Annotated in this window: 80 protein-coding genes and 1 tRNA gene (1 of these 81 running past the window's edge); 43 read left to right on the forward strand and 38 right to left on the reverse strand. The window is 69.0% G+C overall.

Annotated features, from left to right (window positions below; translation table 11 throughout):
* From GA0116996_RS20870 to GA0116996_RS20890, 5 genes are all read left to right on the forward strand, one after another.
* Nucleotides 1-801: the 3' portion of a TetR/AcrR family transcriptional regulator gene (locus GA0116996_RS20870; protein ID WP_092315416.1), read on the forward strand. The gene continues 162 nt to the left of window position 1, outside the view; only the last 801 of its 963 coding nucleotides appear in the window; the start codon falls outside the window, past its left edge; the stop codon is at nucleotides 799-801.
* A 176-nt stretch (nucleotides 802-977) separates the two neighbouring features.
* Nucleotides 978-1,898 (forward strand): DUF1571 domain-containing protein, encoded by a 921-nt coding sequence (locus GA0116996_RS20875; RefSeq protein WP_092315418.1) that lies wholly within the window; start codon nucleotides 978-980, stop codon nucleotides 1,896-1,898.
* 150 nt (nucleotides 1,899-2,048) lie between these two features.
* Nucleotides 2,049-3,404, forward strand: a complete 1,356-nt coding sequence (locus tag GA0116996_RS20880; protein ID WP_092315420.1) for a DUF2957 domain-containing protein — start codon at nucleotides 2,049-2,051, stop codon at nucleotides 3,402-3,404.
* Between the two features lie 34 nt (nucleotides 3,405-3,438).
* Nucleotides 3,439-4,722, forward strand: a complete 1,284-nt coding sequence (locus GA0116996_RS20885; protein ID WP_092315422.1) for a DUF2957 domain-containing protein — start codon at nucleotides 3,439-3,441, stop codon at nucleotides 4,720-4,722.
* A gap of 80 nt (nucleotides 4,723-4,802) precedes the next feature.
* Entirely contained in the window at nucleotides 4,803-5,642 is an 840-nt protein-coding gene (locus GA0116996_RS20890; protein ID WP_092315424.1) for an OmpW/AlkL family protein, read from the forward strand.
* Nucleotides 5,643-5,747: 105 nt separating this feature from the next.
* Here the strand turns inward: GA0116996_RS20890 and GA0116996_RS20895 are convergent, their stop codons facing one another.
* From GA0116996_RS20895 to GA0116996_RS20905, 3 genes are all read right to left on the reverse strand, one after another.
* Complete coding sequence (locus GA0116996_RS20895) at nucleotides 5,748-7,235, reverse strand: efflux transporter outer membrane subunit (protein ID WP_092315426.1); 1,488 nt, start codon at nucleotides 7,233-7,235, stop codon at nucleotides 5,748-5,750.
* Nucleotides 7,236-7,237: 2 nt separating this feature from the next.
* Nucleotides 7,238-10,390 carry an efflux RND transporter permease subunit gene (locus GA0116996_RS20900; protein WP_092315428.1) on the reverse strand — a complete coding sequence of 1,051 codons (3,153 nt, stop codon included), beginning with the start codon at nucleotides 10,388-10,390 and terminating at the stop codon, nucleotides 7,238-7,240.
* Between the two features lie 82 nt (nucleotides 10,391-10,472).
* Entirely contained in the window at nucleotides 10,473-11,723 is a 1,251-nt protein-coding gene (locus tag GA0116996_RS20905; protein ID WP_092315430.1) for an efflux RND transporter periplasmic adaptor subunit, read from the reverse strand.
* Between the two features lie 627 nt (nucleotides 11,724-12,350).
* On the opposite strand from GA0116996_RS20905, the gene GA0116996_RS20910 reads away from it, so the two are divergent.
* Entirely contained in the window at nucleotides 12,351-13,094 is a 744-nt protein-coding gene (locus GA0116996_RS20910) for a TetR family transcriptional regulator (RefSeq protein WP_092315562.1), read from the forward strand.
* 39 nt (nucleotides 13,095-13,133) lie between these two features.
* On the opposite strand, the gene GA0116996_RS20915 is transcribed toward GA0116996_RS20910, so the two are convergent.
* On the reverse strand, nucleotides 13,134-14,336 hold the full coding sequence (locus tag GA0116996_RS20915; protein ID WP_375790510.1) for an ABC transporter substrate-binding protein: 1,203 nt from the start codon (nucleotides 14,334-14,336) through the stop codon (nucleotides 13,134-13,136).
* Between the two features lie 202 nt (nucleotides 14,337-14,538).
* On the opposite strand from GA0116996_RS20915, the gene GA0116996_RS20920 reads away from it, so the two are divergent.
* Both GA0116996_RS20920 and GA0116996_RS20925 read left to right on the forward strand, forming a co-directional pair.
* Nucleotides 14,539-15,213: a response regulator gene (locus GA0116996_RS20920; RefSeq protein WP_092315431.1), complete on the forward strand. Its 675-nt coding sequence runs from the start codon at nucleotides 14,539-14,541 to the stop codon at nucleotides 15,211-15,213.
* A gap of 1 nt (nucleotide 15,214) precedes the next feature.
* A complete protein-coding gene (locus GA0116996_RS20925) occupies nucleotides 15,215-16,687 on the forward strand; it encodes a sensor histidine kinase (RefSeq protein WP_092315433.1) in 1,473 nt (490 codons plus the stop codon).
* Nucleotides 16,688-17,300: 613 nt separating this feature from the next.
* Here GA0116996_RS20925 and GA0116996_RS20930 read toward each other — a convergent pair.
* The 16 genes from GA0116996_RS20930 to GA0116996_RS21005 form a co-directional block, all read right to left on the reverse strand.
* Nucleotides 17,301-18,788, reverse strand: a complete 1,488-nt coding sequence (locus GA0116996_RS20930) for a dihydrolipoyl dehydrogenase family protein (RefSeq protein ID WP_092315435.1) — start codon at nucleotides 18,786-18,788, stop codon at nucleotides 17,301-17,303.
* A 67-nt stretch (nucleotides 18,789-18,855) separates the two neighbouring features.
* A complete protein-coding gene (locus tag GA0116996_RS20935) occupies nucleotides 18,856-19,752 on the reverse strand; it encodes a patatin-like phospholipase family protein (protein ID WP_092315437.1) in 897 nt (298 codons plus the stop codon).
* Between the two features lie 17 nt (nucleotides 19,753-19,769).
* On the reverse strand, nucleotides 19,770-20,183 hold the full coding sequence (locus GA0116996_RS20940) for a PaaI family thioesterase (protein ID WP_092315439.1): 414 nt from the start codon (nucleotides 20,181-20,183) through the stop codon (nucleotides 19,770-19,772).
* A 62-nt stretch (nucleotides 20,184-20,245) separates the two neighbouring features.
* Nucleotides 20,246-21,304, reverse strand: coding sequence for an AbrB family transcriptional regulator (locus GA0116996_RS20945; RefSeq protein ID WP_092315441.1), 1,059 nt, complete (start codon nucleotides 21,302-21,304; stop codon nucleotides 20,246-20,248).
* A gap of 122 nt (nucleotides 21,305-21,426) precedes the next feature.
* Nucleotides 21,427-22,941 carry a tripartite tricarboxylate transporter permease gene (locus tag GA0116996_RS20950; protein WP_092315443.1) on the reverse strand — a complete coding sequence of 505 codons (1,515 nt, stop codon included), beginning with the start codon at nucleotides 22,939-22,941 and terminating at the stop codon, nucleotides 21,427-21,429.
* 28 nt (nucleotides 22,942-22,969) lie between these two features.
* Nucleotides 22,970-23,443: a tripartite tricarboxylate transporter TctB family protein gene (locus GA0116996_RS20955; RefSeq protein ID WP_092315445.1), complete on the reverse strand. Its 474-nt coding sequence runs from the start codon at nucleotides 23,441-23,443 to the stop codon at nucleotides 22,970-22,972.
* A gap of 257 nt (nucleotides 23,444-23,700) precedes the next feature.
* Nucleotides 23,701-24,669 (reverse strand): Bug family tripartite tricarboxylate transporter substrate binding protein, encoded by a 969-nt coding sequence (locus GA0116996_RS20960; protein WP_092315447.1) that lies wholly within the window; start codon nucleotides 24,667-24,669, stop codon nucleotides 23,701-23,703.
* A gap of 363 nt (nucleotides 24,670-25,032) precedes the next feature.
* Nucleotides 25,033-25,869, reverse strand: coding sequence for a ChaN family lipoprotein (locus GA0116996_RS20965; RefSeq protein ID WP_092315449.1), 837 nt, complete (start codon nucleotides 25,867-25,869; stop codon nucleotides 25,033-25,035).
* A 10-nt stretch (nucleotides 25,870-25,879) separates the two neighbouring features.
* A complete protein-coding gene (locus GA0116996_RS20970) occupies nucleotides 25,880-26,227 on the reverse strand; it encodes a DUF2149 domain-containing protein (protein ID WP_092315451.1) in 348 nt (115 codons plus the stop codon).
* Complete coding sequence (locus tag GA0116996_RS20975) at nucleotides 26,224-26,733, reverse strand: MotA/TolQ/ExbB proton channel family protein (RefSeq protein WP_092315453.1); 510 nt, start codon at nucleotides 26,731-26,733, stop codon at nucleotides 26,224-26,226. The genes GA0116996_RS20970 and GA0116996_RS20975 overlap by 4 nt, the downstream gene beginning before the upstream one ends.
* A gap of 38 nt (nucleotides 26,734-26,771) precedes the next feature.
* Nucleotides 26,772-30,767 (reverse strand): cobaltochelatase subunit CobN, encoded by a 3,996-nt coding sequence (cobN, locus tag GA0116996_RS20980; RefSeq protein ID WP_244159931.1) that lies wholly within the window; start codon nucleotides 30,765-30,767, stop codon nucleotides 26,772-26,774.
* Between the two features lie 20 nt (nucleotides 30,768-30,787).
* Nucleotides 30,788-33,067, reverse strand: a complete 2,280-nt coding sequence (locus tag GA0116996_RS20985; protein WP_092315455.1) for a TonB-dependent hemoglobin/transferrin/lactoferrin family receptor — start codon at nucleotides 33,065-33,067, stop codon at nucleotides 30,788-30,790.
* A 318-nt stretch (nucleotides 33,068-33,385) separates the two neighbouring features.
* A complete protein-coding gene (locus GA0116996_RS20990; protein WP_092315457.1) occupies nucleotides 33,386-36,592 on the reverse strand; it encodes an efflux RND transporter permease subunit in 3,207 nt (1,068 codons plus the stop codon).
* Between the two features lie 3 nt (nucleotides 36,593-36,595).
* A complete protein-coding gene (locus tag GA0116996_RS20995) occupies nucleotides 36,596-37,831 on the reverse strand; it encodes an efflux RND transporter periplasmic adaptor subunit (protein ID WP_092315459.1) in 1,236 nt (411 codons plus the stop codon).
* 262 nt (nucleotides 37,832-38,093) lie between these two features.
* Nucleotides 38,094-38,732, reverse strand: a complete 639-nt coding sequence (locus GA0116996_RS21000) for an MOSC domain-containing protein (protein ID WP_018004991.1) — start codon at nucleotides 38,730-38,732, stop codon at nucleotides 38,094-38,096.
* A gap of 151 nt (nucleotides 38,733-38,883) precedes the next feature.
* Nucleotides 38,884-40,056: an MFS transporter gene (locus tag GA0116996_RS21005; protein ID WP_092315567.1), complete on the reverse strand. Its 1,173-nt coding sequence runs from the start codon at nucleotides 40,054-40,056 to the stop codon at nucleotides 38,884-38,886.
* Between the two features lie 228 nt (nucleotides 40,057-40,284).
* Between GA0116996_RS21005 and GA0116996_RS21010 the strand changes: the two genes are divergently transcribed.
* The 3 genes from GA0116996_RS21010 (at nucleotide 40,285) to GA0116996_RS21020 (ending at nucleotide 43,624) form a co-directional block, all read left to right on the forward strand.
* Nucleotides 40,285-41,301, forward strand: a complete 1,017-nt coding sequence (locus GA0116996_RS21010) for a glycosyltransferase (RefSeq protein WP_092315461.1) — start codon at nucleotides 40,285-40,287, stop codon at nucleotides 41,299-41,301.
* Nucleotides 41,298-41,690, forward strand: coding sequence for a GtrA family protein (locus GA0116996_RS21015; protein ID WP_341845116.1), 393 nt, complete (start codon nucleotides 41,298-41,300; stop codon nucleotides 41,688-41,690). The genes GA0116996_RS21010 and GA0116996_RS21015 overlap by 4 nt, the downstream gene beginning before the upstream one ends.
* A gap of 122 nt (nucleotides 41,691-41,812) precedes the next feature.
* A complete protein-coding gene (locus GA0116996_RS21020; protein WP_092315463.1) occupies nucleotides 41,813-43,624 on the forward strand; it encodes a hypothetical protein in 1,812 nt (603 codons plus the stop codon).
* Between the two features lie 4 nt (nucleotides 43,625-43,628).
* On the opposite strand, the gene GA0116996_RS21025 is transcribed toward GA0116996_RS21020, so the two are convergent.
* Nucleotides 43,629-44,654, reverse strand: coding sequence for a D-2-hydroxyacid dehydrogenase family protein (locus GA0116996_RS21025; RefSeq protein ID WP_092315465.1), 1,026 nt, complete (start codon nucleotides 44,652-44,654; stop codon nucleotides 43,629-43,631).
* Between the two features lie 539 nt (nucleotides 44,655-45,193).
* On the opposite strand from GA0116996_RS21025, the gene GA0116996_RS21030 reads away from it, so the two are divergent.
* Nucleotides 45,194-47,050 carry a phosphoenolpyruvate carboxykinase (GTP) gene (locus GA0116996_RS21030; protein WP_092315467.1) on the forward strand — a complete coding sequence of 619 codons (1,857 nt, stop codon included), beginning with the start codon at nucleotides 45,194-45,196 and terminating at the stop codon, nucleotides 47,048-47,050.
* Nucleotides 47,051-47,105: 55 nt separating this feature from the next.
* On the opposite strand, the gene GA0116996_RS21035 is transcribed toward GA0116996_RS21030, so the two are convergent.
* Together GA0116996_RS21035 and GA0116996_RS21040 are read right to left on the reverse strand one after the other, a co-directional pair.
* Nucleotides 47,106-47,792, reverse strand: coding sequence for a response regulator (locus GA0116996_RS21035; protein WP_092315469.1), 687 nt, complete (start codon nucleotides 47,790-47,792; stop codon nucleotides 47,106-47,108).
* Nucleotides 47,789-49,195 carry a cache domain-containing protein gene (locus tag GA0116996_RS21040; protein WP_092315471.1) on the reverse strand — a complete coding sequence of 469 codons (1,407 nt, stop codon included), beginning with the start codon at nucleotides 49,193-49,195 and terminating at the stop codon, nucleotides 47,789-47,791. Before GA0116996_RS21040 ends, GA0116996_RS21035 begins: the two co-directional genes overlap by 4 nt.
* Before the next feature lie 402 nt (nucleotides 49,196-49,597).
* Here GA0116996_RS21040 and GA0116996_RS21045 point away from each other — a divergent pair, with 402 nt between their 5' ends.
* From GA0116996_RS21045 to GA0116996_RS21055, 3 genes are all read left to right on the forward strand, one after another.
* Entirely contained in the window at nucleotides 49,598-51,670 is a 2,073-nt protein-coding gene (locus tag GA0116996_RS21045; protein ID WP_092315473.1) for a carbon starvation CstA family protein, read from the forward strand.
* 24 nt (nucleotides 51,671-51,694) lie between these two features.
* The gene (locus GA0116996_RS21050) at nucleotides 51,695-51,889 is read left to right on the forward strand and encodes a YbdD/YjiX family protein (protein WP_092315474.1); all 195 of its coding nucleotides are present in this window, start codon (nucleotides 51,695-51,697) and stop codon (nucleotides 51,887-51,889) included.
* A gap of 224 nt (nucleotides 51,890-52,113) precedes the next feature.
* Entirely contained in the window at nucleotides 52,114-52,572 is a 459-nt protein-coding gene (locus tag GA0116996_RS21055; RefSeq protein ID WP_092315476.1) for a hypothetical protein, read from the forward strand.
* Nucleotides 52,573-52,830: 258 nt separating this feature from the next.
* Here GA0116996_RS21055 and GA0116996_RS21060 read toward each other — a convergent pair whose 3' ends face one another.
* Nucleotides 52,831-53,121 (reverse strand): hypothetical protein, encoded by a 291-nt coding sequence (locus GA0116996_RS21060; protein ID WP_092315478.1) that lies wholly within the window; start codon nucleotides 53,119-53,121, stop codon nucleotides 52,831-52,833.
* A gap of 201 nt (nucleotides 53,122-53,322) precedes the next feature.
* Between GA0116996_RS21060 and GA0116996_RS21065 the strand changes: the two genes are divergently transcribed.
* Nucleotides 53,323-54,264, forward strand: coding sequence for a LysR family transcriptional regulator (locus tag GA0116996_RS21065; protein WP_092315480.1), 942 nt, complete (start codon nucleotides 53,323-53,325; stop codon nucleotides 54,262-54,264).
* 75 nt (nucleotides 54,265-54,339) lie between these two features.
* On the opposite strand, the gene GA0116996_RS21070 is transcribed toward GA0116996_RS21065, so the two are convergent.
* The 4 genes from GA0116996_RS21070 to GA0116996_RS21085 all read right to left on the reverse strand — a co-directional run bounded on the left by GA0116996_RS21070 (nucleotide 54,340) and on the right by GA0116996_RS21085 (nucleotide 60,058).
* On the reverse strand, nucleotides 54,340-57,018 hold the full coding sequence (locus GA0116996_RS21070; protein WP_092315482.1) for a DNA topoisomerase III: 2,679 nt from the start codon (nucleotides 57,016-57,018) through the stop codon (nucleotides 54,340-54,342).
* Between the two features lie 158 nt (nucleotides 57,019-57,176).
* Entirely contained in the window at nucleotides 57,177-57,581 is a 405-nt protein-coding gene (locus tag GA0116996_RS21075; protein ID WP_092315484.1) for a thioredoxin family protein, read from the reverse strand.
* Nucleotides 57,582-57,663: 82 nt separating this feature from the next.
* Complete coding sequence (dprA, locus tag GA0116996_RS21080) at nucleotides 57,664-58,866, reverse strand: DNA-processing protein DprA (protein ID WP_092315486.1); 1,203 nt, start codon at nucleotides 58,864-58,866, stop codon at nucleotides 57,664-57,666.
* Between the two features lie 7 nt (nucleotides 58,867-58,873).
* Entirely contained in the window at nucleotides 58,874-60,058 is a 1,185-nt protein-coding gene (locus GA0116996_RS21085; protein ID WP_092315488.1) for a LysM peptidoglycan-binding domain-containing protein, read from the reverse strand.
* A 160-nt stretch (nucleotides 60,059-60,218) separates the two neighbouring features.
* Here GA0116996_RS21085 and def point away from each other — a divergent pair, with 160 nt between their 5' ends.
* The 12 genes from def to GA0116996_RS21145 all read left to right on the forward strand — a co-directional run bounded on the left by def (nucleotide 60,219) and on the right by GA0116996_RS21145 (nucleotide 71,307).
* Nucleotides 60,219-60,725: a peptide deformylase gene (def, locus tag GA0116996_RS21090; protein ID WP_018005004.1), complete on the forward strand. Its 507-nt coding sequence runs from the start codon at nucleotides 60,219-60,221 to the stop codon at nucleotides 60,723-60,725.
* Nucleotides 60,726-60,878: 153 nt separating this feature from the next.
* Nucleotides 60,879-61,892, forward strand: a complete 1,014-nt coding sequence (gene fmt / locus GA0116996_RS21095; protein ID WP_092315490.1) for a methionyl-tRNA formyltransferase — start codon at nucleotides 60,879-60,881, stop codon at nucleotides 61,890-61,892.
* 181 nt (nucleotides 61,893-62,073) lie between these two features.
* Entirely contained in the window at nucleotides 62,074-62,934 is an 861-nt protein-coding gene (htpX, locus tag GA0116996_RS21100) for a zinc metalloprotease HtpX (protein ID WP_018005006.1), read from the forward strand.
* 141 nt (nucleotides 62,935-63,075) lie between these two features.
* Nucleotides 63,076-64,515 (forward strand): 16S rRNA (cytosine(967)-C(5))-methyltransferase RsmB, encoded by a 1,440-nt coding sequence (gene rsmB, locus GA0116996_RS21105; RefSeq protein ID WP_092315492.1) that lies wholly within the window; start codon nucleotides 63,076-63,078, stop codon nucleotides 64,513-64,515.
* 9 nt (nucleotides 64,516-64,524) lie between these two features.
* Nucleotides 64,525-65,379 (forward strand): DUF4390 domain-containing protein, encoded by an 855-nt coding sequence (locus GA0116996_RS21110; protein ID WP_092315494.1) that lies wholly within the window; start codon nucleotides 64,525-64,527, stop codon nucleotides 65,377-65,379.
* Nucleotides 65,376-67,808, forward strand: coding sequence for a sensor histidine kinase (locus tag GA0116996_RS21115; protein WP_092315496.1), 2,433 nt, complete (start codon nucleotides 65,376-65,378; stop codon nucleotides 67,806-67,808). Before GA0116996_RS21110 ends, GA0116996_RS21115 begins: the two co-directional genes overlap by 4 nt.
* Before the next feature lie 52 nt (nucleotides 67,809-67,860).
* Nucleotides 67,861-68,571 carry a response regulator gene (locus GA0116996_RS21120; protein ID WP_018005010.1) on the forward strand — a complete coding sequence of 237 codons (711 nt, stop codon included), beginning with the start codon at nucleotides 67,861-67,863 and terminating at the stop codon, nucleotides 68,569-68,571.
* Nucleotides 68,572-68,631: 60 nt separating this feature from the next.
* Nucleotides 68,632-68,707 (forward strand) — tRNA-Phe (locus GA0116996_RS21125).
* A 279-nt stretch (nucleotides 68,708-68,986) separates the two neighbouring features.
* Nucleotides 68,987-69,274 carry a BrnT family toxin gene (locus GA0116996_RS21130; protein WP_092315571.1) on the forward strand — a complete coding sequence of 96 codons (288 nt, stop codon included), beginning with the start codon at nucleotides 68,987-68,989 and terminating at the stop codon, nucleotides 69,272-69,274.
* Nucleotides 69,240-69,590 (forward strand): BrnA antitoxin family protein, encoded by a 351-nt coding sequence (locus GA0116996_RS21135; RefSeq protein ID WP_092315498.1) that lies wholly within the window; start codon nucleotides 69,240-69,242, stop codon nucleotides 69,588-69,590. The genes GA0116996_RS21130 and GA0116996_RS21135 overlap by 35 nt, the downstream gene beginning before the upstream one ends.
* 197 nt (nucleotides 69,591-69,787) lie before the next feature.
* Entirely contained in the window at nucleotides 69,788-70,279 is a 492-nt protein-coding gene (locus GA0116996_RS21140; RefSeq protein ID WP_092315500.1) for a hypothetical protein, read from the forward strand.
* Between the two features lie 287 nt (nucleotides 70,280-70,566).
* Nucleotides 70,567-71,307 (forward strand): aquaporin, encoded by a 741-nt coding sequence (locus GA0116996_RS21145; RefSeq protein ID WP_092315502.1) that lies wholly within the window; start codon nucleotides 70,567-70,569, stop codon nucleotides 71,305-71,307.
* On the opposite strand, the gene GA0116996_RS21150 is transcribed toward GA0116996_RS21145, so the two are convergent.
* Entirely contained in the window at nucleotides 71,291-72,919 is a 1,629-nt protein-coding gene (locus GA0116996_RS21150) for a carbohydrate porin (protein ID WP_092315504.1), read from the reverse strand. The genes GA0116996_RS21145 and GA0116996_RS21150 overlap by 17 nt on opposite strands.
* Before the next feature lie 501 nt (nucleotides 72,920-73,420).
* Here GA0116996_RS21150 and GA0116996_RS21155 point away from each other — a divergent pair.
* The 3 genes from GA0116996_RS21155 to dinB all read left to right on the forward strand — a co-directional run bounded on the left by GA0116996_RS21155 (nucleotide 73,421) and on the right by dinB (nucleotide 76,756).
* Nucleotides 73,421-74,557: a TRAP transporter substrate-binding protein gene (locus GA0116996_RS21155; RefSeq protein ID WP_092315506.1), complete on the forward strand. Its 1,137-nt coding sequence runs from the start codon at nucleotides 73,421-73,423 to the stop codon at nucleotides 74,555-74,557.
* A gap of 149 nt (nucleotides 74,558-74,706) precedes the next feature.
* Complete coding sequence (gene rarD / locus GA0116996_RS21160; protein WP_092315508.1) at nucleotides 74,707-75,612, forward strand: EamA family transporter RarD; 906 nt, start codon at nucleotides 74,707-74,709, stop codon at nucleotides 75,610-75,612.
* 64 nt (nucleotides 75,613-75,676) lie between these two features.
* Nucleotides 75,677-76,756 (forward strand): DNA polymerase IV, encoded by a 1,080-nt coding sequence (dinB, locus tag GA0116996_RS21165; RefSeq protein ID WP_092315510.1) that lies wholly within the window; start codon nucleotides 75,677-75,679, stop codon nucleotides 76,754-76,756.
* A gap of 74 nt (nucleotides 76,757-76,830) precedes the next feature.
* Here dinB and GA0116996_RS21170 read toward each other — a convergent pair whose 3' ends face one another.
* Nucleotides 76,831-77,850 carry a DUF2272 domain-containing protein gene (locus tag GA0116996_RS21170; RefSeq protein WP_092315512.1) on the reverse strand — a complete coding sequence of 340 codons (1,020 nt, stop codon included), beginning with the start codon at nucleotides 77,848-77,850 and terminating at the stop codon, nucleotides 76,831-76,833.
* Between the two features lie 242 nt (nucleotides 77,851-78,092).
* The gene (locus tag GA0116996_RS21175) at nucleotides 78,093-78,371 is read right to left on the reverse strand and encodes an HU family DNA-binding protein (protein WP_012354324.1); all 279 of its coding nucleotides are present in this window, start codon (nucleotides 78,369-78,371) and stop codon (nucleotides 78,093-78,095) included.
* Nucleotides 78,372-79,506: 1,135 nt separating this feature from the next.
* On the opposite strand from GA0116996_RS21175, the gene GA0116996_RS21180 reads away from it, so the two are divergent.
* A complete protein-coding gene (locus GA0116996_RS21180) occupies nucleotides 79,507-80,022 on the forward strand; it encodes an SET domain-containing protein (protein WP_012354323.1) in 516 nt (171 codons plus the stop codon).
* Nucleotides 80,023-80,047: 25 nt separating this feature from the next.
* Here GA0116996_RS21180 and GA0116996_RS21185 read toward each other — a convergent pair whose 3' ends face one another.
* From GA0116996_RS21185 to phhA, 4 genes are all read right to left on the reverse strand, one after another.
* A complete protein-coding gene (locus GA0116996_RS21185; RefSeq protein ID WP_373456618.1) occupies nucleotides 80,048-81,667 on the reverse strand; it encodes a sensor histidine kinase N-terminal domain-containing protein in 1,620 nt (539 codons plus the stop codon).
* A gap of 128 nt (nucleotides 81,668-81,795) precedes the next feature.
* Nucleotides 81,796-82,500 (reverse strand): response regulator transcription factor, encoded by a 705-nt coding sequence (locus GA0116996_RS21190; RefSeq protein WP_012354320.1) that lies wholly within the window; start codon nucleotides 82,498-82,500, stop codon nucleotides 81,796-81,798.
* Nucleotides 82,501-82,646: 146 nt separating this feature from the next.
* Nucleotides 82,647-82,946 carry a 4a-hydroxytetrahydrobiopterin dehydratase gene (locus GA0116996_RS21195; protein ID WP_026164049.1) on the reverse strand — a complete coding sequence of 100 codons (300 nt, stop codon included), beginning with the start codon at nucleotides 82,944-82,946 and terminating at the stop codon, nucleotides 82,647-82,649.
* Between the two features lie 174 nt (nucleotides 82,947-83,120).
* A complete protein-coding gene (gene phhA, locus GA0116996_RS21200; protein WP_092315518.1) occupies nucleotides 83,121-84,050 on the reverse strand; it encodes a phenylalanine 4-monooxygenase in 930 nt (309 codons plus the stop codon).
* Between the two features lie 171 nt (nucleotides 84,051-84,221).
* Between phhA and GA0116996_RS21205 the strand changes: the two genes are divergently transcribed.
* The 5 genes from GA0116996_RS21205 to GA0116996_RS21225 all read left to right on the forward strand — a co-directional run bounded on the left by GA0116996_RS21205 (nucleotide 84,222) and on the right by GA0116996_RS21225 (nucleotide 94,856).
* Nucleotides 84,222-84,707 carry an Lrp/AsnC family transcriptional regulator gene (locus GA0116996_RS21205; RefSeq protein WP_092315520.1) on the forward strand — a complete coding sequence of 162 codons (486 nt, stop codon included), beginning with the start codon at nucleotides 84,222-84,224 and terminating at the stop codon, nucleotides 84,705-84,707.
* 107 nt (nucleotides 84,708-84,814) lie between these two features.
* Nucleotides 84,815-90,886, forward strand: coding sequence for an Ig-like domain-containing alpha-2-macroglobulin family protein (locus GA0116996_RS21210; RefSeq protein WP_092315522.1), 6,072 nt, complete (start codon nucleotides 84,815-84,817; stop codon nucleotides 90,884-90,886).
* The gene (locus GA0116996_RS21215; RefSeq protein WP_092315524.1) at nucleotides 90,883-91,587 is read left to right on the forward strand and encodes a lysoplasmalogenase; all 705 of its coding nucleotides are present in this window, start codon (nucleotides 90,883-90,885) and stop codon (nucleotides 91,585-91,587) included. Before GA0116996_RS21210 ends, GA0116996_RS21215 begins: the two co-directional genes overlap by 4 nt.
* The gene (gene pbpC, locus GA0116996_RS21220) at nucleotides 91,584-93,809 is read left to right on the forward strand and encodes a penicillin-binding protein 1C (protein WP_092315526.1); all 2,226 of its coding nucleotides are present in this window, start codon (nucleotides 91,584-91,586) and stop codon (nucleotides 93,807-93,809) included. Before GA0116996_RS21215 ends, pbpC begins: the two co-directional genes overlap by 4 nt.
* Nucleotides 93,810-93,902: 93 nt before the next feature.
* Nucleotides 93,903-94,856 carry a delta(1)-pyrroline-2-carboxylate reductase family protein gene (locus tag GA0116996_RS21225; RefSeq protein WP_092315528.1) on the forward strand — a complete coding sequence of 318 codons (954 nt, stop codon included), beginning with the start codon at nucleotides 93,903-93,905 and terminating at the stop codon, nucleotides 94,854-94,856.
* Here GA0116996_RS21225 and GA0116996_RS21230 read toward each other — a convergent pair whose 3' ends face one another.
* Nucleotides 94,857-95,501 carry a TetR/AcrR family transcriptional regulator gene (locus tag GA0116996_RS21230; protein ID WP_092315530.1) on the reverse strand — a complete coding sequence of 215 codons (645 nt, stop codon included), beginning with the start codon at nucleotides 95,499-95,501 and terminating at the stop codon, nucleotides 94,857-94,859. It abuts the gene before it with no gap.
* Between the two features lie 214 nt (nucleotides 95,502-95,715).
* Here GA0116996_RS21230 and GA0116996_RS21235 point away from each other — a divergent pair, with 214 nt between their 5' ends.
* Nucleotides 95,716-97,701 carry an alkyl/aryl-sulfatase gene (locus GA0116996_RS21235; RefSeq protein ID WP_092315532.1) on the forward strand — a complete coding sequence of 662 codons (1,986 nt, stop codon included), beginning with the start codon at nucleotides 95,716-95,718 and terminating at the stop codon, nucleotides 97,699-97,701.
* Nucleotides 97,702-97,969: 268 nt separating this feature from the next.
* A complete protein-coding gene (locus GA0116996_RS21240; RefSeq protein WP_092315534.1) occupies nucleotides 97,970-98,692 on the forward strand; it encodes an OmpW/AlkL family protein in 723 nt (240 codons plus the stop codon).
* A 67-nt stretch (nucleotides 98,693-98,759) separates the two neighbouring features.
* Here the strand turns inward: GA0116996_RS21240 and GA0116996_RS21245 are convergent, their stop codons facing one another.
* Nucleotides 98,760-98,960, reverse strand: coding sequence for a heavy-metal-associated domain-containing protein (locus GA0116996_RS21245; RefSeq protein WP_092315536.1), 201 nt, complete (start codon nucleotides 98,958-98,960; stop codon nucleotides 98,760-98,762).
* A 196-nt stretch (nucleotides 98,961-99,156) separates the two neighbouring features.
* On the opposite strand from GA0116996_RS21245, the gene GA0116996_RS21250 reads away from it, so the two are divergent.
* From GA0116996_RS21250 to GA0116996_RS21260, 3 genes are all read left to right on the forward strand, one after another.
* On the forward strand, nucleotides 99,157-101,673 hold the full coding sequence (locus tag GA0116996_RS21250) for a heavy metal translocating P-type ATPase (protein ID WP_092315538.1): 2,517 nt from the start codon (nucleotides 99,157-99,159) through the stop codon (nucleotides 101,671-101,673).
* Complete coding sequence (gene cueR, locus GA0116996_RS21255; RefSeq protein WP_092315540.1) at nucleotides 101,673-102,083, forward strand: Cu(I)-responsive transcriptional regulator; 411 nt, start codon at nucleotides 101,673-101,675, stop codon at nucleotides 102,081-102,083. The genes GA0116996_RS21250 and cueR overlap by 1 nt, the downstream gene beginning before the upstream one ends.
* A gap of 136 nt (nucleotides 102,084-102,219) precedes the next feature.
* Nucleotides 102,220-103,152 carry an alpha/beta hydrolase gene (locus tag GA0116996_RS21260; protein ID WP_092315542.1) on the forward strand — a complete coding sequence of 311 codons (933 nt, stop codon included), beginning with the start codon at nucleotides 102,220-102,222 and terminating at the stop codon, nucleotides 103,150-103,152.
* Here GA0116996_RS21260 and GA0116996_RS21265 read toward each other — a convergent pair.
* Nucleotides 103,149-104,036, reverse strand: a complete 888-nt coding sequence (locus GA0116996_RS21265; RefSeq protein WP_092315544.1) for a LysR family transcriptional regulator — start codon at nucleotides 104,034-104,036, stop codon at nucleotides 103,149-103,151. The genes GA0116996_RS21260 and GA0116996_RS21265 overlap by 4 nt on opposite strands.
* A 285-nt stretch (nucleotides 104,037-104,321) precedes the next feature.
* Between GA0116996_RS21265 and GA0116996_RS21270 the strand changes: the two genes are divergently transcribed.
* Nucleotides 104,322-104,575, forward strand: a 254-nt coding sequence (locus tag GA0116996_RS21270; protein ID WP_425248316.1) for an aldehyde dehydrogenase family protein, incomplete at its 3' end; no start/stop codon positions are given.

Consider the following 104,575-nt stretch of genomic DNA (forward strand, 5'->3'; position numbering starts at 1 on the left):
GACATCATGATGCACGCCGTGCTGAGCCGGCGCCTGGACCCGCTCAACGCGCGGCGCCTGGCGCTGCTCGATGCGTGCGAAGCGCGCTGGCCCGGCCACGCCATCCGCTGCGAACACGTGATGGGCGCGCTGTTCGTGCCCGCGCTGCAGATGGCGCGCGACCCGGCGGTGGGCGGGCCGTCGTTCCTGCGACTGCTGGGACGCGTGTATTCGGATACCTCGCCCTTTATCCAGCAATACCTGCTGGAGCACTACGCGCCGGTGTACGGCCGCTTCTTCGATGCCTTCGCGCGCGCCATCCCGGCGCTGCCGCGGCATGAGCTGGGCTGGCGCCTGCAGTTCGCGCTCAAGGCGCTGGCGGGCGTGCTCGCCGGCGAGGAGCTGGCCAGCCTGCTGCCCGCGTTCACGCAGGGCCGGCAGATGAGCGATGCGCACGTGCTGGCCCAGCTCACCGCGATGGTCGAGGCCGTGCTGAACGTGGCGCAGCCCGGCGCGGACCAGCTCTCGGCGCTGCAGTCGGTGTTCGAGCTGGGCGAGGACCAGCAGCACGGCGGGCCGCGCGCCGGCAGCCCCGCCGATGACCCGGATGCCAGCGTGGCCGCGATCGCGGCCACCATGGACGAGGCGGCCAGCCATGCCGCCGCCGCCCTCGGCAAGGCCCGCACCAGCGCACGCATCGTGCGCAACGTGGGCACCAAGCGTGCCGCCGTGACCAGCGTGCCGGTGCGCGCGCGCGAGCACACCGTGAGCTTTCCCAGCAACCCGCTGGATGACTGGATGCGAATGCGCACCAGGACATAGTGGCTCGCGCCGCCGCCGGTTACCGCCGGCACGGCGCCGCCGCGCTCACGCAACCCGAACCGTCGATCCAACAGCGAGGCCGCGCCCCGGCCCGTGGACCCCGTGCGCCCGGCCGGCCTGGCCGCCGGCGCCGCGGTGGCCCCGTTCGCTCTGCCAGTCTTGAGGAGGAAGCTGCCGTGTCAATCCAAGCACCGATCAAGCCATCGATCAAACTGCACCACCTTGCCGCCGTCGCCGCCGCCGTGATCGGCCTGCTGGCCGCGCCGCTGGCGTATCCGCCCGTGGCCATGGCCCAGCCTGCCAGCGCTGCCGCCGCGACAGGCACGGCCTATGACGGCCTGCCCTCGGCACAGCAGGCCGCGCTGTTCTCGCGCCAGGTCGCCAGCGGCGAGCTCGCGCGCCTGTCCGATGCGCAGGTGCTGGCCGTGTTCCAGGCGCTGCAGCCCGATGCGCTGCTGAAATGGGCGCGCGCCGAGATGAACCGCTATCCCGAATACGAGTACTGGATGTCGCGCCAGGAACGGCTCAACGGCCAGTGGCAGGAACAGCCCGCGAAGATGCAGATCCGCTACCGCCATGCGCCGCGCCAGCTCTATGCGAAGTGGCTGCCCGGCGGGGCGCAGGCGGGCCAGGAAATCCTCTATGACGAGACCCGCCGCAAGGACGAGATGTACGGCCACCTGGGCGGCGTGCTGGGCTTCACCTCGATGTGGATCGCGCTGGATGGTTCGCTGGCGCGTTCGCAGTCCAACCATACCGTGCGCGACCTGGGCTTCCAGTACGTGCTGTCGATGCTCGAGCGCGACGCGAAATCGCTGCGCGCCGCCGGCCTGTCGGAGAAATACGGCAAGGCCGAGATCGTGCAGGAGCAGGGCGTGCGCATGGTGGCGCTGACCTGGGACCTGCCGGCCGGCGCGCCGCAGTACTACGCCAAGCGGGTGCAGCTGATGCTGGACCTGAAGCATCCGTATATCCGCGTGGAAACCGCGTGGGATGCCGACGGCAACATGGTCGAGAAGATCGTGTTCGACAAGCTGGTGCGCAAGACCTTCGAGGCCTCGGCATTTGATCCGGCCAATCCCGACTATCGCTTCTGACACGGCGCGGCGGCCGCGCCGTTTGGAACGGCCGCTCTATTGACGCTGAAACCCGCGCGCGGCGACAGTCGCCGCACACGACAGGATCCGGACGCAGAGCCGGACGACCGATCCGGCAACAGGGGTCGCAGGCAAAACAGGAGACAGGCAATGACCATGTCGAGGCTTTGGCGCAGGACTTTGGTTGTGACAGGGGTGAGTGTTGCCGCGGCGCTGGCCGGCTGCGGTGGTGGCGGCGGCGACGAGGACGCGCCGCGCGCCGGCACGCAGGCGCCGCCGCAATGCGCGGACACCGGCACGTGCCCGGCGCAGGGGCCGGTCACCATCGGCGGCCCGCCCGGATCGCTGTGCCCGGCGGCGCTGGACTACGGCACCACCTTCACCGGCGGCTCCGGCGCGGGCGAACTCGTCAGGCTGCGCTTCGATACCGCGGCGCGCACGTACCAGCTGGAGATCATCGAGTCGCCGGTGCCGAAGCAGCCCGGCAGCGTCAGCCCGACGCGCGCCGGCGTGACCTTCACCGGCACCTTCGCCAACCTGACCTCGCTGCCCACCGCCGAGCAGAACCGCTGCGCGGTGGCGCTGCAGACCGCCACGGCGTCGGACGGCGTCTCGCAGGCAACCATCGACAGCGCCAAGCCGCCGGTGATCTTCCTCGGCAACGGCGTCGCCGGCGGCGGCATCCCGGGCGCCACCATCTCCTATGCGGGCGTGCTCGGCCTCGGTGCGATCCCGGCCACCACCTTCCCGTTCTATCCGGTGCTGGCATTCGCGCAGACCGAGACCGACTTCGCCAAGGTGGCCGGCACCTACAACCTGCTGGGCTATCACCAGGTGCCGTCCGGCGGCGCGCTGACCGCCTCGAGCCACTTCACGCCCGCCACCGCGCAGACCACCGAGACGCTCAACGCCGACGGCAGCTGCACCACGGCGAGCGGCAACTGCCGCAGCACCGGCAACAACTGGAAGCTGCGCAGCGCCGACGGCGCGTTCGAAAGCAGCAATGCCGACGGCAGCCGCCGCTATCCGTCGTTCCACAACCAGGCCATCACCGCCAACAATGCCAGCCGCGCCAGGGGGCTGATGGTGGTGGGCAAGCTCAACGGCGCACTGGTGCCGCTGCTGGTGCGCACCGGCTATGCGCAGATCTCGCTGTTGCCGCTGACGGTCAATGTCGACGATGAGTCGGGACTGGCGCTGATGGCGCCGGCCACCACCGTCGCCAGCGGGCAGCTCGATGGCGGCTATATCGGCTCGGGCAGCGACTTTGCCTACACCGCGTCGCTGGTCAAGGGCGCGCGCGTCGACCTGCTCGACCCGATGACGATGAACCAGACCGGCGGCTTCCAGCTCGACTTCACCCAGGCCGCGGCGGGCATGGTCACCACCACCGACAACAGCGGCACCACCGGCGCGCTGATCGCCAGCGGCCGCGTGTTCAGCCACCTGTCCGGCACCGGCGGCAGCAGCCCGACCTTCCGCGTGGGCGTGCTCGCGGCCCCCTGATCGCAGCGCAGACAAAAACAACGAGGAGACAACCATGCAGCCCCAACGAAACAACCTGCCGCAGGCGCCGCGCCCGTCGACCGTGCCGGCGCGCGCGCTGGCCGTGACCGCCACCGCCCTGCTTGCCGCCTGCGGCGGTGGCGGTGGCGGCGACGACGCCCCGGCCACGCCCACGGCCGCGCAGACGCGCTTGTGCCCGGCCTCGCTGGACTACAACACCACCTTCACCGGCGGCACCGGCTCGGGCGAACTGGTCAAGGTGCAGATCGACACCGCCCGCATGACCTGGCAGGTGACCTTCATCGATTCGTCGGTGCCGCGCCAGACCGGCACCGTGCAGCCCACGCGCAGCGATCCCACCAACGGCCTGAACGTGATGCGCGGCACGCTCAAGGCCGAGACCGGCCTGCCCACCGAGAAGCTGAACCAGTGCGCGTTCGAGCTGAGCGGCGCCAGCCTCGATCCGAGCCGCCCGGCCAAGCTCTTCGTCGGCGAAGGCGTGGCGGGCGGCACCATCCCCGGCGCACGCATCCAGTTCAACGGCGTGCTCGGGGCCGGGGCGGTGCCCGATACCACCTTTCCGTACTTCCAGTTCATCGGCTTCGCGCAGACCGAGACCGACCTGGCGAAGATCGCCGGGCAATACCACGGCGTGGGCTTCCACGAGGTGCCGTCCAAGCAGTTCCAGCTGGTGGCGCAGGACTACCGCATGGCGCTCGCCGCCGACGGCTCGTTCACGGTCTGCGACAACGCCACCAATACCTGCGAGCGCAAGGGCAACAACTTCGTGCCGCAGCCCAGCGGCGCGCTGCTGTCGACCCACTACAAGGCCGAGAGCCAGCCGCCCACGCTGGGCAGCACACTGGGCAAGGCCTACCTGATCGTGGGCAAGCTGCGCGGCCAGCTGGTGCCGATCATGATCCGCGTGGGCTATGCCAACGACTCGCTCGCCAACGGGCCCCTGGGCGCCGACGACGAGATCGGCATCGGCATGATGGCGCCCGCCGTGGCGGTTACCGAGGGCACGGTCAATGGCGAATACGTCGGCGTCGACAGCAACTTCAACTACCGCGTGACGGCGCTGGTGGGCGCCGCCGCGACCATGATGGACCCGTTCCGGCCGTCCGATGCGTCGCTGGCGATCCCGTACCGGCTCGACTTCGCGCAGCAGGTCCCGGGCGTGATCCGCACCTCGCGCCGCGAGGCGCCCGCGGGCTCGGCGCCGACCGGCAAGCTGATGTTCACCGGCGGCGTGTTCGGCTTCCTGGAGCAGCGCGACAACGGCCCGTACTTCACCGTCGGCGCATTCGTGCAATAAGCCGGCCAGGCCCGGGGCCATCGCAGCCCCGGCGCTTCCATCGATGCATCACCAGTGACTTCACTGCCCGGGGACACAACATGAAGACCTTGCACCTGACGCTCGTGCTGGTGCTGGCCGCGCTGGCCAGCATCGCCATGCCTGCCCACGCCCAGAAGAAGGGCGACAACGTGGTCTCGGCCGGCTGGTTCCATATCCGGACCCACGGCCAGAGCGATCCGCTCACCACCTCGCTGCTGGACGTGCCGATCAACTACCCGCTCGGGCTGCCGTCGAGCTTCACGGCGCCGGGCAGCAGCATCTCGTCGTCCAACGCCAATACGCTGGGGCTGACCTTCAGCCACTTCGTCACCGACCATATCGCCATCACCGCGGTGGGCGGCATCCCGCCCGAGTTCAAGCTCTATGGCCATGGCGAACTGATCCCGCCCGGCCCGGCCGGCGCGCTCGGCCGCCAGAGCCTGGGCGACCCGTCGCTGAACCCGATCATCACCAAGGCGCGCCAGTGGAGCCCGGCGGCGATGGTGCAGTATCACTTCCTGGAGCCGGGCACGCGCTTCCGGCCGTTCCTGGGGCTCGGGGTCTCGTACAACTTCTTTACCAACATCGAAGTCAATCCGGCCTTCGCCAGCTCGGTCAACAACAACCTCGGCGCCATCCTGGCCGCGGGCGCGGGCATTCCGGGGCCGACTTCGGTCAGCGCCGATGCCTCGTCGTCGTGGGCGCCGGTCTTCAATATCGGCGGCACCTACAACTTCAACGAACACTGGGGGCTGACCGCGGCGGTGACCTACATCCCGCTGAAGACCACCTCGACGATGACGATCAAGGCGGCCAACGGCACGGTGCTGTCGACGTCGAAGACCAAGCTGGAGCCGAACCCGCTGGTGTTCTTCGTGGCGGCTTCGTACAAGTTCTGAGGGCGAAAAAAAACCAGTGGCCGAACCACTGGCTTTAGTCGCATAAACCGCTGTCGGTGTACTCCCTCTCCCGCAAGCGGGAGAGGGGAGCAAACCCTCGGTGCTTTACTGCGTCACCGTTCCTTGCCCGGCCGGCGCGCCCTGCTGCGCCACCGCACTGCTCTCCTGCAACCCGCCGCCCAGCGACCGGTACAAATCGATCGCATTGTTCAGCCGCAGCTGGCGCGCCTGCACCAGCGCCTGCTCGGCGGTGAACAGCTGGCGCTGCGCATCGAGCTCGTCCAGGTAGCTGGCCACGCCGCTGCGGAAGCGCAGGCGCGACAGCTCGTAGCGCGCCGCCTCGGCATTGCGCACCTGTTCCTGGCCCGCGACCTGGTCTTCCAGCGTGCCGCGCGCCACCAGCGCGTCCGCCACTTCCGCGAAGGCCGTCTGGATGGTCTTCTCGTAGTTGGCGACCTGGATGTTCTTGCGCACGTTGGCCAGGTCCAGGTTGGAAATATTGCGGCCGAAATCGAAGATCGGCAGCACCAGCTGCGGCGCGAACGACCAGGCGCGCGTGCCGGCATCGAACAGCCCGGAGAACGTCGGGCTGATGGTGCCGCCGCTGGCGGTCAGCGTGATGCGCGGAAAGAACGCCGCGCGCGCCGCGCCGATATTGGCGTTGGCCGACAGCAGCTGCTGCTCGGCCTGGCGGATATCGGGACGCTGCTCGAGCAGGTCCGACGGCAGCCCCGGCGGGATATCGCTGATGATGCGCTCGTCCGACAGGCGCATCGGCTCGGGCAGGTTCTCGATGGTGCCGATGGGCTTGCCCACCAGCACTTCGAGCGCGTTGTGCGCCTGCGCGCGCTGGCGTGCCAGCTGCGCCGCGGCGACGCGTGCCTGCGCCACCAGCGACTCGTTGTCGCGCAGGTCCAGCGCCGAGGTGGCGCCGGCCTCGAAGCGCTGCTTGGCCAGCCCGTAGGTGCTTTCGCGCGCCTTCAGGGTGTCGCGCGCCAGCTCGTACTGCTCGGCGTAGGCGCGTTCGGCCAGGTAGGCCTTGGCGACTTCCGAGACCAGCGAGATCTGCGCGGAGCGACGCGCCTCTTCGGTGGCGAAGTACTGCGCCAGCGCGGCATTGGACAGGCTGCGCACGCGCCCGAAGAAATCGAGCTCGTACGACGAAATGCCCAGGCCCACTTCGTAGATCTCGGTGACGCCGGGCTGGCCCAGCGCCGTGGCCGCCTGCGCGGCCGTGGTGCGGGCGCGGGTGTAGCCGGCGTTGGCGTTCACCGTGGGCAGCAGGTCGGCACGCTGCACTTGGTAAAGCGCGCGCGCTTCCTCGATGCGCAGCGCCGCGGTGCGCAGGTCGCGGTTGTTTTCCAGCGAGGTCGAGATCAGCGCCTGCAGGCGCGGGTCGCGGAAGAACTCGCGCCAGCCGATATCGGCGGCGCGGCGGGTTTCGCCGCTCTTCACCTCGGCGGTGGCATAGCCTTCGGGCGCCGTGGGGAAGCTGTCTGCCACCGGCGGGGCAGGGCGGTCATAGTGGGGCGCCAGCGTGCACCCCGTCAGAACGCCGGCCACCAGCAGCAGTGTGGTCAGAGTCTTGGTCATGTTCAGATTTCCTCTTGGGGATCGTGCCACTTCTGGTCCAGCATGCGCTGGCGAGCACTGCCCTTGAAGCGCTTGCGCACCACCACGAAGAACACCGGCACCAGGAAGATCGCCAGCACCGTGGCCGTGATCATCCCGCCCATCACGCCGGTACCGATGGCGCGCTGGCTGCCCGAGCCCGCGCCGGTGGCGATCGCCAGCGGCAGCACGCCCAGGATGAACGCCATCGATGTCATCAGGATCGGGCGGAAGCGCAGGTGCACCGCTTCCAGCGTGGCCTCGATCAGGCCCTTGCCCTGCGCCTGCAGGTCCTTGGCGAATTCCACGATCAGGATGGCGTTCTTCGCCGACAGGCCGATGGTGGCGATCAGGCCCACCTTGAAGTACACGTCGTTGGGCATGCCGCGCAGCGTCACGCCCAGCAGCGCGCCGAGCACGCCCAGCGGCACCACCAGCAGCACCGAGAACGGGATCGACCAGCTTTCATACAGCGCGGCCAGGCACAGGAACACGATGATCAGCGACAGCGTGTACAGGATCGGTTCCTGCGAGCCGGCCAGGCGTTCTTCGTACGACTGTCCGGACCACTCGAAGCCGAAGCCCGGCGGCAGCTTGGCGAAGTTCTCCTCCATCACGCGCATGGCTTCGCCGGTACTGCGGCCCGGCGCGGCCTGGCCCGCCAGCTTTACCGCCGGCATGCCGTTGTAGCGCTCCAGGCGCGGCGAGCCCATCACCCACTTGGAGGTCGCGAACGCGGCAAACGCCACCATGTCGCCGTTGCTGTTGCGCACGCGCAGCTTGGTCAGGTCGTCCGGCAGGCGGCGGTCGGCGCCCTCGGCCTGCACGATCACCTTGCGCACCCGGCCTTCGTAGATGAAGTCGTTGACGTAGTTGGAGCCGAAGGCGATCGACAGCGTCGAGTTGATGCTCGCCACCGTCACGCCGAGCGCCTTGGCCTTCTCGCGGTCGATGTCGATCTGCAGCTGCGGCGCGTCTTCCTGGCCTTCCGGGCGCACGCCCATCAGCACCGGGCTCTGCGCGGCCATGCCGAGCATCATGTTGCGCGCTTCCATCAGCTTGGCGTGGCCCTGGCCGGTGCGGTCCTGCAGGCGGAAGTCAAAGCCCGAGGAGTTGCCCAGCTCGGAAATCGCCGGCGGGTTCAGCGGGAAGATGATCGCGTCCTTGATGAACGACAGCGCGCCGAAGGCACGGCCGACCAGGTCTTGCGCGGTCTCGCCCTCGCCGGTGCGTTCCTTCCAGTCCTTCAGGCGCACGAACGCGATACCGCCGTTCTGGCCGCGGCCGAAGAACGAGAAGCCCGCCACCGTGATCATCTGGTCCACCACCTTGCTTTCCTTCTGCAGGTAGTAGTCCTCGATCTGCTTGAGCACGCCGATGGTACGGTCCTGGGTGGCGCCGTTGGGCAGCTGCACCACGGTGATCATGTAGCCCTGGTCTTCGTCGGGCAGGAACGACGACGGCAGGCGCTGGAACAGCACCACCACGCCGGCAATGATGACCGCGTAGATGATCAGGTAGCGGCCGGTGCGCTTGAGGATGCGCGCGACCACGCCCTGGTAGCCGGTCGACGCCGTGGCGAAGGTGCGGTTGAACCAGCCGAAGAAGCCCTTCTTCTCGTGGTGGTGGCCGGCCTGCACCGGCTTGAGCAGCGTCGCGCACAGGGCCGGAGTCAGCGTCAGCGCCAGCAGCGCCGAGAACGCCATCGAGGCGATCAGCGACAGCGAGAACTGGCGGTAGATGTTGCCCACCGAGCCCGAGAAGAACGCCATCGGGATGAACACCGCGGTCAGCACCAGTGTGATGCCGACGATGGCGCCGGTGATCTGGCCCATGGCCTTGCGTGTCGCTTCACGTGGCGACAGGCCTTCCTCGCTCATGATCCGCTCGACGTTCTCGACCACCACGATGGCATCGTCCACCAGGATACCGATGGCCAGCACCATGCCGAACATGGTCAGCACGTTGATCGAGAAGCCGAATGCCAGCAGCGCGCCGAACGTACCCAGCAGCGCGATCGGCACCACCAGCGTCGGGATGATGGTGGCGCGGAAGTTCTGCAGGAACAGGTACATCACCAGGAACACCAGCACCACGGCTTCGAGCAGGGTCTTGATCACTTCCTCGATCGAGATCTTGACGAAGGCCGAGGTGTCGTACGGTACCGAGTACTCGTAGTCCGCCGGGAAGTTCTTCGCCAGCTCTTCCATCTTGGCGCGCACCGCCGTCGCGGTGGCCAGCGCATTGCCGGTCGGGGCCAGCTTGATGGCGATGGCCGCCGACGGCTTGCCGTTGGTGCGGGCCTGGGTCGAGTAGTCGGCGCCGCCCAGTTCCACGCGGCCGACGTCCTTGATGCGCACCGACGACCCGTCCGGGTTGGTGCGCAGCAGGATGTTGCCGAACTGCTCCGGCGTGGTCAGCCGGCTTTCGGTGGTGACGGTGGCGTTGAGCTCGGTGCCCTTGGGCGACGGCGTGCCGCCCAGCTCGCCCACGGCGACCTGAATGTTCTGCTCGCCCACCGCGGCGGTGACGTCGGTCGGGGTCAGGTTGAAGCCGGTCAGCTTGGCCGGGTCCAGCCAGATCCGCATGGCGTACTCGGTGCCGAACAGGTCGGCCTGGCCCACGCCGGGCACGCGGCGGATCGAGTCGATCACCTGCGCCGAGACGTAGTTGCCCAGCTGGATCGCGCTGGCCGTGCCGGACTTGGACGACACGGTCAGGAACATCATGTAGTTGTTCCCGGCCTTGTCGACGCGCACGCCCTGCTGGCGCACTTCCGCCGGCAGGCGCGCTTCCACGCGCTTGAGGCGGTTCTGCACCTCGACCGAGTTCAGGTCGACGTTTGAGCCCGGCGCGAAGGCGATGGTGATGCTGGCCAGGCCGGACGACTCGCTGGTGGAGCTGTAGTAGAGCAGGTTGGGGGCGCCGTTAAGCTCCTGCTCGATCACCGAAGTGACGGAATCCTCCAGCGTCTTGGCCGACGCACCCGGATAGGTGGCGGTGACCGAGATCGTCGGCGGGGCGATGTTCGGATATTGCGCGATCGGCAACTGCAGGATCGACAATATGCCGCCCAGCACGATGATCAGCGCGAGCACCCACGCGAACACCGGCCGGTCGATAAAAAACTTGGCCATAAGACTGGCTCCCTCTTTGTCTAGCCCTGTGGACCGCGGCAGTGGCAGCGGCTGGCGTCAGCCCGCCGCGGCCCGGCGGTGTTCAGCCTTGCTTGCCCTCGGCCTTCACTTCCTGCTTCGCTTCGGCCTTGGGCGCCGAGGCGGGAGCGGCGGAAGCCGCGGCCGGGGTCGCGGCCGGTGCCGAGGCGCCGGCCTGCACGAACGGCACGGCCTTGGCGGGCGCACCCACCTTGACCTTCTGCAGGCCCTCGACGATCACCTTCTCGCCGCCCTTCAGCCCTTCGGTCACGATCCAGCGGTCACCGATCGCCTGCGGCGCCTTGACCGGCACCGCCGCGACGTTGCCGTCGGCGCCCACCACCATCACGCTGGCGCCCTGGGCGCCGCGGATCAGCGCGCGCTGCGGCACGGTCAGAGCGTTCTCATCCACGCCCTGCTCGATCTTCACGCGCACGAAGGTGCCCGACAGCAGCTCGCGGTTCGGGTTGGGGAACTGCGCGCGCAGCGTGATCGCGCCGGTGGTCGGGTCGACCGTCATGTCGGAGAACAGCAGCTTGCCGGTCTGCGCATACTCGCGTCCGTCCTCGACGAACAGGTGCACGCGCGCGCCGCCGTTCATGCCCTTGACCGCGCCGGACTCGATGGCGCGGCGCAGGCGGGTGACTTCGGAGGCCGGCTGGGTGAAGGTGACCCACATCGGGTCGACCTGCTCCACCAGCGCCAGCTTGGTCGCCTCGCCCTTGCCCACCAGCGCGCCCTCGGTCACCAGCGCGCGGCCGGCGCGGCCGCTGATCGGTGCGGTCACGGTGGTGTAGCCCAGGTTGATCTGGGCGGTGCGCACCGCCGCCTTGGCCGAGGCCACGTCGGCGTTGGCCTGGCCGGCGGCGGCCACGGCGTCGTCGTACTCCTGCTTGCTGACCGCGTTGACCGCCACCAGCGGCTTGTAGCGGTCCGCCTTCAGGCGCGCCGACACGGCGTTGGCTTCGGCACGCTGCAGCGCGGCCTGGGCCGAGGCCAGCTCGGCCTGGTAGGGCGCGGGGTCGATGCGGAACATGACCTGGCCGGCCTTCACTTCGCCGCCTTCGGTGTAGTTGCGCGACAGCACGATGCCTTCGACGCGCGCGCGCACTTCGGCCGTGCGCACGCCTTCCAGGCGGCCCGGCAGTTCATTGACGACGGCGACCGGCGACGGCGTCACGGTGACCACGCCCACTTCAGGCGGCGGCGGGGCGCCGCCCTCGGCCTTCTTGTCGCCGCAGGCGGACAGCGCCACGGCCGACAGGGCCGCTAGTGCGTAGGCTGCAACGCAACTGATACGTTGGGACTTCCTCATCGATAACCCCATGATGGCAATTTGAGATCCGCCGTGCCGCCCCGGCGTGTCATCGGACAAACGGGAACGACATGGCGCGCCGCAAGGCTTTGCGGCGGGCAAAAGCGTGATGCTAGCCACAAATCGCGGCGTCGCGGTGACGATTGCGACGAACGGTGGCTTTTATGTAACGACTGGATAAATTGACCGGCTGGCCTGCGGCAGGATCGCCCGCCGTGCTGGGTAGGTCACAGTGGGCGGCTGGCCGAATGCCGGGCAAGCGCGTATTATATATACATTCAAGCATGTATGTTAAGTTGATGTTGCGGAAGGGCCTTTCGACGCACAACCTGCGCAAAAAGGCACGGCGAGACGCAAAACCATGCCGCTCCATTGATCGGATCGGTACGAAATGCGTTCAATCCATCCGGGATCAGGGCGCGAACCGCCGGCTCGGGTTAGGATGCGCGCCGTCGTGTCGGCTCGCAAGCTTGGCAACGCCCATCATGTGATGACAACGACCCGCCGCGGCCCATGCCGAGGCATGTGCGGCTGCCGTGGCAGCCGTATCAGGGAGAACCAAACCATGCCGGCCATGCGCGCCCGATCGCGAGCGATCGCGCCATGCCGCCGGCACCAGAGACAATCATGGTCAGACGCACCAAGGAAGAGGCGCTCGAGACGCGCCACCGGATACTCGACGCGGCCGAAGCCGTGTTCCACGCCCGCGGCGTGGCACGCCCGTCGCTGGCCGACATTGCCGAGGCCGCGGGGGTGACCCGCGGCGCGATCTACTGGCACTTCAAGAACAAGAGCGATGTGTTCGCCGCCATGTGCGACCGCGTCCACCTGCCGGTGGAAGCGCTGATCGAGCCGGAGCGGCTGGCGCGCCAGGAAGACCCGCTCGGCGGCATCCGCGACATCTGTGCCTACGTGATGCGCCAGACCGTGATCAACCCGCGCTGGCGCCGGGTCTTCGAGATCATCTTCCACAAGTGCGAAATGGTGCAGGACAACGGCGCCATCTTCGAGCGCCAGCGCCAGTCGCACCAGGATGGCCTGGTCAAGATGCGCGAGCACCTGCGCCTGGCGGTGGAGCGCGGCCAGCTGCCCGCCGACCTGGACCTGGACCTGGCCGTCAACGCTTTCCACGCGGCGGTGGGCGGGGTGCTGGCGCACTGGCTGTTCTCGCCGCAGGACTTCAACCTCGACGCCAACGCCGAGCGCCTGTCCGACGCCTTCATCGATACCCTGAAGTTCTCCCCGGCGCTGCGCCACGGCTACGTGCCGCGCCCGATGGCCGAGCTGGACCAGGAGCTGTCCACGCTGTGCCGGCAGGCCTGCGCCGGTGCGCAGAACGGCGATCTCGATACCCCCGACCTGGTGCCCTGAGAGGCGCGCGGCAGCTCGCGGTGGTTCGCGGCGGCAGCGCTAGCCGCGCATCGCCTCGCGCCAGCGCGCCAGGAACGCGCGTTTGCGCATCGCGTCCTGCGCCGCCAGCAGGCCGGGGCCGACGCTGATCGGCTTGAGCGCGTAGCCCAGCCGCTCCGACAGCGCCGCGGCGGTGTGCACGCTGTCGGTATCGGTGCGGATGGTATAGAGCTGCGAGGTCGACTTGGCCAGCAGCGCCTGGCCCTCGCGCGACAGCAGGTAGTCCAGCCACAGCCGCGCCGCGTTCGGCCGCGGCGCGCGCCGCGCGATAAAGGCCACGCGCGACATCACCAGCGTGTAGTCGCTCGGGGCGATCACGTCGATCGCCGCGCCGCGCTGCATCAGCGACAGGGCATAGGAGCCCAGCAGGTTGTAGCCCATCACCAGCTCGCCGCTGGCAATGCGCTCGATCATTTCCGCGGTCGACGCCGACAGCTGCACCCCGGCCCGGCCCAGCGCCTGCGCCAGGTACCAGAACTCGCTGCCCATGCGCGCATCCTGCTGCGCCAGCAGGTAGCCCACCCCCGAACGCTCCACGTCGTAAGTCACCACCTTGCCATGCCAGCGCGGCGCGTGCTCCTGCAGCAGCCGCGCCAGCCCGCTGCGGCTGCGCGGCGGGCGCATGCCGGCCAGGTGGTGGCGGTTGTAGACGATCACCGCGGGTTCGAAGGTAGTGCCCCAGGCCTCGTCGCGCCATACCGCCCAGCCGGGCAGGCCGGCACGCTCGGGCGAGGCGTAGCGCTGCGCATGGCCGTCGTTGACCAGCTTGATCTGCAGGTCCATGGCGGTGCTCCACAGCACATCGGCAAAGACGGCGTTGGGCGGCGGCGGCCGGCCCGACAGCGCGGCGCTCTCGGCCAGGAAGCGCTGGTTGAGCTCGACCGTATTGAGATCCTGGTAGTGCACGCGGATGCCGGGGTAGCGCGCCTCGAACGCGGCAATCAGCGGCCGTGCGACTTCCAGGTCGGTCGACGCGTACACCGTGACCATGCCCTCGCGCAGCGCGCCGGCAATGGTGGCGTCATACCCCGACGGGTAGCCCGGCGGCGCTGCCGGCGGCCTGGACTGGGCATGCAGGGGCCATGCGGCGCCGCCCAGCAGTGCGGCGCGCAGCAGGCGGCGGCGCTGTGCCGAAGCGGGCGAAGCGCAGGCGGACTGGCACGGCTGGGATGGTCGGGACGGCTGGGACGAACGCGGGGACACGGTGCTCGGGACGGAGGGACTGCCGATGCCGCCGGTGACGCGGCGAGCGCGCCGGGAGCGGCGGGGCGAGGGTATTATAGGCGCCCGCGGCGGGCGCGCTCCATCGGTGCTGCCCCCGGTTTTGCGGGCGCTTTCCATGCCTTGTCCCCGCGTGCGCGCGCCGCAACTAACATAGAACCAACCGGCACAGGAGGAGACCGGCATGCGCATCCTGCTGGTGGAGGATGAAGTCGAACTGGCACGCTGGGTCGCCCGCGCGCTGGAGCAGGGCGGCTTTGTGATCGAGCACGTCGCCGACGGCCTGCAGGCCGAGGCGCGCCTGCAGGCCGAGGAATACGACGCGGTGCTGCTCGACCTGCGGCTGCCCGGCAAGGACGGGCTGGCCGTGCTCAAGTCGATGCGCGGGCGCGACGACCGCACCCCGGTGCTGATCCTGACCGCGCAGGACACGTTGGACGAGCGCGTGCGCGGCCTGAACCTGGGCGCCGACGACTACTTGCCCAAGCCCTTCGCCATTGCCGAACTGGAAGCCCGGCTGCTGGCGCTGATCCGCCGCAGCCGCGGGCGCGCGCATCCGCGCCTGCAGTGCGGCACGCTGGTGTTCGACGGCGAGACCCGCAGCTTCACGCTGGGCGGCGCGCCGCTGGCGCTGACGCCGCGCGAATCGACGCTGCTGGGCGCGCTGCTGGCGCGCAGCGGCCAGCCGCTGACCAAGGCGCAGCTGCTCGACAAGGTGTTCTCGCTCGACGCCGACGTCTCGCCCGATGCGATCGAGGTGCTGGTCTACCGGCTGCGCAAGAAGCTGGCCGGGCACGGGGTCACCATCGTCACGCTGCGCGGCTTCGGCTACCTGCTGGAGCCGGAGGCCAGGGGCTGAGATGCGGCACCCGGTGCTGCTGTGGCGCCGCGGCAGCCTGCGCCGGCAATTGCTGTTGCTGCTGCTGCCGGCGCTGGCGGCGATGATGGCGCTCGACACCTGGCTCACCTACGGCACCCTGCGCGACGCCGCCAACACCGCCTACGACCGCTCGCTCTACGGCTCGATCCGCGCCATCGACAACGCCATCGGCATGGCCGGCGACAACGTCCAGCTGACCCTGCCCGACGCCGCCATGGAGATCTTCGAGACCGCGGCGCAGACCCATGTGTTCTACCGGGTCTCGACCGAGCGCGCCGGCCAGGTCGAGACCGTGACCGGCTACAGCGACCTGCCGCTGCCGCGCGGCGCGCTGGTCAACAACCAGCCGCGCTTCTACGACGCCGAATACCTGGGCGAGGCCGTGCGCATTGCCGCGATGGCGCGCCCGGTGTACCGGCCCGACGCGCGCATGCGCGTGATCATCCAGGTGGCAGAGACCGCCGAGCCGCGCAGCGCGCTGATCGGCTCGGTGTGGCGCAGCGCGCTGGCGCGCGACCTGCTGCTGATCCTGCTGAGCGCCGCCATCCTGGTGGGCGGCGTCACCTACGTGCTGCGCCCGCTGGCGCGCGTGCGCGACGACGTCGAGGCGCGCTCGCCCGAAGACCTGACCCCGCTCGCGTTCGAGCGCGTGCCCGCCGAGGTGCGGCCGCTGGTCGATGCGGTCAACCTGCACGTGTCGCGCTCGGCCGCGATGGCGCAGTCGCAGGCACAGTTCATCGCCGATGCCGCGCACCAGCTGCGCACCCCCCTGGCCATCCTCAAGACCCAGGCCGAATACGCCCAGCGCCAGCTCAATGCCGCCGACCCTGCGCCCGACCCCGAAGCCGCCCGCGCCGCCGCCGGCGAAGCCGTGGGCGGCATCGTCACGCAGCTGGAACAGGCCGCGCGGCTGACCAACCAGCTGCTCGCGCTGGCGCGGGTACGCCAGCACCGCGCCGACGCCGCGCAAGCTGGTGAAGCCGGCGAAGGCATCGACATCATCGATGCCGTCACCGTGGCCGAGCAGGTCGCACTGGACTACCTGCCGCTGGCGCGCGGCAAGCAGCAGGACTTCGGCTGGGAGCCGGTGGCGGGGCTGACGCTGCCGGTGCGCGCCGACCCCGCGCTGCTGCGCGAGGCGCTGGCCAACCTGGTCCACAACGCCATCCAGTATTCGCCGCGCGGCAGCCGCATCACGCTGTCGGCGACGCGGTCCGGCGATCACGCCTGCCTGGTGGTCGAGGACGATGGTCCCGGCATCCCGGCCGAGGAACGCGAGAAGGTATTCGCGCGGTTCTACCGGCGCGTCGGGAATGCAGAGCCCGGCTCAGGCCTGGGGCTGGCGATTTCGCGGGAGATGGCGGCGCGGTTTGGGGGCACGGTGGTGTTGGGAGAGGGTGCGCAGGGCACTGGCGTGCGCGCGGTGTTGAGCTTGCCGGTAGAGGTTGGCTAGTTTTACGACGGGATCACCGGGGCGTGCATGGGTTCGGACGCCGGACTTCGTCGATGCGCCGGCCCTCTCCCCCGCCCCTCTCCCGCAAGCGGGAGAGGGGAGAAAACCAGTGGCAATGGGCACGTTCGGTAGCCAAGCGAGCGCAGCGATGCATTCGGGTCACCGACCTGCAGCGCCAAGCGAGCGCAGCGACGCGTTCCGTGCCAGGGCCGACGCCCTTCGATACTGACGGCGCAGCAGCCGTAGGCGTTCCTACGACAAGGCCCGCAGCAGGCGGCCACCAAGCGCTCTGGGCTCGTTCAAACACCACGCCAACGCCCCTGCCACCGTGGTGCACCCCTGCGGCAGGCAGTCCAGCTATGTGAGGAAGCCCAGCCCCGTACGAAAACGCCCGGGCACACTACGATCAGACATGCAGCCCGCAGGGCAGTAAACGCGCTTTTTGGTTACTTTTTGGCGCTCGGCCAAAAAGTGACCCGCCCAGGAGGGCGGAACCACGCGGTTCAAGCGCCGACAGCATGTCACCCACAGCGCCTAACCCCGAAAAACCCCAACCCTTCCGAGTCCAGATTCGCCCACGACAGCCCTATGCAGGCGTGGTGAATTTGCGAACCTACCCAAACAACTCCTCCGCCACCGTCGGATGCACCTGCACCGTCGTCTGCAGATGCGACTCCCGCACCCCCAGCCTTACCGCCACCGCCAGCGTCTGCACGATCTCGGGCGCGGCGTTATCCATCAGATGCGCCCCCAGCACGCGCCCGCTGCGCGCGTTGAGCACCAGCTTGAACACCGACTGATGCGGCGTCCCGGCAAAGCGATGCTCCAGCGAGACAAAGCGCTTGATCACGGTACGGATACGCTCGGGCTTGCCCGCGGCCTCGATGGCCTGGGCTTCGGTCAATCCCACCGCACCGATGGCGGGCTCGCAGAACACCGCCGTGGGCACGAAGTCGAAATCCGCCCGTTCGCCGCGCCGCCCGAACAGCCGGTCCGCCAGCCAGCGCCCCTGCGCAGTAGCCACCGGTGTCAGGTGCAGGCCGTCGATGGCATCCCCCAGCGCATAGACGCTGCGCACGCTGCTGCGGAACTGGCGGTCGACGCGGATGCCGCCCCGCTCGCCGAAGGCCACGCCCAGCGCTTCCAGCCCCAGGCCCTGCACATTGGAAACGCGCCCGATCGCCGCCAGCGCGGCCTGTGCCCGTACGGCCTCGGTCTGGCCGGCGCGGCCGGGGTCGTTGGTGGGCTGGTAGCAGACTTCGACCGCGCCGTTGGCCTGGCTCAGCAGGTGCACGCGCGCATTCAGGTGCAGCCGCACGCCGCGCGCAGTCAGCGCGTCGGCCAGTGCGGCGGCGATGTCGTGGTCGAAATGCGGCAGCAGCCGGTCGCCGGCGACGACCAGGTCGACCTTGACGCCGTAGCGCGACAGGATCGAGGCCTGTTCCACGCCGATATAGCCGCCGCCGATGACGGCGACCGACGCGGGCAGGCTCTGCCAGGTGAAAACGTCGTCGGAGCTCGCGGCCAGGTCGCCGCCGGGCACGTCGAGTGTGCGCGGGCGCGCGCCGGTGGCAATCAGGATGCGGCGCGCATGGATGGTCTCGTCGCCAACGCAGACTTCCTCCGGCCCGGTGACCCGTGCCTCGCCGTGCAGGACTTCCACGCCCGAATCGGTCAGGCGCTGGGTGTAGCCCACGTTCAGCCGCGCGACTTCGGCGTTGACGCGCACGATGGCATCGCGCCAGTCCTCGTGCCCGCCGGTGTGCGACAGGCAGCCCGACAGGATCGCCGACCACGAGGCGCCGTAAGACAGCATTTTCTTGGGCACGCAGCCGCGGTTGACGCAGGTGCCGCCGATGGCATCGCGCTCGACCAGGATCACGCGCGCACCGTGCGCCGCCGCGCGCCGCGCGCAGGCCACCCCGGCCGAGCCGCCGCCGATCACCACCAGGTCGGCCGCGCGCGCCTTGTCGTTGCGCCGGCTGCGGCCGCTGCGCGCGCGCGGCACCTGCTGCACCGGCGGCGCCGCGCTGACCTCGCGGGCGCGCCGCGGCGCGCTGGTTCCCTGCACTATGGAAAGCGGTGTCTGGCGTTTGGTCATCCATGCCTCCTGTCGCGGCACGCGGGCCGCATCGACAATCATCAGGCCAGCGCCGGCAACACGAAAGCTAGGCAGCGGGCCGCAGTTCGGTATTCAGGATCGACGGCCACTCGCGCAGGAAAGTTTCCCCGTCGCGGCGGCCCAGTTCATAGGCGTGCGTCATGGCATCGGGCCGGGTGTAGTCCCAGCTCGAGATCGGCACGCGCTGCGAAGGCTGCAGGTACAGCCGGCGCTGGCCGCCTTGCTCCAGCACAAAGCGGCGCGGGCGCGGGTACAGCCGCGTGACCAGCACCAGCACATTGCCGGGCGCGCCATCGAGCGCGTCGACCGGCACGTTGTCGACCAGCCCGCCGTCCAGCACCGGGCGGCCGTCGCGGCGCAGCACGGGCGTAAACGGCGGCGTCGACGCCGACTGCAGCAGCAGGTCGGCCAGCTGCTCGGGCGAGGCGCAATCCTGCGCGCGCACGAACTCGGGCCGGAAGCCCAGCTTGCGCCCCAGCCGCGGGTGCAGCGTCTTGAGCACGTGCTTGTCGATGTTGTAGGCCAGCAGCCCGGCGGCCACCGCCAGGCGCGGGCCGCTCCAGCGCGGGATATGCGCCACGCCGATGCGGATCTCGGGCGCCTGCTGCAGGTGCGCGAGGCGCCCGTCGGCAAAGATGGTCAGCAGCGCGGTGCGGTAGATGCCGTAGTGCGGGAACACGCGCTCGTTGCGCAGCAGGTTGCCCCAGTAGGCATTGCGGCGGTTGCTGGCCAGCACCGCGCGGTAGTAGTCCATGGTCTGGTGCGAGTCGTGCGCATAGACCATGCAGGCGGTGGCCGCGCCGGCCGAGATCGCGGCGATCACGCGCGGGCGCAGCTGCAGTTCCGGCGCCACCGTGTCCCACCAGCCCGCCTGCCACCAGCAGCGGTTGCCGCCGCCGGCAAAGACGACCTGGTCGAAGGGATTGGCGTCAGCGCAATGCATGGGAGAGCCGGAGCGCCTCAGAGCAGGGCGTAGGTGGTGGTGGCCTGCACCGCCAGCTTGCCGTCGGTGCCGGTCAGCTCGATCTCGCCGAACACCACGGTCTTGCCCAGCCGCAGCACGTTGGCGCGCACCAGCACGTCGCCGTCGATCACCGGGCGCATGAAATTGGTGGTCAGCGACACCGTGGTCATCGGCCGGAACGCGCCCAGCGCGCTGGCCACGGCGACGATCATGGCGGTATCCGCGGCGGACATCAGCACCTGGCCGCAGACCACCCCGCCCGCATGGCGGAACGATTCGCTGAACGGCAGGCGCAGCGTCACGCCCTGGGCGTCGACGGCTTCGGCGCGCAGGCCCAGCTGGCGTACCCACGGCGCCAGCACGCGCTCGAGCGTGGCGTCGATGTCGGCAAGGGTCAGGGCTTCGGGCATGATGCTCCTTGTTCTGTGTGGCCGCACCATGGCGGTCGAATGGCGGACCTGCGCGCGGACCGCTATTCCGTCTCCTCCGGCGCGACGCGATGTTTCAGGCAATGATACAGGGGCCCGGTGGCCAGCACCACGAACGCCATCCGGATCACGTGGAAGGCGGTCACCAGCGGCACCCCGACCTCGAGCACCTTGGCGGTGATGCACATCTCGGCGATGCCGCCCGGGGTGGTGCCCAGGATCACCGTGGCCGGGTGCGCGCCCGACAGCGCCGACAGCCCCCAGCCGAACAGCGCCGACACCACCAGCGCCAGCACGGTGTACAGCGCCACGCCCGAGAGGAAGCGCGGCGCGGTATGCAGGAACTCGCGCGAGAACCGCACCCCCAGCGACACCCCGATCAGCAACTGGCCGGCCCGGCTCATCCAGGTGGGGATGGCTGACAGCTCGATGCCGCAAGCGGTCAGCACCGCCGCCGCCAGCAGCGTGCCGATCACGAACGGATTCGCCATGTTCAGCCGCTTCATCAGCAGCGCCACGCCCAGCGTAATCGCCACCAGCGCCACCAGCCCGGGCGCGCTCACCACGCGCGGGCCGGGGATATACGGGTCGAGCCCGTGGATGCCGCCGTACTGGAAGATTGCCGGCACCGTCACCACCACCATCAGCACCCGCAGCGAATGCGCGGCCGCCACCTGGTCGATGCGCGCGCCGTTGCGCTCGGCCAGGTTGGCCATCTCCGAGGCGCCGCCGATGGCGGTGGAGAAGAACGCGGTCTTGAAGGCGACGCCGGTGGTCCGCCGCAGCAGCAGCGCGCCGCCCGCGCCCAGCGCCAGCGCGAACAGCGAGGCGGCGACGATGTACGGCAGGTACTCCACCAGCCGCGCCACCACGTCCGGCGTGAAATACAACCCGAGCGAGGCACCGATGACCCATTGGCCGGCATTGCGCGCCTGCGCCGGCGCGCGCAGGTCGGCGCCGGCCATGCGCGCGGCGGCCACCGCCAGCAGCGGCCCGATCATCCACGGCAGCGGCGTATGCAGGAGAGTGCAGAGCAGGGCAGCGGCCAGCCCGAGCGCCAGCGTGGGCAGCGCGGACAGCCAGCGGTTGGCGGCAAGCGGCATCGGTCAGCGGCCTGGCGCGGGGCGCCGGCGCTTATTGTTTTGCAATGTCTGGTCCGAGGAAAGCAAGAGGCCCGCACGCCATGGCGCCGGGCCCCGCAGAGACTACCGCATGCTACCGCGTGTTATGCGGCGTTGTCAGCCTGCGCATGCGCGGTGCCGCGCCCGGCGTGCCAGCGCAGCAGGCGCGGGATCACCACCACCGCCACGGTCAGCGCCAGGATGGAAGCCGAGATCGGCTGGCGCAGGAACAGGCTCCAGTCGCCCTGGCCGATCGACAGCGCGTTGCGCAGCTGCTTCTCCGCCATCGGCCCGAGGATCATGCCGACGATCACCGGCGCGGTGGGGAAGTCGAAGCGGCGCATGACCATGCCGAGCAGGCCGATCACGAACAGCAGCAGCAGGTCGAACCACGACTGGCGGATGCCGTACGCACCCAGCCCCGCGAAGATCAGGATGCCGCCGTACAGCAGCGGCGTGGGCACGCGCAGCATGCGCACCCACAGGCCGATCGCCGGCAGGTTCAGCACCAGCAGCATCACGTTGCCGATATACAGCGACGCCAGCAGGCCCCACACCACGTCGCCCGAGGTCTGGAACAGCATCGGGCCGGGCTGCAGGTTGTAGTTCTGGAACGCCGCCAGCAGGATCGCGGTGGTGTTGGAAGTGGGGATGCCCAGCGTCAGCAGCGGCGCCAGCGTCGCGGTCACGGCCGAGTTGTTGGCGGCCTCGGGGCCGGCCACGCCTTCGATTGCGCCGACCTTGCCGAACTCTTCCTTGTGGTCCGACAGCTTCTTCTCGGTCGCGTACGACAGGAAGGTCGGGATCTCGGCGCCGCCCGCGGGGATCAGGCCGAACGGGAAGCCGATAAAGGTGCCGCGGATCCACGCCGGCAGCGAGCGCTTCCAGTCCGACCGGTTCATGTGGGTCGAGCTGAGCTTGTTGTAGGTGCTGGGCGGCTGCGGGAAGAATGCGTTGAACAGCGCCTCGCCCACGGCGAACAAGCCCACGGCGACCACCACGATGTCGATGCCGTCGTACAGCTCCTGCACGTTCATCGAATAGCGGGTCTGCCCCGACAGCGAATCCATGCCGATCAGGCCGATGCCCAGGCCCAGGAACAGCGCCGTCATGCCGCGCAGCAGCGACGAGCCCAGTACCGCCGAGACCGTGGTGAAGGCCAGCAGCATGATCATGAAGTACTCGCCCGGGCCGAACTGCAGCGCCACGTCGGCCGCCACCGGCGCGAACAGCGACAGCATCACGGTGGCGATGGTGCCGGCCACGAACGAGCCGATCGCCGCGGTCGCCAGCGCCGGGCCGGCGCGGCCGTTCTTGGCCATCAGGTTGCCTTCCATGGCCGTGACCATGGTGGAAGACTCGCCCGGCGTGTTCATCAGGATCGAGGTGGTCGAGCCGCCATACATCGCGCCGTAGTAGATGCCGGCAAACATGATCAGCGCCGCGGTGGGCTCGACCTTGGCGGTCAGCGGCAGCAGCATCGCCACCGTCAGCGCGGGGCCGATGCCCGGCAGCACGCCGATGGCGGTGCCGAGGAAGCAGCCGACCAGGGCCCACATCAGGTTGATCGGCGTGATCGCGACGGCAAAGCCGTGCATCAGCTGGTTCAGGGTATCCATGCGAAGACTCCTTGCGGGACGGGCGGGCTCAGAAGCCGGCGATGGGCAGCAGCGGCAGGTTAATGCCGAGCAGGAACTCGAACAACGCCCACATCGGCACCGTGATGCACAGCCCGATGATCGCGTCGCGCACGAGGCGGCGGCTGCCGTAGCCGCGCGCCACGCAGACCATCAGCAGCGTCGACGACAACACGAAGCCGAGCGTGCCGATCAGCGCCATGTTCAGCACCAGGCCTGCGGCGACCCAGATGAAGCCGCCGAAGTTGTGCGGCGCGTTGGGCAGCTCGGCGTCCTCTTCCGGCATGTTGCGGAAACCGCCGCGCACGCCCTGCCAGGTCAGCAGCGCGCCGCACACCGCCAGGCCGATCGCCACCAGCGTGGGCACGAAGCGCGGCGACAGGCCCGCATAGCCCTCGTCGCCGGTGATGCCGGACAGCCCGAGGAAGAAGAACAGCGAGATCGCCAGCACGGCGATGCCGATGGCGAGGTGCGAGGGTTTCATGGAGACTCCTTGGGCCTTGGTCGCCAGCCGCGGAGGCTGGCATGCGCGACGCCGGCGGATGCTGCCCGCGCGGCGGCGGGGCCCAGTGACAGATGTTGTTGTCTTCGGTATCGCAGGTGGACACCGGGCCCCGCGCCGTGTTTCCGGCCCCGGGATCACCGGCGGCGTCGGCAGGCACGACAGGTAAAGCGAGAGGGATGCGTTAATGCATTAAGGGCGGTAGTGCAGGGCGCTGCAGCCCCGCGCGCCGGACCGTGTTACTTGGCCACGCCCAGTTCACGCAGCGTCGCGCCCAGGCGGGTCGATTCGCTGTCGACGAACTTGCCGAACTCGTCGCCGGTGAGCAGGAACGGGGTCCAGTCGTTCTTTTGCAGCGTGTCCTTCCAGGCCTTGCTTTCGGTGGCCTTGACCACGGCGTCGATCATGGCCTTGCGCTGCTCGGGCGTGGTGCCCGGGGCACCGTACACGCCGCGCCAGTTATAGATCTCGACGTTGACGCCTTGCTCCTTCAGCGTCGGGATATCGGCGACACGGTCCTTGGACGTGACCGCCAGCGCGCGCATCTTGCCGCTCTTGATAAAGGGCAGGAATTCCGACACGCCGGCGATGCCCACCGTCACGTGCCCGCCCATGATCGAGGCCGAGGCTTCGCCGCCGCCCTGGAACGGCACGTAGTTGACCTTCTTCGGATCGACGCCGCTTTCCTTGGCGACCAGGCCGGCCAGGATATGGTCGATCGAGCCCTTGGAGCCGCCGCCCCAGCTGACGCTGCCCGGGTTGGCCTTGAGTTGCGTGGTCAGGTCCTTGATCGACTTGATCGGCGAGCTGGCCGGCACGGTGATGACCATGGTGTCGGCGAACAGGCGCGCGATCGGGGTGGCGTTCTTCAGCGTGACCGGCGGCTTGTTGGTCTCGATCGCGCCGACCATCACCGCGCCCACCACCATCAGCGCATTGGGGTTGCCCTTGTCGGTGTTGACGAACTGGGTCAGCGCGATGGTGCCGCCGGCGCCGCCCTTGTTGTCGTACGAAGCGGCCTTGGCCTGGCCCGCGGCGACCATCGCCGCGCCCAGCGAGCGGCCGGTCTGGTCGAAGCCGCCGCCGGGGTTGGCGCCGATCATGACCTTGACGTTGTCCATCGCGAAGGCGGGCGCGGCCACGGCAGCGGCGGCAAGGGTGGCGGATGCCATCACGGCATGGGCGAAGCGGAAATAGGTACGGCGCATGGCGGTCTCCTTGGTAATACCGGTGATCGCTTGCCTTCGATGGCGGCCGCGATCCGACCCGGGGGTTCCGGCGGCCACGGCGTTGCGGGACGGGATGTGCGCCGGCGGCGTGCGCAGCAGCGCGGCACCGGGCTTGTCTCCTGTCCGGCGCGGCAAGGGCTGGCCGGGACTGTTCTTGGATTTTGGTGAACGTCAGACCGGAACTGCTGGTCATGGGCCGGATTCTAGGCGGGGGAAACTGTCAAAAGGCTGTCAAATCGGCGGAGATGAGGTTGGGGTTTACGTGGATGGAGGAGGTGGGCAGGCGGACGACGCGACTTGGTGGAGGCTCCGGCCCGCACCCCCGGTCCTGAACTCACCACCTTACCCCGCCGGCTTCGCCTGCAAGCACGGATCCTTGCGCTCGACCGCCGGCACCACCACTGCCATGTCGAACTCGCCATCAGCCGGCGCGCTTTCCACATAGCCCACGCTGATCACCTTGCCGGCCTCGCCAGCAAGCCAGCGCGGCACCCCCACGTCGCGCCGCACATGCCCGTTCCCCGCGATCAGCACCGCGCCGCGCCCGGCATAAGGCCGCAACGCCTGCGCCATCACCGCGTCGCGCGCGGCCTGTGCCGCCAGCATGCCGGGCAGCATCGCCTTGGGGAAATTGCCACAGTGCCCGCGGTCGAGCACCGCGGTCTGCGCCGCCACCAGGTCCGGCGGCAACGCGCCGGCCAGGCCGAGTTGCCGCCGCTCGTCCGCGGAAAACAGCCCGTCCAGCCCGCCGCGCACGATCTTGCCCGCGTCGGCGCGCGACAGGTTGGCGGCGACCAGCGGCAGATCGTATTGCAGCGCCAGCGCCACCACGGGCTTGTACAGCGGCCACTTCCAGGCGCCGCCGCCGGCCTGCGCGATCAGGTAGTCGGCATCGCGCGGGCGCTCGCGCCGGGCCCGGTCGATATCGGCCTGGCGCTCGCGGTCGAACTGCTCCATGGCGATGGCCGGGCGCCAGCCTTGCTCGAGCGCGCGCGTCAGCGCGTCGAGCCGCTGCTGCTGGCCGGCGGCGTTGTCGTGCACTTCGCCCAGCAGCACGTAAGGCTTGCCGGCGAAGGCGGCGCTGACCGTGGACGAAGCCGGCCCCCGGGCAGCACAGCCGGCGGCCAACACGGCGGCAGCGGCCAGCATGGCGGCTGCGCGCAAGCGGAATGCCATCATGCGCTTTCCTTTATCTGGTTTCAGTGGTCGGCACCGATGCCTGCGGCGCAGGCTGCTCCGGCACGTACACCATCGATCCGTCCTGCATCCGGTACGCCACGCCGGCCTTGATGCCGTCGCCGCTGCCGACCTGGCCGCTGGCCTGGTAGCGCACCACCTTCTCGCCCTGGCGCGACACGATCTCCATATTGGGCTTGCCGGGATTCTTGATGATAGTCACGTCATCATGGGTGAACGGGTTGGCCGGATTCTGCGCGATCGCCACCAGCAGCGCGGCGATCACCACCAGGAACACGTCGATCAGGTTCACCACCGACAGGATCGGATCGTCGGCCTCGCTCTCTTCCAGGAACTTCATTCGTCCACCTCCCACTGCGGCCGCGACTGCCCCAGCCACACCAGTTCCTCGGCCAGCCAGCGCCGGCGCACGTTGACCACCCAGAAGGTGATGCTGGCCGCGATCAGCGCCAGGATCACCGCGGAGAAGGCGATGGTCAGATTCTCGCCCACATTGGCCAGGTTGCCACCGGACAGCCCCTTCAGCGCCGGCCCCATCGGGATCATGGTGGCCACCAGCCCCAGCATCGGCGCCACGCGCGTGGCGATGCGAGGCCGCTCCAGCAGGCGGTGCGCGGCGACGTCGAGCGCGTCGGCATCGGCCACCTTGTGCTTGCGCGCCCAGGCCACCAGCACGTAGCCGCGCCCGCTGGCGATGGGGTGGCGCGTGCGCAGCCAGGCCTGCATGGCGAACTCGCCGAGCGCCCAGAAGGCGTAGAGGAACAGCAGCGCGATCAGCGCCAGCGTCGGGATCAGGAACAGCTGGCCGACGTCGTACATCAGGGTTTCAAGCAGGGTGGGTGTCATGTCTGGTCTCGTTGAATGCGATGGATATCTGCGTTGCCTCAGCGCCGCTCCGGCAGCCAGCCGGCGCGGGCATCGACCTGGCGCCGTCGCGCGCTGAGCGCGCCGCCCGCGATCGCGGCCGCCAGCGCGATGCCGCCGGCCAGCCACGACAGCACCGGCACGATCTCGGCCGCGGGCGGCTTGCGTTCCACCAGCTCCATGCCTTGCACCGGCTGGGGCGGGTTCGGCGCGGGTGCGGGAGGGGGCTCGGGCGCGGGTGCCGCGGCAGCCTGCCGCGGCGTCGGCGGCGCTGCCGTATGCGGTGCCGCCGCGGGCGGCTGCAGGCCATAGCCCGGCGCGGCGGCGCGGGCCTGCTGCTCGCGATACTGGTTGAACGCGCGGTTGCCGCTGACGATGTCGTGCCGCTGCGCGAGGTCTTCATAGCGCTGCGCCAGCGTCTGCAGCAGCTTGCTGTCGGCCTTCCAGTAGCCCTTGCGCGCGGCTTCCAGCATGCGTTCGATCACCTGGGCCTGGGCCTGCGGGGCGTGCTTTTCGAACCATGCGTTCAGGCCGAGCTTGTGCTTGTCGTTGACATAGACCTCGGCGAACTCGGTCCACTGGTCGTCGCGCACGATTTCGGGCGAGACCGCGGTCCAGCCCCAGAAATTGTTGACGGTGTCGAGCACGTTCAGCGCGCCGCTGTAGCCCTCGGCCTTCATGCCCTCGATCCAGCCGGGATGGAAGTAGCGCGTGCGCAGTTCGCTGGCGAGGAAGCCCGCGGCGGTCTCCGTGCGCGCCTGGTTTGCATCGCGCAGGTTGGAGATCAGCAGCTCAGGCGCCTTGCCGGTTAGGTGGCGCACCGCCAGGCCGATGCCGCCGAGGTATTGGAACGGGTCATCGGTGGTCAGCATGCCGTACAGGTTGGAACTGCGCGCCAGCAGCGCGCCGTCGACACCCTTGAGGTTCTCGGCATACAGGTTGACCTGCGGCAGCGCCTCGCCCCAGTGCTGCTCGTCCGGGCCGTAGGCGTACTGCATGCGCGCGAGATACAGCCTGGCCAGCCTGGCATCGGCCTGGCGGCCGCTGCCGAAGGTGTCGGTGGCCATCGCGGCGTCGTTCAGGCCGGTGCCGTAGTTGCCCGATTCGCTGGCGAAGATGCGCGTCACCGCGAGCGCGTCGAGCCGCTCGGCGGGGACATTCAGCTTGCTTAGCCGCTCACGGACTGCGCGGGTATTCGCGGCGACGACGTTGCCGGCTTCAGGTTGCGCGGCGGCGAGCTTCACCGCCTCGGCCAGCCACTTCATCAGATTGGGGAAGTGGTCGCGATACAGACCGGTGGCCGACAGCACCACGTCCACGCGCGGACGGCCCAGCTCCGCGGCAGCAATCGGCTCGACCCCGACCACGCGGCCGCCGTCGTCCCACTTCGGCCGCACGCCCAGCGCCGCCATCGCCTGCGCTTCGAGCATGCCCTGGTGGCGCATGGTCTCGACGCTCCACAGCGAGAACGCGAGCTTGTCGGGATAACGGCCATGGCGCTTGCGCCAGTCGGCGATCATCGCCTCGGCGGCGGCCTGGCCCGCCTTCCAGGCTTCGCGGCTGGGGACCTTGGAGGGATCGAAGCCGTACAGGTTGCGGCCGGTCGGCAAGGTATCGGGGCTGCGCACCGGGTCGCCGCCGGTGCCCGAGTGCAGGTGGCGGCCGGCCAGCGCGGTCAGCAGCCCCGCGTTCTCGGGCGTTGCATCGAGGCTGGCATAGAGTTGCCGCGCGCGCTGCATGTCTTCGCGCTGGCGCGCATCGCGCAGCTCGTCCAGCGAGGCGCCCTCGGCCACATAGCGCCGCACCATCGCATAGGGCGGCGTCTGCGCAAGCTGCGCGTAGTCGACCGCGAACAGCTCTTCCGGCTCGTCGGGGAACACGCGCCTGAGCCAGTCCTTGCCGAGCATCGCCATGGTCGTATAAAGCCGCAGCCCTTCGTCCTGCGACTGCCCGAACGTGTGCAGGCCATAGGGCTGCAGCGCGCCGCCGAGCTCGTGCAGGTGGATATGCAGCGCATCGAGATAGCCGCTGAAATCCGCGCGCGCCCGCGCCGCGCTCCAGCCCATATCCTCGACCAGGTGCATCGACGCGCTGCGCGACAGGATCTGCTGGCGGATGGTGTCCTTCACCGCGCCGTCGTCCTGCTGCAGATACGCGTGCAACTGGTCGTGCAGCGCTACCAGCTCGGTATGCAGCCCGGCCGGGCGGAACGGCGGCGTCTGGTGGCTGACGATCACGGCGCGGCCGCGGCGCTTGGCCTGGATCGCTTCGCCGACGTCATCGACGATATACGGATAGATCACTGGCACGCTGCCCAGCACCAGGTAGGGCTGGTCGGTGACCGACAGGCCGCGCTCCTTGCCCGGCGTCCATTCCTGCGTGCCGTGGGTGCCGTAGTGGACCAGCGCCTCGCGGTCCTGGCGCGCCCACAGGTAGGCGGCCATGTAGAAGTGGTTCAGCGGCGTGGAGGTGGAGTGGTACAGCGCCTTCTCGTCCGACTCGTTGCGCTCGCCGCGCGGCGGCACCGGCATCAGCGCGACGTTGCCGAGCTGCAGCCGCGGGATCACGAAGCCCGGCTCGCCGCCGCGCGTGGTCGCCATCGCCGATTGCTCCGGACTGCCCCAGCGCTGCGCCACGGCGGCGCGCAAAGGCGCGGGCTGCGCGTCGTACCAGCGGCGGTACCGCGACATCGGCATCCACACCGCGAGGCCGGCGTCCAGCAACGGCTCCAGCCTGCCACTGCGATAGAAGGGTGCCAGCAACGCGCCCAGGTCGCGCTGCAGCCGCGCCTCGTCGGCGGCCTCGGTGGTGTAGCCCGCCGCGCGCAGCGCCGCCAGCGTGCTGGCCAGGCTCTTCGGCAGGTTCAGGAACGACGCCGACAGGTTTTTCTCGCCGGCGGGATAGTTGTAGTACAGGATCGCCACGCGCTTGTCGGCGTTGGGCAGGTGGCGCAGCCGCGCCAGCGCCAGCGCCTTGTCGGCCACCGCGTCGAGCTGCGCCGGCAGGCCGACGATGGCGCCGTCGCCCCTGGCCGTGGCGGCGGCCAGGATGGGATCGATCACGCCGGCCAGTTCGGGCTGCACCAGGTAGAAGGGCGTATCGGTCAGGCTGATGCCGTGCGGGTCGTCCTGCCACGCCTGCGCGTCGCCCTTGCGGTAGGGCATGACCTGCAGCACCGGCACGTCGAGTTGCTCGAACTCGGCCTTGCGCCCATGCGGGTTCAGCATGATCTGGCCGTTGACCAGCACGTCGACCAGGCGCTTGCCGCCGGGCATCGCCATGCGCGTGATGCCATCGGCGTCCATCACCGGGCCGTAGAACGTCAGCACGCGCGCGTGGCGCGCTTCGAGGCGGCCGATCAGGTCGTCGATAAAGGCGCTGTCGAGGCCCGACACATAGGCCTGGTGGATGGCGATGCCGATCACCGGGCCGCTGCTGCCGGAGGCGGCCAGCGCTTCCTGCGGCGAGGTGGTGATCACGCCGGCGAGCCTGGGATGGTAGTAGGCGGCCTTGGGGAACACCACCGGCGCGGGAATGGTGGCATCGGCACGCAAGCGGAACTGCTGTGCCGCGATCGTGCGCATCATGGCGCCGAAGTTGCCGCGGCCGCCGTTGACGTAGTACGCATGCAGCTGCGCCGCGAGCTTGTCGTCGAGGCCATGCGCTTCATAGCGGTCGGTGGCGATCAGCACGCGCGGCACGCGCGCCTCGCTCCACAGCGGGCCGAGGCGCTGCAGCATGGCGGTGACGATGTGGTCGCGCGGCGCATCGACGATCAGCAGGTCGGCATTGTGGATAAACGGCGCGACCTCCTGCGCCGGCATGCGCTCCAGGTACTGCGCCTCCAGGGTCATGCCCTGGGCCTGCGCCAGTTCGCGCAATGGGCCGAACTTGCCCGCCGGCACCGGCGAGCTGGTCAGGATGGCGATGCGCGGTGCGGCCTGGGCCGCGCCGATGCAGACCAGCAGGCACAGCAGCGCCCAGAGCCAGCGCGCGGTCATATTTTGTGGGGACATGCGAAGCTCCTCGCTGCCGCTCAGAACGACAGCTTCAGGCTGGCGGCGAAGGTGCGGCCCGGCTGCGTGTAGAAGTCAACGCCGGGCTCGGTCGCCGAGACGCCGGTCTGGCGCACGTCGCCCCACAGCCAGTACTTCTTGTCGAACAGGTTGTTGACCGACAGCGCCAGGCTGACGTAGCGATTGAAGCGCCACCACGCCTGCAGGTCGACCACGCCGTAGCCGGCGGGCTTGAAGTAGGTGAACGACGAATCGTCGGTGCGCGTCACCGGGCGCGCGCCGCGCCAGCGGATCGCGGCGCCCTGTCCCTGCACGCGCTCCCACGTCAGCCCGGCGCTGGCGCGCAGCGGCGAGACGCTGTTGAGCGGCTGGCCGGTCTGCTCGTTGTTGCCATGCGCGTACGCCACCGCGCCATCGACGCGCCATTGCGGCAGGAAGCGCCACACGCCGCGCCACTCGGCGCCATAGATGCGCACGCTGGTCTGGTTGCGGTACTGGTAGGTCGCGCGCAGGCCGGGCAGGCAGGCGGGGTCGGACGGGCAGGTCAGCTGCACCTGTTCGATAAAGTCGCGGTAGCGGTTGTCGAACAGCGCCACGCTGGTCTGCACGTTGTCGCTGGTATAGCGCGCGCCGATCTCGAACGAGCGGCTCTTCTCCGGGTCCAGGGCGGCATTGGGCGCGGCGCCATAGCCCTGTACGGGGTTGCGGAAGCTGCCGTTGACTTCCTGGTAGTTGGGCGCGCGGTAGCCGAACACGTACTGCGCCCAAAGGTTGACGCGGTCCGTCGCCTGCCACAGCGCCGACAGCTTGGGCGACAGGTGCGAATCGCTCTTGCTGACCGCCGGGCGGCCGCCGGCATTGTTGTAGACCAGGTCATCGCCATCGGGCGACAACGAGTAATGGTCGAAGCGCAGCCCGGGCGTCAGCGTGAAGCGGCCATCGAAGAAGCGCATTTCGTCCTGCGCGAACAGGCCGGTCTGGCGCGTCTCGCCGGTGGGGAAGTCGTGGATCGGGAAATTCTCGCCGGCCAGCGACTTGGTGGTGGTGCCGGTGGTCAGGTTGCGCACCGTGCCGTCGCGCGATTCCGACGAGCGCACGCGCATGAAATCCGCGCCGCCGATCAGCCGGTGCTCGACGCCGCCGGTGGCAAACGACTTGTCGCCCTGCAGGTTGAAGCCGGTCTGCTCCTGCTTGAAGGCAAAGCCCAGCGAGACGTTGCACAGGCTGGTGCCGCGCGTGGTGGCCGAGCAGCCGGTGCTGGTGTTGCTGCGCACCTGGTTGGTCAGCGTGGTGGTCTCGGACTCCTGGTAATAGACCTGCGCGGCCAGGCGGTCGAGCACGCCGCTGGCCGGCTTCCACTCGTAGTCCAGGCTGACGCGGTCGCGGCTCAGGTCTTCATTGCCATTGGCGGCGGTGACGCGCGGCAAGGCCGTGGACAAGCGCAGCAGGTCAGTGTCGGTGTTGCCGTCGCGATGCTCGTAGGTGAACTTGAACTTGTGCGCCGGGCTGGCGTTGAGCAGGATCTTGCCGAGCCACGCCTGCGTGCGCACGTCCTGCGGGTTGGGCCGGGTGCGGTTGACCGAGTTGGAATCATCGCTGCCCATGTTCTTCATTTCATGCGCGTTGCGATTCGCGACCATGAACAGGCCCTGCAGCGTGTCGCTGCCGCCGGCCACGCCCGCGGTCTGGCCGAAGCCGTTGTCGATGCCGTTCCAGTTCAGGCCCAGCTCGCCGCCGATCTTGCGGCCCTGCGTCAGGTCCGACGGATCCTTGGTCGCATACGCCACCACGCCGCCGATCGCGTCCGAGCCATACAGGCTCGATGCCGGCCCGCGCAGCACTTCGACCCGCTTCAGGAACGAGAACTCCGGCGCATCGCGGGTCGAGCTCGAGATATTCGACGGCCCGCCGCCGTTGAAGAAATCCGGCAGCCTCACACCGTCGACCATCTGCAGCACGCGGTTGTCCTCGATGCCGCGGATATTGATGCTGCCGGCGCCGAAGCGGCGGCGGTCGCGCGGCACGTCGATGTCCGGCTCGTCGGCGAACAGGCCGGCTTCGTCGACCGGCTGCGCGCGCTGGATCTGGCGCGCGTCGCGCGTGGTGATGGTGGATGCGACCGCGTCGGCGCGCTCTTCGGTGCGGGTGGCGGTGACCACCACCTCATTCAGCGCAACCAGCGTGGCGGTGTTGCCAGCGCCGTCCGCGGCAAGGGCTGGCGAGCCCAGCGCCGCGCACACGGCGGCAACGGGCGTGACCCGGACAGAGGCGCGCAGGCGCGCCAGACAGCGACGTTTCATGGATTTTCCCCAGAACAAATCGAACGCTGGCTGGCGGAAAACCGGTAACGGGTGGCTGGCTCGCGCGGAGGCGCTGCCCGACGGCTGGCTAGGCCGCGGGTGACGCCGCTTTAGTTAACGAGAATTATTATCATTTAAGTGAGATAGGTAAAGCGCTTAGATCTACGTTCGGGCGCATGTAGTGCATATGCCACATGTATGCAATGTTTCGAGCAAGGTCAGAGTGGAAGATGGACGTTCCGTCATGGCAAACGCCCATCGCTTCGCTCGCCCTTCCGCGGCCAATGGGAAGGGGTGGGGGAAACCTTACAGATGGCGTCAGTGCTGCCGCACAGCCTCTCCGGGCGCCTTCTCCGGCAGCTTGTTGCCTTCCGCGTCGATCTGCAGCGGCCCGGTACCGGAGAACCGGTCCAGCGCCAGGTAGATCACCGGCGTGATGAACAGCGTGATCACCTGCGAAAACAGCAGGCCGCCCACCACCGCCAGGCCCAGCGGCTGGCGCAGCTCGGCGCCGGCGCCCAGGCCCAGTGCCAGCGGCAGCGCACCCATCACCGCGGCGAAGGTGGTCATCATGATCGGCCGGAAGCGCAGCAGGCACGCCTGCCGGATCGCCCTGGCCGGGGTCATGCCCTGCTCGCGCTGCGCCGCCAGCGCGAAGTCGATCATCATAATCGCGTTCTTCTTGACGATGCCGATCAGCATCAGCACGCCGATCACCGCGATCAGCGACAGCTCGACGTTGAAGATAAACAGCGTCAGCAAGGCGCCCACCGCCGCCGACGGCAGGCCCGCCAGGATGGTGAGCGGGTGGATGTAGCTCTCGTACAGCACGCCCAGCAGGGTGTAGATCACGGCGATCGCCGCCACCAGCAGCACGATCTGTGTCGCCTGCGAAGACTGGAACACCGCCGCGTCGCCGCCCCAGCTGGTGAAGATCGAGGTCGGCATCGCGATCTCCTGCTTGTAGCGGTCGATGCGGGCGGAAGCATCGCCCAGCGCCGCGCCCGGGGCCAGGTTGAACGACACCGTCACCGACGGCAGCTGCCCCTGGTGGTTGACCGCGATCGGGCCGACCCGGCGCTCGGTGGTGGCGAAGGCCGATACCGGCACCATCTGCCCGGTCTTGCTGCGCACATAGAGCTTGGAGAACGCGCTTTCGTCGGTGCGATCGACATCGGCCGCCTGCAGGATCACGTAGTAGTTGTCGATCGGCGTGTAGATGGTCGACACCTGGCGCTCGCCGAAGGCCGAATACAGCGCGGTGCGCACGTCCTGCATCTGCACCCCAAGCGCATTGGCCTTGTCACGGTCGATGGTCAGGTGCGCCTCCAGTCCGGACTGCTGCGAGTCGCTGGTGACGTCGCGGAACAGGCTGTCAGCGCGCATCTTCGCCATCAGCTGGTCGGAGTAGTCCTGCAGCTGCCCGGCCTTCACGCTCTGCAGCGTGTACTGGTAGCGGCTCTTGCTCTGGCGCCCGCCCAGCTGCAGGTTCTGCACCGGCGCGAAGTACACCGCCAGGCCCGGCACCCCGGCGACGTCGCGGCGCAGTGACTCGATCACCTTGGGCATGGCCCCGCGCTCGCCGCGCGGCTTCAGTTCCACGAACATGCGCCCGGTATTGATGGCCGGCGACGGGCCGCCGCCGATGGCGACCACGATGCTCTTGACCGCCGGGTTGGCGCGCATGCGCTCGGCCGCGTCGCGCAACCGTTCCGACATGGCGTCGAAGGAAATATCCTGCGGCCCTTCGGCGTTGACGCGGATCTGGCCGATATCCTCTTCCGGGAAAAAGCCCTTGGGAATGGCGACGAACAGCACCGCGGTCAGCACGAAGGTCAGACCCGCCGCCACCAGCACCGTGCGCCGGTGCGCCAGGCACCAGTCCAGCCCGCGCGCGTAGCGGTGCAGGGTGAACTCGAACAGGTTCTCGAACCACTGCGTCGAGCGCATGCCCAGGGTCTGCCTCTGCGCCACGGCGGGCTGCGGCGGCTGTCCCGGCGGGTGGTCGCCATAGGCGTGGTGCGATTCGTCCACCGGCACGTTCTCGGCCGACAGGAAACGCGCGCAGAGCATCGGGATCAGCGTCAGCGACACCAGCGCCGACACCAGGATCGCCAGCGACACCACCGCGGCGAATTCGTGGAACAGCAGCCCGATCACGCCCGGCATGAAAAAGATCGGGATAAACACCGCCACCAGCGAGATCGAGATCGACAGGATGGTGAAGCCCATCTCGCGCGAGCCCACCAGCGCGGCCTTCAGCGGCGCCACGCCTTCCTCGATATGGCGCACGATGTTCTCGAGCATGACGATGGCATCGTCGACCACCAGCCCCACCGCCAGCGTGATCGCAAGCAGCGAGACGTTGTCCAGGCTGTAGCCGAACGCCTTCATCAGCGCCACCGTACCGATCAGCGAGATCGGCAGCGACACGGTCGGGATCAGCGTGGCCGCGGCGCGGCGCAGGAACAGGAAGATCACCATCACCACCAGCGCCACCGTCAGCGCCAGCGTGAACTGCACGTCATGGATCGATTCGCGGATCGAGCGCGAGCGGTCGTTGACCACCGACACGTTGATCGAGCCCGGCATCTGCTGGATCAGGCGGGGCAGGGCGGCATGGATCGCATCGACCACTGCGACGGTGTTGGCGTCGGGCTGGCGCAGCACCGCCAGCACGATCGAGCGCTCGTTGTTGAGCCAGCTGCCGGTCTTGATGGTCTCGACGCTGTCCTCGACCTCGGCCACGTCGGACAGGCGCACCAGCGCGCCGTTGGGCTGGCTGGCGACGATGATATTGCGGAAGGCGTCGGCATTGGTGAGCTGCCGGTTGGCCTGGATCGTCAGGGTCTGGCGCGCGCTGTCGAGCGTGCCCACCGGCGTGTTGGCGTTGGCGCGGTTCAGCGCGGTGGCCAGCTCGTCCAGCGTCAGCCCGCGCGCGGCCAGCGCATCGGGGTGGGCGCGCACGCGCACGGCAAAGCGCTTCTGCCCGAAGATCTGCACCTGCGCCACGCCCGGCAGCGTTGCCAGCGTCGGCGAGATCAGGTTGTCGCCGAAGGCGTTCAGGTCGGCCAGGCTCATCGCCGGCGAGTTGATCGCCAGCAGCAGCACCGGCGCATCGGCCGGGTTGACCTTGCGGTACGACGGCGGCGTCGTCATCTCGATCGGCAGCGAGCGCTGCGCGCGGAACAGCGCCGCCTGCACGTCGACTGCCGCATCGTCGATATCGCGGTCGTTGTTGAACTCGATGGTGATGCTGGAGTTGCCGAGCGTGTTCGACGAGCTGATCACCGACACGCCCGGAATCGTCGCGAACTGCTTCTCCAGCTGCGTGGCCACCGACGCGGCCATGGTCTCGGGGCTGGCCCCGGGCAGGGTCGCGGTGACCTGGATCACCGGCGAGTTGAAACTGGGCAGCGCGGCAATGGGAATGGTCGGATACAGCACGATGCCGGTGACCACCACGGCCAGGCACAGCAGCACCGTCATCACCGGACGGCGAATGCAGAGTTCCGAGAGCGTCATGGCTCAGTGCCCCGCGCTGGCAGGGCGGGCGGCAGCGGCACCCGAAGCGCCGCGCGCCGCCGCCTCGCGCACCAGCGCGCCGGGGCGCAGGTTCTGCGTGCCTTCCACCACCACGCGGGCGCCGGGCTGCACGCCCTCGACCACGGCCGCGGCGGCGGTGGTCGTCACCACCCGCACCGGCACGCGCGCCACCTTGCTGTCGGGCTGCACCACATAGACGAAGCGGCCCTCGGGCCCGGTCACGACCGCCTGCGGTGGCACTGACAGCGCGTCCTTGAGCGTCTGCACCACGGCACTGACGGTGGCATAGGTGCCCGGCCACAGCCGCTGCTCTTCATTGTCGAACTGCGCCTTGACGCGGATGGTGCCGTACTGGGGATCGACCGTGTTGTCGACGAAGCTGATGCGCCCGGTCACCGGCGCCTGGTTGCCGTCGTTGGGCTGCGCGGTGACCTGCACCGGGCCGGCGCGCAGCGCCTCGCGCAAGGCCGCCAGCTGGCGTTCGGGCAGGCTGAAGGTGACGGCGATCGGCTGCACCTGGGCGATGGTGACCATCGGCTGGGTGCTGTTGGGCAGCACCAGCGAGCCCGGGAAGGCGTTGATCACGCCGGTGCGGCCGCTGATGGTGGCGCGGATGGCGCCGTAGCTGACCGCTACGCGGCTGGCCTCGATCGCGGCCTGGTCGGCGCGCACGGTGGCGGCGAAACCATCAACCCTGGCCTGCGCGGTATCGACCGCGCTCTTCGAGATGAAATTGCGCTGCAGCAGTTCCTGGCTGCGCGCCAGCGTGCGGCGGGCATCGGCCAGGTCGGCCTGGTCGCGCAGCAATTGCGCCTGGGCCTTGGCCAGGTTGGCCTCGTCCATGCGGGTATCGAGCGAGAACAGCAGGTCGCCAGGCTTGACGGTCTGGCCTTCCTTGATATGGACGGTGCGCACGGTGCTGGACACCTGCGGCCGCACCTCCACCGTCGACAGCGCCGTGACGTTGCCGTTGGCCGAGACCTGCAGCGGCACGTCGCCTTGCTGCACCGGCGCGGTCGCCACGATGGCCGCCGCGGGCGGCTTGGGCGCGGGCTTCGGCGCCAGCCACGTGCGCCACGCAAACCAGCCCAGGCCGGCGACGGCCAGCACCACCAGTACCGCCAGCCACGGCGACACGCGGCCGCGCCCGGCCCCGGCGGCCGCCCTCCAGTTGCTGTCGACGAAGCCCTTGGGCTGGTCGATCCTGTCAGATTTCATGTTGTGTGGACCCTCTGCCCCGCGTCTTCAGCGCTACTCCCCGTGTACCGCCCGGCATGTTGTGTCGAGATTGCTGCCAGTGCGTGTCGCGCAAAGACTCTACTAGTACCGCGCTTCGCCCGCCGGAGCCAGCGCCGCGTATTACAGTCCGTTACAGGGGTGCAAGGGTCTGGTAATGCCCGGCGCCGGCAAACGCCGTCCGGGCCACAGGGGAAGCCGGAGATGTGTTTAGCGGGGCGCTTGTATGGTTAGACAAACATTATCAGAAAAGCTGCCGCCGGCCATCGCGGCGCCACTGATTTACGCTGTCGACCGACAATTCCCGTGGTCCGGCCTGCACAATTACAGCATCGCCGGCGCGCACTTCGCCCTTCAGCACCACGCTGAGATAGACCCCGGAGTAGCCGCTCTGCACCATGTCGCGCACCGCGTGGCGGTAGCCCAGCGCGGCGTTGAACTTGTAGCAGGGCTGGCGCGGGGCCTCCACGCGCAGCAGGGCGGTGCCGACCCGTACCAGGTCGCCGATCCATAGCGCGGACTCCAGCAAACCCTCCAGCGTCAGGTTTTCCCCCATCGCACCGTAGGGCAGCGGAGGCCCGGAGTCAGGCTGGGCGCAGGCGCGGCGGCGGGCATTCCACCAGGCGTAGTGCTCCGAGGGATAGGCATAGACCGCCTTGTCGAGGCCGCCGTGCACGGTCAGGTCGCCCTGCTCGTCGCCCGCCAGGCCCAGTTGCTGCACCTGGACCCGCAAGGGGTGCAGCAGCGTGCTGACCGGATGCTTGCGGATGCCCGACAGCACCACCGCCTCGGTGCCCGCGCCCGCCACCACCAGCGGGATGGCCTTGCCCAGGCTGACCGCCAGCACGCGTGCAAGGCCCGGCCAAGGTCTCGAATCGCTCACGTGCGCCCCCGCTTCGTGGTTGTGGAAAGGGATGTGGATAAGCTGCGGATATCCCTGAGGATAACGGGGCGGATAACGCTGTGGACAAGTGCTTGGTGCGGTTCCTCACAAGGCACCGGCGGGGGGTCGCGGCGCGTGTTTCAGACCGGAATCAGAGCTGCCGGACCGCTTGCGCAGGCTGCCAGTGGCAGCCCAGCAGGCGCGCGCGCTGCGACACCGCCAGCGCCGCCAGCATCAGCGCCGCGGCGCCCCAGTGCAGCGTGTCGGGCCCCGCCAGGGTATAGATCGCGGCGCCGGCCATGGCACCGGCGGCCTGTCCCAGGTAGATCGAAGAAGAGTTCAGCGAGATCGACACCGAGGCCCGCTCCGGCGCCAGCAGCACCAGCCGCGCCTGCTGGGCGCTGTTGGTGGCAAAGCCGCCCACGCCCCACAGCATGAACAGCGCGACCAGGGCCACGCTGCCGAGCCCGGCCAGCGGCCACAGCACCATCGCCGTGATCGACGTCAGCAGCGTCACCTGCACGATCCGGCTCGGCGTGACCCGGTCCATGCGCGACGCCGCCATGGCGTTGCCGAACACCCCGCAGGCACCATAGGCCAGGAACATCAGGCTGAGCGCGCCGCCGCTGATGCCATAGACGTCGCGCATCAGCGGGGCGATATAGGTAAACAGCGTAAACATGCCCGCCGACGAAATCATGGTGGTCAGCACCACCAGCATCACCGGCTTGTGGCGCAGCACCGCGCCCCAGGCCTCGCGCCCGGCCGGCGGCACCATCAGCCCGCGCGGCAGCGCGCGCCACACCGCCACCGCCACCAGCAGCGCCATCACCCCTACCAGCGCCATGCTGACGCGCCAGCCCAGCGTGCTGGAAATCCACGTCCCCAGCGGCACGCCCACCACGCTGGCGACGCTCCAGCCCAGGAACACAAAGCTGATGGCGCGCCCGCGGGTCTGCGCATTAACCAGCAGCGGCAGCGTGGCCGCGGTCTGCGGCGTATAGATGGCCGCCCCGATCGCGGTCAGGAAGCGGATCGCCATCAGCGCCGCAAAGCTCGGAGCCAGCGCCGCGGCCACGTGCATCACCCCATAGACCAGCAGCGAGCCCGCCAGCAGCAGCCGGCGGTCGATGCGCGACCCCAGCGTGGCGAACAGCGGCGCGCCCACGCAGGTGGCCAGCGCGAACACCGAGATCAGCTGCCCGGCGCTGGCCGCGCCCAGCCCGAAATCGCCGGCAATGTCGTTCAGCATGCCGGTCACGATCATCGCACCGGTGCCGATGACGAAATTGCCGACGCAGAGCGTCACGAGCCTGGGGTCCATGCCGGCCATGGGAGAGGAGTAGAGCGATTGGGGGAGTCGTGTGCGACCCGGCGTATACCTTTCAGGCCGGGCGCGGCGCCAGTGTAGCGGTTTTGTCCAATTCGGGTTGACGGCGAGCCGGCTTGCCGGGCAAACCCACGCGCGAGGACGCTGACTTGCTCCATTTCATGCCAGTAAGGTAGCCTATCGGGCTCCCTTTGACCGGATCGCCGGTTCCATTGCCCTGATATGTCCGAAAATCGCCAGCCCACCGTGGCTGTCATCGTTCCCTGCTACAACGAAGCCGCGACCATTGCCGATGTCGTGCTTTCGTTCCGTAGCCATTTGCCTGGCGCGACCGTATACGTCTTCGATAACAACTCGGTCGACGCGACGGCGGAACGGGCGCGCGCGGCCGGCGCCGTGGTGCGCGCCGTGCCGCTGCAGGGCAAGGGCAACGTCGTGCGCCGGATGTTCGCCGACGTCGAGGCGGACATCTACGTGATGGTCGACGGCGACGGCACCTACGATGCCAGCGCCGCGCCCGCCCTGGTGCGCCGCCTGTGCGAGGAAGGCCTCGACATGCTGGTGGGCGCACGCGTCAGCGAAGAGCAGGCCGCGTACCGTTTCGGGCACCGCTTTGGCAACGTGCTGCTGACCAGCTTTGCCGCCGCCCTGTTTGGCCGCACCTTCACCGATATGCTGTCCGGCTACCGCGTGTTTTCGCGGCGGTACGCCAAATCCTTTCCCGCGCACTCGTCCGGTTTCGAAATCGAAACCGAACTCGCGGTGCACGCGCTGGAACAGCGCATGCCTGTGGGGGAACAGCAAACGACGTATCTTTCGCGACCCACCGGTTCTGAGAGCAAGCTGAACACCTACCGCGACGGTTGGCGCATCCTGATGACGATTCTGAAGCTGTTCAAGTCGGAAAAGCCTCTGGCGTTCTTTTCCACAGGCTTTTTCGCCTGTTCCTTGCTGTCGGTGCTGCTGGCGTTCCCGCTGTTGACGACCTACCTCGACACCGGCCTGGTGCCGCGCCTGCCGACGGCCCTGCTGTGTGTCGCGCTGGCCCTGCTGGGGATGATCCTGCTGACCTGCGGCATCGTGCTCGATACCGTCACGCAAGGACGGCTGGAAATGAAGCGCCTCGCCTATCTGCGCGAGCCGCCGCCACCGCCCACGTGGAGCGAACCCGCGGCCGGTGCGGCGCTGTCGCGCGCCAGCATGACCGCGGCGCCAGCCGGCGCTGCCGTGCACTCGTGATCCGCCGGCAACTGACAGGGTTCCTGATCGCGGGCGCCATCGGTTTCGGCGTCGACGCCGGCATCTTGTATGCCGCCCTCGCGCTTGGCGCCGGCCACTTTGCCGGCCGCCTGCTGTCCTTCCTGGCCGCCGCCTTTGTCACCTGGCGCATCAACCGGCGTTTCACCTTTCCCACCCGGAATGCCGAGCCACCGTGGCGCGAGTGGCTGCGCTACCTGTCGGCCATGTCCGCCGGCGGCGCCATCAACCTGCTGGTATACAGCGTCGCCGTCCACCACCTGCCGCCAGCGGCCTGGGGCCCGCTGCTGGCGGTGGCGCTGGGCACGGGGAGCGGGCTGGTGTTCAATTTTCTGTCTGCCAAGCTGTGGGTATTCCGTCACCGCTCCTGAGCGCGCGCACGGCCGCCGGCAGACCAATATCCTTGCCCATGCGTTTGCTTGCTGCCACGTTGCCCCGCCTTGCCGCCCTGGTCGCGAGGCTGAGCGCACCCAGCGCCCCGAAGTGGGCGTGCTTGCTGATACCGTTCGGATTCGGCCTCTATGCCCTGAAGCTGGGCCAGGACCGGAACTGGGACCTGCTGAATTACCACCTGTACAACCCCTACGCGCTGCTCGGCGGCCGGGTCGGGCTCGATCTGGCGCCCGCCCAGCTGCAAAGCTATTTCAATCCGCTGCTCGACGTGCCGTACTTCCTGATGACGAAGTACTGGCCGGCGCCGTTGGCGGGGTTCGCCATGGGACTGCTGCACGGTGCGGCCTTTGTGCTGGTGTACGGGATCGCCGCATCCTTGCTGGTTTCTGCGCAGCAGGATCGGGCGCACCAAGCGCGGCAGCGGCTGACCGCCATGCTGCTGGCCCTGGCGGGCTGCCTGGGCCCGGCTTATCTTTCCGAGCTCGGCAACACCATGGGCGACAACGCGACCGCTTTGTTCGTCCTGGCGGGATTCCTGGTACTGGTGCGCACGCGCGATGTGCTTGCGGGGCGCGGGCGCGCTGGCTGGCTGTATGCGGCGGCAGCCGGCATGCTGGTGGGTGCGGCCACGGGTCTCAAGCTGACCAATGCGCTGTATGCGGTCGCGATGTGCCTGGCTTGCCTGTTCCTGGCGCAACACTGGCTGCGGCGGCTGGGCCTGGCGTGGTGGTTCGGCGTGGGCGTGCTGGCCGGCATTGCGGTGACCTCCGGCTATTGGTTCGCAATGCTCTGGGAAGCGTTCCGCAACCCGCTGTTTCCGCAGTTCAACGGCGTGTTCGGCAACCCGTTGGCGGCACCGATCAGCGTTGCCGATACCCGCTGGCTGCCGCGCAGTGTGTCGGAAGCGTTGCTCTTTCCCTTTGTCATGGTGCTGAAAGCCCAGCGCGTCGGCGAGTTGCCGACCCGGCCCTTTGTCTGGCCCGTGCTCTATCTGCTGGCGGGGGCATGGCTGGTGCAACGGGCGTGCCGCGCTACCGGCGCCGGGTCGCAGTGGGCGGATTGCGGCCGGCCACCGCTCGTGGCAGCGGCACGCGCCTTGCTCGTCTTCCTGTTAGCGAGTTATCTGGTTTGGCTTGGCCTGTTCAGCATCTACCGGTACTGCGTGGCGATGGAACTGCTGGCGCCATTGGCAGCATGGATCGTGATGCAGCAACTGCTACCGCCGAAGTCAGCCGGACGCGCCGGCGCCGTTGTGCTGCTGGTCGCGACGCTCGCCAGCGTGGCGACATCGCACACCTGGGAGCATGCGTCATGGGCACGGCAGGCTTTTCGCGTGACGCTGCCGAGCGCGCCGCTGGATGCGGGTACCAGCGTGTTTTTCGTTGGCGGGAGGGTACCGCAGGCGTGGATGGCACCGCATTTCCCTTCATCCGTAGCGTTCGGTGCGCTCAGCTCGAACTTTCCAGAGGGACATGGCTTCCAGCCACGCCTCGATGGCATGCTTGCCGGTCGCGGCGGAGCCGCCTATGCCGTCATACCGGCCGCTGTCAACTCGCGCGAACGCATGGTGGCGCGCTGGAACACCATGCTGGCCAGCACGGGCATGCGTGCGGGGACATCCTGGTGCTCGACCCTGGAGACACTTGCCCAGAAGGTGCGCCTGCGGGCACGTGTTGCACAGGGCATGGTGGCCGGCCAGCCTTGCACCCTCGAATTGCTGCCACGGGACAGGCGCGACCTCGCCGCGGAAAACCTTGCCGAAGCGCAAGCCCATGCCGCGGACCTGGTGCGCTATGGCCTCACGCTCGAGCCCGGCGCGTGCCGGACCTATGAAGCCTTCATCGGCGACCAGCCCGTGCCGTACCAGTTTTGCCCGTTGTCGGCACGGAACGCGCGCCGAACCGCGGACTGAACCCTCAGCGCGTCAACACCGGCGCCAGCGCCTTCGGATTGACGATGCAGTCATGCTTGCCGTCCAGCACGTCCAGGATGTTCTGGAACGCCGTGCGGAAATACAGCTCGTAGCTGTCGCGTTCCACGTAGCCCAGATGCGGCGTGCAGATGCAGTTTTCCATGCGCAGCAGCGCGTGGCCCTGCAGGATCGGCTCGGATTCAAAGACGTCGATCGCCGCCATGCCGGGGCGGCCGCGGTTCAGCGCGGTGACCAGGGCGTTCTCTTCCAGCAGTTCGGCGCGGCTGGTATTGACGAACAGGGCGGTCGGCTTCATGGCGGTCAGGTCCGCCTGCTTGACGATGCCGCGAGTGTCGTCGTTCAGGCGCAGGTGCAGCGACAGCACATCGCTGTCGGCGAACAGTTGCTCCTTGGATGCCGCCACGTCCAGGCCGTCGGCGCGCGCGGCTTCCTGTGAGGCCTCCCGCCCCCAGACCAGCACCTTCATGCCGAAGGCGCGGCCGTAGCCGGCCAGCAGCCGGCCGATCTTGCCGTAGCCCCAGATCCCCAGGGTCTGGCCGCGCAGCACCTGGCCCAGGCCGAAATTGGGCGGCATCGTCGTCGATTTCAGCCCCGACTGCTGCCACGCGCCGTGCTTCAGGCTGGCCACGTACTGCGGAATGCGGCGCTGGGCGGCCATGATCAGGGCCCAGGTCAGTTCGGCCGGCGCCACCGGCGAGCCCACGCCTTCCAGCACCGCCACGCCGCGGTCGGTGGCGGCATCGAGGTCGATATGGCTGCCGGGCCCCGCGCCGACCCGGCCGGTCTGGCTGATCAGCTTCAGTTTGGGCAGTTTTTCAAGCAGTTGGCGCGTGATTCGGGTGCGTTCGCGGATCAGCACCACGGCTTCCACGTCCGACAGGCGCGCCGCGAGCTGGCCCACGCCCTTGACGGTGTTGTTGAACACCTTGACGTCGTGCCCCTCCAGCAGGCTGAAACAAGGCAGCTTGCGCACGGCATCCTGGTAATCGTCGAGTACGGCAATCTTCATCGGCAACCCTGGTTATCTTCGGGACGTTGTGCCAGTTGGTGCGCGCGCCCACCGAGGCGCGTGCCGGCCAACAGTATTGTTGTGAAACGTTTGCGAACCCCGCACCGGCGTGCCGCAACCCTGGCGCCGCGGGGTGCAAATCCCGCGCCGGCCGACGCCGGCAATTGTTGCGCAGCAAAAAACAGGGGGGTGCGCCAGTGGTATCCTTGCCCGCTCCGGTGCCGCCGCGGATTGTCGGTCGAGCATTGCTCCCGTCACGCGGCTGCCCCCGGACAAAGCCCGGCCGGCAACTGCGGGCCACGCTGCGCGGGCGAAGCGCCACTGTAGCGCAGCCGCCGTGACCGCCGCGACCTTTTGCGCAAACCGGGCCGCCGCGGAGTTGTAACGGGATGTGACGCTCCCGAGGCGGCCCTTGCAGCGAGACTGCAGGGACGCAGCAGCAGTGACGGTTCCGCCCCCCGGCACGCAGGACAACCCGCCGGCCAGGCTTTGCAAGGATTCCTTCCCTTCCTTCCCTTTAAAAACCTGGAGTTTGCAGTATGAACCACCCCACGATGCAAGGTACGGCAGCCGTCAATGCGCCGGCCTGGGTCAAGCACCCCAAGCTGATTGCCTGGGTCGCGGAAATCGCCGCGCTGACCAAGCCCGACAACATCTACTGGTGCGACGGCTCGCAGGAAGAATATGACCGCCTGTGCGAGCAGATGGTCGCCGCCGGCACCATGAAGCGGCTGAACCCGGCCAAGCGCAAGAACTCCTTCCTGGCCCTGTCGGACCCGTCGGACGTGGCCCGCGTCGAAGACCGTACCTTCATCTGCTCCGAGAAGCAGGAAGATGCCGGCCCGACCAACAACTGGACCCCGCCGGCCGAGATGCGCCAGACCCTGGCCGGCCTGTTCGACGGCTGCATGCGCGGCCGTACCCTGTATGTGGTGCCGTTCTCGATGGGGCCGCTGGGTTCGCCGATCGCCCATATCGGCGTGGAACTGTCCGATTCGCCGTACGTGGCGGTCAACATGCGCATCATGACCCGCATGGGCAAGGCCGTGTACGAGGTGCTGGGCAGCGACGGCGCCTTCGTGCCGTGCGTGCACACCGTGGGCAAGCCGCTGGCCGCCGGCGAGCAAGACGTGGCGTGGCCGTGCAATCCGACCAAGTACATCGTGCATTTCCCGGAAACGCGCGAGATCTGGTCGTTTGGCTCGGGCTACGGCGGCAATGCGCTGCTGGGCAAGAAGTGCTTCGCGCTGCGGATCGCCTCGACCATGGGCCGCGACGAAGGCTGGCTCGCCGAACACATGCTGATCCTCGGCGTGACCTCGCCCGAGGGCAAGAAATACCATGTCGCCGCCGCCTTCCCGTCGGCCTGCGGCAAGACCAACTTCGCCATGCTGATCCCGCCCAAGGGTTTCGAGGGCTGGAAGGTCACCACCATCGGCGACGACATCGCCTGGATCAAGCCGGGTAAGGACGGCCGCCTGTACGCGATCAACCCGGAAGCCGGCTACTTCGGCGTGGCGCCGGGCACCAGCGAGAAGACCAACTACAACGCGATGGCGACGCTCAAGGAAAACGTCATCTTCACCAACGTGGCGCTGACCGACGACGGCGACGTGTGGTGGGAAGGCATGACCAAGGAAGCGCCCGCGCACCTGATCGACTGGCAGGGCAAGGACTGGACCCCGGAGATTGCGAAGGCCACCGGCGCCAAGGCCGCGCACCCGAACGCGCGCTTCACCGCGCCCGCGTCGCAATGCCCGTCGATCGACGACAACTGGGACAACCCGGCCGGCGTACCCATCGATGCGTTCATCTTCGGCGGCCGCCGCTCGACCACGGTGCCGCTGGTGACCGAAGCGCGCAACTGGACCGAGGGCGTCTACATGGCTGCCACCATGGGCTCGGAAACCACCGCGGCGGCGGCCGGCCAGCAAGGCGTGGTGCGGCGCGACCCGTTCGCCATGCTGCCGTTCTGCGGCTACAACATGAGCGACTACTTCGGCCACTGGCTCGAACTGGGCAACAAGCTCCAAGCCGCGGGCGCCAAGCTGCCGAAGATCTACTGCGTCAACTGGTTCCGCAAGGACGCCGACGGCAACTTCGTGTGGCCGGGCTTCGGCGAGAACATGCGCGTGCTGTCGTGGATGATCGACCGCGTGGAAGGCAAGGGGCAGGGCGCCGAGCACGTGTTCGGCACCTCGCCGCGGTACCAGGACCTGAACTGGAACGGTGTCGAGTTCTCGCCGGCGCAGTTCGAGCTGGTAACCTCGATCGACCGCGATGCCTGGCAGAAGGAACTGGCGCTGCATGACGAGCTGTTCACGCAGCTCAAGCACCACCTGCCGCAGGCGCTGGCGCAGACGCGCGCGGCGCTGGGCAAGCGACTGGACGGCTAAGCGGCCCAAGGGCCTGAGCCAGTCAACGCCCGCCTTGTCCAAGGCGGGCGTTTTTTTATCCGGCCTCGCTGTCCCCCAGCGTCTCCACCGCATACTTCACCAGCCCGGCGCGCCCCTCGATCCCCAGCTTGCGCTTCAGGTTCAGCCGATGGGTCTCGACGGTGCGCACCGACACCCCCAGCTGCGCCGCGATCTCCTTGTTGGCCAGGCCGCGCCCGATGCCGCGCAGGATATCGCGCTCGCGCGGCGTGAGCGCATCGAGCGGGCCGGCCGCGGGGCTTTGCTCGGCGATGCCGCGCGCGATGCGGGCGCTGTAGAACACGCGCCCGGCCAGCACCGAGCGGATCGCCGCGATCAGCTCGTCGGCCGGGGCGTCCTTGAGCACATAGCCGCGCGCGCCGGCGCGCACGGCCTGGCGCACGTATTCCAGGTTGTCGTGCATCGACACGATCAGCACTGCCAGCTCGGGATAGCGGTCGTGCAGTGCCGCCGCCAGCGCAATGCCGCCCATGCCGCGCATGCCGATATCGGTGATCACCAGGTCCGGCATGTCGGCCGCGCCGGCGCGGTCCAGCCACGCCAGCGCGGCTTCGCCGTCGTCGGCTTCGCCCACCACGCGCAGTCCGGGCTGCAGCGCCAGGTGCATGCGCATGCCGTCGCGCACCAGCGCGTGGTCGTCGATCAGCAGCACGCGCGCGGGTGCTTCGTGGTCTTCGCGAACTTCGGCAAGAAACTGGATCATGACTGCGAGGGTCCTGCGGTAATGGCAGCGCGCGCGGCGGCCGCGGGGCGGGCCAGCGGCAGCGAGGCGATGATCTGGGTGCCGCCCGGGCCGGAAAGGATGTCGAACTGCCCGCACAGCGCGGCGATGCGCTCGCGCAGGTTGCGCAGGCCAATGCCGCGCTGCGGGTCGGCCTGCATGCGCCCGACGTCAAAGCCGTGGCCGTCGTCGCGCACGGCCAGGCGCGTGGCATCGGCATCGAAGGCGAGCGATACGGCGACGCGCCGGGCGCCGGCGTGGCGCTCGACGTTGGTCAGCGCTTCCTGGGCGATGCGGAACAGCGCCGTGGCCTGCTCGTCGGGCAGTTCGCGCGGGGTGCCGCTTTGCGTGACCACGATCTGGAGGCCGCTGCCGCCCTGCATCTCGCGCGCCAGGTGCTGGAGCGCGGCGAACAGCCCCAGGTCGTCGAGCAGCGCCGGGCGCAGGTTGCGCGCCACCCGCCGCACTTCATTGAAGACGGTGTCGAGCCGGTTCAGCGCCATGCCCAGCACCGGCGCCACCGCCGCGCCCTCGGCCGGGGCCAGGCGCAGCCGGTTGGCGGCGGTCTCCAGCACCAGCTTGACCGAGACCAGCAGCTGGCTGATGCCGTCGTGCAGCTCGCGCGACAACCGCGCGCGCTCTTCTTCCTGCGACTGCACCACGCGTTGCGCCAGCTGGCGCAGCTTGGCGTCGGCCTCGCGGTGTTCGCTGATATTCAGCGCCAGGCCGCTGGCCGCCACCAGCAGGATGCTGATGCCGGCGATCACGCCGATCCACGCCATGGTCTCGCGGATATCGGTCTCGGCGCGCGCATCCAGCTGGCGCAGCGTGCTTTCGACGTCATCCAGGTAGATGCCGGTGCCGAGCATCCAGCCCCATTCGGGCACCGCCACCACGTAGCCGAGCTTGGGCGCCAGCTGCTGCGACGAGGGCTTGCGCCACTGGTAGCGCACCGCGCCGCCACCGCCCCTGGCCGCGGCGATCAGTTGCTGGATGGTGGGCGCACCCTGCGGGTCGCGCAGCGTCCACAAGTCCTGGCCGACCAGTTCCGGCTGGCGCGGATGCATCAGGTTGCGGCCCTGCAGGTCGTACAGGAAGAAGTAGCCGTCGGGGCCGTAGTCGAGCCGCGCCAGTGCTTCCATCGCCGCCTGGCGCGTGGCCATGTCGTTGCGGCCGGACCGCACCAGCGGCGCGATCGCGCTCTGTGCCAGCTCTACGTAGTGGCGCAGCTCGGTCTCCTTGCTCTGCAGGTAGGCGGCCTCGACCAGCGCGCGTTCATGCTGCGCGAGCTGGGTGGCCTGGTAGCGCACCGCCAGCGCGATGCCGAGCATCGCCACCGCAAGCGGTGCCACGGCGAGCAACAGGATTTTCTGGCGGAGTTTCATACAGGACCGGGGGGAGCGGGGGTAAACACCGATGCCGCGCAGGCGGCATGCCACCGTCGACTTGCGTAGTACTACGCAGAAGTGCTGCGTAGTTACGCGCTTGTGCGGGGTTTGGCGGGTGTCAATACTACACGCCGAAAGCGCCGCCGCCCCAGCAGGGCGCATGCGCCGACGCAGTTGGTGCACCGTCCACACCCGGACGGTGCATCGCCTGCCTGCAAGACGAGATCCGGAAACGACGACACAACCGGGCGAGCAGCAGCATCCCAGGAGACACCCTCACCGCGGATTGCCCGCTGCCCGCCCTCGGCGCACCCCCCGCTGCCGATCCTGCCCGTTGCCAGTTGCCAGTCCTTCGCCGCCGCAGGCTTTCCAAATCCCGGTCTGAGGAGACCCTTCACTATGAATCGCATCGGAGAACACCTGGTGTGGCTGGCCGTCGCCGTCCTTGGCGCGTTTGCCTTCGGCACCGTCGCGCTCGCGCGCGGCGAAGCCGTCAGCGCGCTGTGGATCGTGGTTGCCGCGCTCTGCATCTACCTGATCGCCTATCGGTACTACAGCCGCTTTATCGCCGACAAGGTGATGCAGCTCGATCCCAAGCGCATGACGCCCGCGTGGCGCCACAACGATGGCCTGGACTACGTGCCGACCAACAAGGCGGTGCTGTTCGGCCACCACTTCGCCGCGATTGCCGGCGCCGGCCCGCTGGTGGGTCCGGTGCTGGCCGCGCAGATGGGCTATATGCCCGGCATGCTGTGGCTGCTGGCCGGCGTGGTGTTCGCCGGCGCGGTGCAGGACTTCATGGTGCTGTTCATCTCGACGCGCCGCGACGGCCGCTCGCTGGGCGACCTGGTCAAGTCCGAGATGGGCACGGTGCCGGGCATGATCGCGCTGTTCGGCTGCTTCATGATCATGATCATCATCCTGGCGGTGCTGGCGCTGATCGTGGTGAAGGCGCTGGCGGACTCGCCGTGGGGCACGTTCACCGTGGCGGTGACCATCCCCATCGCCATCTTCATGGGCATCTACACCCGCTACATCCGCCCGGGCCGCATCGGCGAGGTGTCGGTGATCGGCTTCGTGCTGCTGATGCTGGCCATCATCGGCGGTCAGTACGTGCATGAAAGCGCGACCCTGGCGCCGCTGTTCACCTACGACGGCAAGGCGCTGACCTGGATGCTGATCATCTACGGCTTTGTCGCCGCCGTGCTGCCGGTGTGGCTGCTGCTGGCCCCGCGCGACTACCTGTCGACCTTCCTGAAGATCGGCACCATCATCGCGCTGGCCGTCGGCATCCTGATCGTCGCGCCGGAGCTGAAGATGCCGGCCTTCACGCAGTTCGCCGCGGGCGGCGGGCCGGTGTGGTCGGGCAACCTGTTCCCGTTCCTGTTCATCACCATCGCCTGCGGCGCGGTGTCGGGCTTCCACGCGCTGATCTCGTCGGGCACCACGCCCAAGCTGCTGGAGAACGAAACCCACGCGCGCTTCATCGGCTACGGCGCGATGCTGGCCGAGTCCTTCGTCGCCATCATGGCGCTGGTCGCCGCCGCGGTGATCGAGCCCGGCGTGTACTTCGCCATGAACAGCCCGGCCGCGGTGATCGGCACCACGCCCGAGGCGGTGGCCCAGGCGGTATCGACCTGGGGCTTCGTGATCACGCCCGACGTGCTGGTGCAGACCGCCAAGGACGTCGGCGAGAACACCATCATCTCGCGCGCCGGCGGCGCGCCGACGCTGGCCGTGGGCATCGCCCACATCCTGCACCAGGTGGTCGGCGGCCAGGCCATGATGGCGTTCTGGTACCACTTCGCCATCCTGTTCGAGGCGCTCTTCATCCTGACCGCCGTCGACGCGGGCACCCGCGCCGGCCGCTTCATGCTGCAGGACCTGCTGGGCAGCTTCGTGCCGTCGATGAAGCGCACCGACTCGCTGCCGGCCAACCTGATCGCCACCGCGCTGACGGTGGCCGCCTGGGGCTACTTCCTGTACCAGGGCGTGGTCGATCCGCTCGGCGGCATCAACACGCTGTGGCCGCTGTTCGGCATCTCCAACCAGATGCTGGCCGCGGTGGCGCTGGTGCTGGGCACCTGCGTGCTGGTCAAGATGAAGCGCGGCCAGTACGCCTGGGTCACGCTGGTGCCCACGGTCTGGCTGCTGATCTGCACGCTGACCGCCGGCTGGCAGAAGCTGTTCCACGCCGACCCGAAGGTCAGCTTCCTGACCCACGCGGCCAAGTTCAGCGCCGCCATCGCCGAAGGCAAGGTGCTGGCTCCGGCCAAGTCGATGGAGCAGATGCACCGCATCGTCTTCAACGATTACCTGGACGCGGGCCTGTGCGCGCTGTTCATGGTGGTGGTGCTGTCGATCGTGTGCTACGGCTTCAAGACCGCGCTGCAGGCCCGCGCCGTGACCCGCCCGACCGACAAGGAAACGCCGTTCGAGCCGCTGCCGGGCGCTGCTTCGGCCCAGTCCTGATCCTGACATCGACAAGGAGCCGCCATGCTGGATCAACTTGGCACCATGGGCCGGTACCTCGGGCAGTCGCTGCGGCTGATGGTCGGGTTGCCCGACTACCAGACCTATGTGGCGCATATGGAAAGCACGCACCCTGACCGCGCGCCAATGAGCTACGAGGAGTTTTTCCGCGAGCGCCAGGAAGCGCGTTACGGCGGCGGGCAGGGCAAGTGCTGTTGACGGTACGCTGAGCATCGCTCCCGAACCTGGCTCGGGGCAGACAAAGCAGACAGGCGATCACACGGTCGCCTGTCTTTTTATTGAGTGTTGTATTTTCACCGCGCCTTTGTAATGGCCCGATACCGTTTCTGCAGGGGGTTACAGGGCTTTACAGGTGGTTACAGCAAGGCTGCGGCACCTTATCTACACTTGCGACACATCATGGCAATTCGAGGAAAAAACATATGACTCGCCATCCCGTTCGCAACCTGACCGTTGCCCTTGCCCTGGCGGCCTGCGCGCTGCCGGCCTTTGCGGGCGACATGAACAATGCCCTCGGCGGCGCGCTCGGCGGTGTCGCCGGTGCCGCGGTCGGCGGCGCGCTGGGGGGCAGCACCGGCGCCGTGATCGGCGGTGCGGTGGGCGGCGGCGCCGGTGGCGCGGTCACGTCCAACCGCCGCGAGCGCACCGGCGCCATCATCGGCGGCGCGCTGGGCGGTGGCGCCGGCACCGCGGCCGGCAACGCCATGGGCGGACGCACCGGCGGCCTGATCGGTGCCGGTCTGGGTGGCGGCGCGGGCGCGGCGCTGGGCGGCAATATCTCCCGCAACAACTCGTACGACGACGATCGCCGCTACTACAACAAGAGCCATTACAAGCGCAAGAAGCACAAGCACCACCATCGCCACCACTACGACGATTAAGTCGCAGCGCAGTCAGCAAAACGGGCCGTTATGGCCCGTTTTTCTTTTTGGCGCCGCCACCGCGGGTATCCCCCCGACCTTGTTGCGTTGCGGCGTCTGGCATAATCGACCACGAACCGCGCCGGATCTGCCGGCGCCAGAAACAAAGAAGCCCGCACCGGTCCCGGTGCGGGCTTCTTCTCCAATAAAGCGGGAGAGACGCGGGGCGCTCTCCTAAAGACCTGTGGAGACCAGGTTCAAGCGGTGGACCGTGCCGGCTCAGAGCGGGGCGCGATCGGTCGTGGTGTCGTACTTCGCGCCTTCCGAGAAGGTGTCGAACTTGCCGGTGCGGGCGCCGCCGGTGAAGGTGTCGAACTTGCCGGCCTTGGCACCGTCCGTGTACGGGTCGAACTTGCCGGCGCGGACGCCGTCGGCGTAGACATCGAAGCTGGCTACCTTGGCGCCGTCGGTGTAGACGTCGAACTTGCCATTCTTGGCAAAGGCGGGCGCGGCGGAGAGGGCGGCAGCGACGGTGGCGACAGCGATGAGGGCGTAACGATTGGTTTTCATGATTCAGGCCTTCCTTGTAGCGTGGATGCCTGATCCGGCACTTTCAGGTGAAGGGCATGTTGCATTGCGGCATCCGATGGCTAGATATTAGGCATTTCCCTCATATCAATAAATATCAGGATCCACAATGATTAGTTTTGATTCGGACAATAAAATAAGCTGATTGCGTAAGAATTCAGCAAAGAACCGGGAGACTATGTCATGGATCGCCTGCAGTCGATGCGTGTGTTTTCCAAAGTGGTGGAGCTCGGCAGCTTCGCGCGTGCAGCGCAGCAGCTGGAAATGTCCAACGCGGTGGTCACGCGCTACGTGGCCGACCTGGAAAGCCACCTCGGCACGCGCCTGCTCAACCGGACCACGCGCAGCCTGTCGCTGACCGATGCCGGCGAGACCTACCTGCAGCGCTGCCAGCAGATCCTGGAAGACGTGGAGGAAGCCGAAAGCGTAGTCACCGCGCGCAGCCAGTCGCTGTCCGGCACGCTGCGCCTGGTGACGCCGGTGATGTTCGGCCTGCACCTGTTGCCCGAGCTGCTGTCGCGCTTCCAGCAGCTTTACCCTGACGTGGTGTTCGACGTGATCCTGTCGGACCGCAATGTCGATATCGTCGAGGAAGGCCGCGACGTGGCCGTGATGCTGTCCGACCTGGGGCTGGGATCGCACCTGGTGGCGCGGCCGCTGCTGTCGGCCGAGGTGATCCTGTGCGCCTCGCCAGGCTATGTCGCCGCGCATGCGCCGATCCGCCATGCGCACGAGCTCAGCCACCATCGCTGCATCGCCATGCGCCTGCCCAGCGCCGAGCACGAATGGACGCTGCTCGGGCCCGAAGGCGAGGTGACCGTGCCGATCCGCCCGGGGCTGCTGTGCAGCAACGCCGAACTGGCGCACCAGGCCGCGCTGGCGGACATGGGCGTGGCCATGCTGTCGTCCTACCTGGCGCGGCCCAATATCGAAGCCGGCCGGCTGGTGCACGTGCTGCCGCAGTACCAGTTGCCCCGGCGCGATGTCAGCGTGGTCTATCCGAGCCGCAAGTTCCTGCCCACCAAGGTGCGCGCCTTTATCGATTTCCTGCTGGAAGAGGGGCACGTGCGAAGCAAGGAGGAGCAGCCGGCCGTCAGCCTGGGCGCCCACGCCTTGCGTACATGACGGCGGCGCCCGCGCGGAGCCGCAGCAAATAAAAAACGCCCGGCAATGCCGGGCGTTTTGCCTGGGTGGCCGCGCTTACTCGCCGGCGGCCGCCGCGCGCGTCTTCTTGGCCGCGGGGGTCTTGGCGGGTGCCTTCTTGGCCGCGGCCTTCTTGGCAGGCGCCTTGGTGGCAGCGGTCTTGGTCGCGGTCTTGGCGGCGGTCTTGGTTGCCGGCGCCGCTTCGGCTTCCGCCGCGCCGCGCGATGCCGCCTTGGCCGGAGCCTTGGCCGCCGTCTTGGCGCCGGCCTTGGGCTCGCGCACCTCGAACTCGAAGCCGATCTTGCCGTCGGGCTGCTTGACCAGGAAGGCCTTGAAGTTGCGGCCGGTGCGCGACGACTTGAAGCCGGTCAGCAGGTCGGTCTTGCCTTCGTTGAGCAGCTTGCCGATCTGCTCGCGGCTGATTTCCTGCTGCAGGATGATCTTGCCGGTGGTGAAGTCGCAGCTCTTCGGGCTGGTCGTGCTGTTCTCGCAGACATACTTCATGCCGTGCTCGAACACCGAGCCGCCGCACTTCGGGCAGGTTCCCACCGGCTGCTGGCCGCTGAAGTCGACCGGCTCGCCGTCGCCCTCGTCATCGTTCTGGCCGAAGTCGAACTCCATCTTGTAATGGCCTTCGTCGTCCTTGCCCAGCTTGAGGATGGCGGCGAACGGGCGGCCCATCTTGCTGCGGAAACCCTGCAGCGGACCGATCTCTTTCTTCAGCAGCAGTTCCTCGACTTCCTCGATCTCGAACTGGCGCCCGCCCGGGATCTTGCTGATCGAGAATTCGCACGCGGTGCAGGCAAAGCGACGGTAGTTCTCCTTGACCTGTCCGCCGCACTGCGGACACGGCGTGTCCAGCGTGGCGTAGTCGCCCGGGATGGTGTCGCTGTCGTATTCCTTGGCGCGCTTGACGATCTGCTGCGTCATCTGCGCGATCTCGCGCATGAACTCGTCACGCTTGAGGCGGCCGCGCTCGATCTGCGACAGCTTGTGCTCCCACTCGCCGGTCAGTTCGGCCTGGGTCAGTTCCTGCACGCCCAGGCCACGCAGCAGCGTCATCAGCTGGAACGCCTTGGCGGTGGGGATCAGCTCGCGGCCTTCGCGCACCAGGTACTTCTCGGTCAGCAGCCCTTCGATGATTGCCGCGCGCGTGGCCGGCGTGCCCAGGCCCTTGCCGGCCATGGCTTCGCGCAGCGCGTCGTCGTCGACCAGCTTGCCGGCGCCTTCCATCGCGGACAGCAGCGTGGCTTCGTTGTAGCGCGCGGGCGGCTTGGTGGTCAGGCCGACGCCCTCGACCTTGTCGGTCTTGACCTTCTCGTCCCTGGCCACCGGCACCAGGTTGGCGGCGTCCTTGTCACCCTGCGCCTCGCGGCCGTAGATCACCAGCCAGCCCGGATTGACCAGGACCTTGCCTTCGGTCTTGAAGTGGTGGCCGGCGACTTCCGTGATGCGGGTCGTGACCTGGAACTCGGCCGCGGGGAAGAACACCGCCAGGAAGCGGCGCACCACCAGGTCGTACAGCTTCTGCTCCGGCTCGGACAGGTTCTTGGGCGCCTGCAGCGTCGGGATGATGGCGAAGTGGTCGCTGATCTTGCTGTTGTCGAAGATCCGCTTGTTCGGCTTGACCCATCCCTGCGCCAGGATCTTCTTAGCGTGCGGCAGGTAGTTGGGCGAGCTGTCGGCGAGCATGTCCATGGTCTGCTTGACCGTGTCCATGTAGTCCTCGGGCAGCGCGCGCGCGTCGGTACGCGGGTAGGTCAGGACCTTGTGCTTTTCATACAGCGCCTGCGCCAGGCCCAGCGTATTCTTGGCCGAGAAGCCGAAGCGCGAGTTGGCCTCGCGCTGCAGCGTGGTCAGGTCGAACAGCGCCGGCGACTGCTGCGTCGACGGCTTGGATTCCTCGGTGACGGTGCCCGGCTTGTCACGGCAGGCCGCGACGATGCTCTTGGCCTCGGCCTCGCTCCACAGGCGCGACTCGCGCGCCTCGGGGTCGAACTCGTTCTTCTTGAACTTGGGATCGAACCAGCGGCCTTCGTACAGGCCGGCGGCGGCGATGAACTCGGCGCGCACTTCCCAGTAGTCGCGCGGCACGAAGTGCTTGATCTTCTCTTCGCGCTCCACCACGATCGACAGCGTCGGCGTCTGCACCCGGCCGACGGTGGTCAGAAAGAAGCCGCCGCCCTTGCTGTTGAAGGCGGTCATGGCGCGCGTGCCGTTGATGCCGACCAGCCAGTCAGCCTCGGAACGGCAGCGCGCGGCATCGGCCAGCGGCAGCATGTCTTCGTCTTCGCGCAGGGCCGCAAAGCCATCGCGGATCGCCTGCGGCGTCATCGATTGCAGCCACAGACGGCGCACCGGCTGTTTGGCCTTGGCCTGCTGCGCGATCAGGCGAAAGATCAGTTCGCCTTCGCGCCCCGCGTCGCAGGCGTTGATCAGCGCGGTCACGTCCTTGCGTTTGATCAGCCGGTTCAGCACCTTCAGGCGCGACTCGGTCTTGGCGATCGGGCGCAGGTCGAAGTGCGGCGGGATCACCGGCAGGTTGGCGAAACTCCACTTGCCGCGCTTGACCTCGTATTCGTCCGGCGCGGCGATCTCGACCAGGTGGCCGACGGCGGAGGACAGCACGTAGTCATCGCTCTCGAAATACTCGTCGTGCTTGGTAAACCCCCCGAGGGCACGGGCGATATCCGCCGCAACCGACGGCTTTTCCGCGATGATGAGGGCTTTTGACATGGGAAGGGTCCTTGCGGGCTGCATCCGGCAACCCGCTAATTGCACTGCAAACGTAGTAATCCGAACGCCGGGGGGCTATGAGGCGCCAATAATAAGCGCGGTTTCGACGGCGGTGCAAGCCAGCCTCATGGCGGCTCGCCTGCCGTCACGCGCGCCGCCTAGGCGCCGCCGCGTCCCCCACCAAGCAACCAGTCCAGCACCTCCGGCACGTCTTCGGCGGGCGTCGGCATGGCCGCGCCGCGCGTGAGCATGCGCTCCAGCACCTCGATATGCGGCAGCAGGGTGCCATAGAACTGCGGCGTACCACCCGCGGCCGGCTGCACCAGCACCGTCGGGAAATTCTCGATATCGATATCGCCGAGCGCATCCGCATGGGTCTCGATATCGATCCAGACAAAGCAATCATCCGGATGGCGCTCGGCCAGCGCCGTCAGCGCCACCAGGTAATCCCGGCACGTGCCGCACCACTGCGCGCACAGGCAGGCCACCAGGCGGCCCCGCGGCCGCGCCGCCAGGGACTCGGCAATGGCGCCGGCGTCACGTTCAGGAAAGTAAACGGTCATGGCATCGGAAACATGAGGTGCCCGCGACACACGGACAGCCGGCGCATTGTATCGGTATTGCGCGGACGCCCCGGCGCAGCCTTCATGCAAGGCGCCGGAACAGGTTTCCCGGTAGACGCTCGGCATGCCCGGCCAGTTCCAGCTCAAGCAGGCGCGCCGCGGCGGCGTCCGGGGGCTGGCCGCTGCGCTCGCACAGCGCATCCAGCGTAACCGGATCGTAGCCGAGGGCGGCCAGCAGGGGGTCGGCGGGATCGGCAAATTCAGACTGGTCCGAAGCCGGCGGCGATGCCACGGCCTGCGCTCGCGGCCGGCCAGGCACCGGTGCGGCCGGCCCCAGATTGATTTCCTCCAGCACGTCCTGGGTGCGCTCCACCAGCTTGGCGCCCTGGCGGATCAGCAGGTGGCACCCCTGCGACAGCGGCGCGTGGATCGATCCCGGCACCGCGAACACCTCGCGCCCCAGCTCCGCGGCCAGCCGCGCGGTGATCAGCGAGCCCGATCGCGCCGCCGCTTCCACCACCAGCACTCCATGCGCCAGCGCTGCGATGATGCGGTTGCGGCGCGGGAAGTTGGCCGGCAGGCCCTGCATGCCGAGCGGGAATTCGGTAACCACGGCGCCGCGCCGGGCAACCTCATGGGCCAGGGCCAGGTTGTCAGAGGGATAGACCCGGTCGGCCCCCGTCCCCGTGACCGCGATGGTGCCGCCGCAGCCAGTCAGGCCGCCGGCATGGGCGGCGGCGTCGATGCCCAGCGCCAGGCCGGAGATCACGGTCAGGCCCGCCTCGGACAGCTCGCGCCCGAACGCCTGCGCATCGCGCTTGCCCTGCTCGGTGGCATTGCGCGCGCCGACGATGGCGACTGCGGGGCGGGCCAGCAGCGCGGGATCGCCTTTGATATATAGCAGCGGCGGCGGATCGTGCAGGTCGAACAGGCGGCGAGGGTAGGCATCGTCGGCCAGCGTCAGCAGGTGGTTGCCGGGCGTGCGCAGCCACGCCAGCGTGCGTTCGACCAGCGCCGGCAGCCCGGCCCCCGGCGTGGCCAGCAGCGCGCGCGCCAGCTTGGCCGGGACCACGGCAGACAGCGCCGTCACGCTCTGCGCCAACACCTGCCGCGGCAGCCCGAACGCGGCCAGCAGCAGGCGCACCGCGACCGGACCGACGCCGGGGGCACAGGCGAGTTGCAGCCAGGCCTTCAGGTCGTCGGCATCGCGGATGGCGGCTGGCGCGCCGGCGCCGGCATGGCAGGGGGATGCGGCGCCGACAGGCGCCGCCGGAGATGTCACCAAGAGCGGCTCAGCGCGGCGAGGTGGCGCGGTCGCCGACCGCGATCACGTTGGAAGCGTCGGTAACCAGCGCATACGAGACGCCGGGAAACACGCGGAAGACAAAGGCCAGCCCGTAGCGCTCGTCCGGCAGCCGGATGGCGCGGTTGCTGTCGGTCTTGTCGGTCACGGTCTCGCCGGTGCGCGACAGGGCCAGCACGTGGCCCGGCTCCACCCCGGCCCGGCTGCCGAGGTTGAGCACCACCACCTGCCTGGCGCCACCGAACTCGACCCCGCCATAGACCTTGGCGACGCGGCCGTCGAGCTGCGCGTCGGGCGCGTGCGGCACGTAGCGCAAGGCTTCGCGCGCGGGTTGCGGCATCAGCAGCGTGCCGACGCCCATCTCCTGCCTGGCCTGGGTGACCTGCATGGTCGAGACCGCGTCCGGGCCCTGCGCGCCCCGCGCCAGGCGCACATTGCCTTCATATTCGGCCTCGTAGCCCAGCACCGCCTGGGTCACGGGATCGCGCACCGGGGTGAGCGGGCGGTAGGCCTGCCAGTCGCTGCCCTGCGGCGCATCGGCGGGGATGCCGCGTGCGTAGCCAGTGTCGTCGCGGCCCAGGATGACGCGCGATTCCGACACCGCCACGATGCGCGCCGAGGTGTCGAGCGTGTCCTGGTCGACCACCAGCGGCCGGATCAGGAACGGCTCGATTTCGGCGGCCGGGATGCTCAGGATGGCGGCGCTGTCGGTGGCGCCGCTGCGTATCTGCGGCGACAGGCGCACGGTATCGCCGCCGCCCGGCGTGGTCGACAGCCAGGCACGCCCGTCGCGCTGGATCAGATACAGGATCTGGCCCGGGTAGATCAGGTGCGGATTGCGGATCTGCTGCCGGTTCATGCCCCACAGCTCGGGCCAGCGCCACGGCTGGCGCAGGAAGCGGCCGGAGATGCCCCACAGCGTGTCGCCGGCGCGCACCGTATATTGCGATGGCGCGTTGGCGGCAAGATCGGCCACGGGAATACCGTGCCGGGCGGTGCGCTGAGCTTCGGCCTGCTGGGCCGGCGTGACCGTCAGGTCAGCCGCCAGCGCCGGCAGCGCGGCCGCGGCGGTGAAGGCCGCGGCACTCAATAGTGGATAAGCAAGAAATCTGGGGATGAACGCGTGCAGCCTGCGGCCCGACGCCGCCTGGTGTTCTTTGGTAAGATCGCGCATTTTCCTGACCGGCCGGTGGTTCGGCCGGATTGACCCGGGAGAGCGTGCCTGTTGCGGCGCGCCTTGAATTTTTGTACTTGCGCCCCGATTCTGCATGTAAACATCCGCCGCCGCAACGCGGCCCGGTTGCCGGCAGCAGCCGGCGTTGCGCCCCAGCATCATGGCAAAACTCGACATCCTGACCTACCCCGATCCCCGCCTGCACACCGTCGCCAAACCCGTGGCCGCGGTGGACGACCGCATCCGCCAGCTGGTCAAGGACATGGCGGAAACCATGTACGAAGCGCCCGGCATCGGCCTGGCCGCGACCCAGGTCAACGTGCACGAGCAGGTGGTGGTGATCGACGTCTCGGAAACGCGCGACCAGCTCCAGGTCTTCATCAACCCGGAGATCGTCTGGGCCAGCGACAACCGCAAGGTGTGGGAAGAGGGCTGCCTGTCGGTGCCCGAGGTCTATGACCGGGTCGAGCGCCCCGACCGCGTGCGCGTGCGCGCCCTCAACGAGAAGGGCGAAAGCTTCGAGCTCGATGCCGACGACCTGCTGGCGGTATGCATCCAGCACGAGATCGATCACCTGCGCGGCAAGGTCTTCGTCGAGTACCTGTCGCCGCTCAAGCTCAACCGCATCAAGAGCAAGCTGCAGAAGCGCGAACGCACCCGCATGTAAGCCGCCGCGCGGCAATAAAGATGTAACAGCGCGCCGGAATCCTGCCACCCGCGTGCGGCAGCGGCGCGGGGTCTGTTATCTTTATGACTTCCGAAGAACCACGATACCGGCCGCGATAGCGGCCGGTGCCATTTCAGGCCACGGAAACCTGCCATGTCCCAAGCCAGCCCCTTGCGTGTCGCCTTTGCCGGCACGCCCGAGTTTGCGCGCGTCGCGCTGGAAGCCATCCACGCCGCCGGCTTTCCGGTGGTCGCGGTACTGACCCAGCCCGATCGGCCCGCCGGCCGCGGCATGCAGCTGCAGGCCAGCCCGGTGAAGCAGTTCGCCGTTGCCAATGGCCTGGCGCCGGTGCTGCAGCCGCGTTCACTGCGCCGCCAGGGCAAGTATCCCGAAGAAGCCACCGCGGCGATCGAAACGCTTGCCGGGCTCGCACCCGATGTCATGGTGGTGGCGGCCTACGGCCTGATCCTGCCGGCCGAGGTGCTGACGCTGCCGCGGCTGGGCTGCCTGAATATCCATGGCTCGCTGCTGCCGCGCTGGCGCGGCGCGGCGCCGATCCACCGCGCCATCGAGGCGGGCGACGCCGAGACCGGCATCACGCTGATGCAGATGGACGAGGGCCTGGACACCGGCGACATGCTCACACGCGGGGCGGTGCCGATCGGCGCGGACGACACCACCGGCACGCTGCATGACACGCTGGCCGCGCTGGGCGCGCGCATGATCGTGGATGCGCTGCGGCAACTGGATGCCGGCCGCCCGCTGCCGGCCACGCCGCAACCGGATCAAGGCGTCACCTACGCCGAGAAGATCGCCAAGGACGAAGCGCCGCTGGACCTGCGCCGCCCTGCCGCCGAGCTGGCCAACCAGGTGCGCGCCTTCAACCCGTTTCCGGGCGCCACCGTGCAGGTAGGCGACACCGTGATCAAGTGCTGGCAGGCCGTGCCGCTGGCGGCGGCCAGCAGCCTGCCGCATCCGCCCGGCACGGTGCTAGCGTCCGACGCCGCCGGCGTCCTGATTGCCTGCGGCGAGGGCAGCGCACTGCAGGTCACCGAGCTGCAGAAGCCGGGCGGGCGCCGCCAGCCGGCGCAGCAGTTCCTGCAAGGCCTGCCGCTGCCGCCCGGCACGCGCTGCGTGGTGCCCGGCGAGGGCAGCGCGGCGGCCTGAGCGGGCAGCCCTTTGCCGCACATGGCGCTCGATGTGCCGCGGACGGCGCCCCCCTGCCTGCAAGTGAGCAACATTGCAAAGGCCATTGGACGGCCGTTGAATTTTCTGCGATCGGCCCCTATCTAACGGGCATCGCGTCAGCTTTTCCGGGGCGCGTCACGATTTCACGGAGATCACCGCAATGTTCAACTGGGTCAAGACCTTCATGCTGATGGCGGCCATCACGGCGCTGTTCATCGTCATCGGCGGCATGATCGGCGGGCGCAGCGGCATGATGTTCGCGCTGCTGATCGCGCTGGGCATGAACTTCTTCTCCTACTGGTTCTCGGACAAGATGGTCCTGCGCATGTACAACGCGCAGGAAGTCGATGCCGGCAGCGCGCCGCAGTTCTACGGCATGGTGCAGGACCTGGCGCAGCGCGCCGGCCTGCCGATGCCGCGCGTCTACCTGATCAACGAAGACGCGCCCAACGCCTTTGCCACCGGCCGCAATCCGGAACATGCCGCGGTGGCGGCCACCACCGGTATCCTGCGCGTGCTGTCCGAGCGTGAGCTGCGCGGCGTGATGGCGCACGAGCTGGCCCATGTGCGCCACCGCGACATCCTGACCTCGACCATCGCCGCCACCATGGCCGGCGCGATCTCGGCGCTGGCCAATATGGCGATGTTCTTCGGCGGGCGCGACGAGAACGGCAACCGCACCAACCCGATCGCCGGCATTGCCGTGGCCATCCTGGCGCCGCTGGCGGCCTCGCTGATCCAGATGGCGATCTCGCGCGCGCGCGAATTCGAAGCCGACCGCGGCGGCGCCGAGATCAGCGGCGACCCGCAGGCGCTGGCCAGCGCGCTGGACAAGATCCACCGCTACGCGCAGGGCATCCCGTTCCAGGCAGCCGAGGAGCATCCGGCCACGGCGCAGATGATGATCATGAACCCGCTGTCCGGCGGCGGCATCGCCAACCTGTTCTCGACCCATCCGGCCACCGAGGAACGCATCGCGCGCCTGATGCAGATGGCACAGACCGGCACCTACCCGGCCTGAGCCGCCGGAAATCCGGGGCGCGGCCCCGGCACAAGGTAAACTGCCCGCTGTTCCGCGTGGACCGGCGGGCTTTTTTTGGCCCGTGCCCACGCCTTCCCGATTCACCGCCTTACCCGCTGCCTGATCCGCCGCCTGACCGATATGCGCCTGCCTCCCGATTCGCTTGCCTTCCAGATGCTTGGTGCCGCCGCCGCGGTGCGCGCCGTCAGCGAAGGCACGGCCTTGCCCCAGGCGATCGAGGACGCCGCCGCGCAACTGAAGCTGGACCGCGTGCGCGACGCCGCCACGCGCGGCGCGCTGCAGGACATCGCCTACCGCACCATGCGCCAGTTCGGCACCGCGCGCGCACTGGTGACCAAGCTGGTGACGCGCCCGCCCGGCGCGCAGGTCGATTCGCTGCTGGCGGTGGCACTGGCACTGTTGCTGGAACATGCACCGGGCCCGCGCGAGCGGCACGACGGCGCCGACCCGGCGCGCCACGATGCCGACGCCGGCCGGCCGGGCTACAGCACCTTCACGGTGGTCGACCAGGCCGTGAGCGCGGCCGCCTCCGAACCCAAGACCGCCCATGCGCGCGGACTCGTCAACGCGGTGCTGCGCCGTTTCCTGCGCGAGCGCAAGGCGCTGCTGGCCGAGGTCAACCGCGACGAGCAGGCGCGCTGGAACATGCCGCCGTGGTGGCTGCGCATGCTGCGCGAGGCCTACCCCGACCAGTGGATGGCGCTGGCCGCCAGCGCCAACGTGCGCCCGCCGATGACGGTACGCGTCAACACCGCGCGCGTGTCGGTGCAGCAGTACCGCACCGACCTCGCCAACGCAGGCCTGGCCGGGCACGTCGTTGGTCCGCAGGCCGTGCGCCTGGTGCGCGCGGTGCCGGTGAACCAGCTGCCCGGCTTTGCCGAAGGCGCGGTCTCGGTGCAGGACGCCGGCGCGCAACTGGCCGCGCCACTGCTCGAGGTGGCCGACGGCATGCGCGTGCTCGATGCCTGCGCGGCGCCAGGCGGCAAGACCGGACATTTGCTGGAGCTGGCCGATATCGAAGTGACCGCGGTCGAAAGCGATCCGCAACGCGCCACCCGCATCGGCGAGAACCTGGCGCGCCTGGGCAAGACCGCCAGGATCGTGGTCGGCGATGCCAGCCGGCCCGCCGACTGGTGGGACGGACAACCCTTCGACCGCATCCTCGCCGACGTGCCGTGCTCGGCCTCGGGCATCGTGCGGCGCCATCCCGATATCCGCTGGCTGCGCCGCGAAACCGATATCGCCAAGCTCATCACCGAGCAGCGCCGCATCGTCTCGCAGCTTTGGCCGCTGCTGAAGCCGGGCGGCATCCTGGTCTATGTCACCTGTTCTATTTTCCCAACGGAGGGCGAGGAGCAGGCGCGCTGGTTTGGTGAGCAACTGGCAGATGCGATACGATTGCAGGCGCCGGGACAACTGCTGCCCGGCACCCATGCAACGCTTGCCGCGGGCGCGGACGGTGACAAGGCCACCCTTGACAGCACCGGCCGCACCGACGGTACCAGCCTGCCATCCGATCACGATGGCTTCTTCTACGCCCGCTTCCAGAAACGCGCCTGATCTGATCCGATGCCGAGCACGCCGCGCCTGTCAGGCTTTCGCGTTGAAGTGGACCTCCGCCGCAGACTGCTGGCGCGCTGGGCACTCGCGCTGCTGCTGGCGCTGGCCGCCGCGCTGTGGCTGCCGCGCGCCGCACAGGCACAGGTGATCGAAGCCACCGAGGCCCGCGTCGAATACCAGGACGGCGGCTTCGAGCTTGCCGCCAGCTTCGACTTCGACCTGCCGCCCGCACTCGAGGACGCGCTGCACAAGGGCATCTCGCTGTATTTCGCGGTCGACTTCCAGCTGTCGCGCTCGCGCTGGTACTGGTTCGACGACAAGCCGGTCAACACCACCCGCAGCGTGCGGCTGTCGTACCAGCCGCTGACGCGCCAGTACCGCATCTCCACCGGCGGCCTGCAGCTGCCGTTCACGCGGCTGAAGAGCGCGCTGCAGTTTATCCAGCGCGTGCGCGGCTGGCGCGTGTTCGAGCGCAACGCGGTCAAGCCCGGCGAGACCTACAACGCCGAAGTGCGCATGCGGCTGGACCTGTCGCAGTTGCCCAAGCCGTTCCAGATCAACGCCGTCAACACGCGCGACTGGAACCTGGCGTCCGACTGGCGGCGCTTCACCTACACCGTGCCGACCGACCTGAGCGCGCCGCCCGCGCCACCGCCGCAGCCGCCGGCACCGCCACCCGCGTTGCCCGCATCGCCCGCGCTGCCGGCCTCGCCGCCCATGCCCGCGCCCGCACCGTCGCCGGCCTCGATGCCTGCCGCGGCCAACGAGCGCGGCCTGATGGAAGGACGCGGTCTGTATCTGCAGGCCGCGTCGTACGCGCTGTCGCCGGCGATGCTGGCGCAGCCCGCGCCGAGCCAGCCATGAGCAACCCGTTGTGGGACAGCCGGTTCCGGCGCGTGCTGTACCGCGTCGTGGCCGGCATCATCGTGTTCCTGGCGCTGGTGCTGGTGGGCCTGCTCGCCGGCGCCTCGGCCAATACCGAATTCTTCGATCGCTATTTCACGCTGCTGTTCAAGGTGAATCTGGTGATCGGCGCGCTGCTGGTGCTGACCGTCGGCGCGCTCGCGGTCACGCTGTGGCTGCGCTATCGCCGCGGCAAGTTCGGCACGCGGCTGATGACCAAGCTCGCCGTGTTCTTCGGCGTGGTCGGCGTGCTGCCCGGCGTGCTGATCTACCTGGTGTCGCTGCAGTTTGTTTCGCGCAGCATCGAGTCCTGGTTCGACGTGCGCGTGGAAACCGCGCTCGAGGCCGGACTGAACCTGGGCCGCTCCACCATCGACAGCTCGCTTGCCGACCTGCAGGTCAAGGCACGGCTGATGTCCGAGCAACTGGCCGGCGCCTCCGGCGTGGCCACCTCGCTGCAGCTGAACCGGCTGCGCGAGCAGTACGGGGTGCAGGAAGCCGCCATCTTCACCGGCAGCGGCCGCGTGCTGGCAAGCGCTTCCAGCAACTATGCCTCGCTGGTGCCGGACCTGCCTTCCGGCGTGCTGGCGGAACAGGCGCGGCTGGCCGGTGGCTATGCCGCGGTGGAGGGCGGCACCGATCCGTCGAGCGATGTCGGCCAGGCTGCCGAGCGTGTCGACAGCAGCCACCTGTATCGGGTGCGCGTGATCATCCCGCTGGGCGCGGCGCCAGGGCCGGCACAGGATACGGTCAGCGCCGCCAGCGCACCGCGTGCGCTGTCCCGCCCGCCGCGCTGGGCCGGCTCGGGCCTGTCGGTGGAGCGCAGCCCGGAAGATTCGCCGTCGAGCGGCTTCGGCCTGGTCGGCGAGACCGTGCGCGAAGAGCGCTACCTGCAGGTGCTGCACCCGGTGCCGGCCGTGCTCGCGCGCAATGCCGACGAGGTCCAGCGCGCGTACCAGGAGTACCAGGAGAAGGCGCTGGGCCGCACCGGCCTGCGCAAGATGTATATCGGCACGCTGACGCTGACGCTGTTCCTGGCGGTGTTCATCGCGGTGATGCTGGCGCTGCTGCTCGGCGGCCAGCTGGCGCGGCCGCTGCTGATGCTGCTGCAGGGAACCAAGGAAGTGGCCGAGGGCGATCTGTCGCCAAAGCGCGAACTGAAGAGCCGCGACGAGCTGGGCATGCTTACGCAGCAGTTCAACCAGATGACGCGCCAGCTGGCCGAGGCGCGCCTGGCGGTCGAAGAAAACCGCGCCGCGCTGGAGCAGTCGAAGGCCTACCTCGAAAGCGTGCTGCAGAACCTCACCGCGGGCGTGCTGGTGTTCGACCGCCGCTTCGTGCTGATCACCGCCAACCCCGGCGCCGAGCGCATCTTCCGCCAGCCCTTCGGCGCGGTGCTGGGTCTGCCGATGGAACAGATTCCCGGCATGGGCGCGTTCGGCGAGATCGTGCGCCAGGCCTTCTCGGACCAGAACACCAGCGAGGTACTGGGCGGCGCCGAGCACTGGCAGAAGCAGATCGAACTGCCGCAGGGCGAGGAGCAGCCGCTGACGCTGCTGGTGCGCGGCGCGCGCCTGCCCGGCGGCGAGCGTGACGAGCCCGGCTATGTGATCGTCTTCGACGATATTTCCGATGTGATTTCCGCTCAACGCTCGGTGGCGTGGGGCGAGGTGGCACGGCGCCTGGCGCACGAGATCAAGAACCCGCTCACGCCGATCCAGCTCTCGGCCGAGCGCCTGCAGATGAAGCTCTCGCCCAAGCTGGAAGGCACCGATGCCGACGTGCTCAAGCGCGGCGCCGCCACCATCGTCAACCAGGTGGCGGCGATGAAGCGCATGGTCGATGATTTCCGCGATTACGCGCGCACGCCGCCGGCGGTGCTGCAATCGCTTCAGCTCAACAGCCTGGTGGCCGAGGTGCTGCACCTGTACGGCATCGACGATCCGGCGGTGCACGAGCACCCGGTGATTCATCCGACGCTGGGCCGTGCGCTGCCCGAGATCAAGGGCGACCCGACGCAGCTGCGCCAGGTCATCCACAACCTGCTGCAGAACGCGCAGGACGCGGCCGCGGAGAACGTCGCGGCCGGTAGGGCGGCGCCCCATATCACTCTGCACACCGAGACTGTAGAATACAAAGATTCTGCCGGCGAGAACCGACAGGCCGTCAAGCTCACCATTGCGGACAATGGTCCCGGTTTTGCACCACGCATCCTGAGCCGTGCGTTCGAGCCCTATGTGACCACCAAAGCCAAGGGCACTGGTCTCGGGCTCGCGATGGTAAAGAAGATCATTGACGAACACGGCGCGCGCATCGAACTGCGCAATCGCATGGAAGGTGCCGAGATCGTCGGTGCGCAGATCTCGATCCTGTTCGTTAAACTGGCATAGTCAACATTGGCGTCCGGTCCCGGAACGCTGCGGTGGGGTTAAGAGGGGAAGTATGGCAACCATCCTCGTAGTCGATGACGAAATGGGAATCCGGGAGCTGCTCTCGGAGATCCTCAGCGACGAAGGCCATGTGGTCGAACTCGCGGAAAACGCGCAACAGGCGCGCGATTACCGTGCGGCGGGCACGCCCGATCTCGTGCTGCTCGATATCTGGATGCCCGATACCGATGGCGTCACGCTGCTCAAGGAGTGGTCCGCGCAGGGACAGCTGACCATGCCCGTGATCATGATGTCGGGCCACGCCACCATCGATACCGCGGTCGAGGCCACCAAGATCGGCGCGCTCAATTTCCTGGAAAAGCCGATCGCGCTGCAGAAGCTGCTGTCCGCGGTGGAGCAGGGCCTGGCCCGCGGCATCGAACGCCCGCGCAGCAGCGCCACGGCCGCCGCCGCACCCGCCACCGCGCCGACGGCGGAGCCGGGCACTGCCGCCGCCACGCCCGAGGCCACTGCCGAAGCCGCGCCCAATGGCAGCCCGGCGCGCGTGCCCGAGGCCGAGATGCAGTTCTCGTTCGACATGCCGCTGCGCGAAGCGCGCGACCTGTTCGAGCGCGCCTATTTCGAATACCACCTGCTGCGCGAACACGGCAGCATGACCCGCGTGGCCGAGAAGACCGGGCTGGAGCGCACCCACCTGTACCGCAAGCTCAAGCAGCTCGGCGTCGAACTGGGCCGCAACAAGCCGGAACCGGCCGAGCACTGAGGCAGTGCCCTACATGACGCTTGACTGGTCCTGAAAGTCCGGTTATAGTTTCGCTTCTTTGGCCCGGTAGCTCAGTCGGTAGAGCAGAGGATTGAAAATCCTTGTGTCGGCGGTTCGATTCCGTCCCAGGCCACCAGAACAGGAAAAGCCCGGCTCTTGCAGCCGGGCTTTTTGCATTGGGCGCTCCCTGTGCGCGCCATGCCTGCCGCGCTCTCCGGCGACACATCTGCATTCCACCCACGTCGCATCCCCCCGAACCGCTAGACACGGCTGACCGAAGTCAAGGTTGCCTTGCGCGTGCCGGCACATCGTGACGCGCTCGACAGCAGGAAGCTTGCCTGCTGCAGCCGACAGAGAATTTTTGTACTGGCAAATATTCCTTGTCCCGCCTATTTAATGCCTATACAATAAATTGGTGCCGCTCGTGTTCGAGCCGGTCAAGGATCTGGCCAACCAGATCAAGCATGGCGTACCGCTCGCCTTGGCCGAAGCATTTGAGATGGATGGTGCGCTGATCCGGGACGATCTGCGCTTTGCATACGGTGAAGGGCGCGTGATCGCGACCGGGATGATCGGCAACCGTGTCTTTGTAATGGTCTACACGATGCGAGGCGAGACGATGCGCGTCATCAGCCTGCGCAAAGCCAATCGCCGCGAGGTACTGAAGTATGTCAACGAAACGCAAGGTTCATATCCCGACTGATGCCGAAGACATGGCACTGACCCGCGCAGCGCAGGCCGATCGTGACAACCCGCCGCTGACGGATGCCGAGCTGGCGCGCATGCGGCCGGCGCGTGAAGTCCTGCCCCGGCTGGTCGGTGGAAAGGCAGCGCAAGCGCTGTTGCGACCCCGCGGACGTCCGGCGCTGCCGGAAGGCCAACGCAAGGTCACGCTGAACATGCGTTGCGACCGCGATGTGGTCGAAGCCTTCAAGGCAACCGGTGATGGTTGGCAGACGCGCATCAACGACGTGCTGCGTGCCTACGCGAAGTCGCACCGGATGCTGTCCAGCCGCTGACGCGGCCGTCGTTTTGCGCGTCGCGCAACACCCAATCCAGAAGTAAAAATCTTCTACTTGGCACCCGATCCATGTCTCTCTACGATGCCCTGACACGCCGCCGCCAGGCGGGCGGGCCAGGCCGGCCAAGCCGCATCCCAAGTCTTATATAAAGCAGATACGCCGGCCCGGGCCGATACCTTTTCACCGGGGGTTCGATGGACACACTGATCGGGACGGACAAGCACTTGCCGCCGCAGACCGCGGCCGGCGAGCGTGGCTTGTGGAAGAGCACCGTGGCGGCGGCCAGCCAGGCGCTGGGGGCGGCGGGGCGGATGCAGCAGGCGGTATCGCAGACCCTGAAGCTGCAGAACAAGATCCGTGCGCTGCGCGACGAGCTGCATCAGATGGAAGCCGAGCGCGATGTCTACCGCGAGCTGCACGCGCGCACGGTGGAAGAGCTGCACCAGGCCATCGACCGCAGCCCGGCGGAGATCAAGCGGCTGCGCGCCGAGACCGAGGCCATGCAGGTGCGCCATCGCGCCTACAAGCTGCTGGTGCAGCACTACATGCGCCTGGGCTCGCCGATCGATCCCGCCGTGTTTGCCGAACAGCGCAGCCGCGTGCAGCAGCACATCCTGTTCCAGCGCCGCAAGGGCATCCCGGTGGCGAATATCGTGGTCGAGGATATTGCGTTCCTGTTGCGCTGAACGGCGCGATTCGAAACCCGGCGTCAGCACACAACATCGCCAGCGCGCATTGACGCGCCCGGGCCGCGGCGGAACACTGTCGCGACCGCGCGCGCAGCCGCTGCGCCGCGGCGTTGACCTGCTCAGGGCAACGACCTGCCACCGTTCGAGGCGTCGTCTCAGGCGACGTTGTCCATCTTGTTGCTGCGCGCTGTCCCCATCGTTTCCGCCACCGGCCCCGATACAATGCCACGGGCCGGGCTTGCTCCCGTCCCCACTTCGCGCCGCTGCGCCGGCGCAGCGCAGCGATGAGTACGCTGGCGCGCCGCCTGGTGGCGGAAGGACTCGGCACCGCGCTGCTGGTGGCGATCGTGGTCGGCTCTGGCATTCGAGCCGAGCGCCTGGCAGCCGGCGATACCGCGCTCGCGCTGCTGGCGAACTCGCTCGCCACCGGCGCCGGGCTGGTGGCCTTGCTGGTGTCGCTGGGGCCCGTCTCGGGCGGGCATTTCAACCCGGTGGTGAGCTTGTCGGCGCTGGTGCAGGGCAAACTGGCCCCACGCGATGCGCTGCGCTACGTGCTGGTGCAGCTGGCGGGCGGCGTGTGCGGCGTGCTCGCGGCGCATGCCATGTTCGGCGAGCCGGCACTGGCGTGGTCGGCGCAGAGCCGCACTGGCGCCTCGATGTGGTGGAGCGAGTTCGTGGCGACCTTCGGCCTGGTCGGCGTGGGCATCGGCACGCTGCGCAGCCGCCCGCAACTGGTGCCGTTCGTGGTGGCCGGCTATATCACCGCGGGCTACTGGTTTACGTCGTCGACCTCGTTCGCCAATCCCGCGCTGACGCTGGCCTGCGCGCTGACCGATACCTTCACCGGGATCCGGCCGCAGGACGTGCCGGGCTTCGTGCTGGCGCAGATCGGCGGCGGGCTGGCGGCCACGCTGCTGTTCCACTGGCTGTTGCGCAAACCCGCCGCGGTGGCACCGGCGCCGGCCAGCACCCTGAGCGGCGCGAGTACCTGCGTGAGTACCAGCGCAACTACCAGCGCCGATTGAGCTGCACGCCGAAGATCGAGCCGCTCGGCTGCGAGGCCCACGCGTCGGCCGGCGCGGTGTAGCCGATGCCATCCACGTCGCTGGCGCGGCTGTAGGTGTAGAAGGCGCGCAGGTTGGCATTGCCGGCCGACTTGCCCAGCGTCAGCGTCGGCGCCACGGTCAGCGCGGTGCGCTGGCCGCTCACGCCGAAGCCGGACGAGATCTGGTCGTGCGACACCTCGAAGTTCAGCCGGAACTGGCTGCTGGCCACGTACGCGGGGCGCAGCCGCGTGGTAGTCCACTGCAGCGTGCCGACCGGCGAACGGTCGAACTGCAGGCTCTGCTCGACGGCGCCGCTCAGCCCCCAGCGGCTCTTCCATTCGATCGAGTCGGCGACGCGCGTGCGCGACAGCGACGGTCCCATACCGGTATAGCCGGTCATGGCATTGCGCGAACCCGAGCCGAACTGCAACCCCAGCCGGTTGGTGCCGAACAGCACGCCTTTCTGCTCGTGCAGCGCCGAAGCCCACCACGCCCCGCCGGAGTCCTCCACCAGCGGCTGCGCTTCCACCCGCGTGAAGCCGAGCTGGACCGAACCCAGTTCATTGGTGGGGATCGGCGCGGTGCGCAGCGAGTGGTAGCTGGGCAGGTTCTGTCCGTTCTGGTCGGCGCGCGCGGTGTACTGGTAGTTCAGGCCGATATCGCCAACCAGCTTGGCGTTGTCCACGCCGAAGCGCATCGCCGTGGAATTCGGCGGCAACAGCCCGGACGACATCAGGAACGGCGCGTTGTCGCGCCGGCCGGCCCACATGGTGGCGCCGTCCAGCACCGCCAGGCCGCTCACCGCCGTATAGAACTGCGGCACCAGCGCATAGGGATCGATCGCCGCCGGGCGGCCATTGACGGTAGTGGCGTCGGTGCCGCGCGCCTGCGCGATCAGCATCACCTGGGCGCCACCGTCGAGGTCCAGCACCGACTCGCGGATCCGGACCTCGCCCGCGCTGCGGCAGGCCAGCCCGCTGCCGATGCCGGTGGACAGCGCGCCGCCGGGGCAGGCACGCATGGTGGACGGGCGATCCTCGACCGCCGCGCGGCCACTGTAGCTCAGGCGCCACACGGAATCGCCCGCCGGGTCTTCGGCGGGCAGGTGGGAATGCAATACCGGCGGCGCGTCCGACGGGGTGCCGGCGTCCGCAGCGCCTTGAGCCGGGGCGGGGGACGCCTCGGCCTGGAACTCGCCAAGCCTGGGCGGGAACAGCACCAGCGGCGGTGGCGGCGGGGCCGGGGGTTCGGGCGGGCCGACGAAATCGGGATCGACCGGCGGCGGGCTCGCGGCAACGCTGGTGTCCGCCGAAGCGGGTACGGTGACGCTCGCCGCGGGCGCCACTTCGCCGGCGATCAGCGCGGCAAGCGGGTCTTCGGTGGTGGCCGGCGCGGGCGATGCTGCCGCCGGTATGCCTGGCGCCGCCACTGACGCCGTGACCGTTGCCGGCACCGCCGGCCGCGGCGCGATGCGCGGCGGCTGCAAGGCTGCCGCGGATTCGTCAGCGCCCGTCACCGGGGCACCGGTCTGCGCGCATGCCGCCAGACCCCAGGCAGCCAGCACGGCAAAGCCGAGGCGGCGCAGCGGCACGCGGCGGCCTGCGCAAGCGCCGGGCGGCTTCAGGAGGAGTCGACGAGAACAAGCGGGCAATTGGTACGGCAACGAGGCAATTCAGCGGGCAACCACGATATCCGGCAGGCAGGGCTCCGGAGGCGGGACTGTTTTTTATCAGCCGAGACCATTTGACCGCAAGCCGGGTTACAAAATCCATCACAGCGTGCGGCGTCTCACAATACGAAAAACAGCGGAAATGGCGCAATCGACTAGCGAAAACCCGCACTTGCGCGGGGCCCCGTGCCGAAAGGGCCACCGCTATAATCGGCTGGCTTGTCTTTCGGGTAAGACAGCCCTCGGCCGTGGGCGCGGTTCCAGCGTCCGGCATGCAGGGCACGCCGCCGTGCCCGTTCGCCACAGGCACTGCGCTGCGCAGGCCGCCGTACCCCGGCGGCCGGTGCGTCACGGTCCGGCGCGCGGCCTCATGCAAGCCGTGCGCCCGCATCCGAATCAATATCTATAAGAGGAGAAGTGGAGATGGAACGTCGTTCCTTTCTGTTGAAAGCGTCGGCCGTGGCTGCCACCGGGGCACTGGCCGCGTGCGGCAAGGGTGAAGAGAAGGCAGCGCCTGTCGCCGCCAGCGGCCCGGCCGCGCCGGCCGTAGTGGGCAGCAACCCCGCCGTGGAATGGCGCCTGGCCTCGAGCTTCCCCAAGTCGCTCGACACCATCTTCGGCGGCGCAGAGACGCTGTCGGCCCGGGTCCGCGAACTGACCGACGGCAAGTTCAACATCAAGGTCTTCGCCGCCGGCGAAATCGTGCCGGGCCTGCAGGTGCTGGACGCGGTGCAGAACAACACCGTGCAGATCGGCCACACCGCCGGCTACTACTACTTTGGCAAGAACCCGACGCTGTGCTTCGACACCACCGTGCCGTTCGGCCTGACCACGCGCCAGCAGAATGCCTGGATGCTGCAGGGCAACGGCATGAAGCTGATGCGCGAGTTCTTCAAGGAATACAACGTCGTCAATTTCCTGGGCGGCAACACCACCGCGCAGATGGGCGGCTGGTTCCGCAAGGAAATCAAGACCGTGGCCGACCTGCAGGGCCTGAAGTACCGCATCGCCGGGTTTGCCGGCGTGGTGCTGTCGCGCCTGGGCGTGGTGCCGCAGCAGATTGCCGGCGGCGACATCTACCCCGCGCTGGAGAAGGGCACCATCGACGCGGCCGAGTGGGTGGGCCCGTACGATGACGAGAAGCTGGGCTTCTACAAGGTGGCCCCGTACTACTACTATCCGGGCTGGTGGGAAGGCAGCGCGCAGCTGTCGTTCTACGCTTCGGCCAGCGAGTTCGAGAAGCTGCCCGCGCTTTACAAGCGCGCGCTGGAAACCGCCACTATCGAGGCGCACACCGCCATGACGGCCAAGTACGACACGGTCAACCCGCAGGCGCTGGCACGCCTGCTGGAAAACGGCGTCAAGCTGCGTCCGTTCTCCAAGGAGATCATGGAAGCGTGCTTCAAGGCGACCCAGGAGTCCTACGCCGACGAAACCGCGAAGAACCCGTCGTTCAAGAAGATCTACGACGACTGGCGCGTGTTCCGCAACAACCAGGCCGCCTGGTTCAACGTGGCCGAGCAGGGCTTCGCCCAGTTCAGCTTCGCGCGCAAGCTGTAAGCCGCGTGGCGCCCGGGCAACCGGGCCCGCCGCAAACCCCATGATCCTTCGGGAGCATGGGGTTTTTTATTGGCGGCGGCCGCACGCGGCGCGCGCCGGCGGGGATGGCGCGGCCCCGGTAGAATCGCCGGCATCGATCGGAAAACCTTATGCAACTCGGCATTCTCTACGCCCTGCTGGCGTACCTCATCTGGGGCCTGCTCCCGCTCTACATCAAGTCGCTGCCCGGTATCGCCCCCATGGAGATCCTGCTGCACCGGATGGTGTGGTCGCTGGTCTTCCTGGGCCTGATCCTGGCCTGGCGCCGCCAGTGGGCGTGGCTGGGCCAGGTGGTCAGGGACCGGCGCCTGTTGCTGTCGTTTGCCGCCAGCGCGGCGCTGCTGTGCGCCAACTGGTTCCTCTATATATGGGCGGTGTCGGCCAACCGCGTGGTCGACGCCAGCCTGGGGTATTTCATCAATCCGCTGTTCAGCGTGCTGCTCGGCGTGGTGTTCCTGCATGAGCGCCTGCGCCGGCTGCAATGGCTGGCGATCGCAGTGGCGGCGGCCGGCGTGGCCTGGCTGACGATGGCGGCAGGGCAGCTGCCGTGGATCGCGCTGGGCCTGGCCGCCAGCTTTGGCGGTTACGGGCTGCTGCGCAAGACCGGTGCGCTGGGCGCGCTGGAAGGGCTGTCGCTGGAAACGCTGCTGCTGTTCCCGCTGGCCGCGGCGGCGCTGGGCTGGCTGTTCGCCACCGGCCAGGACAGCTTTACCCACGCAGCGCCGGGTACGCAGTGGCTGCTGTTGCTGGCCGGGCCGGTGACGGCGGTGCCACTGCTGTTCTTCGCCGCCGGCGCGCGGCGCATTCCGCTGTCGCTGCTGGGCCTGCTGCAGTACACCGGTCCGACCCTGCAACTGCTGCTCGGCGTGTGGCTGTGGCACGAGCCGTTCCCGGCGCAGAAGCAGGTGGGGTACGCGCTGATCTGGCTGTCGCTGGCCTTGTATGCGGCCGAAGGGCTGTGGATGAATGCACGGCAGAAGCCCGCCGGCATTCAATCGATCAATGAGACTGCATGAAAATCAATATCGGCTATCCATCCCACGGATAATCCGCCGCTAGCCGCTTCCCATCCCGGCCTCCATGTCCGCCCCGCCTGACGCCATTGCCGCGGTCCAGCGCAAGATCATCCATTGCGACTGCGACTGCTTCTACGCCTCGGTTGAAATGCGCGACGACCCGTCGCTGCGCGGCCGGCCGATGGCCGTGGGCGGCGCGCCCGACCGGCGCGGGGTGATCGCCACCTGCAACTACGAGGCGCGCGCCTACGGCGTGCGTTCGGCGATGGCATCGGCGCAGGCGCTCAAGCGCTGTCCGGACCTGCTGATCGTGCGTCCTGCGATGGACAAGTACCGCGAGGTCTCGCGCCGCATCTTTGCGATCTACCGGGAATACACCGCACTGGTCGAGCCGCTGTCGCTGGACGAGGCCTACCTCGATGTCAGCCTGTGCACGCACCATGGCGGCAGCGCCACCCGCATCGCCGAAGAGATCCGCCAGCGCGTGCGGGAGGAAGTCGGGGTGACCGTGTCGGCCGGCGTCGGCCCCAGCAAGTTCGTCGCCAAGATCGCCAGCGACTGGAACAAGCCCGACGGCCTGTTCGTGGTCAGGCCGGCCGCGGTCGATGCCTTTGTCGCCGCGCTGCCGGTGGAGCGCATCCATGGCGTGGGCAAGGTCACCGCGGCCAAGCTGCGCCGGCTCGGGGCCGAGACCTGCGGCGACCTGCGGCCGTGGTCGCCGGACCGCCTGCATCGCGAGTTCGGCGTGTTCGGGGCGCGGCTGTACAAGCTGTGCCGGGGCGTCGACGAGCGCGCCGTCACGCCCGAGCGCGAGCGCAAGTCGATCAGCGTGGAAGAGACCTATGCCGACGATTTGCCCGACCTGCAGGCCTGCCTGGCCGAGCTGGAACCGCTGATCGCCTTGCTGGAGGCGCGCATTGCGCGCGCCCAGGCGCACGACACCATCGACAAGCTCACGGTAAAGCTGCGCTTCTCGGACTTCCGGCAGACCACGGTGGAATGCCGCGGCCATGCCCCGGACCGCAACGTCTATGCACGGCTGCTGGCCGAGGGCCATGCGCGCCGGGGCTTGCCGGTTCGGCTGCTGGGCGTTGGGGTGGGCACGAGCGACCGGGATACCGCGCAGCTGGAATTGTTCGACTGACCCCTTTTTATTTATACGATTTATCAGCAACGAATAAACAATCGCCCACTAATAAATCGCATCGATAAATTAATCTACTGCAGGTCGTTGCGCATCACCAGCAGCCAAGGCATATGCGAGTTGGTGACCCCGTCGAGTCGGCCCGAGTCGCCCAGCTCGATCTCTTCCATCGAGACCGATTGCTGGACGTTGCCGCCGATGGCGCGCACCACGCGCGCGGCCGGATCCACGGCGACCACGATGTCGCAATGCATCGGCGTGGTACCGAAACCGATCTCGGCGATGTCTTCGAGATAGCGGTCACGGCCGCGGCCGGCGCAGATGATGTCGCCGGGGCGGGGCATCGCGGGTACGGGCTCGATGCGGAATGCCGGGCGCGGCAGGATCCCGTCGCGGGCATCGACCACGTACATCGAGTGCGACTGGCCGGTCAGGAACTGGCGCTCGTCCAGGCCCGCCTTGCGCAGCACCCATGACACAAAGACCGCCGACCAGGCCCAGGCGCCCTGCGTGACCTGCCTGCAGCTGGGCGCTTCGCCGACGATGCCCCAGTAGCGGCGCGCCAGCGTGCAGCCCAGCGGCGTGGCCTCCATGCCGGTGCCGTCCGGGAAAGAAAGGCAGCTGGCTGCCGGCGGCGGGTTGCCGTTGGTCTTGGACTCGGTGTCGGTGGTGGCCACGGCGGGCGCTGCGGCGTCGGTCGGGGACGCCGGCGGCAGTTCGGGGGGCAACTCAGATGGCAATTCCGGCGCCGGCACCGGGCTGTAGGTCACGCAAGAGCTGTCGTCGCGGCCCAGCCGCACCACCTGCCCGCCCCACCGAGCCCATTCCTGGGTGGCGATCTCGACGATGCGCTCGCGCGGCGTGGCGCCCGGGCTCGTCATCGGCCGCTCGCTATCCTGCAACGCCCGTGCCTGCGGGCGAGCCGGTTCGCTGACCGCGGTGCAGGCGCTCAGCAGCGCCAGCAGCGCGGCCGCGCAGGCAGTGCGCAGCGGCAGCGGCGGGGTGGGCGCCTGTGGAGAACGCTGTGGAATCGGCTGTGGAAAGCGTTGTGCATAACGCTGTGGAGATCTGCGGTGCTGCGGACGGGCAAGCATGTTGGCCCCACATGGCACGGCGCCCGGCATGGCGAGTTCTGGCCAAGGCTGGACGCCTGTTGGAAGACTTTGGCGCGCCATCGCCCAGGCGCGCAGCGGGCGATGCGGCGGATACTGCAGGATATTCAGATCACGACTGTGGATAACGTCCCCCGCCTGGCGCGCGCCTGCGCCCTCGGGCACCGGGGCGGCGGCATGGCGGGGTCAGGCAATGCCGGGCTCTGCAGTGCAGCCCGTCAGGATCACTGGTTGACAGCGTCCTTGAACTTCTGGCCAGCCTTGAACTTCACGGTCTTGGCGGCTTCGACCTTGATTTCTTCACCGGTACGCGGGTTGCGCGCCATGCGCTCGCCACGCTCGCCCTTGCTGAACGTGCCAAAGCCGATGAGGCTCAGCGTGTCACCCTTGGCCACTGCGTCCATGATGGCCGACAGGGTCACGTTGAGTGCCTGTTCCGCCTTGGCCTTGGTCAGACCGTCCACCCCGGCTGCGATAGCGTCGATCAGTTCGGTTTTCGTCATGCTTCACTCCGTATCGAGTTGATAAAACACAGGCGTCCCAATGCCGGGCGGCCAGGCTGGCACCGCTCCGGCAAAGACGCCGCGGGCCACATGATACCGTGTCGGACAAGGCGCACCGGGAACAGATTGTTACCTGGCAGTTTCCGCGAGGCCGCGCCAGCACGGGGCTGGAGGCAAATCGACGTTGCAGGAGAGGAGTCCGCTGTCGGCGGAATAGCGGCGTAAATGGCAAATGCGCGGCGAATGCGGTACGTCTGCCGACTGGGCTGCCGCGATTGGCGTGGCACGGTATACCCGCGTGCCAGGCGCCTTCAGAAGGCCGCTGACAGCCCTGAGATCCGTTGCCGGGGTCTGGGCACCCTCGCGCTCTTGAACGGACTGGAGACGCCCTACGGGCTGCAACGCAGCCAACTGCACTATGGTGCATGTGTTGATCAGCGCCACGGCCAGCCTCGCCAGGCGTTATTCGGCGCGTGCATGGGGCCCTCGGCATCGCACTGAACGGTGATCAGCCGCCATCCGCGTATACCGCAGCGATTACGGTCTTGCCGCCCGGTATACGTCGCCGGTATACGCACCGCCCGAACGGGCAAACAGAAAGTCTCTCGCAAACTCGCCGTTTACGCCTGTCGCTTTTCGGACGATGCCCGGGGACCCGGATCGTTCTTTCGGTTTACCTTTTTCTTTCATGTATACAGATAGTAGTAGTAGGTAAACACCCGCAGCCGCTGTGGAAAACCCCGTAAACATCTTTGCCTTCAAGGGTTTACGTAAACGAGAAGTGGTCTCATCGAATGTTGGCCGAGGTGGAAGACTCAGCCCAATGGATGAGGTGCGAGCCGAACCCCCTCCGACTTATGCCCGAGGCATCCCCACGCCAGCCCCAGGCAGCCCACACCCAATCCGCGTGCTTGTCCACAGATCGGGGCGCGGTTATCCACATGTCGGGTGGTAAACGGTCGCGACGTATACCGGTTGCGGCCACCGGGTGAGGTAGGGCGTATACGTCTGTTTGGGCCGGTTGCTGATGTGTTGCTACGTATACGTGTCGCGGCCGCCCCGGTATCATCCCCGATCGCGCGGGGCGGCCGGCACCGGCCACCCAGGCACAACAGGCGAAAGCACGGACAGGCAAATGGCGGACAAGGCAAAGCGCAAGGCAGCGGGCGAGGGCAGCAAGAAAACGGCGAGCGACCGGATCGAGGTGCGCCAGTCAGGCGTGCACGGCAAGGGCGTCTATGCCATCGCGCCGATTGCCGAGGGCGAGCGCGTGATCGAGTACAAGGGCGAGCACATCTCGTGGAAGAAGGCGCTTGAGCGCCATCCGCACGATCCCAGCGACCCCAACCACACCTTCTATTTCAGCCTGGACGACGGCAGCGTCATCGACGCCAAGTACGGCGGCAATCGCGCGCGCTGGATCAACCACGCCTGCGAGCCCAACTGCGAGGCGCGCGAAAAGAAGGGCCGCGTCTTTATCCACGCGCTGCGCGACATTGCCCAGGGCGAGGAGCTGTTCTATGACTACGGCCTGGTGATCGACGCGCGCTATACCGCCAAGCTGAAGAAGGAATTCGAGTGCCGTTGCGGCAGCCCGCAATGCCGCGGCACCATGCTGGCGCCGAAGGAAAAGAAAAAGAAGGCCAAATAAGGCCGCCGCCCGCGCAGCAGCGGGTTCAGGCCACCGACCCTGCCGGCTCGCAGGGGATCCGGATCACGAAGCGCATCACCGCGCGCCGCTCGGGCGTGCTTTCCGTGGCGGTGGCTTGTGTCGCCGTGCCCGGAGCGGGCGGCACGTCCTCGATGCGGATGGTGCCGTGGTGCAGGGTCACGATCTCATGCACGATGGCCAGCCCCAGGCCGGCGCCGCCGGCCTGGTCCGCGCGGCCGCCGCCCGGCTCCGGGGCGCGGTCGCCGCGGAAGAAGCGCTTGAACACTTCCTCGCGCCGCTGCGGCGGGATGCCGGGGCCGTTGTCTTCGACCATCACTACCGCCATGCCGCGGTGGCCCATGGCCTCGCCGCCGGCGCGCACCGTGATGCGCCCGCCCGAGGGCACGTATTTCACCGCATTGTCGATCAGGTTGGACAGCGCCTCGCGCATCAGCAGCCGGTTGCCGCGCACCACTGCCGGCGCGCTGCCGGTGAAGGTGGGGCCGGGCAGGATCTCGAAGCCCAGGTCGATGCGGCGCGCCAGCGCCTGCGGCACCCATTCGGCGCCGGTCTCAAAGGCCAGCTCGGCCAGGTCGAAGTGCTCCACCGGCCCCAGCCGCTCCAGCGACAGCCCGGGCTCGGCCCGCGCCAGGGACAGTAGCTGGTTGGACAGGCGTACCGCGCGGTCGGCCGCGGTCTGCACCTCGCGCAGCGCATGGCGGGCGACTTCCAGCGAATCGGCGGTCTGTGCCCGGTCGGCATGCAGCTTGACCGCAGTCAGGGGTGTGCGCAGCTGGTGCGCGGCATCGGCAATGAACTTGCGTTGCGCGTCGAGCGCATCGCGCAGCCGCGCCAGCAGCGCGTTCAGGCCGCGGATCAGCGGCGCAACCTCGGCCGGCACCTGGGTTTCGTCCAGCGCCGCCAGCGAGCGCGCGGTCTGGCGGTTGAGCTTGTCGGCCAGGATCTGCAGCGGCACCAGTTCTTCCTTGAGCACGTGCGACAGGATCAGGCTGCCGACCAGCAGCAGCAGGATCAGCGGCACCGACACCGACAGCAGGATCTCGTTGGCGGCGGTCTCGCGCCGGTCCAGCAGTTCCGCCACTTCCACCACGATGGGCCCGCGCGCGGGCTTGCCGGCCTCGCTGGTGCCAAGCTCGTCGACCGCGGCGCTGGGCAGCATCACTGGCAGCCGCACCGCGCGCACCTGGCGTCCGCTGAACCAGGCGTAGAACAGCCGCGCATCGTGCAGCGAGGTCTGGCCGGTGCCATAGCCCAGCCAGGTATCCATGCCGCCGATCAGGCCGTCGGGACCGTGGATGCGCCAGTAGATGCGATCGGTGCCCTCGGCCTCGACCAGCGTCTGCGCAATCATCGGGATGTCCTGCTCCAGCCGCGGGCCGGCAATGCGGATCTGCTGGGCGATGTTGTTGGCCACGCCGTACAGCGCCCGGTCGAACACCTGCGTGGTGTAGTGCGCCGCCAGCCAGTAAGACAGCGAGCCGCTGGTCAGCACCAGCGCAAACAGCGGCGTGGCCAGCGCGCGCAGCAGGTGCACGCGCAGGCTGATATTGGAGCCGGAGCGGGCGGCCTGGCGCGTCGCCGCGGGCGCAGCGTCGGCGCCAGCCGCGGCGGAAGACGGGGGCACGTTCCGCGTTGCGATGCGGGAGGCGGTGCGCCAGGAAACTCGGGAGGAGGTGCGGGAGCGGGGCCACATTGCCAGCTAGTCCGAAGGACAGGGCCGCGTGTGGGATAACCGCGGCGGCCGGAGCGGCTTCATTGTCCGGCGCGGATCTGCAGCAGGTAGCCGAAGCCGCGCACGGTAACGATCTCGACGTCGCTGTCCTCGAGCTTCTTGCGCACGCGGTGCACGTAGACCTCGATCGCGGTGTCGCCGACGGTATCGCCGCCCTCGCCGGCGGGGTGGGCAAAGGTGGCCAGGTGGTCCTGCAGCTGGGCCTTGCTGACCACGCGGCCCTGGCGCTGCAGCAACAGCTCCAGCACCGCGAACTCGCGCGGCGACAGCTCCAGCGGACGCGCGTCGATAAACATGCGGCGGTCGTTGCCCGACAGCCGCAGGCGGCCCAGGCGCACGTCGCGCTCGGGCGCGGCCTCGCCATGCTGGCTGCGGCGCAGCAGCACGCGCACGCGCGCTTCCAGCTCGGGCAGGGCGAAGGGTTTGATCAGGTAGTCGTCGGCGCCGGCGTTCAGGCCCGAGAGCTTGTCTTCGAGCTCGTCGCGCGCGGTCAGGATGATGACGGGGGTGGTGCGGTTGCGGGCGCGGTAGCGCGCCAGCAGGGTCATGCCGTCGATGCCGGGCAGGCCCAGGTCAAGGATGACCAGGTCATGCTGCTCGCGCAGCAGGTGTTCGGTGGCATAGACGCCGTCGTGGACGACGCGTACCTGGTGGCCGGCGCGGGACAGGCCGGCTTCGACGCCGCTGGCAATCTGGCGGTCGTCCTCGATCAGCAGGATACGCATGGCGGCAGCTCGGGAAGGACGTTGGGCATGGCTGGCAGAGAAAGGCCGCACAGCGCACACGGCGGTGCGGGCCTGCCGCAGATTGTACTAGGCGCCGCCCCCGGCTTCCTTACGGTTAGCCTACAGCCACCGCCGCGGCCCGCCGGTCAGTTGGTCACCGCGTCGGCGGCGCGCTCGATGAAGTGGGCCAGGTCGATGTCGCGCTGGGTCAGGCCGTTGGCGTCGTGCGTCGACAGCGTGATGTCGACCCGGTTGTAGACGTTGAACCATTCCGGGTGGTGGTCGGCCTTCTCGGCCTGGATCGCCACGCGCGTCATGAAGCCGAAGGCGGCGTTGAAGTCGTGGAAGGTAAAGCGCTTGAAGATCGCATCGCGGTCGGCGACGGTGGTCCAGCCGGGCAGTTCGGCGAGCAGCGTGGCACGGGCTTGCGGGGACAGAGGGGTCATGGTGGGCTCGATCTGGTTCTTGGACAAAACGAAGGTCGCGCAGTGCGGAGAAGGCACCATGCGGACAGCCGGCCCGCCCGCGCCGTGGCGGCGGGCATGCCGGCATTGTTTCACAAAGTGGGGATTGGGGCAGCGGGGGGCAGGCCCGCGCCGGGGTCGAGCGCGCGCGCCGCGTCAGATGTCTTCGGTATCGGCCCAGCCTTCGCGGGTGCCGGCGTTGAGCACCTGGTCGCCCTCGGCGATGTCGCCCGCGCCCAGCGTCGGCTGCGCGCGCAGCGCTTCGTACAGCGGCGCGAAATCCGGGCGGGTGGCGTCGAACAGTTGCTCGAAGCTGTCGATCACGAAATAGGTCTTCTGGAAGGTGTCGATGCGGTAGCGCGTGCGCATGATGCGGCGCACGTCGAAGCCGATCCGGTTGGGGCTGGCCGAGTCCAGGCTGTAGATCGACTCGCCCTGGCTCGACAAGATGCCGGCGCCATAGATGCGCAGCCCTTGCGGGGTGCGGATCAGGCCGAATTCGACGGTGTACCAGTACAGCCGCGACAGCATTTCCAGCGCGCCCAGCCCCGCCGCTTTCAGGCCGCCCTTGCCGTAGGCTTCCATATAGTCGGCAAAGACCGGGTTGATCAGCAGCGGCACATGGCCGAACACATCGTGGAAGCAGTCCGGCTCCTGCAGGTAGTCGAGTTGCTCGGGCTTGCGCATCCACCAGCTGGCCGGGAAGCGGCGGTTGGCCAGGTGCTCGAAGAAGACCTCGTCGGGCACCAGGCCGGGCACGGCCACGACCTGCCAGCCGGTGGCGCGCATCAGGGTCTCGTTGAGCTGGTCGAAATCCGGCACGCGGTCCTTTTCCATGCCCAGCGTGGCCAGCCCCTGCAGGAATTCGTCGCTGACGCGGCCGCGCAGCATCTCGGCCTGGCGCTCGTACAGCTTGCGCCAGATGGCGTGGTCGATGCTGGTGTAGCGGTGCACCGGCTGGGCAATGGTGAAGTCCGGGCGCAGTTCCTGGCCGGACAGCAGGCCGGCGTCGAACTGTTCCTTGAGTTTGTCGGTCAGGGTGCCCTGAAAGGCGCCGGGGGCTTCGGTGGCCATGGCGATGGACATATTGCTGGTGTCTCCTTGGAATGCGCGCTGGCTGCGTCGGCGCCAGCATGGATGCGGATTTACTGCGTAGTTTAGGCGCCAGAAGCCGCAATCTGTCCGCATAGTCCGCTCGATTTAGCTGGATCATGCATATAATGCGCATTCATAGATTCGGATATGCGGGATTTGTGTATGGCGGCCCATAGTGTTTCCCTCGATGCGTATGACCTGGCCCTGCTGACCGCGCTGCAGGCCGACGGCCGCACCACGCACCAGCAGCTGGCCGAGCGCGTGCACCTGTCGCCCAGCCAGGTCGGACGCCGGCTGGCGCGGCTGGAAGCCGACGGGGTCATCACCGGCTACCGCGTCAGCCTGTCGTCGCAGGCGCTGGGGCTGGGCGTGGTGGTCTTTGTCAGCGTCAAGCTGGCGCATCACGGCGACACCATCATCGAGCGCTTCCGCGAAGAGATCCTGCTGCTGGAAGAGGTGCAGGAGTGCTATTCCGTCGCCGGCGAGGCCGACTACCTGATCCGCGTGGTGGTGCCGGACCTGCCCACCCTGGCCGAATTCACCATGAAGCGGCTGATGCGCGTGCCCGGCGTCGAAAGCGTCCGGTCGAATATCGTGCTGACCGCGATCAAGTGCGAGGGGCCGCTGCCGCTGTCGCACCTGCGCTGAAACGCTTGCCGCAGCGCGTTGCCGGTGCGTGCCGGTCTTGCGCTCTTGTGGCGTGCGTGTCACCCTCGCCGGGTGCCGCAAACGTGGCGGGAACGGAGGATGGCAGGATGAAGGGAATCGTCGCCCGAGCCGATCGGGGTCTTGGCAGTTCGCTACAGCAATCGCACCTGGCGCGGGCCTCTGCGACGGTGGCGTTGGCGGCCGCGCTGGCCAGTCTGGCCGGCGGCGCACTGGCCGCGCAGGTGAGCCGTTTCTCGCCGGAAGGCACGGTGGGCCAGGTGCGGCAGGTGGCGATCCGCTTCGACGAAGCCATGGTGCCGATGGGCGATGTCCAGGCCACGGCGCCCGCGGCGGTTTCCTGTACCGGCGCCAGCACCAGCGGCCAGGCCCGCTGGATCGACGCCAGGAACTGGGTCTACGACTTCGCCGGCGACCTGCCGCCCGGCGTGCGCTGCACCGTGCGCATGCGCGCCGGGCTGCGCAGCGAGGCCGGCAATGCTTATGCCGGCAAGGCGGAATACCGCTTCGAGACCGGCGGCCCGACCGTGGTCTCGAGCCGGCCCTCCGGCGGCGAGATCGAGGAAGACCAGGTCTTCGCGCTGCGCTTCAACGGCGCCGCCACCGCGGCCTCGCTGCGCGAGCACGCGTGGTGCCAGGCGCAGGGGCTGGGCGAGCGTATTCCGGTGCGGCTGCTGGCCGGCAAGGAGCGCGAGACCGTGCTCGAGGCGATCCGCTGGGACCGCCTCGCCAAGCCGGCGCCCGACGCCGTGCACCTGCTTGCGTGCCAGCAGCGGCTGCCCGCCGCGGCGCGCGTGCAGCTGGTACTGGGCGCCGGCATTGCCACGCCGTCCGGCGTAGCCACGCGCGAGGAACGCCGCTTCGACTACACCGTGCGCGAACCGTTTACCGCGAGCTTCAGCTGCGAGCGCGAACATGCGCAGTCGCCCTGCACGCCGCTGCGGCCGATGACGGTGACGTTTTCCGCGCCGGTGCCGCGCAAGCTGGCCGAGAGCGTGGTGCTGAAGACGCCGTCGGGTCCGCGCGCGCCGCAGTTTGACCCCGACCTGGCGCCCGACGCCAGCGTCAGCGCGCTCACCTTTGCCGCGCCGTTCGCCGAGAAGGCGCAGTTCACCATCGAAGTGCCGCGCAAGCTGCAGGACGACAGCGGCCGCGCGCTGGCCAATGCCGACCTGTTCCCGCTCAAGGTGGTCACGGCCGCGATGCCGCCGCTGGCCAAGTTTGCCGCGGCCCCGTTCGGCGTGGTGGAGCGCTTCGGCGAGCTGCCGCGCGGCAAGCCGGCGCAAGACTACCCGCCGCTGCTGCCGGTCACGCTGCGCAATGTCGAAGCCGACCTTGCCGTGCGCGGCGTGCAGGCCCGGGCCGGCACCGTGATGAAGCTGCGCGTCGACGACGATGCCGCCGTGATGCAGTGGCTGGGCCTGGTGCGCCGCCTGCACGAGGCCAGCTACACGCGCGGCGAGCTCGACGCCGTGCTGGCGGGCCGCTCGCCGTACCGCGTCAACAATCCGCGCAACGCGGTGTCGATCGAAACCCGTTCGGTGTCGCTGCTCGAGCGGGCCGCGGGCGTGCAGAAGCTGGCGGTGCCCAAGCCTTCGGGCGATGCGCCGCGGCCGTTCGAGGTGGTCGGCATCCCGTTGCCGGAGCCGGGCTTCCATGTGGTCGAGATCGCCTCGCCGATGCTGGGCGAGGCGCTGCTGGGCAAGCGCGCGCCGATGTACGTGCGCACCGCGGCGCTGGTCACCAACCTGGGCGTGCATTTCAAGCTGGGCCGCAGCAGCGGCAACGAGGATGACGGCAGCCGCAGCGGGGTGGCCTGGGTCACCGCGCTGGACGACGGCAAGCCGGTGCGCGACGCCGCGGTGGCGGTGCGCGACTGCAGCGGGCGCCTGCTGGGCGAAGGCCGTACCGATGCCAGCGGCGTGGCACGCTTTGCCAAACTCGCCGCGGCACCCGAGAGCGCGTGCGACCAGAATGGCCTGTCGGGCTATTTCGTTTCCGCCCGCATCGCGGCCACGCACCCGCAGGCGCGTGGCAAGGCCGACATGGCCTTCGTGATGTCGGACTGGAACCGCGGCATCGAGAGCTGGCGCTTCAACGTGCCGACCGACACCAGCGCCACGCCCACGGTGCGCGCCCACACCATCTTCGACCGCACCCTGTTGCGCGCCGGCGAAACCGTGTCGATGAAGCACCTGATCCGCGCCGAGACCGCGCAGGGCTTTGCCTTGCCGCCGGCGAGCCGTCCGTTGCCCGCGCGCGTGACTATCCGCCATGAAGGCAGCGGCCAGAGCTACGAGCTGCCGCTGCAATGGCGCCAGACCGCGACCGGGGGGCGCAGCGCGGAAAGCACCTTCCAGGTGCCCGCGGCGGCCAAGCTCGGGGTCTATACGGTCGAGCTGGAGACGCAGAAGGGCGAGGGCGCCCAGGACGACGGCGGCGCGCGCAGTTACACCAGCGGCAGCTTCCGGGTCGAGGCCTTCCGCCTGCCGGTGCTGGCCGGCACGCTGCAGGCGGCAGGCAAGGCCGGGGCCGTGGTGGCACCGGCCGAACTGCCGGTCGGGGTCGAGATCCACTATCTGTCCGGCGGCGGCGCGGCCGGGCTGCCGGTGCGCGTGTCCGCGCTGCTGCGCGACAAACACGTGAGCTTCCCCGGCTATGACGAGTTCTCGTTCAACCCTCCGCGCGCGCAGCGCGAAAGCGGCGGCGACGAAGAGATGGACGAAGACCAGCAGGGCGATGCGAGTGCCGACGGCCAGCAGCTGGTCGCCGACAAGCTGCCGCTGACGCTGGACAAGAACGGCAATGGCAGCGTGACGCTGCGCAAGCTGCCCAAGACCGACGCGCCGCGCGACCTGGTGCTCGAGGCCGGCTTTGCCGATCCCAACGGCGAGATCCAGACCCTGCGCCAGACCGTGCCGGTATGGCCGGCGGCGGTGGTGGCCGGCATCCGTACCGACGACTGGGTCTCGGTCAAGCAGAAGCTGGTGGTGCATGGCGTGGTGCTCGACGTCAACGGCAAGCCGGTGGCGGATGCGCCGGTCAAGGTCAATGCGCGCGCGCGCATCACCACCTCGGCGCGCAAGCGCGTGGTGGGCGGCTTCTACCGCTATGACAACCGCACCGAGACGCGCGAGCTCGGCACCGTGTGCGAAACCCGCACCGATGCGCAGGGGCGCGCGCGCTGCGAGGTGGCGCTGGAGCAGGCCGGCCAGATCGAACTGGTGGCGAATGCGCGCGACAAGGACGGCCGCACCGCGCAGGCCGCCACGACGGTGTGGGTCACGCGTCAGGGCGAGCTGTGGTTCGGCGGCGAGAACCATGACCGCATCGACTTGCTGCCGGAGAAGAAGTCCTACGCGCCGGGTGACACCGCGGTGTTCCAGGTGCGCATGCCGTTTCGCCACGCCACCGCGCTGGTGGCGGTGGAGCGTGAAGGCATCTACCAGACCCAGGTGGTGGAGCTGCACGGCAGCGATCCGACCGTGCGCGTGCAGGTGAAGCCGGAGTGGGGACCCAACGTCTACGTGTCGGTGCTGGCCCTGCGCGGGCGCTTGCACGAGGTGCCGTGGTATTCGTTCTTCACCTGGGGCTGGCGCCAGCCGGGCGAGTGGTGGCGCGCGTTCCGCAGCGAAGGGCGCGAGTATGCGGCGCCCACCGCGCTGGTCGATTTGTCCAAGCCGGCTTTCCGGCTGGGGCTGGCCGAGATCCGCGTCGGCAACGCCGGCCACCGGCTCGACGTCGCCGTGACCCCCGACAAGACTAGCTATCCGGTGCGCGGCAAGGCGCGCGTGGCGATCCAGGTGAAGCTGCCCGACGGCAAGCCCGCCGCCAACGGCGAAGTGGCGCTGGCCGCGGTGGACCAGGCGCTGCTGGAACTGATGCCCAATACCAGCTGGGACCTGCTCGACGCGATGCTGCAGCGGCGCGGCTACGGCGTCGAAACCTCGACCGCGCAGATGGAGATCATCGGGCGCCGCCACTACGGGCGCAAGGCGGTGCCGGCAGGCGGCGGCGGCGGCAAGAGCCCCACGCGCGAACTGTTCGACACGCTGCTGCTGTGGAACCCGCGCGTGCAGCTCGACGCCGAGGGCCGGGCCAGCGTGGAGGTGCCGCTCAACGATTCGCTGACCAGCTTCCGCATCGTCGCGGTGGCGGACCTGGGGCTGGGCCGATTCGGCACCGGCAGCGCCACCATCGCCGCCACGCAAGACCTGCAAGTGATTTCCGGCCTGCCGCCGCTGGTGCGCGAGGACGACCGCTACCGCGCCATGTTCACGCTGCGCAATACCACCAAGCGTGCCATGACGGTGCAGGCCAGCGCGCGCGGCACGCTGCTCGGCAATGAATCCGGCCTGCCGGCGCAGACCGTGCAGATTCCCGCGGGCGAAGCGCGCGAGATCGGCTGGGACGTGACCGCGCCCGCGCTGCTGGCGTATGCGCGCAACGGCACCGTGATGTGGGAAGTGCAGGCCAGCGAGCAGGGCACGGGGAGCGCCGCTGACCGGATCAAGGTGTCGCAGCAGATCGTGCCGGCGGTGCCGGTCACGGTGCAGCAGGCCACGCTGGCGCAGGTGGCGCCGTCGCTGTCGATCCCGCTCAAGGCGCCGCCGGGCGCGCTGGCCGATCCGGCCGGCAAGGTGCGCGGCGGCGTGCAGGTCAACTTCCAGTCGTCGCTGGCGGGCGGCATGCCGGGCGTGCGCGAGTGGTTCCGCAACTACCCGTTCACGTGCCTGGAGCAGCGCGCCTCGAAAGCCATCGGCCTGAACGACAGCGCCGCGTGGGACGCGCTGATGGCGCAGTTGCCGTCCTACCTCGATGCCAACGGCCTGGCCTCGTACTTCCCGCTGAACAGCGACAGCGACTACGGCAGCGAAGTGCTGACCGCCTACCTGCTGGCGGTGACCGATGAAGCCGCGCGCGCCGGACAGGCGCTGCGCATTCCCGACGCGCAGCGCGCGCAGATGGAGCGCGGCCTGGCGGACTTCGTCGAAGGCCGCATCCGCCGCGACAGCTGGTCGCCGGTGGGCGGCACGCAGTATCTGGAGGTGCGCAAGCTGGCCGCGCTCGAGGCGCTGTCGCGCACCGGCCACGCGCAGGCGCGCATGCTGGGATCGATCCAGATCCTGCCGGCGCAATGGCCGACCTCCGCGTTGCTGGACTGGACCCTGCTGCTGACGCGCGTGCAGGACATCCCGCAGCGCGAGCAGCGCCTGGCCGAGGCGCAGCAGCTGCTGCGCTCGCGCCTGACGGTGCAGGGCACGCGCCTGGCGTTCTCCACCGAGCGCAACGACAACTGGTGGTGGATGATGGCCGGCGGCGACGTGAATGCCGCGCGCCTGCTGGCGCTGGCGTCGGAGCTGCCGGGCTGGAAGGACGATGCGCCGCAACTGGCCACCGGGCTGCTCGGACGCCAGGTGCATGGCGCCTGGGGCACCACCACCGCCAATGCCTGGGGCATGCTGGCGGTAACGCGCTTTGCGCAGGCGTTCGAGAAGACGCCGGTGGCCGGCACTACGCGCGCCAGCATCAGCCATGCCGCCGACGCCACGCGGAGTTTCGACTGGGCGCGCGCGCAGCGCAGCGACGGCGTGGCGCAGGGCAGCGTCGACCTGCCGTGGCCGGCCGCTGCCGAGGGCGGCACGCTGCAGGTGGAACAGGCCGGCGCGGGCCAGCCGTGGGCCACGGTACGCGCCATGGCGGCGGTGCCGGTGACCGCGCCGCTGGCCGCGGGCTACCGCATCCAGCGCACCGTGACGCCGCAGGAGCAGGCGGTGCCTGGCAAGTGGTCGCGCGGCGACGTCTATCGCGTCAAGCTGGAGATCGATGCGCAGGCCGACATGACCTGGGTGGTGGTCAGCGATCCGGTACCCGCCGGCGCCACCATCCTGGGCAGCGGCCTGGGTCGCGACTCGGCCATCGCCACGCGCGGCGAGCGGCGTCAGGGCGCGGCGTGGCCGGCCTATGTCGAGCGCACGCCGCAGGCCTATCGCGAGTACTTCGGCTACCTGCCCAAGGGCAAGGTGTCGGTCGAATACACGGTGCGGCTGAACAATGCCGGCGACTTCGCGCTGCCGCCCACGCGGGTCGAGGCGATGTACGCGCCCGACGTGTTCGGCGTGGCGCCTAATGCGCGGCTGGCAGTGGGGGCACGCCCATGAGCTGGCTGGCGATGATGATGCCGGCGCGCGTGCGCGAGTGGTGGCTCGCGGGCGCGATGGCTGGCCTCATCTACGGCGCGCTCCTGGTGCAGGTGGCGCTGGACCTTCCCGAGGGCGCGCCGCTGACCGGGCATATCGCCATGCAGCCGGCGTGGAAAACGGCGATGGCGGTGCTGCTGGCGCGCGCCGCGTGGTTCCATCGCGTCCCCGGCGAGCGCCGCTGGCTGGTCACGGCGCTGCTGTGCTCGGCGCTGGGGGATTTCCTGCTGGCGCTGCCGACGCTGTCATTCTCATTCGTGGGCGGGCTCGGCGCCTTCCTGCTGGCGCACCTGGCCTACCTGCGCCTGCTGGTGCCGCTGGCGGGCGACACCCGCGCGCACCGGCTGATTGCCTGCGGCGCCATGCTCGGCGTGGCGGGCACCATGCTGGGCCGCTTCTGGCCCAACCTCGGCACGCTCGCCGTGCCGGTGACGCTGTATGTGGGCGTGCTTGCCGCGATGGTGTGCAGCGCGCTGGTGGCGCGCCTGCCGACGCCGCTGGCGGCGCTGGGGGCGCTGTGCTTTGCCGCGTCGGACATGATGATCGGCATTGCGCGCTTCCTGGTGCCATTCGAATCGTTCCAGCTGGGCATCTGGTGGACCTACGCCGCGGCGCAGGTGCTGCTGGTGGCCGGGCTGGTATCGGGACGCACGCAGCCATGACGCGGCGCCTGGCTCTGGTCGCGATGGCGGTGGCGCTGGCCTGGCCCGCGCCGGCCGCGGCCTTGCCCAGCTTCGCGCAGGTGCGCGCCGACTGGCGCAGCGCCGACGTGGTGGTGCTGGACCGCGACGGCGAGCCGGTGGGCCGCGTGCGCGACGACTTCCGCGCGCGCCGCGGCGACTGGGTAGCGCTGGCCGACACCTCGCCGGCGCTGCGCACCGCCATCGTGCTGTCGGAGGACCGGCGCTTCTACGCGCATAGCGGCGTCGACTGGCAGGGTGTAGCCGCGGCGGCCTGGGCCAATTTGTGGAACACGCGCACGCGCGGGGCTTCCACGCTGACGATGCAGCTGGCCGGCCTGCTCGATGAAGACCTGCGCCGCCCGGGCGCGCCCGGGCAGGGCCGCAGCCTGACGCAGAAGCTGGGGCAGGCGGCCGGTGCCGCGGTGCTGGAACGCAGCTGGAGCAAGGACCAGATCCTGGAGGCCTACCTCAACCTGGTGCCGTTCCGCGGCGAACTGGTGGGCCTGTCGGCGATGTCGCAGGTGCTGTTCGGCAAATACCCCGAGGGGCTCGATGCGCGCGAATCGGCGCTGGCGGTGGCGCTGGTGCGCGCGCCCAATGCGCGCGCGGCGCAGGTGGCCAGCCGTGCCTGCGGCATCCTGCGCGAGATGCGCCTGCCGCGCGAATGCGACGGCCTCGAAGGCTTTGCGCAACTGGCGCTGCTGCGCACCGGCCCGGTGGCGCAGCGCGCCGCGGCGGCAACGCCGTCGGCGGGGTTCAGGCAGCTGGCGCCGCACCTGTCGCGGCACCTGGTCAGCGAGACCCGTACGCAGCTGGCAGCCGGCGCCGCCTTGCCCGCGCGCATCGCATCGACGCTCGACGCCCGCCTGCAACGCGCTGCCGTGGCCAGCCTGGACCGCCACCTGCGCGAACTGGCCGGTCGCAATGTCGAGGACGGCGCGGTGGTGGTGATCGACAACGCCAGCGGCGACGTGCTGGCCTACGTCGGCTCGTCCGGCGCGCTGTCCGGCGCCGCGCAGGTCGACCACGCGGCTGCGCTGCGCCAGGCGGGATCGACGCTCAAGCCTTTCCTGTATGAGCAGGCGCTGGAAGAGAAGCGGCTGACCGCGGCCTCTCTGCTCGATGACCGGCCGGTGAACCTGCCGGTCGGCGGCGGGCTCTACGTGCCGCAGAACTACGACCACCGCTATGCCGGCTGGGTCAGCCTGCGCGCGTCGCTGGCGGCATCGCTGAACGTGCCGGCGGTGCGCACGCTGGTGATGGTGACCCCGCACCGCTTCCACAAGCGCCTGGTGGCGCTGGGACTGCCGCTGACCGAGGCGGGCGACTACTACGGCTACAGCCTGGCGCTGGGCAGCGCGGATGTGTCGCTGCTGGCGCTGACCAATGCCTACCGCGCGCTCGCCAATGGCGGCAGCTACGCGCCGCCGCGTTTGCGGCAAGGCGCGCCGGCCGTGCCGGCAACACGCGTGATGCAAGCCGGCGCAAGCTACGTGATCGCCGACATCCTGTCCGACCGCCATGCCCGCGCCCGCACCTTCGGCCTTGACAGCCCGCTCACCACGCGCTTCTGGACCGCGGTGAAGACCGGCACCAGCAAGGACATGCGCGACAACTGGTGCATCGGCTGGTCGCAGCACTACACCGTGGGCGTGTGGGTCGGCAATGCCAGCGGCGCCAGCATGCGCGACGTGTCCGGGGTGTCGGGCGCGGCCCCGGTGTGGCACGACGTGATGGAAGTCCTGCACCAGGCGCGCGCCAGCCTCGCGCCCGCGATGCCCGCCGGGGTGGAGCGCGTGGCGCTGCGCTTCGACGACGGGCTGGAGCCCGCGCGCGATGAAGTGTTCCTGGCGGGCACCGCGGTCCGGCACGTCGGCGTGGCGGCGCCCGCGGCGCGCCCGGGCGCGCCCATGATCGCCACGCCGGCCGACGGTACCGTGTTTGCGCTGGATCCCGACATGCCGCCGGCCGCGCAGCGGGTGTGGTTCCATGCGCAGGGCGTAGCCGGCCAGTCGGCACGCGCGGTCAGCTGGCGCATGGACGGCAAGCCGCTGGGGCGGGGCGGCGAGGTGGCATGGCTGCCCTGGCCCGGGCGCCACCGGGTGGAGCTGCTCGATGCCGCCGGCAAGGTGGTGGACCGCATCGCCATCGAAGTGCGCGGCGCTTCGGTGCGCGCGCCCCTACCCGCGGCCCGGCACTGAGGCCCGTATCGAAGTGTTCGGACCCGCGCCGCGGCCAACGCCGGTGGCCGTGGGCAATAATGGCGCTTCGCCATCTCCCGCAGGAGCCCGCGCATGTCCCTCGTTGCCCTCGATGCCGCCGCCACCGCGGCGCGCCTGCCGTATCCCGAACTGGCGCAAGCCATTGCCGACATGCTGTCCGAACTGCGCGACGGCACCGCCATGGCGCCGCCGCGCATCGCGCTGCCGGTCGGCGACGCGCAGCAGGGCGCGGGCACGTTGCTGGTCATGCCCGCGCGCAATCGCCGGCTGGTGATGACCAAGAACATCACCGTGCATCCCGGCAACCCGCAGCGCGGCCTGCCCAGCATCCTCGGTGAAGTGGTGGTGGCCGATGCGCATACCGGGGCGCGCATCGCCATGCTCGACGGTCCCACCGTCACCGGGCGGCGCACCGCGGCGGTGTCGCTGCTGGCGGCGCAGCGCTTTGCCGCGCGTCCCGATGGCGAGCTGCTGATCGTCGGCGCGGGCGTGCAGGCGCTGACGCACCTGGAGGCCTTCGTCGCCGGCCTGGGCGTGCGCCGGCTGTGGCTGCATTCGCGCACGCGCGACAAGGCCGAGGCGCTGGCCGCGCATGCGCGCACGCTGTGGGTGGAAGCGCAGGTGGCCGAGTCGGTCGCGGCGGTATTGCCGCGCGTGTCGATGGTGGTCACGGTGACGTCGAGCCGCAGCCCGGTGCTGCCGGACCTGGACAGCGGCCTCTGGCGCGACCATCACTTCATTGCCGCGGTCGGCGCGTTCCGGCCCGACATGTGCGAACTGCCGCCGGCGCTGTGCCATGCCGCCGCGGACCATGGGCGCCTGCTGGCCGATACCCTGTTCGGCATCGAGGACGAGGCGGGCGACCTGCTCCAGGCCGGCATCGACTGGGCCGAGGTGCAGCCGTTCGAGACCGCGATCCTGCAGGCCGACGCGATCCGCGCGCGCACCGGCAGCCCGCTGGTGTTCAAGAGCGTGGGCTATGCGCTATGGGACCTGGCCGCGTGCGTGCTCGCCAGCCGCGCCTGATCAGCGCTCGCGGTCGCGCTCGCGCAGCCAGTCGGCGAACAGTTCGCGCGCCGGCGCCAGGAAGGCGGCGATCGGTTCGCTGCGGTCGCTGGCGTACCAGTGGCAGTAGCAGCCGTGGATGGTGGCGATCATCAGGCGCGCCATCGGCGCGGGCAGCGGTCGGCCGGGGGCCGACAGCGCGGCCACCAGGTCTTGCACGTGGCTATCCCAGCTGCGGCGGATTTCCTCGCGCACGCTGGCCGGCACGCTGCCGGAGAACAGCAGGGCCAGCACCACGCCCTTGGCTTCGGGGTTGGCGGTGAGATAGTCGGCGACGCCGTCGAAGCTGTTCTCGAGCCGCCGCGCCGCGGTCCTGCCGTGGTGGGGCTCGGCGCCCAACGCCTCGCCGATCTGGCGGAACAGGCTGGTGGCGGCCTCCGCCAGCAGCATCTCCTTGCTGCCGAAATGCCAGAGCAGGCTGCTCTTGGCGACGCCGGCCTCGGCCGAAATCTGGTCGAGCGTCACCTCGGCGTAGCCATGCGCGCTGATCAGCCCGCGCGTGACCGCGAGCACGCGTTCGCGGGTTTCCAGCCCGCGCCGGTTCTTGGCGACCGGCGCGGAGGGGATGGGGGCGGCGCGTTCGGCGGACTGGCGGGTCGGTGGCATGGATGGGGGCGGCAGAAAGTGGGGCGGCAGAAAGTGGAGCGGCAGAAAGTGGAGCGGCAAAAGGTGGAGCGGGACAAGGCGTCGGCGGCCGGGCTCTATTTGACAGTAGACGAGGTCTGCCAGCAAACTCCTGAATTGTACTGAACGTTCAGCACAATGACATAAGCGCTGCCGGCCGCGTGCCTGCGCCGGGCGCAGGATCCAGGAGACCAAGATGCCGAATCCGACTGCCTTTGCCGCCGCCGCCGCGCTGGCCGCCGCCTTGAGCCTTGCCGGGACTGCCGGTGCCGCCCCCGCCCCCGCCGCCGGCGCCGGCAAGCCCGCCACCGATGCCACCGCCCGTGCCAATGCTGCCGTACTGCAGCAGCTCCCGTTCCAGGACCGGCGCGACTTCGACTCGGCGCGCCGTGGCTTTATCGGCACGCTCGACAAGACCGAGATCCGCGACGCCAGGGGCAACGTGGTGTGGACACTGGAGCCTTACGATTTCCTCAAGCCGGAGACCGCACCCGCCACGGTCAATCCCAGCCTCTGGCGCCAGGCCCGGCTCAACCTGCACCACGGCCTGTTCCAGGTGACCGACCGCATCTACCAGGTGCGCGGCTTCGATATCGCCAACATGACCATCATCGAGGGCGATACCGGCCTGATCGTGATCGACCCGCTGACCGCGGCGGAAACCTCGCGCGCGGGCCTCGAGCTTTACTTCAGGCACCGGCCGAAGAAGCCGGTGGTGGCGGTGATCTACACCCACAGCCATGGCGACCACTTCGGCGGCGTCAAGGGCGTCATCAGCGAGGACGATGTCAAGGCCGGCAGGGTCAGGGTGCTGGCGCCGGAAGGCTTTATGGAAGAAGCCGTCAGCGAGAACGTCTTCGCCGGAAACGCCATGAGCCGCCGCGCGCAGTACATGTATGGCTTCAACCTGCCGCGCTCGGCCACCGGCCAGGTGGACGTGGGGCTGGGCAAGGCGGTCGCGCATGGCACGCTGACGCTGATCCCGCCGACCGACCTGATTCACAAGACCGGCGACACCCGCACCATCGACGGCGTGCAGATCGAATTCCTGATGGCGCCCGGCACCGAGGCCCCGGCCGAGATGCTGATGTACTTCCCGCAATGGCAGGCCTTGTGCGCCGCCGAAGACGCCACCCACAACCTGCACAACCTCTACACCATCCGCGGCGCCCAGGTGCGCGACGCCAACCAGTGGTGGCGCGCGCTGGACGAGACCATCGACCGTTTCGGCGCCCGCACCGAGGTGCTGTTCGCCCAGCACCACTGGCCCACCTGGGGCCGCCAGGAGATCGTCACTTACCTGGGCAAGCAGCGCGACGGCTACAAGTACATCCACGACCAGTCGCTGCGGCTGGCCAACCTCGGCTACGTGCCGGCCGAGATCGCCGAGCGCGTGAAGCTGCCGCCCTCGCTGGCGAGCGAGTGGCACCTGCGCGACTACTACGGCACCGTCAGCCACAACGCCAAGGCGGTGTACCAGCGCTACCTGGGCTGGTATGACGCCAACCCGGCCAACCTGAACCCGCTGCCGCCGGAAGAGGCGGGCAAGCGCTATGTCGAATTCATGGGCGGCGCGGCGCGCGTGCTGGAGCAGGCGCGCGCCGCCTATGCGCGCGGCGAGTACCGCTGGGTTGCCGAGGTGGTCAAGCACGTGGTCTTTGCCGACCCGTCCAACCAGGCGGCGCGGCAGCTCGAGGCCGATGCGCTGGAGCAGCTTGGCTACCAGGCGGAATCGTCGACCTGGCGCAACGCCTACCTGAGCGGCGCCGCCGAATTGCGCGCCGGCCCGCCCAAGACCGGCCGCCGCGCCGGCAGCCCGGACGTACTGCGCGCGATGACCGACACCATGTTCCTGGACTATCTGGCGATCAGCCTGAACGGCGACCGTGCCGCCGGCAAGACGCTGGCGCTGAACTGGGTACAGCCGGACACCGGCAAGCGTTTCGCGCTGACCGTGGAAAACGGCGTGTTCCGCTACAAGCCCGACGCGCAGCACGCCGCGCCGCAGGCCACCCTGACCATACCGCGCGCCGTGCTGATGGGCGTGCTGGCCGGCCAGACCACGCTGGCGGCGGAAACCCAGGCGGGCCGCGCGCGCGTCGAGGGGGACCCGCAGGCGCTGGCGGCGTGGGCCGGGCTGATGGACAAGGCCGAGCCGAACTTCGCCATCGTCACGCCCTGACGGCTTTGGCGTATGCGGGCGCGCAGCTGCTGTTGCGCGCCTGGCACCGAAAACCGCATCTATGTAAGGGTTTTTTCCGCCAGGCGACATAAACCGTTGCGTGGAGGCAGCGGATGGTGGCCGATAGTGCCGTTGCCACGCCATTTCCTCATGGTTAACCCTCCTTTTAGGGGGCAGCCTCTACGAATCCGTGTCATTGATGAAACAACCCGGCGCGGGCTCGCCGGATAATGCACGCGGCAGTTACCGAATGAGGAGTATGAGGATTATGAAATCGACCTATAAGAAGATGCTGGCCGCGGGCGCCGTGATGGCGCTGACCGGAGCCGCACACGCGCAGTCCGCGGGCAGCAATATTGTCAGCCTGGGCTGGTTCCGCGTGATGCCGAACAGCTCCGCCGATCCGCTGACCGTGGACAGCATTGGCGGCCGCCCGGTCGGCATGACCCGGCCCAACACCGGCGCGGAGATCGAGTCCGCCGACACGCTGGGCCTGGCCTTCAGCCACTACTTTACCGACAACATCTCCGGCGAGATCGTTGCGGGCATTCCACCCAAGCATGACGTCAAGGGCACCGGCAACTACGCCCAGTATGGCAAGCTGGGTTCGGTCAAGCAGTGGAGTCCGGCGCTGGTGGTCAAGTACCACTTCTTCGACGCCAAGACCAAGTTCCGTCCCTATGTCGGCATCGGCGTGAACTACACCTGGTTCACCGACGAGACCATCACCAACCAGAACTTCGTCAACCACGAGTTCGCGCCGGGCGCGCGCATGACCGCGAGCGCCAAGCCGTCGTGGAACCCGGTGTTCAATATCGGCGCCAACTACGCCATCAACGACAACTGGTTCGTCGGCCTGTCCGTGTCCTATGTGCCGGTGTCGACGCGGGCTTCGTTCACCACCCAGGCGGGGCCGGTGACGATCCAGTCGCACACCAAGATCAAGATCGATCCGGTGGTGACGTTCCTGAACGTGGGCTACCGCTTCTGAGCGCAGCACACGGCTGGCTGAAAAAAAGGGCGCCCGGGGGCGCCCTTTTTGCTGCCAAGGCGACGGCTCAGGCCACCGACCTGACCGGATAGCCGGCTTCCTCGATGGCCTCGCGCAACGCCTGCGTGTCGGCGCCGCTGTCGACGCGAACGGACTGGGCCGGCACATCCGCGCTGACGCGCGCGGCGGGGTCGACAGCGAGCACGGCACGCGTGATGGTGCCGACGCAGTGGTTGCACGTCATGCCTTCTACCTGGAACTGGATCATGCTGGAACGCTCCTGAACGGGATGGAAACGCGGCATCGGGCCGCGACAGATTCAGTGTGAACCTTGCCACGATGGGAAGCGCAAGGGGAAATTTCTGTTGTGAAGGTGGTGCTGGCGTCATCTGCAGCGGCCCTTGACCTTCCAATGATGGTAAGGTCCATGATGCTGACATCGACACTGTGGATGACTCAGAACCATGCCAGATTCCAGCGCTGTGCTCGCTCCCCAACCGGTTCGCACGGACCACCACCCGTCCGCCGACGCCATGCCCGAGTGGCGGCTGCCGGTCGAAGGCATGACCTGCGCTTCGTGCGTGGGGCGCGTCGAAAAGGCCCTGGCCAGGGTGCCGGGCGTGCGTGACGTGGCCGTCAACCTGGCTACCGAGGCCGCCACGCTGCGCGCGGCGTCCGCCGCCGTGCTGCCCGCCGCCGCGCGTGCCGTGGCCGACGCCGGCTACAGCGTGCCGCGCGACACCCTCGAACTGAATATCGCCGACATGACCTGCGCCTCGTGCGTGGCGCGGGTCGAAAAGGCGCTGCGCGCCGTGCCGGGCGTGGTCGAGGCCACCGTCAACCTGGCCACCGAGCGTGCCAGCGTGACGCTGCTGCGCGGCGCCGCCGATGCCGCGGCGCTGGTCAGCGCGGTCGCGCGTGCCGGCTATGGCGCGACGCCGGTGGCCGATGCGGTGCAGGCGGGCGCCACGGCCCAGCCCGGCCAGGCCACGCGCCCGGAGTACTGGGACGGCCCGTGGCCGGTGGCGATCTCGGCGGCGCTGTCGCTGCCGCTGGTAGCGCCGATGGTGCTGGAATGGTTCGGCGTGCACTGGATGCTGCCGGCGTGGGTGCAGTGGCTGCTGGCCACGCCGGTGCAGTTCGTGTTCGGCTGGCGCTTCTACAAGGCCGGCTGGAAGGCGGTGCGCGCTGGCGCGGGCAATATGGACCTGCTGGTGGCGCTCGGCACCACCGCCGCCTACGGGCTGTCGCTGTGGCTGATGTGGCGCACCCCGGCCGATGCCATGCCGCACCTGTACTTCGAGAGCGCGGCGGTGGTGATCACGCTGGTGCGCCTGGGCAAGTGGCTGGAGACGCGCGCCAAGCGCCAGACCGCCGATGCCATCCGCGCGCTGGCGGCGTTGCGTCCCGATACCGCGCGGGTGCGGCGCGGCGGCGTCGAGCACAGCGTGCCGCTGTCCGCCGTGACCGTCGGCGACGAAATCGTGGTGCGCCCCGGCGAGCGCATCCCGGTGGACGCCGAGGTGGTCGAAGGCACCAGCCATGCCGATGAATCGATGCTGACCGGCGAAAGCCTGCCGGTGCCCAAGCAGCCCGGCGACCGCATCACCGGCGGCGCCATCAATTTCGAAGGCCTGCTGGTGGCGCGCACCGTGGCGGTGGGCGCCGAGACCGTGCTCGCGCGCATCATCCGCATGGTCGAGCACGCGCAGGCGGCCAAGGCGCCGATCCAGCGGCTGGTCGACCGCGTCAGCGCGGTGTTCGTGCCGGTGGTGCTGGTGATTGCGCTGGTGACGGTGCTGGGCTGGGGTCTCTTTGCCGGCGACTGGGAAGCGGCGCTGCTCAATGCCGTGGCGGTGCTGGTGATCGCCTGCCCGTGCGCGCTGGGGCTGGCCACCCCCACCGCGATCATGGCCGGCACCGGCGCCGGCGCGCGCGCCGGCATCCTGATCAAGGACGCCGAGGCGCTGGAAGTCGCGCACCGGGTCGGGGTGGTGGCGTTCGACAAGACCGGCACGCTCACGGTGGGCAAGCCCGAAGTGGTGGCGCTGCATGCGGCCGATCCTGCCGACGCTGACGGCAGCGCGTTGCTGGCGCAGCTGGCCGCGCTGCAGGCCGGCAGCGAGCATCCGCTGGCGCGGGCGGTGCTGGCCGCGGCGCAGGCGCGCGGCATCGCCGTGCCGCAGGCCAGCGGTGTGCAGGCCCTGCCGGGCCGCGGCATTGCCGGCGTGGTCGGCGGCGAGGCGCTGCAGCTGGGCAGCGAGCGCCTGCGCGAGTCGCTTGGTGCGCCGGCCGGCGCGCTGGCCGCGGTGGCGGACCGGTTGCAGGCGCAAGGGCGCACCGTGTCGTGGCTGGTGCAGAGCACGCCGCCGCGCGTGGCCGGGCTGGTCGCGTTCGGCGATGCCATCAAGCCGGGCGCGCCGGCGGCGATCGCCAGGCTGCGCGCCGCCGGGGTGCGCACGGTGATGCTGACCGGCGACAACGCCGGCGCCGCGGCACGGGTGGCGCAGGCGCTGGGGCTGGATGACGTGCAGGCCGAAGTCCTGCCCGAAGACAAGGCCGCGCGTGTGCAGGCGCTGGGCCGCGATGGCGCGGTGGTGGCGATGGTGGGCGACGGCATCAACGATGCGCCCGCGCTGGCCGCGGCCGACGTGGGCATTGCCATGTCGACCGGCACCGACGTCGCCATGCATGCCGCCGGCATCACGCTGATGCGCGGCGACCCGGCGCTGGTGGCCGATGCGCTGGCGGTCTCGCACCGCACCGTGCGCAAGATCCGCCAGAACCTGTTCTGGGCCTTTTTCTATAACGTGGTGGGCATTCCGCTGGCTGCGGCCGGCATGCTCAATCCGGTGGTGGCGGGCGCGGCGATGGCGTTCTCCAGCGTCAGCGTGGTCGGCAATGCGCTGTTGCTGCGCCGCTGGCGCGCCCAGGCCGGCACCGCGCCGGCCGCTTCCGCCGCGGCCCAGGGAGGCGAGTGATGAATATCGGCGAAGCGGCGCAGGCCTCGGGCGTATCGGCCAAGATGATCCGCCACTATGAATCGATCGGGCTGGTGGCGACGCCGCCGCGCACCGAAGGCGGCTACCGCCGCTATGACGAACGCGCGGTGCATACCTTGCGCTTCGTGCGGCGTGCCCGTAATCTCGGATTTTCGCTCGATGAGATCCGCAACCTGCTGTCGCTGTGGCACGACCGCGACCGCGCTAGCGCCGACGTCAAGGCGCTGACGCTGCGGCATGTGGCCGACCTGGAGCAGCGCATCGCCGAACTGGCGGCGATGCGCGACACGCTGCGCGAGCTGGCGCGGCACTGCAGTGGCGACCACCGCCCTGACTGCCCGATCCTGGCCGACATGGCGCAGCCGGACGTGCCGGCCTGCCACGGCTAGGCGATGGTCAAGCGATGGCTTAAGCCCGGGTTGCAGCCATGGCAGGGCCGGCACATGCCGGCGCAGCGGACTCCATAACAACAACGATAGCTGGCGTCGCGCCTGGCCCGCGCGCGCCGGCAGGAGACCTGTGCAAATGGAACAGCCGATGACGGACGATCCAGCCATGGCCGGCGTTGCCAGCCCCGCCGCCGCAAGCCCGGCGGGCGCGCATGCGCCGGTGCAGAGCCGCCAGCGCATGCGCGACGGCACCGAACTATTGCTCCGTACCTGGCAACCCGACCCGGCTCGCTTTGCCGAACCGCTCGGCTCGGTGCTGCTGGTGCACGGGCTTGCCGAACACGCCGGGCGCTACCAGCATGTCGCCGATCTGCTGTGCGGCCTGGGGCTGCGCGTGCGCGCCTTCGACCTGCGCGGCCACGGCGCCAGCGGCGGCGCGCGCATGGTCGCGGACCATCCGGACGCCTACCTGAACGACCTGGCCGAGATCTACGATGCCGCGGTGCCGGGCTGGCATGAACTGCCGATCCTGCTCGGCCACAGCATGGGCGGTCTGATCGCGGCGCGCTTTGCCACCGCGCGGGTGCGACCGGTGCGCGCGCTGGTGCTGTCGTCGCCGGCGCTGGCGCTGCGGCTGTCCCGGCCGGCGCTGACGCTGCACCGCGTGCTGCTGACGCTGGCGCCGCGGCTGCGCGTGCCCAATCCGATCGATGCGCGGCACCTGTCGCATGACCCGGCGGTGGTCGCCGCCTACCGCGCCGATCCGCTGGTGCAGACCACCCTCAGCGCAGGCGTGCTGGAAGGATTTATCCGCGGCATGGCGCAGGCGCAGGCCGACGCGGCGCTGCTGGAAGCACCCACGCTGATGCTGGTAGCCGGCGCCGACCGCGTGGTCGACCCGGCCGGCAGCCGCGCCTTCTTCGACGGTGCGCCGCCCGACCTGCGCGAACAGGTCTGGTTCGACCACGGCTACCACGAGATCTTCAATGAAGCGCAGCCGCTGCGCGGCGAAGTGTTCGCGGCGCTGACCGGCTGGCTGCAGCGCCGGCTGGCCAGCCCGCAGCGCTAGGTACGGAACACCGACTCGGCGACACCGAATATCGCGGCGACCACCGGGTCGTCACGGCGCGCGGCCAGGCAGACCAGGGTCAGCTCGGTCTGCACCGAGACCCCTTCGACGATCACCAGCCCGTGCGCATGCGATTCGCGCAGCGCAATCGCATCGCGCACCAGCGACAGCCCCACGCCGGAGCGCACCAGGTCGCGCATCGACGCTTCCTGGTCGACGTGCGCCACCTTGGGCACGGTGGCGGGGTCCACGCCCGCCTGCGCGAAGTGCGCCGACAGCAGCCGGTTGTGCGCCGACTCTGGCGGTGTCCAGATCCATGGCAGCGTCGCCAGCTGCGCCCACGAGCGCAGCGCGGTGCGCTCTTTCCAGCCCTTGGGCGCGACCACGTAATACGAGAACGGTGTCAGCGTCAGTGCATGGAAGCCGGCTTCTGCCGGCTGCCCGAGGTAGAAGCCCACATCGAGCGCGCCGCTGCGTATCTGCTGCAGCACCCAGCCCGACATGCCGTGGCGCAGTTCCGTGCCGATCTGCGGATGGCGCTCGACCAGCGTGCGCAGCATGGGGCCCAGCCGCGTGAATTCCGGATCCAGGATAGTGCCGATCGCGAGTCGCCCACGCACGGTGTGATGCATGGCGTTGACGGTGTGCTGCAGGTCGCCCACGCCATCGAGGATGCGCTCGGCCAGCGGCAGCAGCGCGGCGCCGTCGGCGGTCAGCGTCAGGCCCGCCGCGGTGCGTTCGAACAGCCGGATGCGCCAGGCCGACTGCAGCGCCTTCAGCTGCAGGCTGACCGCGGGCTGGGTCAGGTGCAGGCGCTGCGCGGCACGGGTGAGGTTGCCTTCGCGCGCGACGGCAACAAAGGCGCGCAGGTGGTGGAGGTCCAAGGGGCGGGGCGAGGGTGGCGGTGGTGCGTCGCAATATTTTGCGCGGCTTATATTGCGATTGACGATAAATCATTGGACGGGGCCGCGCAACTGCACCAAGCTTGCGCTCAACCATGGCCCGAAGTCTTGTGCCGCACGCCATACGTGGCGGAGGCGGGGCGCGGCGCAGCGTGGCAGCGTCTTCACCAGACGCAAAGATCGACGGGACGGACCCGAGGCAGAATCGCTCCGGGGAACCAGCATTGAGGAGCGGAAGTGGAAGACATCCTTGCAGAGGCCAGCGCAGTGCAGGCCATCATCGGCCATAGTATCGCGGGCCGGCAGACACGCGGCGCCTCGCAGCGCCAGGCCGACGTATTCAACCCCGCCACCGGCGAAGTCGCCGCGCGCGTCGCGCTGGGCACCGCGCAGGACGTGGCCGATGCCGTCGCCGCCGCCAAGGCAGCCTTCCCGGCGTGGGCCGACACCCCGCCGCTGCGCCGCGCGCGCATCCTGTTCAAGTTCAAGGAACTGCTGGACCAGCACCACGACGATCTCGC

Source organism: Cupriavidus alkaliphilus (genome assembly GCF_900094595.1).
GTDB lineage: Bacteria > Pseudomonadota > Gammaproteobacteria > Burkholderiales > Burkholderiaceae > Cupriavidus > Cupriavidus alkaliphilus.

Bases quoted from the DNA above. Each gene is read 5' to 3' on its own strand.
- GA0116996_RS21135 (WP_092315498.1), top strand. From the start codon at position 69,240: ATGTCAACGAAACGCAAGGTTCATATCCCGACTGATGCCGAAGACATG.
- GA0116996_RS21190 (WP_012354320.1), bottom strand. From the start codon at position 82,500: ATGCGTATCCTGCTGATCGAGGACGACCGCCAGATTGCCAGCGGCGTC.
- GA0116996_RS20890 (WP_092315424.1), top strand. From the start codon at position 4,803: ATGAAGACCTTGCACCTGACGCTCGTGCTGGTGCTGGCCGCGCTGGCC.
- GA0116996_RS21245 (WP_092315536.1), bottom strand. From the start codon at position 98,960: ATGATCCAGTTCCAGGTAGAAGGCATGACGTGCAACCACTGCGTCGGC.
- GA0116996_RS21225 (WP_092315528.1), top strand. From the start codon at position 93,903: ATGTCCCTCGTTGCCCTCGATGCCGCCGCCACCGCGGCGCGCCTGCCG.
- GA0116996_RS21215 (WP_092315524.1), top strand. From the start codon at position 90,883: ATGAGCTGGCTGGCGATGATGATGCCGGCGCGCGTGCGCGAGTGGTGG.
- GA0116996_RS20960 (WP_092315447.1), bottom strand. From the start codon at position 24,669: ATGCGCCGTACCTATTTCCGCTTCGCCCATGCCGTGATGGCATCCGCC.
- GA0116996_RS21035 (WP_092315469.1), bottom strand. From the start codon at position 47,792: ATGATCCAGTTTCTTGCCGAAGTTCGCGAAGACCACGAAGCACCCGCG.
- GA0116996_RS20965 (WP_092315449.1), bottom strand. From the start codon at position 25,869: ATGATGGCATTCCGCTTGCGCGCAGCCGCCATGCTGGCCGCTGCCGCC.
- GA0116996_RS20925 (WP_092315433.1), top strand. From the start codon at position 15,215: ATGCGGCACCCGGTGCTGCTGTGGCGCCGCGGCAGCCTGCGCCGGCAA.
- GA0116996_RS20880 (WP_092315420.1), top strand. From the start codon at position 2,049: ATGACCATGTCGAGGCTTTGGCGCAGGACTTTGGTTGTGACAGGGGTG.
- GA0116996_RS21240 (WP_092315534.1), top strand. From the start codon at position 97,970: ATGAAATCGACCTATAAGAAGATGCTGGCCGCGGGCGCCGTGATGGCG.
- htpX (WP_018005006.1), top strand. From the start codon at position 62,074: ATGTTCAACTGGGTCAAGACCTTCATGCTGATGGCGGCCATCACGGCG.
- GA0116996_RS21065 (WP_092315480.1), top strand. From the start codon at position 53,323: ATGGATCGCCTGCAGTCGATGCGTGTGTTTTCCAAAGTGGTGGAGCTC.
- GA0116996_RS21210 (WP_092315522.1), top strand. From the start codon at position 84,815: ATGAAGGGAATCGTCGCCCGAGCCGATCGGGGTCTTGGCAGTTCGCTA.
- GA0116996_RS21110 (WP_092315494.1), top strand. From the start codon at position 64,525: ATGCCGAGCACGCCGCGCCTGTCAGGCTTTCGCGTTGAAGTGGACCTC.
- GA0116996_RS21040 (WP_092315471.1), bottom strand. From the start codon at position 49,195: ATGAAACTCCGCCAGAAAATCCTGTTGCTCGCCGTGGCACCGCTTGCG.
- GA0116996_RS20945 (WP_092315441.1), bottom strand. From the start codon at position 21,304: ATGCCGCTTGCCGCCAACCGCTGGCTGTCCGCGCTGCCCACGCTGGCG.
- GA0116996_RS21250 (WP_092315538.1), top strand. From the start codon at position 99,157: ATGCCAGATTCCAGCGCTGTGCTCGCTCCCCAACCGGTTCGCACGGAC.
- phhA (WP_092315518.1), bottom strand. From the start codon at position 84,050: ATGTCCATCGCCATGGCCACCGAAGCCCCCGGCGCCTTTCAGGGCACC.
- fmt (WP_092315490.1), top strand. From the start codon at position 60,879: ATGTCCCAAGCCAGCCCCTTGCGTGTCGCCTTTGCCGGCACGCCCGAG.
- GA0116996_RS20895 (WP_092315426.1), bottom strand. From the start codon at position 7,235: ATGACCAAGACTCTGACCACACTGCTGCTGGTGGCCGGCGTTCTGACG.
- GA0116996_RS20995 (WP_092315459.1), bottom strand. From the start codon at position 37,831: ATGAAATCTGACAGGATCGACCAGCCCAAGGGCTTCGTCGACAGCAAC.
- rsmB (WP_092315492.1), top strand. From the start codon at position 63,076: ATGCGCCTGCCTCCCGATTCGCTTGCCTTCCAGATGCTTGGTGCCGCC.
- GA0116996_RS21070 (WP_092315482.1), bottom strand. From the start codon at position 57,018: ATGTCAAAAGCCCTCATCATCGCGGAAAAGCCGTCGGTTGCGGCGGAT.
- GA0116996_RS20990 (WP_092315457.1), bottom strand. From the start codon at position 36,592: ATGACGCTCTCGGAACTCTGCATTCGCCGTCCGGTGATGACGGTGCTG.
- GA0116996_RS21030 (WP_092315467.1), top strand. From the start codon at position 45,194: ATGAACCACCCCACGATGCAAGGTACGGCAGCCGTCAATGCGCCGGCC.
- GA0116996_RS20885 (WP_092315422.1), top strand. From the start codon at position 3,439: ATGCAGCCCCAACGAAACAACCTGCCGCAGGCGCCGCGCCCGTCGACC.
- GA0116996_RS21120 (WP_018005010.1), top strand. From the start codon at position 67,861: ATGGCAACCATCCTCGTAGTCGATGACGAAATGGGAATCCGGGAGCTG.
- GA0116996_RS20900 (WP_092315428.1), bottom strand. From the start codon at position 10,390: ATGGCCAAGTTTTTTATCGACCGGCCGGTGTTCGCGTGGGTGCTCGCG.
- GA0116996_RS21145 (WP_092315502.1), top strand. From the start codon at position 70,567: ATGAGTACGCTGGCGCGCCGCCTGGTGGCGGAAGGACTCGGCACCGCG.
- GA0116996_RS21195 (WP_026164049.1), bottom strand. From the start codon at position 82,946: ATGACCCCTCTGTCCCCGCAAGCCCGTGCCACGCTGCTCGCCGAACTG.
- GA0116996_RS20930 (WP_092315435.1), bottom strand. From the start codon at position 18,788: ATGACCAAACGCCAGACACCGCTTTCCATAGTGCAGGGAACCAGCGCG.
- GA0116996_RS21085 (WP_092315488.1), bottom strand. From the start codon at position 60,058: ATGCGCGATCTTACCAAAGAACACCAGGCGGCGTCGGGCCGCAGGCTG.
- GA0116996_RS21075 (WP_092315484.1), bottom strand. From the start codon at position 57,581: ATGACCGTTTACTTTCCTGAACGTGACGCCGGCGCCATTGCCGAGTCC.
- GA0116996_RS20975 (WP_092315453.1), bottom strand. From the start codon at position 26,733: ATGACACCCACCCTGCTTGAAACCCTGATGTACGACGTCGGCCAGCTG.
- rarD (WP_092315508.1), top strand. From the start codon at position 74,707: ATGCAACTCGGCATTCTCTACGCCCTGCTGGCGTACCTCATCTGGGGC.
- GA0116996_RS20950 (WP_092315443.1), bottom strand. From the start codon at position 22,941: ATGGATACCCTGAACCAGCTGATGCACGGCTTTGCCGTCGCGATCACG.
- GA0116996_RS21175 (WP_012354324.1), bottom strand. From the start codon at position 78,371: ATGACGAAAACCGAACTGATCGACGCTATCGCAGCCGGGGTGGACGGT.
- GA0116996_RS21230 (WP_092315530.1), bottom strand. From the start codon at position 95,501: ATGCCACCGACCCGCCAGTCCGCCGAACGCGCCGCCCCCATCCCCTCC.
- GA0116996_RS20910 (WP_092315562.1), top strand. From the start codon at position 12,351: ATGGTCAGACGCACCAAGGAAGAGGCGCTCGAGACGCGCCACCGGATA.
- GA0116996_RS21115 (WP_092315496.1), top strand. From the start codon at position 65,376: ATGAGCAACCCGTTGTGGGACAGCCGGTTCCGGCGCGTGCTGTACCGC.
- GA0116996_RS20985 (WP_092315455.1), bottom strand. From the start codon at position 33,067: ATGAAACGTCGCTGTCTGGCGCGCCTGCGCGCCTCTGTCCGGGTCACG.
- pbpC (WP_092315526.1), top strand. From the start codon at position 91,584: ATGACGCGGCGCCTGGCTCTGGTCGCGATGGCGGTGGCGCTGGCCTGG.
- GA0116996_RS21205 (WP_092315520.1), top strand. From the start codon at position 84,222: ATGGCGGCCCATAGTGTTTCCCTCGATGCGTATGACCTGGCCCTGCTG.
- GA0116996_RS21140 (WP_092315500.1), top strand. From the start codon at position 69,788: ATGGACACACTGATCGGGACGGACAAGCACTTGCCGCCGCAGACCGCG.
- GA0116996_RS21170 (WP_092315512.1), bottom strand. From the start codon at position 77,850: ATGCTTGCCCGTCCGCAGCACCGCAGATCTCCACAGCGTTATGCACAA.
- GA0116996_RS20970 (WP_092315451.1), bottom strand. From the start codon at position 26,227: ATGAAGTTCCTGGAAGAGAGCGAGGCCGACGATCCGATCCTGTCGGTG.
- GA0116996_RS21050 (WP_092315474.1), top strand. From the start codon at position 51,695: ATGCTGGATCAACTTGGCACCATGGGCCGGTACCTCGGGCAGTCGCTG.
- GA0116996_RS21005 (WP_092315567.1), bottom strand. From the start codon at position 40,056: ATGGACCCCAGGCTCGTGACGCTCTGCGTCGGCAATTTCGTCATCGGC.
- GA0116996_RS21025 (WP_092315465.1), bottom strand. From the start codon at position 44,654: ATGAAGATTGCCGTACTCGACGATTACCAGGATGCCGTGCGCAAGCTG.
- cobN (WP_244159931.1), bottom strand. From the start codon at position 30,767: ATGTCCCCACAAAATATGACCGCGCGCTGGCTCTGGGCGCTGCTGTGC.
- GA0116996_RS21055 (WP_092315476.1), top strand. From the start codon at position 52,114: ATGACTCGCCATCCCGTTCGCAACCTGACCGTTGCCCTTGCCCTGGCG.
- GA0116996_RS20935 (WP_092315437.1), bottom strand. From the start codon at position 19,752: ATGCATTGCGCTGACGCCAATCCCTTCGACCAGGTCGTCTTTGCCGGC.
- cueR (WP_092315540.1), top strand. From the start codon at position 101,673: ATGAATATCGGCGAAGCGGCGCAGGCCTCGGGCGTATCGGCCAAGATG.
- GA0116996_RS20905 (WP_092315430.1), bottom strand. From the start codon at position 11,723: ATGAGGAAGTCCCAACGTATCAGTTGCGTTGCAGCCTACGCACTAGCG.
- GA0116996_RS20920 (WP_092315431.1), top strand. From the start codon at position 14,539: ATGCGCATCCTGCTGGTGGAGGATGAAGTCGAACTGGCACGCTGGGTC.
- GA0116996_RS20955 (WP_092315445.1), bottom strand. From the start codon at position 23,443: ATGAAACCCTCGCACCTCGCCATCGGCATCGCCGTGCTGGCGATCTCG.
- GA0116996_RS21060 (WP_092315478.1), bottom strand. From the start codon at position 53,121: ATGAAAACCAATCGTTACGCCCTCATCGCTGTCGCCACCGTCGCTGCC.
- GA0116996_RS20940 (WP_092315439.1), bottom strand. From the start codon at position 20,183: ATGCCCGAAGCCCTGACCCTTGCCGACATCGACGCCACGCTCGAGCGC.
- dinB (WP_092315510.1), top strand. From the start codon at position 75,677: ATGTCCGCCCCGCCTGACGCCATTGCCGCGGTCCAGCGCAAGATCATC.
- def (WP_018005004.1), top strand. From the start codon at position 60,219: ATGGCAAAACTCGACATCCTGACCTACCCCGATCCCCGCCTGCACACC.
- GA0116996_RS21180 (WP_012354323.1), top strand. From the start codon at position 79,507: ATGGCGGACAAGGCAAAGCGCAAGGCAGCGGGCGAGGGCAGCAAGAAA.
- GA0116996_RS21260 (WP_092315542.1), top strand. From the start codon at position 102,220: ATGGAACAGCCGATGACGGACGATCCAGCCATGGCCGGCGTTGCCAGC.
- GA0116996_RS21010 (WP_092315461.1), top strand. From the start codon at position 40,285: ATGTCCGAAAATCGCCAGCCCACCGTGGCTGTCATCGTTCCCTGCTAC.
- GA0116996_RS21155 (WP_092315506.1), top strand. From the start codon at position 73,421: ATGGAACGTCGTTCCTTTCTGTTGAAAGCGTCGGCCGTGGCTGCCACC.
- GA0116996_RS21235 (WP_092315532.1), top strand. From the start codon at position 95,716: ATGCCGAATCCGACTGCCTTTGCCGCCGCCGCCGCGCTGGCCGCCGCC.
- GA0116996_RS21045 (WP_092315473.1), top strand. From the start codon at position 49,598: ATGAATCGCATCGGAGAACACCTGGTGTGGCTGGCCGTCGCCGTCCTT.